The organism is Glycocaulis sp., assembly GCF_051859565.1.
In the GTDB taxonomy this organism is placed as follows: domain Bacteria; phylum Pseudomonadota; class Alphaproteobacteria; order Caulobacterales; family Maricaulaceae; genus Glycocaulis.
The window spans coordinates 31,301-146,643 of sequence record NZ_JBHYFK010000002.1 but is presented as its reverse complement, the minus strand read 5'-3'; the positions used below and the strand labels follow the sequence as shown (position 1 = coordinate 146,643).

General features: G+C 64.5%; 95 protein-coding genes and 1 tRNA gene (1 of these 96 cut by a window edge). 33 read left to right on the top strand and 63 right to left on the bottom strand.

From position 1 onward, the window contains the following. The 3 genes from ACTIGC_RS03195 to ACTIGC_RS03185 all read right to left on the bottom strand — a co-directional run. On the bottom strand, positions 1 to 2,626 hold the 5' portion of the coding sequence (locus ACTIGC_RS03195; RefSeq protein WP_439633042.1) for an alpha-2-macroglobulin family protein. It extends 2,240 nt beyond the left edge of the window; 2,626 of the gene's 4,866 nt are visible here — the first part of the coding sequence; it begins with the start codon at positions 2,624 to 2,626; its stop codon lies beyond the left edge, outside the window. Positions 2,627 to 2,779: 153 nt separating this feature from the next. Continuing rightward, the gene (locus tag ACTIGC_RS03190) at positions 2,780 to 3,487 is read right to left on the bottom strand and encodes a response regulator transcription factor (protein WP_439633041.1); all 708 of its coding nucleotides are present in this window, start codon (positions 3,485 to 3,487) and stop codon (positions 2,780 to 2,782) included. A 40-nt stretch (positions 3,488 to 3,527) separates the two neighbouring features. Next, positions 3,528 to 4,982 carry a trypsin-like peptidase domain-containing protein gene (locus ACTIGC_RS03185; protein WP_439633040.1) on the bottom strand — a complete coding sequence of 485 codons (1,455 nt, stop codon included), beginning with the start codon at positions 4,980 to 4,982 and terminating at the stop codon, positions 3,528 to 3,530. A gap of 260 nt (positions 4,983 to 5,242) precedes the next feature. Between ACTIGC_RS03185 and ACTIGC_RS03180 the strand changes: the two genes are divergently transcribed. The 4 genes from ACTIGC_RS03180 (at position 5,243) to ACTIGC_RS03165 (ending at position 12,243) form a co-directional block, all read left to right on the top strand. Beyond that, positions 5,243 to 5,926, top strand: coding sequence for a hypothetical protein (locus ACTIGC_RS03180; RefSeq protein ID WP_127568566.1), 684 nt, complete (start codon positions 5,243 to 5,245; stop codon positions 5,924 to 5,926). A 213-nt stretch (positions 5,927 to 6,139) separates the two neighbouring features. Further along, positions 6,140 to 8,470, top strand: coding sequence for a caspase family protein (locus tag ACTIGC_RS03175; protein ID WP_439633039.1), 2,331 nt, complete (start codon positions 6,140 to 6,142; stop codon positions 8,468 to 8,470). A 4-nt stretch (positions 8,471 to 8,474) separates the two neighbouring features. Continuing rightward, positions 8,475 to 10,475 (top strand): tetratricopeptide repeat protein, encoded by a 2,001-nt coding sequence (locus tag ACTIGC_RS03170; protein ID WP_439633038.1) that lies wholly within the window; start codon positions 8,475 to 8,477, stop codon positions 10,473 to 10,475. A 4-nt stretch (positions 10,476 to 10,479) separates the two neighbouring features. Next, on the top strand, positions 10,480 to 12,243 hold the full coding sequence (locus ACTIGC_RS03165) for a CHAT domain-containing protein (protein WP_439633037.1): 1,764 nt from the start codon (positions 10,480 to 10,482) through the stop codon (positions 12,241 to 12,243). Between the two features lie 263 nt (positions 12,244 to 12,506). On the opposite strand, the gene ACTIGC_RS03160 is transcribed toward ACTIGC_RS03165, so the two are convergent. Next, entirely contained in the window at positions 12,507 to 14,225 is a 1,719-nt protein-coding gene (locus ACTIGC_RS03160; RefSeq protein WP_439633036.1) for an alpha/beta hydrolase, read from the bottom strand. Between the two features lie 212 nt (positions 14,226 to 14,437). Between ACTIGC_RS03160 and ACTIGC_RS03155 the strand changes: the two genes are divergently transcribed. Then, positions 14,438 to 17,344: a CHAT domain-containing protein gene (locus ACTIGC_RS03155; protein ID WP_439633035.1), complete on the top strand. Its 2,907-nt coding sequence runs from the start codon at positions 14,438 to 14,440 to the stop codon at positions 17,342 to 17,344. A gap of 9 nt (positions 17,345 to 17,353) precedes the next feature. Here ACTIGC_RS03155 and ACTIGC_RS03150 read toward each other — a convergent pair whose 3' ends face one another. After that, positions 17,354 to 17,914: a hypothetical protein gene (locus ACTIGC_RS03150; protein WP_439633034.1), complete on the bottom strand. Its 561-nt coding sequence runs from the start codon at positions 17,912 to 17,914 to the stop codon at positions 17,354 to 17,356. A 98-nt stretch (positions 17,915 to 18,012) separates the two neighbouring features. Between ACTIGC_RS03150 and ACTIGC_RS03145 the strand changes: the two genes are divergently transcribed. Beyond that, positions 18,013 to 19,362, top strand: coding sequence for a sensor histidine kinase (locus tag ACTIGC_RS03145; RefSeq protein WP_439633033.1), 1,350 nt, complete (start codon positions 18,013 to 18,015; stop codon positions 19,360 to 19,362). Continuing rightward, positions 19,362 to 20,666 carry a chromate efflux transporter gene (gene chrA, locus ACTIGC_RS03140; RefSeq protein WP_439633032.1) on the top strand — a complete coding sequence of 435 codons (1,305 nt, stop codon included), beginning with the start codon at positions 19,362 to 19,364 and terminating at the stop codon, positions 20,664 to 20,666. The genes ACTIGC_RS03145 and chrA overlap by 1 nt, the downstream gene beginning before the upstream one ends. A 21-nt stretch (positions 20,667 to 20,687) precedes the next feature. On the opposite strand, the gene ACTIGC_RS03135 is transcribed toward chrA, so the two are convergent. The 3 genes from ACTIGC_RS03135 to ACTIGC_RS03125 form a co-directional block, all read right to left on the bottom strand. After that, positions 20,688 to 22,034, bottom strand: coding sequence for a spinster family MFS transporter (locus ACTIGC_RS03135; protein ID WP_439633031.1), 1,347 nt, complete (start codon positions 22,032 to 22,034; stop codon positions 20,688 to 20,690). 97 nt (positions 22,035 to 22,131) lie between these two features. Then, positions 22,132 to 23,175 (bottom strand): strictosidine synthase family protein, encoded by a 1,044-nt coding sequence (locus ACTIGC_RS03130; RefSeq protein ID WP_439633030.1) that lies wholly within the window; start codon positions 23,173 to 23,175, stop codon positions 22,132 to 22,134. A 176-nt stretch (positions 23,176 to 23,351) separates the two neighbouring features. Next, the gene (locus ACTIGC_RS03125) at positions 23,352 to 25,526 is read right to left on the bottom strand and encodes a penicillin acylase family protein (RefSeq protein ID WP_439633029.1); all 2,175 of its coding nucleotides are present in this window, start codon (positions 25,524 to 25,526) and stop codon (positions 23,352 to 23,354) included. Between the two features lie 105 nt (positions 25,527 to 25,631). Here ACTIGC_RS03125 and ACTIGC_RS03120 point away from each other — a divergent pair, with 105 nt between their 5' ends. Next, a complete protein-coding gene (locus ACTIGC_RS03120; protein ID WP_439633028.1) occupies positions 25,632 to 26,048 on the top strand; it encodes a DUF1330 domain-containing protein in 417 nt (138 codons plus the stop codon). A 10-nt stretch (positions 26,049 to 26,058) separates the two neighbouring features. On the opposite strand, the gene ACTIGC_RS03115 is transcribed toward ACTIGC_RS03120, so the two are convergent. Then, positions 26,059 to 26,730, bottom strand: coding sequence for an HAD-IB family phosphatase (locus ACTIGC_RS03115; protein WP_439633027.1), 672 nt, complete (start codon positions 26,728 to 26,730; stop codon positions 26,059 to 26,061). Positions 26,731 to 26,753: 23 nt separating this feature from the next. Beyond that, positions 26,754 to 27,428, bottom strand: a complete 675-nt coding sequence (msrA, locus tag ACTIGC_RS03110) for a peptide-methionine (S)-S-oxide reductase MsrA (protein WP_439633026.1) — start codon at positions 27,426 to 27,428, stop codon at positions 26,754 to 26,756. Between the two features lie 169 nt (positions 27,429 to 27,597). Here msrA and ACTIGC_RS03105 point away from each other — a divergent pair, with 169 nt between their 5' ends. The 4 genes from ACTIGC_RS03105 (at position 27,598) to ACTIGC_RS03090 (ending at position 31,678) form a co-directional block, all read left to right on the top strand. After that, positions 27,598 to 28,545 carry a calcium/sodium antiporter gene (locus ACTIGC_RS03105; RefSeq protein WP_439633025.1) on the top strand — a complete coding sequence of 316 codons (948 nt, stop codon included), beginning with the start codon at positions 27,598 to 27,600 and terminating at the stop codon, positions 28,543 to 28,545. A gap of 83 nt (positions 28,546 to 28,628) precedes the next feature. Then, positions 28,629 to 28,718, top strand: a tRNA-Ser gene (locus ACTIGC_RS03100). Positions 28,719 to 28,941: 223 nt separating this feature from the next. After that, the gene (locus tag ACTIGC_RS03095; RefSeq protein ID WP_439633024.1) at positions 28,942 to 30,120 is read left to right on the top strand and encodes a serine hydrolase domain-containing protein; all 1,179 of its coding nucleotides are present in this window, start codon (positions 28,942 to 28,944) and stop codon (positions 30,118 to 30,120) included. 40 nt (positions 30,121 to 30,160) lie between these two features. Beyond that, a complete protein-coding gene (locus tag ACTIGC_RS03090; RefSeq protein ID WP_439633023.1) occupies positions 30,161 to 31,678 on the top strand; it encodes a serine hydrolase domain-containing protein in 1,518 nt (505 codons plus the stop codon). Between the two features lie 70 nt (positions 31,679 to 31,748). On the opposite strand, the gene ACTIGC_RS03085 is transcribed toward ACTIGC_RS03090, so the two are convergent. Next, positions 31,749 to 33,977, bottom strand: coding sequence for an acyl-CoA dehydrogenase (locus ACTIGC_RS03085; RefSeq protein WP_439633022.1), 2,229 nt, complete (start codon positions 33,975 to 33,977; stop codon positions 31,749 to 31,751). Positions 33,978 to 34,104: 127 nt separating this feature from the next. Between ACTIGC_RS03085 and ACTIGC_RS03080 the strand changes: the two genes are divergently transcribed. Then, positions 34,105 to 35,439 carry a ferredoxin reductase family protein gene (locus tag ACTIGC_RS03080; RefSeq protein WP_439633021.1) on the top strand — a complete coding sequence of 445 codons (1,335 nt, stop codon included), beginning with the start codon at positions 34,105 to 34,107 and terminating at the stop codon, positions 35,437 to 35,439. Between the two features lie 99 nt (positions 35,440 to 35,538). Here ACTIGC_RS03080 and ACTIGC_RS03075 read toward each other — a convergent pair whose 3' ends face one another. From ACTIGC_RS03075 to coxB, 3 genes are read right to left on the bottom strand one after another with little or no spacing between them, the layout of a single operon-like run. Continuing rightward, positions 35,539 to 35,898, bottom strand: coding sequence for a hypothetical protein (locus tag ACTIGC_RS03075; protein WP_439633020.1), 360 nt, complete (start codon positions 35,896 to 35,898; stop codon positions 35,539 to 35,541). Beyond that, positions 35,895 to 38,396, bottom strand: coding sequence for a cytochrome c oxidase subunit I (ctaD, locus tag ACTIGC_RS03070; protein WP_439633019.1), 2,502 nt, complete (start codon positions 38,394 to 38,396; stop codon positions 35,895 to 35,897). The genes ACTIGC_RS03075 and ctaD overlap by 4 nt, the downstream gene beginning before the upstream one ends. Continuing rightward, positions 38,393 to 39,049, bottom strand: a complete 657-nt coding sequence (coxB, locus tag ACTIGC_RS03065) for a cytochrome c oxidase subunit II (protein ID WP_439633018.1) — start codon at positions 39,047 to 39,049, stop codon at positions 38,393 to 38,395. Before coxB ends, ctaD begins: the two co-directional genes overlap by 4 nt. Positions 39,050 to 39,067: 18 nt before the next feature. Between coxB and ACTIGC_RS03060 the strand changes: the two genes are divergently transcribed. Further along, on the top strand, positions 39,068 to 39,631 hold the full coding sequence (locus ACTIGC_RS03060) for a DUF2231 domain-containing protein (protein WP_439633017.1): 564 nt from the start codon (positions 39,068 to 39,070) through the stop codon (positions 39,629 to 39,631). Here ACTIGC_RS03060 and ACTIGC_RS03055 read toward each other — a convergent pair. Both ACTIGC_RS03055 and ACTIGC_RS03050 read right to left on the bottom strand, forming a co-directional pair. Beyond that, positions 39,553 to 40,080, bottom strand: coding sequence for a CopD family protein (locus ACTIGC_RS03055; protein WP_439633016.1), 528 nt, complete (start codon positions 40,078 to 40,080; stop codon positions 39,553 to 39,555). The two genes, ACTIGC_RS03060 and ACTIGC_RS03055, sit on opposite strands and share 79 nt — an antisense overlap. Continuing rightward, positions 40,080 to 40,841, bottom strand: a complete 762-nt coding sequence (locus tag ACTIGC_RS03050) for a cytochrome c oxidase assembly protein (protein WP_439633015.1) — start codon at positions 40,839 to 40,841, stop codon at positions 40,080 to 40,082. The genes ACTIGC_RS03055 and ACTIGC_RS03050 overlap by 1 nt, the downstream gene beginning before the upstream one ends. A 231-nt stretch (positions 40,842 to 41,072) precedes the next feature. Between ACTIGC_RS03050 and ACTIGC_RS03045 the strand changes: the two genes are divergently transcribed. Next, a complete protein-coding gene (locus ACTIGC_RS03045; RefSeq protein WP_439633014.1) occupies positions 41,073 to 41,351 on the top strand; it encodes a hypothetical protein in 279 nt (92 codons plus the stop codon). A 68-nt stretch (positions 41,352 to 41,419) separates the two neighbouring features. After that, positions 41,420 to 42,433 carry a GDP-mannose 4,6-dehydratase gene (locus tag ACTIGC_RS03040; protein ID WP_439633013.1) on the top strand — a complete coding sequence of 338 codons (1,014 nt, stop codon included), beginning with the start codon at positions 41,420 to 41,422 and terminating at the stop codon, positions 42,431 to 42,433. Here ACTIGC_RS03040 and ACTIGC_RS03035 read toward each other — a convergent pair. Genes ACTIGC_RS03035 through ACTIGC_RS03020 form a run of 4 tightly spaced genes read right to left on the bottom strand, consistent with a single transcriptional unit; the run spans position 42,421 to position 46,060 of the window. Further along, positions 42,421 to 43,665 carry a 2-hydroxychromene-2-carboxylate isomerase gene (locus ACTIGC_RS03035; protein WP_439633012.1) on the bottom strand — a complete coding sequence of 415 codons (1,245 nt, stop codon included), beginning with the start codon at positions 43,663 to 43,665 and terminating at the stop codon, positions 42,421 to 42,423. The genes ACTIGC_RS03040 and ACTIGC_RS03035 overlap by 13 nt on opposite strands. Further along, positions 43,662 to 44,324, bottom strand: a complete 663-nt coding sequence (locus tag ACTIGC_RS03030) for a glutathione S-transferase family protein (RefSeq protein WP_439633011.1) — start codon at positions 44,322 to 44,324, stop codon at positions 43,662 to 43,664. Before ACTIGC_RS03030 ends, ACTIGC_RS03035 begins: the two co-directional genes overlap by 4 nt. A gap of 3 nt (positions 44,325 to 44,327) precedes the next feature. Beyond that, the gene (locus ACTIGC_RS03025) at positions 44,328 to 45,365 is read right to left on the bottom strand and encodes a glutathione S-transferase N-terminal domain-containing protein (RefSeq protein WP_439633010.1); all 1,038 of its coding nucleotides are present in this window, start codon (positions 45,363 to 45,365) and stop codon (positions 44,328 to 44,330) included. A 23-nt stretch (positions 45,366 to 45,388) separates the two neighbouring features. Beyond that, entirely contained in the window at positions 45,389 to 46,060 is a 672-nt protein-coding gene (locus ACTIGC_RS03020) for a TetR/AcrR family transcriptional regulator (RefSeq protein WP_439633009.1), read from the bottom strand. A gap of 103 nt (positions 46,061 to 46,163) precedes the next feature. Here ACTIGC_RS03020 and ACTIGC_RS03015 point away from each other — a divergent pair, with 103 nt between their 5' ends. Both ACTIGC_RS03015 and ACTIGC_RS03010 read left to right on the top strand, forming a co-directional pair. Then, positions 46,164 to 47,825 carry a sulfatase gene (locus ACTIGC_RS03015; protein WP_439633008.1) on the top strand — a complete coding sequence of 554 codons (1,662 nt, stop codon included), beginning with the start codon at positions 46,164 to 46,166 and terminating at the stop codon, positions 47,823 to 47,825. After that, on the top strand, positions 47,806 to 49,563 hold the full coding sequence (locus tag ACTIGC_RS03010; protein ID WP_439633007.1) for a sulfatase-like hydrolase/transferase: 1,758 nt from the start codon (positions 47,806 to 47,808) through the stop codon (positions 49,561 to 49,563). The genes ACTIGC_RS03015 and ACTIGC_RS03010 overlap by 20 nt, the downstream gene beginning before the upstream one ends. On the opposite strand, the gene ACTIGC_RS03005 is transcribed toward ACTIGC_RS03010, so the two are convergent. Continuing rightward, positions 49,564 to 50,445 carry a formylglycine-generating enzyme family protein gene (locus ACTIGC_RS03005; RefSeq protein ID WP_439633339.1) on the bottom strand — a complete coding sequence of 294 codons (882 nt, stop codon included), beginning with the start codon at positions 50,443 to 50,445 and terminating at the stop codon, positions 49,564 to 49,566. A gap of 275 nt (positions 50,446 to 50,720) precedes the next feature. Between ACTIGC_RS03005 and katG the strand changes: the two genes are divergently transcribed. From katG to ACTIGC_RS02990, 3 genes are all read left to right on the top strand, one after another. Next, positions 50,721 to 52,889 (top strand): catalase/peroxidase HPI, encoded by a 2,169-nt coding sequence (katG, locus tag ACTIGC_RS03000; RefSeq protein WP_439633006.1) that lies wholly within the window; start codon positions 50,721 to 50,723, stop codon positions 52,887 to 52,889. Between the two features lie 157 nt (positions 52,890 to 53,046). After that, positions 53,047 to 54,504, top strand: a complete 1,458-nt coding sequence (locus ACTIGC_RS02995; protein ID WP_439633005.1) for a pyridoxal phosphate-dependent decarboxylase family protein — start codon at positions 53,047 to 53,049, stop codon at positions 54,502 to 54,504. Between the two features lie 55 nt (positions 54,505 to 54,559). Next, a complete protein-coding gene (locus tag ACTIGC_RS02990; protein ID WP_439633004.1) occupies positions 54,560 to 57,367 on the top strand; it encodes a phosphoenolpyruvate carboxylase in 2,808 nt (935 codons plus the stop codon). A 13-nt stretch (positions 57,368 to 57,380) separates the two neighbouring features. Here the strand turns inward: ACTIGC_RS02990 and ACTIGC_RS02985 are convergent, their stop codons facing one another. The 8 genes from ACTIGC_RS02985 to ACTIGC_RS02950 form a co-directional block, all read right to left on the bottom strand. After that, positions 57,381 to 57,536 (bottom strand): hypothetical protein, encoded by a 156-nt coding sequence (locus ACTIGC_RS02985; protein ID WP_170175566.1) that lies wholly within the window; start codon positions 57,534 to 57,536, stop codon positions 57,381 to 57,383. A gap of 143 nt (positions 57,537 to 57,679) precedes the next feature. Next, positions 57,680 to 60,577: a YadA-like family protein gene (locus tag ACTIGC_RS02980; protein WP_439633003.1), complete on the bottom strand. Its 2,898-nt coding sequence runs from the start codon at positions 60,575 to 60,577 to the stop codon at positions 57,680 to 57,682. 164 nt (positions 60,578 to 60,741) lie between these two features. After that, a complete protein-coding gene (gene nth, locus ACTIGC_RS02975; RefSeq protein ID WP_439633002.1) occupies positions 60,742 to 61,434 on the bottom strand; it encodes an endonuclease III in 693 nt (230 codons plus the stop codon). Between the two features lie 204 nt (positions 61,435 to 61,638). Next, entirely contained in the window at positions 61,639 to 64,059 is a 2,421-nt protein-coding gene (locus ACTIGC_RS02970) for a DNA translocase FtsK 4TM domain-containing protein (protein WP_439633001.1), read from the bottom strand. Between the two features lie 67 nt (positions 64,060 to 64,126). Further along, the gene (locus ACTIGC_RS02965) at positions 64,127 to 65,398 is read right to left on the bottom strand and encodes a hypothetical protein (protein WP_439633000.1); all 1,272 of its coding nucleotides are present in this window, start codon (positions 65,396 to 65,398) and stop codon (positions 64,127 to 64,129) included. A 52-nt stretch (positions 65,399 to 65,450) separates the two neighbouring features. Next, positions 65,451 to 66,677: an argininosuccinate synthase gene (locus ACTIGC_RS02960; RefSeq protein WP_439632999.1), complete on the bottom strand. Its 1,227-nt coding sequence runs from the start codon at positions 66,675 to 66,677 to the stop codon at positions 65,451 to 65,453. Between the two features lie 108 nt (positions 66,678 to 66,785). Beyond that, the gene (locus tag ACTIGC_RS02955; protein ID WP_439632998.1) at positions 66,786 to 67,490 is read right to left on the bottom strand and encodes an SdpI family protein; all 705 of its coding nucleotides are present in this window, start codon (positions 67,488 to 67,490) and stop codon (positions 66,786 to 66,788) included. Beyond that, complete coding sequence (locus tag ACTIGC_RS02950; protein ID WP_127568647.1) at positions 67,487 to 67,768, bottom strand: autorepressor SdpR family transcription factor; 282 nt, start codon at positions 67,766 to 67,768, stop codon at positions 67,487 to 67,489. The genes ACTIGC_RS02955 and ACTIGC_RS02950 overlap by 4 nt, the downstream gene beginning before the upstream one ends. A gap of 73 nt (positions 67,769 to 67,841) precedes the next feature. Here ACTIGC_RS02950 and ACTIGC_RS02945 point away from each other — a divergent pair, with 73 nt between their 5' ends. The 3 genes from ACTIGC_RS02945 (at position 67,842) to pyrF (ending at position 70,770) form a co-directional block, all read left to right on the top strand. Next, entirely contained in the window at positions 67,842 to 69,182 is a 1,341-nt protein-coding gene (locus ACTIGC_RS02945) for an alpha/beta hydrolase family protein (RefSeq protein ID WP_439632997.1), read from the top strand. 71 nt (positions 69,183 to 69,253) lie between these two features. Continuing rightward, positions 69,254 to 70,084: an SDR family NAD(P)-dependent oxidoreductase gene (locus ACTIGC_RS02940; RefSeq protein ID WP_439632996.1), complete on the top strand. Its 831-nt coding sequence runs from the start codon at positions 69,254 to 69,256 to the stop codon at positions 70,082 to 70,084. Further along, on the top strand, positions 70,081 to 70,770 hold the full coding sequence (gene pyrF / locus ACTIGC_RS02935; protein WP_439632995.1) for an orotidine-5'-phosphate decarboxylase: 690 nt from the start codon (positions 70,081 to 70,083) through the stop codon (positions 70,768 to 70,770). The genes ACTIGC_RS02940 and pyrF overlap by 4 nt, the downstream gene beginning before the upstream one ends. A gap of 225 nt (positions 70,771 to 70,995) precedes the next feature. On the opposite strand, the gene trxA is transcribed toward pyrF, so the two are convergent. The 6 genes from trxA to tsaE all read right to left on the bottom strand — a co-directional run bounded on the left by trxA (position 70,996) and on the right by tsaE (position 80,439). Then, the gene (trxA, locus tag ACTIGC_RS02930) at positions 70,996 to 71,316 is read right to left on the bottom strand and encodes a thioredoxin TrxA (protein ID WP_127568655.1); all 321 of its coding nucleotides are present in this window, start codon (positions 71,314 to 71,316) and stop codon (positions 70,996 to 70,998) included. Between the two features lie 74 nt (positions 71,317 to 71,390). Then, entirely contained in the window at positions 71,391 to 75,080 is a 3,690-nt protein-coding gene (gene addA / locus ACTIGC_RS02925) for a double-strand break repair helicase AddA (RefSeq protein WP_439632994.1), read from the bottom strand. Next, positions 75,077 to 78,172 carry a double-strand break repair protein AddB gene (gene addB / locus ACTIGC_RS02920; protein ID WP_439632993.1) on the bottom strand — a complete coding sequence of 1,032 codons (3,096 nt, stop codon included), beginning with the start codon at positions 78,170 to 78,172 and terminating at the stop codon, positions 75,077 to 75,079. Before addB ends, addA begins: the two co-directional genes overlap by 4 nt. After that, positions 78,169 to 78,873: a nucleotidyltransferase family protein gene (locus ACTIGC_RS02915; RefSeq protein ID WP_439632992.1), complete on the bottom strand. Its 705-nt coding sequence runs from the start codon at positions 78,871 to 78,873 to the stop codon at positions 78,169 to 78,171. Before ACTIGC_RS02915 ends, addB begins: the two co-directional genes overlap by 4 nt. Positions 78,874 to 78,887: 14 nt before the next feature. Next, positions 78,888 to 79,985 (bottom strand): aminoglycoside phosphotransferase family protein, encoded by a 1,098-nt coding sequence (locus ACTIGC_RS02910; RefSeq protein ID WP_439632991.1) that lies wholly within the window; start codon positions 79,983 to 79,985, stop codon positions 78,888 to 78,890. Continuing rightward, positions 79,966 to 80,439, bottom strand: a complete 474-nt coding sequence (tsaE, locus tag ACTIGC_RS02905) for a tRNA (adenosine(37)-N6)-threonylcarbamoyltransferase complex ATPase subunit type 1 TsaE (protein WP_439632990.1) — start codon at positions 80,437 to 80,439, stop codon at positions 79,966 to 79,968. The genes ACTIGC_RS02910 and tsaE overlap by 20 nt, the downstream gene beginning before the upstream one ends. A 106-nt stretch (positions 80,440 to 80,545) precedes the next feature. On the opposite strand from tsaE, the gene ACTIGC_RS02900 reads away from it, so the two are divergent. Together ACTIGC_RS02900 and ACTIGC_RS02895 are read left to right on the top strand one after the other, a co-directional pair. Next, positions 80,546 to 81,772: an NAD(P)/FAD-dependent oxidoreductase gene (locus tag ACTIGC_RS02900; RefSeq protein WP_439632989.1), complete on the top strand. Its 1,227-nt coding sequence runs from the start codon at positions 80,546 to 80,548 to the stop codon at positions 81,770 to 81,772. A gap of 38 nt (positions 81,773 to 81,810) precedes the next feature. After that, the gene (locus ACTIGC_RS02895; protein WP_439632988.1) at positions 81,811 to 82,131 is read left to right on the top strand and encodes a 2Fe-2S iron-sulfur cluster-binding protein; all 321 of its coding nucleotides are present in this window, start codon (positions 81,811 to 81,813) and stop codon (positions 82,129 to 82,131) included. Here the strand turns inward: ACTIGC_RS02895 and ACTIGC_RS02890 are convergent. The 10 genes from ACTIGC_RS02890 to ACTIGC_RS02845 form a co-directional block, all read right to left on the bottom strand. Next, positions 82,128 to 82,910 (bottom strand): SDR family NAD(P)-dependent oxidoreductase, encoded by a 783-nt coding sequence (locus ACTIGC_RS02890; protein ID WP_439632987.1) that lies wholly within the window; start codon positions 82,908 to 82,910, stop codon positions 82,128 to 82,130. The two genes, ACTIGC_RS02895 and ACTIGC_RS02890, sit on opposite strands and share 4 nt — an antisense overlap. Beyond that, positions 82,907 to 83,986 (bottom strand): SMP-30/gluconolactonase/LRE family protein, encoded by a 1,080-nt coding sequence (locus ACTIGC_RS02885; protein WP_439632986.1) that lies wholly within the window; start codon positions 83,984 to 83,986, stop codon positions 82,907 to 82,909. The genes ACTIGC_RS02890 and ACTIGC_RS02885 overlap by 4 nt, the downstream gene beginning before the upstream one ends. A gap of 85 nt (positions 83,987 to 84,071) precedes the next feature. Next, positions 84,072 to 85,277: an aminotransferase class V-fold PLP-dependent enzyme gene (locus ACTIGC_RS02880; protein ID WP_439632985.1), complete on the bottom strand. Its 1,206-nt coding sequence runs from the start codon at positions 85,275 to 85,277 to the stop codon at positions 84,072 to 84,074. Then, positions 85,277 to 85,921 carry an arylformamidase gene (kynB, locus tag ACTIGC_RS02875; protein WP_439632984.1) on the bottom strand — a complete coding sequence of 215 codons (645 nt, stop codon included), beginning with the start codon at positions 85,919 to 85,921 and terminating at the stop codon, positions 85,277 to 85,279. The genes ACTIGC_RS02880 and kynB overlap by 1 nt, the downstream gene beginning before the upstream one ends. Before the next feature lie 130 nt (positions 85,922 to 86,051). Then, positions 86,052 to 86,828 carry a glucose 1-dehydrogenase gene (locus ACTIGC_RS02870; protein ID WP_439632983.1) on the bottom strand — a complete coding sequence of 259 codons (777 nt, stop codon included), beginning with the start codon at positions 86,826 to 86,828 and terminating at the stop codon, positions 86,052 to 86,054. 82 nt (positions 86,829 to 86,910) lie between these two features. Then, positions 86,911 to 88,257 carry a prolyl oligopeptidase family serine peptidase gene (locus ACTIGC_RS02865; RefSeq protein ID WP_439632982.1) on the bottom strand — a complete coding sequence of 449 codons (1,347 nt, stop codon included), beginning with the start codon at positions 88,255 to 88,257 and terminating at the stop codon, positions 86,911 to 86,913. Continuing rightward, complete coding sequence (locus tag ACTIGC_RS02860; protein WP_439632981.1) at positions 88,196 to 88,972, bottom strand: TolB family protein; 777 nt, start codon at positions 88,970 to 88,972, stop codon at positions 88,196 to 88,198. The genes ACTIGC_RS02865 and ACTIGC_RS02860 overlap by 62 nt, the downstream gene beginning before the upstream one ends. 84 nt (positions 88,973 to 89,056) lie before the next feature. After that, the gene (locus tag ACTIGC_RS02855; protein ID WP_439632980.1) at positions 89,057 to 89,287 is read right to left on the bottom strand and encodes a YdcH family protein; all 231 of its coding nucleotides are present in this window, start codon (positions 89,285 to 89,287) and stop codon (positions 89,057 to 89,059) included. Between the two features lie 101 nt (positions 89,288 to 89,388). Continuing rightward, positions 89,389 to 89,883, bottom strand: a complete 495-nt coding sequence (locus ACTIGC_RS02850; RefSeq protein WP_439632979.1) for a TIGR02444 family protein — start codon at positions 89,881 to 89,883, stop codon at positions 89,389 to 89,391. After that, complete coding sequence (locus ACTIGC_RS02845; RefSeq protein ID WP_439632978.1) at positions 89,883 to 90,509, bottom strand: UbiX family flavin prenyltransferase; 627 nt, start codon at positions 90,507 to 90,509, stop codon at positions 89,883 to 89,885. Before ACTIGC_RS02845 ends, ACTIGC_RS02850 begins: the two co-directional genes overlap by 1 nt. 97 nt (positions 90,510 to 90,606) lie before the next feature. Between ACTIGC_RS02845 and ACTIGC_RS02840 the strand changes: the two genes are divergently transcribed. From ACTIGC_RS02840 to ACTIGC_RS02825, 4 genes are all read left to right on the top strand, one after another. After that, complete coding sequence (locus ACTIGC_RS02840) at positions 90,607 to 90,777, top strand: YdcH family protein (RefSeq protein WP_127568686.1); 171 nt, start codon at positions 90,607 to 90,609, stop codon at positions 90,775 to 90,777. Positions 90,778 to 90,895: 118 nt separating this feature from the next. Continuing rightward, positions 90,896 to 91,297, top strand: coding sequence for a GFA family protein (locus ACTIGC_RS02835; RefSeq protein ID WP_439632977.1), 402 nt, complete (start codon positions 90,896 to 90,898; stop codon positions 91,295 to 91,297). Positions 91,298 to 91,388: 91 nt separating this feature from the next. Then, on the top strand, positions 91,389 to 92,273 hold the full coding sequence (locus tag ACTIGC_RS02830) for a tetratricopeptide repeat protein (protein ID WP_439632976.1): 885 nt from the start codon (positions 91,389 to 91,391) through the stop codon (positions 92,271 to 92,273). Positions 92,274 to 92,309: 36 nt separating this feature from the next. Further along, positions 92,310 to 93,128, top strand: a complete 819-nt coding sequence (locus ACTIGC_RS02825) for an SDR family NAD(P)-dependent oxidoreductase (RefSeq protein ID WP_439632975.1) — start codon at positions 92,310 to 92,312, stop codon at positions 93,126 to 93,128. Positions 93,129 to 93,392: 264 nt separating this feature from the next. Here ACTIGC_RS02825 and ACTIGC_RS02820 read toward each other — a convergent pair whose 3' ends face one another. Together ACTIGC_RS02820 and ACTIGC_RS02815 are read right to left on the bottom strand one after the other, a co-directional pair. After that, positions 93,393 to 94,064 (bottom strand): DUF1013 domain-containing protein, encoded by a 672-nt coding sequence (locus ACTIGC_RS02820; protein WP_439632974.1) that lies wholly within the window; start codon positions 94,062 to 94,064, stop codon positions 93,393 to 93,395. A 189-nt stretch (positions 94,065 to 94,253) separates the two neighbouring features. After that, positions 94,254 to 95,240, bottom strand: coding sequence for an NAD(P)H-quinone oxidoreductase (locus ACTIGC_RS02815; protein WP_439632973.1), 987 nt, complete (start codon positions 95,238 to 95,240; stop codon positions 94,254 to 94,256). 125 nt (positions 95,241 to 95,365) lie between these two features. Between ACTIGC_RS02815 and ACTIGC_RS02810 the strand changes: the two genes are divergently transcribed. Together ACTIGC_RS02810 and rcdA are read left to right on the top strand one after the other, a co-directional pair. Continuing rightward, positions 95,366 to 95,557, top strand: coding sequence for a DUF1192 domain-containing protein (locus ACTIGC_RS02810; RefSeq protein WP_127568696.1), 192 nt, complete (start codon positions 95,366 to 95,368; stop codon positions 95,555 to 95,557). A gap of 141 nt (positions 95,558 to 95,698) precedes the next feature. Further along, complete coding sequence (gene rcdA, locus ACTIGC_RS02805) at positions 95,699 to 96,241, top strand: protease adaptor protein RcdA (RefSeq protein ID WP_439632972.1); 543 nt, start codon at positions 95,699 to 95,701, stop codon at positions 96,239 to 96,241. 346 nt (positions 96,242 to 96,587) lie between these two features. Here the strand turns inward: rcdA and rpmE are convergent, their stop codons facing one another. The 8 genes from rpmE to thiE form a co-directional block, all read right to left on the bottom strand. After that, positions 96,588 to 96,809, bottom strand: a complete 222-nt coding sequence (gene rpmE / locus ACTIGC_RS02800; RefSeq protein ID WP_036510101.1) for a 50S ribosomal protein L31 — start codon at positions 96,807 to 96,809, stop codon at positions 96,588 to 96,590. 329 nt (positions 96,810 to 97,138) lie between these two features. Next, positions 97,139 to 98,134: a peptidoglycan -binding protein gene (locus ACTIGC_RS02795; RefSeq protein WP_439632971.1), complete on the bottom strand. Its 996-nt coding sequence runs from the start codon at positions 98,132 to 98,134 to the stop codon at positions 97,139 to 97,141. Positions 98,135 to 98,137: 3 nt separating this feature from the next. Next, complete coding sequence (locus ACTIGC_RS02790; protein ID WP_439632970.1) at positions 98,138 to 99,151, bottom strand: hypothetical protein; 1,014 nt, start codon at positions 99,149 to 99,151, stop codon at positions 98,138 to 98,140. 93 nt (positions 99,152 to 99,244) lie between these two features. Then, positions 99,245 to 100,021 (bottom strand): inositol monophosphatase family protein, encoded by a 777-nt coding sequence (locus tag ACTIGC_RS02785; RefSeq protein ID WP_439632969.1) that lies wholly within the window; start codon positions 100,019 to 100,021, stop codon positions 99,245 to 99,247. A gap of 22 nt (positions 100,022 to 100,043) precedes the next feature. Then, a complete protein-coding gene (gene efp / locus ACTIGC_RS02780) occupies positions 100,044 to 100,622 on the bottom strand; it encodes an elongation factor P (protein ID WP_439632968.1) in 579 nt (192 codons plus the stop codon). A 93-nt stretch (positions 100,623 to 100,715) separates the two neighbouring features. Further along, on the bottom strand, positions 100,716 to 101,234 hold the full coding sequence (locus ACTIGC_RS02775) for a glycoside hydrolase family 108 protein (protein WP_439632967.1): 519 nt from the start codon (positions 101,232 to 101,234) through the stop codon (positions 100,716 to 100,718). A gap of 51 nt (positions 101,235 to 101,285) precedes the next feature. Then, a complete protein-coding gene (locus ACTIGC_RS02770; RefSeq protein WP_439632966.1) occupies positions 101,286 to 102,383 on the bottom strand; it encodes a tetratricopeptide repeat protein in 1,098 nt (365 codons plus the stop codon). An 11-nt stretch (positions 102,384 to 102,394) separates the two neighbouring features. Beyond that, positions 102,395 to 103,018, bottom strand: coding sequence for a thiamine phosphate synthase (thiE, locus tag ACTIGC_RS02765; RefSeq protein ID WP_439632965.1), 624 nt, complete (start codon positions 103,016 to 103,018; stop codon positions 102,395 to 102,397). A 186-nt stretch (positions 103,019 to 103,204) separates the two neighbouring features. Here thiE and ACTIGC_RS02760 point away from each other — a divergent pair, with 186 nt between their 5' ends. Next, positions 103,205 to 103,645: a peptidase S1 gene (locus tag ACTIGC_RS02760; protein ID WP_439632964.1), complete on the top strand. Its 441-nt coding sequence runs from the start codon at positions 103,205 to 103,207 to the stop codon at positions 103,643 to 103,645. An 83-nt stretch (positions 103,646 to 103,728) separates the two neighbouring features. Here the strand turns inward: ACTIGC_RS02760 and ACTIGC_RS02755 are convergent, their stop codons facing one another. From ACTIGC_RS02755 to ACTIGC_RS02720, 8 genes are all read right to left on the bottom strand, one after another. Further along, entirely contained in the window at positions 103,729 to 104,751 is a 1,023-nt protein-coding gene (locus tag ACTIGC_RS02755) for a class I fructose-bisphosphate aldolase (protein ID WP_439632963.1), read from the bottom strand. Positions 104,752 to 104,804: 53 nt separating this feature from the next. After that, entirely contained in the window at positions 104,805 to 106,034 is a 1,230-nt protein-coding gene (locus ACTIGC_RS02750) for a phosphoglycerate kinase (RefSeq protein WP_439632962.1), read from the bottom strand. Positions 106,035 to 106,049: 15 nt separating this feature from the next. Further along, entirely contained in the window at positions 106,050 to 107,060 is a 1,011-nt protein-coding gene (gene gap, locus ACTIGC_RS02745) for a type I glyceraldehyde-3-phosphate dehydrogenase (protein ID WP_439632961.1), read from the bottom strand. Positions 107,061 to 107,183: 123 nt separating this feature from the next. Next, on the bottom strand, positions 107,184 to 108,341 hold the full coding sequence (gene argE, locus ACTIGC_RS02740) for an acetylornithine deacetylase (RefSeq protein ID WP_439632960.1): 1,158 nt from the start codon (positions 108,339 to 108,341) through the stop codon (positions 107,184 to 107,186). Next, complete coding sequence (locus tag ACTIGC_RS02735) at positions 108,338 to 109,096, bottom strand: FKBP-type peptidyl-prolyl cis-trans isomerase (RefSeq protein WP_439632959.1); 759 nt, start codon at positions 109,094 to 109,096, stop codon at positions 108,338 to 108,340. The genes argE and ACTIGC_RS02735 overlap by 4 nt, the downstream gene beginning before the upstream one ends. Positions 109,097 to 109,199: 103 nt before the next feature. Continuing rightward, positions 109,200 to 111,125 (bottom strand): prolyl oligopeptidase family serine peptidase, encoded by a 1,926-nt coding sequence (locus ACTIGC_RS02730; protein ID WP_439632958.1) that lies wholly within the window; start codon positions 111,123 to 111,125, stop codon positions 109,200 to 109,202. Between the two features lie 71 nt (positions 111,126 to 111,196). Beyond that, complete coding sequence (locus tag ACTIGC_RS02725; RefSeq protein ID WP_439632957.1) at positions 111,197 to 114,163, bottom strand: M16 family metallopeptidase; 2,967 nt, start codon at positions 114,161 to 114,163, stop codon at positions 111,197 to 111,199. A gap of 102 nt (positions 114,164 to 114,265) precedes the next feature. Beyond that, positions 114,266 to 115,343 (bottom strand): oligopeptide/dipeptide ABC transporter ATP-binding protein (locus ACTIGC_RS02720; RefSeq protein WP_439632956.1); only part of this gene is annotated, 1,078 nt, incomplete at its 5' end.

The window sequence follows — 115,343 nt, the reverse complement described above, 5'->3', positions numbered from 1 at the left end:
AGGCCTGTTCGCGAGCCGGGCCGTCACTGGCGGTAATCGTGAAGTCAAAGCGTTCGCGCGGATTGATCCGCTCCGGTGCATCCAGTGTCAGCTCGAATGTGCGGTCCTCGACATTGACCGGCACGTGCAGCACGCCCACGGCGCGGCGCGGGGTGGGGCGCGTCACCGCATCACGCGGGGTAAAGACCGACACCATCACATAGGCGCCTGCGCCCCAATCGGCGGTGACGGGCAACTCCACTTCGGTGGCACCCTCGCCCACTTCCAGTGTGCGCGAGAGAATGACCCGGTCGGTCGCCACCACCAGCTCGGCTTGCCCTGCATAGGGGGCAAAGATGGACACTCGCGCGGTCTCGCCAGTTTGCGGCGCTGCAGACGGACCGGACAGACGCACGTGGTCAGGGGCCGCCTCGCCATCTTCGGGGCGTCCGCCATAGCCCGACCAGAAGCCGAAGCTCGCCAGATCCGCGCCATCAGCCGAGACGATGAGGGTGTAATCACCCCAGTCGAGCGAGGGCGTCTCGACGATGGACGGGTTCTCGCCATCAAGGCGCACAAGGCCGGATTCAATCGGCACGACGCGCTGCGAACGCCGCCAGCGCCAGTCGCCATTATCGGTGCGGTACCAGTCATACTGCCAGTCAGTACGGATCAGGCGCCAGTCCGCTTCCATCGCCAGCGCCGCGCCATCTGCGCCGACACCGATCACGGACAGGCGCGTGGACTGGCCACGGCGCACGGTGTCGTCATCGCCTGCCATGCGGATGCCGACATAGCGGTCGCGCGGCCGGTAGGGGATGCGCACATCATCACTGACAGCGCGCCCGCCGGGCTCTTCCACGGTGATGATCGCGCGCGCCCGCAAGGGCAGCGAGGAATCGCGCCCTGCCCGGCCCGGCGCAACCGGCATGGCCGCATTGCCCTGCCCGTCTGTCATGGTATCGGGCAGATCGATCACCTCCTCGGCGAAGCGCTCGTCATGCCTGCCAAAGCGGAAGCCGGAAAACTCCGGGAAAGGGTTGGGATCAGGCTGTATGCGGGCCGTGCCACGAAGCTGCAGGCCAGCCCCCGGCGCGCCATAGAGGAAGCGCGTGAAGGTCTCCACCATGCGCGTCTGACCGGCCCGGATCGGCGTGTCTGTATCGGCGGTCAGCGTCAGCGCGACGCGTTGCGGCACAAAGTCCTCGACAGACAGGCTCTGGCTCGCCACCTCGCCCACACCGTCCACGCTGACGGCGAGCCGCCAACGGCCACGGGCCGCTTCGCGCGGCAGCTCAAAGTCATGGAAGATCGCGCCAGCCTGCGCGGCGCGCTCAAAACGCACCTCCGCATGGGCGAGGCCATTGGGCGCATAAAGCGTGATCGTGCCCGGCCGGTCAGAGAGAGCCCGGCCTTCGCTGTCGCGGATCATCGCCGAGGCATGAATTGTCTCACCCGGACGGTAAATGCCCCGGTCCAGCCAGATGAAGCCATCCGCGCCCTCGGCGCGGTTACGCCCGCCAACCGGCTGGGCGGAGAGATCGACCGGCGCCCGGGCAAGGTCCAGCACGGCGAAATCACCGTCCGGGCCATAGGCCATAAGGAGGCGCGGCGCATCGCCTTCCCGGCCCGACACCAGCGCCTCGCCAAAGCGCACGCGCCCGCGCTCATCGCTGCGCGCGGTCGCCAGCACCTCGTTGGAGCGGGCAATCAGCTGCACCTCGACACCAGCCTGCGGCCGGGCGCTCTGCAGGGAGCGGACAATCGCATCAATCCCGTCACGCCCGCGATAGGCGGTGAAAGCCAGATCAGTCACGATCAGCCAGCGGGCCGCACGGGCATATTCGCCATAGCGGTCGGTATCGATCTCGGCGAGATTTTCCGCGCGCAGGAAGTACGCGCCGGGGCGCAGACTGCCGATGGTTTCGGCCAGCGGAAACACCGTCGTGGTCATGGCGTTCGCATTGCCGGGTGTATCCATCTCGCCCTGCCAGACCGGCGATCCGGCCTCGCCCGGCTGTTCTTCGGAACCCAGCCAGTACCAGTCGCCAGACGCGGCATTGAACCCGGAAATGATCTGGCGAAAGGCGAGTGCCCGGTCGGTCACGCGCGTCACGGTCACGCGCACGGCATCGACATTGACGGTCTCGATGGCCACGCCATCAGCGTCCACACGCGGCAGGATCACGCCCGTACCGGCAAAGCCGACATAGGCCGGACGCGAGGCAAAGCTCAGCGTATCTCTCTCTTCGGCTTCAAGGCGGCGCCCATCGGCAGACGGCAGGCCTTCGCGCAGGATGAGGGTGCGCGTCTGGCCGAAGCTAAGCCCGCCAATGCACAGGCGCTGGCCATCGACATTGAGAGCGACCGGCTCGTCCACTTCGACATAGGCGCTGTAATCCGTATCGGGATCGAGGGGACCGGAGAAGGTCAGGCACAGGCGCGGCGCATCACCGTCGATATCGGCCGCGTAGCGCAGATATTCAAAACGGTCAGAAACCTCCGGTGTGGCGCGCGGTGCGTCGGCAGAGCGTGATTGCAGGGCAGGGCCTTCATCGCGTGAAGCAGGGGAAGGATCATCGCCGCAACCGGCCAGGGCGAGCGCGCCGGCGAGGCCCGCCAGAACCGCCACCCGCCGCAAGGACACGGCACCCGTCCGACAAATATTTCCCGTACTCATCCCCATGGCCTGTCCTCCCTGCCTGCCCGCTAAGGGCGCCGCACTCTTGCATGGCGGCGGCGGGAATTCACCCCTCAATGGCAAATTTCCAAAGGATGAAAAACTACCTGCTCCAGCTGGTCAGATTGGAAAGCCCTCTGACGGTAGCGGCAGCACGTAGCCTTTCAGCCTTTGTGTCTCGATCAGATCCTCGCCGACGACCGCGCGGATCGAACGGCGCAGCCGGGCCACCGCCACGTCGATGACATTGATCTGCGGCGGCAGGTTGGGAAAGTCGGTCCAGACCTCGGCCCACAGCGTGTCGCGGCTGACGGGCGTGCCTGCGCGCTCTGCTAGCAGTTTCAATATGTTGAACTCCTGCGGAGACAACGGAATGTGCGCGCCTTTCCAGTGCGCCGTGCGCGCCTTGACCCTGACCTCAAGCCCGCCGAGCACGATCACCTCCGGGTTGGCCACAAAGCCTGCTCGCCGCGCCAGCGATTTCAGCCGCGCACGCAGCTCGGCAGCATCAAACGGCTTGGCAAGATAGTCGTCCGCACCGGCCTCCAGCCCTTCAACGCGCTGATGGGTCTGACCCAGACTGGACAAGACCAGCGCCGGTGCAACCACGCCCATATCCCGCAATCGGGCAAGCAGTTGGAGGCCGTCCGTGCCGTCGGTCTCGATCACCCGGTCGATGACCAGCACATCGACGGCGCTGGACGCCGCGCGCGCAAGTGCCTCCCTGCCGGTTGCCACGCGCTCAAGCGACCAGTCCGGCTCGGCGCTCACCGCCTGGGTGGCCTTGTCAGCCCACACATCTTCATCCTCGACCATCAGGATCTGCATCTGGATTCTCCCCGGATCTGCCTGGTCAGCAGGCTGGTTGTCAGAACGGCCCGCCAGACGCATCGGCGAACGCTGCATGGTCAGGCGCATGCGCTGTCGCCCCCTCGTCCAGCGCCAGCGCAATATAGCGGGGCGCATCGTCACCGCCACGCAATACCCGCAAGGCGACCTGGCGGCGGGCAAGCATGAGGCGGACCTGCGCCTCGTCAGCATCGGTTATGTCCGTCGCGCCAATCGCCAGAACGGCGTCACCCTCGCGAAGGCCCGCCTGCGCGGCCGGGCTGCCGGGCACGACCGAGGCCACCTGCACACCGGCTCCTTCGCTGGCGGCAAAGCTGATCCCGTAGCCACGGCGGCTAACAGGCTCAAAACCCAGATCGCGGCTCGCCGCCAGATCCTGATTATCCGGCCTTCTGTCCAGCCAGACCTCCACCCGGTAGCGCGCCTGACCGTCATGCAGGCTTAGCGCCGCGCGCTCGCCCGGACGCGCCAGCAAAAGCGCGCGCGCCAGATCACGCGGCGTCGACATATCAATCCCATTGACCGCCAGCAGCGTCTGCCCGGCACGGATGCCGGCTCCGGCAGCGGCCGAGTCAGGATCAACAGCCTCTATCAGCACGCCTTCCCCGCTCTGACGTCCCATCGCGCTGGCCAGCGGGCCATGCAGGGCACGCACGGTCAGCCCCAGATAGCCACGTTCCAGCTGTCCGCGCTCTATCAGCGTCTCGGCAACCTCCCGGGCAATGCCTGACGGAATGGCCAGCGATATGCCGACATTGAAAAACGCTTCCTGCGGAATGGCTGTATTGACCCCGACCACGTGCCCGTGGCGATCAAGCAGCGGCCCGCCGGAATTGCCGGGATTGAGCGCGGCATCGTGCTGGATATAGCCAACCGGATCGGCCCCGTCATAGGCACGTGCAAAACCGCCCACGACGCCGGAACTCACCGACAGGTGAAAGTCCAGCGGCGAACCCACGGCCAGAACCGGCGCACCAAGACGCAACGCGCTATCATCTCCCCACTCCAGAACCGGCAAGTCTGCCTGTACCCGCAACAGGGCCAGATCGGTCAGCGGATCGGCGCCAATCAGTTCAGCGCCCACCCGCCGCCCATTGGCAAGGCGTGCCTCGATCCGGCGCGCGCCGGACACGACATGGAAATTGGTCAGCACATAACCGCCCTGCGCTACCGCAAACCCCGAGCCGGAACGCCAGGACCAGCCGGTCTGGTCTTCTGCGCTATTGCGCGCGCCCTCTTCCCCGGCCTCGTTCATCACCATGACAGGCCGGCTGACCGAACGCTCGGCATACACGGTGACCACCGAGCGGATGACGGCTTCGCCGCCTTCAAACGGCGCAGAACCCGGTACTTGCGTCTCCGCTGCGGGCGCTGCTGCCTGGCCGGGCCGCCAGCCTGCGTTCAGCTGGGCAACCGCCAGCAGGGCCGCAAGGAGCGCGGAGGCGATCAGGGCGCGCGTGGTGGAATAAGGCATGAGAGGCTCCGGCATGTCTCAGCGCAAATCTTGGCGGCACGGCGCGCACGCAGCTACTTACAAGCCCTGTCAGAAAGCAAAGACGCGGGCAAGCGGCATTCCTGACAAAGACGGACATACTTTTTTTGGCGCTTTTCCAGCCCTGAACAGCGGGCTAGGACTGATCAAGGCAGCAGGAAAAGCGTCCCGGACCGGGCACTGTCGAACACTGAACACCTGTTGGCGAATGCGGATAAAATGTCATTACAGGAGTAAACCAAATGAAACTGTCGTCTTTGCTTGCTGCGACTGCAGCGATCGCCCTGACCGGCTCTGTCATCGCCCAGGATGCTGACGAGACCGGCACCAACTTTGCCGAGGACCAGCGCAGCGAGGAAACCACCGGCGTCGAGCTGCTGGCCCTGTCGCAGGAGCTTTATGCCTACGGTGTGGATGCCCGCGACCCGCTCGCCGTCATCGTGGCAGCGCGCATCCGCCAGGGTGTGGATGTCGAGGAGCGTGAATACGAGATCGCCGAGCAGGGCGGTGAGCCTGAAGAGGCCGAGATCGAGTTCGCGTCTGCGGCAGACATGCTCGATGAGGCGCGCGTTCTGGCCCGCGGCGACGAAGCGCTTGCCGGCCTGATTGCCGAAGTGGAAGCCGATGCTGCCCGTGGCCGCGTCGGTGGGCCGGGCCGCGCTTCAGGCTGGGTCGGCGCACGCAGCACCACCAGCTACAACATCACCTTCCGCGGGGGCGAGCGCGCCGCCGTCTGGGCCAACGGCCCCGGCCGCACGGATCTCGACATGTATGTGTATGACAGCAACGGCAATCTGATCTGCCGCCATATCGACTATTCCGACCGCATGTCCTGCTTCTGGACGCCGCGCTGGACCGGCACCTTCACCGTCCAGGTCCGCAATCTGGGCAATGTCGGCGTCAGCTACAACATGGTGACCAACTAGCGTCCCGGGACCTGTCCGGCCTTCCGGACGCTCCCGCCGGAAGCTGGCAGTACGGACGGCGCGGCGGCCATATGGCCGCTCGCCGTCCGCTCGCCGTTTTGGGCATTGCGGCAAGCACATGGCTGTCGGCCTTTGTCAGAAAACATATGCTCGCGGCCAGTGCCTGCGCCGCGCTAGGGTCACGGGAACAATGCAGCAGGGGATGCAAGGCTGATGCTTGGCACGGCAATACGCTTCATCACGGTTCTGGCAGGTCTGATGGCCCTTGGAGCGGCAGCTCTGGCTGACACCCCCCAGCGCCACGCCCTGCTGATCGGGGCTTCGGGCTATGACGAGGACCGGATCGGGCCGGGCGTCGAATTGCTGGGGCCGCGCAATGATGTGGCGCTGATGATCCGTGCGCTGCGCGCCTATGACGTACCCGATGCCAACATGCTGGTGCTCGCTGACGGGCTGGAGCAGACGGGCATTGATTTTACCGCCCAGGGCGATCCCAACCGCAATGAGATTCTGGCGGCGTTCGAGGCCATGCTGGAGCGCGCCCGGCCCGGCGATGAAGTTCTGGTGTATTTTTCCGGCCATGGTTCGCGCCAGCCCCAGCCAGAAGGCGCAGCTGTGCCGGAGGCCAACGGCTTTGACGAGATATTCCTGCCGCTGGATATCGGTTCCTGGGAGGGCGCTCAGGGCGACCGGCAGGCTGGCGTGCGAAATGCGCTGATCGATGATGAAATCGGCGAATTTCTCGATGCCTTGAGAGCGCGCAATATCTTCGTCTGGCTGGTGGTGGACACCTGCCATTCGGGGGGCGCGAACCGGGGCGCGGGGCCAGGCGGCGAGTTCCGCACCCGCGCCGTCACCGAGGACATGCTGGGCATTCCGCTGGAGGCCCGCACCGAAGCCGAACAGCGCGCGCAGACGACACGCTCAGGAACAAGTTCGCCGCGCCCTGATGCCTCGATTGCACTGGGAGAAGGCGGTTTCGTCGCCTTCTACGCCGCCCATTCCGGCCAACTCGCCCTTGAAGGGCTGATGCCCAAGGTTGGCGCAGCAGAAGCGCGTAATAATTTCGGCGTGATGACCTTCCACATCGCCAACGGCCTGCTGGCAGGCGGCGTGGCGAGCTATCGCGACCTCGCCTACCGCGTCCTCTCCGGATACAATGACTGGGGTAGCCGGGCGCCAGCGCCCCTGTTCGAGGGCGATCTTGACCGCGCGCTGCTGGGCCAGGGGGGTGCGATGCGCTCTCCGCAATGGCATGCCCGGTTTCTGGCCCGCGACACTGCCGAGATCGAGGCCGGCTTTCTGGAAGGCGTTGGCGAAGGCGCCGTGTTCGAGATCATCGTGCGCGACCCGGACACACAAGGCCCCCACCCCTCCTTCCCCGGACCCTATTTCGTCGAGGCGGTAGACGTAGGACAGACCGCGACCCGCGCCGTCCTGACCGCCTTCGAGAACAACGAGGCGGCTCGCGCCCTGCCCGGACGTACCGCCTATATGACGGCCCGGCTGGCCGACCCCGGCGTGCGCCTGTCGCTTTCCGTATCGGTGGAAGAGGCAAGCTTGGATGTGAATGCGCGCGAGCAGACAGCCCTTGAGGCACTCGCCCGGCTGGCGCAGGCCAACCCGGAAACGCTGATCGCGCCCATAGATTTCCGTGATCCCGGCGAGCCTGCCGACGTGCGTATCCGCGTGCAGGATGACGCCATCTGGCTATTGCGCGGCGAGCCCGACATCATCGCGACTGGCCGCGAGCGCTCCGCGCATATCGCTATTGACGACACATCAACCGCCGATGCGCTGATGAGCCAGATTGAGGGTGAACTGCAGAAGCTGGCCCGGGTCCGCAACATCCTCAATGCCGCCAGCGCCCTGCAAGGGGCTAACGGGCTGGAAAACCTGCGCCATGAGGCCTTTGTCTGGCGAGCCACCCCGCCGCGCCTGACCGCCAGTGCCCGTGCGGCCGATGACTGGGCCTGCTCCCTGCCCGACCCGTCCGCCATTCCAGCCGGTGCGGTATCCTTTGAAGAGCTCGGCACCAGTGATCTCAACGCGCTGGAACTTGGCCATTGCGACATCGTCTATATCCGCCTGACCAATACGGGCAGCCGGGCGATCGACGTCACCCCGCTCTATATCGATAGCCAGGCAGGCATTTACCGCCTGCCCTTCCTCGGCGCCAGCACGTCCACCCGCATCGAGCCGGGAGAGCAGCCGCGCATAGTGTGGGCCGGGCTTCGTACCTTTGACTGGACGAGCGGCTATCCGGCAAGTGCGGGCCTGGAACGGCTTGTCCTGCTGGCGGTGGAGCGCGAGCCGGACGCGGCGATCCCGATGGATTTCAGCTTCCTGACACAAGCCAGCCTCAGCCGGTCCGCCGATGCCGCCGTGAACGATGCACAGCGATCCCCTCTCGGCCAGCTGATGAGCATGGCCGCCTTTGGCGGCGCTGCCACCCGCAGCGCGCGCGCACGCCCGGCTCTCGATGCGCAGGCCGGCACCATACTGTTCCAGTGGCGGCTGATCCCGCCGGGCGGGGAAAACTGAAGCGATGTACAAAGCACTCCTTGCCAGTGCGCTGATAGGACTGTCACTGGCTTCCGCCATCCCGGCCCACGCCGGCACGCTCAGCGCTGCCACGCTCCAGCAGGCGAACATTCCCCCGCAGGACATAGCCGCGATTGAGCGCCACAACGCCGCCGCCGAAACTGCCTTCCGGGAAAGCGATTTTCGTACCGCCACGCGCGAGTTCGAGGCCGCCTTCCTGATCTATCACCGCCATCTGGGACTCGATCATCCCTTGTCTGCGGTGGCAGGCGCCAATATGGGCATGGCCATGCTGGGTCAGGGCCGGTTTGCCGAAGCGCTCGAAGTGCTGCAGGTCGCTGACGAGATCCTCGCCGAGATTGATCCGGGGAATACCCGCCGGCCGGGCATTCAGCGCGCGATCGGGATGGCCCGCGACCGCCAGAATCCCGGCGCACCGGCCGGCGCGCCGCCTGCTCCCGGGCCGCAGCATCAGCCTGCGCCCGCGTCTGCTGGTGTCAGCGCCAGCGCTGGCAGCAACTCGCTCGACGGCCTCAACAATGCAGCCGTCACGGCCTATCAAGCGGGCGATTATGCTAGTGCGGAGACCGGCTTCCTGCAGGTGCTTGCCGCCCATGAAGAGGCAGGCTCCGGGCGCAGCGAAGGCGCAGGCGTCGCCTGGGTCAATCTGGCCGAGGTCTATAACCAGACCCGCCGCCACCCCGACGCGCAAAACGCTCTCACACGCGCCCGCGCGATTTTCGAGGCCATCTCCCCTTCTCACCGCTATCTGGCAGTGGTGGAGAATAATCTCACCTCCGTTCAGCGCCATCAGGGCGGACCGGAGGCAGCACTTGCCGGCTACCAGTCCGCGCTGGAGCGCATGCGCTCCATTTTCGGCGCCGACCATCCCAACACCGCCGCAGCCATGGGCAATCTCGCCAGCGCCTATCTCTCGCTTGGCCGCCCTGCAGAGGCGCGTCCCCTGCTGGAAAACGCCCTGGCGATCGAAACAGCCGCCTATGGCGAGGGCGCGCCGGAAAGTGCCGACATTGTCAGCGGGTTGGGGCAGGCCTATCTGGACCTTGGCCGCTACGAGGACGCGATACATTTCCAGCAGGACGCGCTTGCCGCGCTGGAAGGGGCCGCCACAGCCAATCCGCGCCACGTGGCCACCCTGCGGCAACGTTTGGGCAGGGCCTTGCAAATGGCGGGGCGTGCGCGCGACGCCGAACCGCTATTGCAACAGGCCCTGTCAGAGAGCGAAGCGGCGTTTGGCTCGGGCACTTCCCAGACTGTTTCCGCGATGAGCTTTCTGGCGTCGGCCCTCTTCGATCAGGGCCGCTATCAGGAGGCGGAAAGCCTGCAGAGGCGCGCCCTGTCAGAGGCACAAGGCCTGGATGATGCCGGGCGGGCAGCCATTATTGGCGCGCTGGAAAGCAATCTGGCGGGCAGCTTGCGCATGCTTGGCCGTCTGGCTGACGCCGAAACGCTGTACCGGGCTTCGCTGGCCGCAGCAGAAGCGGAGGGCCAGCCGCTTTCCATCGCCATGAGCCTTGAGAATCTTGCGGGGTCCATCCGTGCACAAGGACAGCTGGACGAAGCCTCGGCGCTACAGGTGCGCGCCCTCGGCCTGTATCGCGAAACGCTGGGCGCCAATCACCCGGAGGCCGTGCGCGCCTTTGCCAATGCGGGAACGACGCTGGGCCTTGCCGGTGATTATGAGGGCGCGGAAAGCCTGATGCGCGGCGGGCTGGATGGCCTGACGGGACGTGTCCCGGAAACCCATACCGCTCTTCTCGTCGCGCGTGCGAACCTCGCCTGGCTGTTCCTGCGGCATATGAACCGTCCCGCCGAGGCGCTGCAACTCTATCGCACGGCCTCCAGATCCATCGTCAGCGCCGCGCTGGATGGTGCCCAATCGGCCAGCACCGACACCGCAGCCAGCGCGCTCATCGTGCGCCGCAACGACATGTTCCAGCTCCACACAGAAGCAGCCTGGGCCGCTGCACACAATGAAGGGTAATTTCATGCTGACCCGCCCCATATCGAACTTCGTCCGCACCCTTCTGGCATCGACCTGCCTTGCCGGGGCGGCCTTTACCAGTGCAGGCTTTGCGCAAGGGTCTGACGCCTGCCCGGAAGGCTCGATGGAGTACGCCTGCCTGCGGGCCGAAGGCTATTGGGCCGCCCAGTGGGCAATCCAGACCTCGGCAGCACGCGCACTCTCGCAGGTCGGGGCCCGCTTTGCCTCCGGTGACGACGCGCTGGGCCTGCTTGTCGCCGAGCGCCGCCGCATGGCGGACCAGCGCAACGCCGCCGAACGCGCCCTCTATGAAGCCCTTGCCATTACCGACCCGGCTTCGCGTGAGGAGGCCACGGCCACGGCGCGCAGCGCGCTGGATACCGCCTCTGGCCGCCTTGGCGAAATCGACGCCACATTGTCGCGCGACTTTCCTGAATACGCCCAGCTCACCAGTCCCCAGCCGCTATCGGTCGAGGCGACGCAGGCCCTGCTGCGCGCTGACGAGGCCCTCATCCTGATCCTCGCCGGTGACCGCTCCACCTTCGTCTTTGCGATTGACCGGGACGGTATCGACTGGGCGCGCGTCGAGGTAACAGCAGCCGAGCTTGGCGAGGCGGTGGACCTGTTGCGTCAGGGCGTCGATCTCGATCACGGGCGGGGCCCCTGGAACGCTGTGGCCGTACAGACCAGCAGCGCCGCCGCAGGCCTGCCCGTGTTCGACCGGCAGGCCGCCTTCCAGCTCTATCAGCAGCTTCTGGCGCCAATCGAAGCGCGCCTTGAGGGCAAGGCGCATGTCTATGCCATCCCCTCCGGCGCGCTTTCCAGCCTGCCGCTCGCCTTGCTGGTCACAGAGCCGCCATCAGGCGCAGACAGCGACGTGGACGCGCTGCGCCAGACCGCCTGGCTGGGACGGCGCTATGCCATGACCGTGCTGCCCTCACCGGCTTCCTTGCGCGCGCTGACGCGTTTCGGGGCAAGCCGCGCCTCTGCGCCCTTCCTTGGCGTCGGTGATCCCTGCATTGGCGCGCGCGCCGGTGCTGGCTGTGAACGCGCACCGGCAAGTTCCGGCCCGCAGCAGCGCGGCGGCGGCACACGCGGCGTGTTCAATGCCAGCGCGTCCACAGACGGCGTATTTCTGGCTGATGTCGAGGCGGTGCGTGCCTTGAGCGCCCTGCCCAATACCCGCCCCGAACTCATCGCGCTGGCAGAAGCCTTTGGCGCGCAACCGAGCCAGGATCTGCTGGTCGGCGACGGAGCAACCGAAGCCAATCTGCGCAGCACGGCCGACCTGTCGAACCGGCAGGTCATCGCCTTTGCCACGCATGGCCTGATCGCTGATGAGCTGCCCGGCCTGACCGAGCCGGCTCTGGTCCTCACCCCGCCTGCACAGGCCAGCGAGGGCGATGACGGTCTGCTGACGGCCTCCGAGATCGCACGCGACCTGACGCTGGATGCCGACTGGGTGATCCTCTCGGCCTGCAATACGGCAGCACCCGGCGGCGCAGGCGCGGATAGTCTGTCAGGCCTTGCCAGCGCCTTCTTCTATGCCGGCGCGCGGGCCCTGCTGGTCTCGCACTGGGTTGTCGATGACGCCGCCGCGCGGCGCATCACCACCGGCACACTCTCGGCGATGAACGCCGATCCGTCAGCGGGGCGCGCAGAAGCGCTGCGTCAGTCCATGCTGTCCATGATGGATGACCCGCAGTTTGCGCATCCGGCGATGTGGGCGCCCTTCGTGCTGGTCGGGCAGAACCGCCCGGCGGAGTGATGGGGGACCTGGAAAGCGCCTGCTTGTTGTCTCCCCCCGCCTGCGGGGGGAGTGGTCCGAAGGACCGAGGGGGGGGGATTTTGAAAAGAAAAGTGGGGGGGCCGTGCACGGGGGGTTTGTGGGCCCCCCCCCGGGGGGGGGGGGGTGGGGCCCGCCGCCCGGGGGGGGGGGGATTTTGAAAAGAAAAGTTTCCCCCCTCCGTCAGCTGCGCTGACACCTCCCCCGTAAACGGGGGAGGACATCCCGCCACCAAACCCCTGCCGTCAGCCTCCCGTCAGCCGGGCGATCAGCTGGCGGACATCGTCCAGCCGGCCGGCAATCGCCGTTCCCGACAGGGCCGCAGCGCTCTGCAGCAACTCCATCGGTTCGCCATCACCGCCGCGGCGCAGGGCGGTGATGGAGTATTTGAACACGTCCGGCTCGCAACGGCCGCCGGTTTGCGGGGCCACCGCGTAGAACTGTCCCAGCTCACCTGTATTGGTGTGCAGGATGCAGCGCTCTTCCGGGCTCAAGGACAGCCATATCAGCGCCCGGAAATCGTCCATGGCAGGGCCGGCATAGTCCGAATGGCCAAGCCCGCGCCCGCCTGCCGCCGTGGTGTCCACCGTGCTGAGGCCTGCAACCACGACCGGGTAGGGCGGGCTGGAATCGCCAGCACGCGCATTGCCGCCATTGATCCGGCGCGACAGCAGCAGGGCGCGGTCACGGCTGGAGGCATACAGCGTCATGCCGCTGGCCAGATGATCGATGCGCGGCAACAGGTCCATGAACTCCTCAGCATCCACGTCCGGCGAGGCCCATACGACCTGATCAAAGAGCGGTTCGGGCGGGTTGGGATAGGTGTCGGCCAACTGATCAAGGGCGCGCGCCAGAAAGCGGTTGCCCATCGAATGCGCGACGATATGGATGCGGTCCGCATTCGCGCCATTCATGAGCAGGTAGAGATAGTCCACAAGGTCACGGATATTGGCGTCATTCACCTCGCGCCCGTCGGCAAGATAGCCCAGCAATGACGCCCGCGACGGCCAGGAATAGAGCGCTGGCACCCCGTCAATCTCCAGATCGACTGCGAGCTGCGCTGCACGCTCCGCCGCGCCGCGAAAGTCTGAATTGAAGCCGTGAATGAAGACGAGCAGCTCGCGCCGCTCTGATGCATCCATCGCCGTGCCGAGCGCGCGGGTGAAGACATAATCGTCAGCAAAGGGCTCCACGCGTTCAAGGATGAAATAGCCTGCCCGGTACTGGTCCAGATCACCGGGATAATCACGCCTGCGCGGGATCGAGCCGACCTCACGATTGCGCGGCACCGAGACGGTGACTACGCCCAGATCCAGCGGCGCTGCCGTAACCCCGTAGAAGGCGTTGGGATCCTCAGACCCCGTACGCACCCGGTTGGTCCCGTAGAACACCGGCACGATTACATGGTCTGCATCGGCACCCGCGCCGGGATCGCGCGTCAATGCCTCCTCGTCCTCGCGGGCAATGCGCGCGCGCAGGACGGCGAGCTCGGCCTGCGCGCCTTCAAGGCTGTGCGCTGCTCCCGCCCCGGACGCCGCCGCCTCGACAGCCAAGGCTGTCTCCATCAGGTAGAGGAAGTCGCGCGCCCGCAAGGCGCCCGCCTCCTCCAGCACCGCATAGGCTTCATCGAGAATTTCGCGCGCCCGGTCGAACCGGCCCTGCGCCATCTCCATCCTTGCCTCGTTGATCAGCCCATGCGCCCACGCGCCTTCAACCCTGTCGGCAGAGGCAATCAGCGTACGCGCCGTTTCGTAGGCACTGCGTGCGCGCGCGACATCGCCGCACTCCGCCTGCCAGTCCGCAAGGTCAAAATAAAGCGCGACCTGCTCTGAAGGCTCCAGCTCCAGCGCCGCCAGATCAAGCGCCTCGACACGCTCCGGATCGACCTCACAGCCCTGCCCGAACGCGGCGCCATGCCATGTCAGCATGGCCGCACCGGCACACATCACCACCAGTATTCTCATCTGCACCGATTACCCCGTTTTCAGAGCAAGCCTTGCCCGTGAGAAAGTCTTAGGCAGGAAATACGGGCTGTCGAGCAACATGCATAAAGCCTGTCTGTCTTTGTCAGGCTGGAGGCAAGGCAAGTATTTGCCAGCTGGCGCGCGCCACGCAATCATGGGCAGGCTGCGGGTGCGCTAGGGGGAGGTACCGGCTTATGGCATGTCACCATTTCATGATCTGGGCACTGGGACTTGTCCTGCTGGCCGCACCCGGCCTTCAGGCTCAGGAGACGCCGCCACCGCTTGCCCCGTCGATTGTCCAGGCTGATGCGCGCGCCCTGATTGAGGCCGCGGAAGCCATCGACATGGAGGAGGACCCTGCCGGGGCCCGCGCCGCATGGCAAAGCGCCTACGATACGGCCCTCACGCTTGAAGGCGTAGCGCAGACCGACCGTGCCGCCATCCTCAACCAGCTCGGTTCGGCAATCTTCTATGCTGGCGGGCGCGAGGAAGCGCTTGGCCTCTTCCGTGAGGCCGCCAGCGTTTTCGAGGCTGCCGGCCCGGACTATCTCGAGCCTCTGGAGCAGGCGCTTGGCAATGTCGCCTCCATCCTTGGCACGCTGGGCCGGCTGGACGAAGCCGAAACGGCCACCCGCGACGTGCTCGCCATCCGCCAGCAGCTCTACCCCGAAGATCACGTCCAGATCGCCCGCTCCTATTTTGAACTGGGCTCGATACTGAATGCGCGTGGCGAGCTGAACGATGCCATCGAGCTGGTCGAGCGGTCGCTGCGCATCCGCGAGACAGTGCTGGAAGAGGGCCATCCTCATATTGCGATGACGCAGGTGAGCCTGGCGGCGATCCTCATACGCGCCTACCGCTTTGCCGACGCCGCCGAGCTGTCACGCCGCGCCGCAGAACAACTCGAGGCCAGCCTGCCGCCCGGCCATCCCTTTATCGGGTTTGCCCGCTCCAGCTATGCCGGCGCGCTCAATGCGTGGGGCCGCTACGAGGCGGCTGAGCCCTTGCTGCGGCGTATTCTGGAAGACAGGCGCGCCAGCCTTGGCGAGGCGCACCCACAAGTCGCCGACACGCTCAATAATCTCGGTGTGGCCCTGTTTGGTCAGGGCCGTTCAGCCGAGGCCCGGCCATTATTCCTGGCGGCGCGCGATATCTACCGCAATGCGGCCGGTGCCGAGTCCATCGAGGCGGCCCGCATGCAGATGAACGCCGCCGACACGGCCTTTGCGCTCGGTCAGTATGATGCTGCCCGCACGGAATGGCTGGATGTGCTGGGCGTGTTCGACGCCGCCGGGACGTCAGGCCCGGACAGGATCAGGGTTCTAGCCGAGCTGGCGGCACTGGAGGCGATGGACGGCAATCCGGCGCAGGGCAGGGACTATATCGCCGATGCGCGGATGCTGGCCGCCGACTATCTGCCCGAAGGCCATGAACGCCGCCATGAGCTGGCGATAGACGAGGCATGGATATCGGCCATGGATGGCGGCACCTTGCAGATGGTGCCCCGCGAAGTACAGGCCGCCATGACGGCCCTCTCCGGCGATCTCGATCTGGCAGATATCGACAGTGCGCGGGACATGGCGCGCACCCGCCAGCGCGCCTTCCGCCGCGCCCTCGACATCGCCTTCGCCGCTGGCGATACGCAAGCCGCCCTGCGCTACATGCAGATGGTACACGCCACAGGGCTCGCACTCGCCGCCGAGGCCACCGCCCTGAGGGTCAGCAGCAGCGGCGCGCAAACAGCAGACCTTGTCCGCGCCCGGCAGGACAGCTGGCGCGCCCTGCGCCTGGCCGAGGAAAACTATGTCCGCGTCCGCTCTGCCAGCGCATCACCCGACCCGCAGACACTCGCCGCAGCCCGCGACGCCTACGAGATGGCGCGGACAGCGATGAGCGGACTGTCACCGGACGGCGATCACGCCCAAGGGCTGGAGACGCTCACCCTCGAAACCGTGCAGCAAATGCTCGGTGCGGGAGACCACATCATCGCCTTCGCCTTCACGCCCGCTGGCGGGGTCAGCCTGCGTATCGGGCAATCGGACCTGGTAATGGACCGGCTGGCGATTGACCGCGATGCAGCACAATCAGCACTGGCCATTTTGCGCCCCGCGCTGGAGGCTGGCGCCGCAGCCGGGGTGGCCCGGCCATTCCCGGCGGACGAGGCTCACCGTCTCTATGGAGGCGTTTTCACCCCCCGTCTGACAAACGGACTGGAAGAGGAGGCCGCGCTGTTCGTTCTGGCTGATGGCCCCTACCGTTCCATCCCCTTCCCGGTATTGCTGACCGGAGAGCCGTCCCGGCCGTTGGACAGCGAGGCGGCCTATGCCGGCGCGCCCTGGCTGATCGCGCGCCATGCGGTGACCACGCTGGCCACCCTTTCTGCGCTGCGCCAGCGCAATGACGGGCCGGGCAGCGCCGAGCCCTATCTGATCGGCTTCGGGGCTCCGGTCTTCTCCGGTGACACCGGGGCAGAGCCTGTCACGCTGGCCGCGCTGACGCGTAGCGCAAGCGAAGAAAGCGGTCAGGCCCTGTCCTCCCTTGCACCGCTGCCCGGCGCGCGTGCGGAGCTGGAAGAACTGGCCCGGCTCTTTGGCGAAGGCCGGGCAGACATAAGGCTGGGCGTCTGGGCCACGGAGACGGCCGTCAAATCCGCCGACCTTAACCGCGCCAGCGTTCTGGTGTTCGCCACTCACGGCCTGTTGCCCGGTGAGCTGGAGACGGTGCTGGAGCCTGCCCTCGCCTTCACGCCGCCCGCACAGCCCGACGCGCTTGATGACGGCCTGCTCACCGCGTCTGAAATTGCCGGCCTGCGGCTGGATGCGGACTGGGTCGTGCTGTCGGCCTGTAACACCTTCACCGCTGACGGCACCGCCACGGCCCCGGACCGGCTCGCGCAGGCCTTCCTCTATGCCGGCGCACGCAGCCTGCTTGTGTCCCACTGGACGGTGCGCGACGACGCGGCGGCCTACCTTACCGCCCAAACCGCCAGGCGGGCACTGGCAGGTGAGGCAAGGCCGCAAGCCTTTCGCGGCGCCATGCTGGAACTAATGCGCAACGAGGCGATACCGGGCAGCGCCCATCCAGGCGTCTGGGGCCCCTTCGCCCTGATAGGCCGGTAGCCGGCGATGTCAGTTGGTGATCAGGTAATAGGGGATTTGCGCGCCCGTGAGGTTGACCACCTCAATGGTGAACGGCTCCGACCATACCGGCACCCACTGGCAACTGACCGGAGCGGTGGTGGCAAGCGCCTCGCAGACAGGTTCGCCATCATTACGCCGGATCGACAGGCGCAGCGTGCCGCTTCCACGTGCCTGCAGCGAAACGCGTGCAGCGCGGCCAGAATGAAAACTGTCGCGCAGCAGGGCCGTCTCCCCGGCTCCCACAATGCCATTGCGATAGGCAGGGCCGGCAATGCGCCCGCGCGAAGGCGGAACGGTTTCGCCGAGCTCGGCGGCTCTGGCCTGCCAGCGTGCGGCCAGGTCAGCGTCGCCCTCAGCGGGGCGCGCGCCGCTGGCCTCCAGCAGGCTCGCCGCCGCCAGCAATGCTGCGCCATCACCTGCCGCTTCGGCGCGCAAGCCAATGTCGAGCGCAGCAAATATCTGGCCATCAGGCTCGGCAACGGCAGGCAGGGCCGATACAGCCTGCTGCGACGCACAGCCCGTCATGACCACCGGAAAAACAACGGCCATCGCAAGGGCACAAAGGCGCTGGTGCATCGGGGAGCCCCTCTTCCATGATCCCGGACCCAACCTTAGACCAATCCCGCGCGGGGCGGAAAGGTTCGCGCTTGCGCATTCTGCGTTCCAGCTTCGCGCGCCTGGCCGCCATGATTGCGGCCCTCGTCAGCTTCGCCGCGACAGCCGTTTTCCTGATTGCGTATTTCGCCTTCGCTTTTGTATCCGACCAGACCCTGCGCCAGCTGGTCGATACCGACGCGGCAGGCCTGGTGGACATATATTCCATCGAGGGCGAGGCCGGTCTGCAGCGCTCCTTGCAGGACCGGCTGGCCTTCCGGCCGCTGGAAGGCGAAGGCCCGGTCTATCTGCTGGCTGACCCGCAAGGCGAACCGCTCGCGGGCAATCTGACCCACTGGCCGGACGCGTTTTCGCTCGATGCCAGCTGGGTGAACGGCACCTTCACGGTGGACGGCGAGGCCTTGCCTCTGATCGGGCGCGCCTTCCTGATGCCGCAGGACTACCGGCTGTTTGTCGGGCGGTCCACCACAAGCCAGGCCGAGGCGCTCGCCCGCCTGCGCACGATCTTTACCGCCGGCTTCTTCATCACCATGACCCTTGGCATTGCCGCTGGCCTGGTCGCGGCAGGCTGGATCATGCAGAGAGTGGAGCGGCTGAACCGCACTTGCCATGCGGTGCGTGACGGGGCCATCGACCAGCGTGCGCCGGGAGCCGAAGGCGCCGATGAGTTCGGCGTGCTTTCGCGCAATATCAACGCCATGCTGGACCGGATAGAGCGCCTTATCAGCGCACAGCGTGACGTGTCTGACCTGACCGCACACGAACTGCGCACCCCTCTGGTGCGCATCGACCGCACACTGGCAGACGCCGCAAGCGATCCTGAGCGTATCGAGCAGGCGCGCGAACAGCTCGCCGAGCTGGGCGAGCTCATCAACTCGCTCATGGATATTTCCGCGATCAGCGCCGAGATCGGTGATACGCGCGGTCTGGAAACGCTCGACCTTGCCGCCCTCGCCCGGTCGGTCACCCCGCTATACAATGACGTTGCCAGCGAGAAGGGCGCCAGCGTGAAGGTGGAAGCCGGCGCGCCTGTGATGATGCGCGGCAGCCCCGCCCAGTTGGGCCGCCTGATCGCCAACCTCGTCGACAATGCGGTGAAATTCCTGCCCGAAGGCGGGGAGGTGAAAGTGATTGTCCGCGCCGGGCCGGTACTGATCGTGGAAGATAACGGCCCCGGCGTGCCGCCAGACTGGCGTGAGCGCGTATTCATGCGTTTCGCCCGTATCAGCCATGGCGGCCCGCGCGGTCATGGTCTAGGCCTGTCCTTCGTCCATGCCGTGGCCCGCCGCCACGGCCTCACCGTCGATGTGGAGGATGCAAGACCGGGATCGGCCCGGCCCGGCGCCCGCTTCACCGTCCGCAGGGCCGGAGCCACACCTTGATGCAATCCCCATCGCTTGCCAGCCTCGCGCGCGACTTCACCCGTATCGGGTTTTTGAGCTTTGGCGGACCCGCCCCGCAGATCGCCATGCTGCATGATCTCGTCGTGGAGCAGCGCGGCTGGGTGAGCGATGGCGATTTCCTGCGCGCGCTCAATGTCTGCCATCTCCTGCCCGGCCCGGAAGCGATGCAACTCGCCACCTGGATCGGCTGGAAGCTTGGCGGGATACGCGGCGGGCTGATCACCGGCGGGCTGTTCGTGCTGCCGGGCGCGCTGATCATGCTGGCGCTCTCCATTCTCTACGTGCTCGCCGCTGACCTGTCCCTTGTTGAGGGCGCATTCTTCGGGGTGAAAGCCGCCGTGCTGGTGATCCTGCTGGGCGCGGTGATCCGGCTGGGCTCCAAGACGCTCAAAAGCCCCGCCACGCTGGCCATTGCTGCTGCCGCCTTCATCGCGCTCAGCCTTGCCATACCCTTCCCGCTGGTCGTCGCAGGCGCAGGCCTTGCCGGATGGCTCGCCTCGCGCTGGATGGCCGCCGGCCATCACGGGGTAGAAGCGCACGAAACACCGACAGGCGAGGGCGCGTCGGTGTCCGCGACCGCCGCATCCCTCCTCATCTGGACTGCCGTCTGGCTCGCGCCGCTGGCGCTGGCTGCGCTCCTGCTTTCGCCCTCCCATAGGCTGGTGGAGGTGGCGGGCTTCTTCTCCTGGCTGGCTCTGGTCAGCTTTGGCGGAGCTTATGCCGTCCTCGCCTGGATGGCACAGGCAGGGGTTGAGCAATATGGCTGGCTGAGCGCCGGAGAGATGGCGGACGGTCTGGGGCTGGCCGAGTCCACGCCCGGTCCGCTCATTCTGGTGACGCAGTTTACCGGCTTCATCGCGGGCTATCGTCTGCCCGAACCCTTCGGCGCGATGCTGGGCGGGATACTGGGCGCTGCGCTAACGCTGTGGGCGGTGTTCCTGCCCTCCTTCATGGCGATCTTCACGCTCGCCCCTTGGATGGAGAGGCTGAACAGCATCAAGGCCCTGCAAAGCGCGCTCGCTGGCATTTCCGCCGCTGTAGTCGGCGTCATCGCCAGCCTTGGTGTGTGGTTTGCCGTGCAGATCCTCTTTGCCGATACCGGCTCTATGAGCCTTGGCCCCTTCCGGATCGTCACCGCCGATCTCACCACGTTTGACCCGTGGGTGATCGCCATTGCGGCCCTGTGCGCCATCATCGCCTTCGGGCTCAAGCGGGGTGTGATGACGCTGGTCGCGACAGGGCTGGCCGCTGGCCTCGCCCTGTCGCTTGCAGGCGTTATTTAGGGTCTGTCCTCATAACAGACCCTAGGCCACGACCTCGTCTTTCAGCGTCCGCGCGGCGAGGAAGAAGGCGATGGAGGCAATGCCGCCCATGCCGCCAAACACCACCATCGACCAGCGAATGCCTTCAGCTGCACCCATCGTCTGGGCAAAGATGTCGCTGAATGTGCCGACCAGAAGCGGGCCGAGCCCCAGGCCAACCAGATTGATGATGAAGAGCAATACCGCCGCCGCCGTCGCCCGCGTCTGCGGATGCACAAGGCTCTGCGCGCTGGCAAAGATCGGCCCGTACCAGATCGCCCCGGCAAAGACCGGAATGGCGAGCAAAGCGAAGGATAGCGCCACATTGTCCACCAGCATGGCCGCAATGAAGGGGATCACGGTCACGAGGCCCGCGATCGCCGGCACGGTGGCATAGCCCGACACATTCTTGCGCGCCGCCCGGTCGGCCAGCACACCGCCAAGGAAGGTGCCTGCCGCGCCGCATATCCCGATGATGAGGCCAAGCGCGGTGCCAACAAAGCCTATCGGGCCGAAGCTGACGCCGATCATTTCGTTTACGTTTACCGCCATGGCGGTCAGGCCCTCGCCGTGATTGCGCAGATAGAACGAGCCGTAAAAAGCGATATGGCCATAGCCGACCATGGCGCTCAACGCCGCGCCGATGGAAATCCACCAGAAGGATTTTTTGGATTTCAGCTCCCTGAGGGCATCTCCAAAGCTTGGCCCCTTGACCGGCACGACCTTCTTCTCAAGGCCCCGGCGCGGTTCCGGCAGGGTGAGGAAGGCCATGATGGCCAGAATGATGCCCGGCGCACCGGCAACAAAAAAGGCGACCCGCCAGCCGAACGCGTCAGCAATCAGCCCGCCGAGCGCCATGCCCGCCAGCGATCCCAGCGGAATTCCCATCGAATAGATGGCCAGCGCCGAGGCGCGCTCTTCCTTGGGCGTATAGTCCGTGATGAGCGAGTGAGCGGGCGGCGAACACCCGGCCTCGCCAACGCCAACCCCGATACGCGCCAGCAATAGCTGGGTGAAATTGGCCGCCAGTCCGCAGGCGATGGTGAAGGCGCTCCACACCGCCACGGCCACCGAGATGATCTTCACCCGGTCAGCCTTTTCGGCGTAACGCGCAATCGGAATGCCCAGCACGGTATAGAAAGCGGCGAAGGCAAGGCCGGTCAGCATGCCAAGCTGCCAGTCGGCCAACCCCAGCTCGATCTTGATCGGCTCAGCCAGGATGTTGACGATCTGCCGGTCCAGGAAATTGAAGATGTAGATGACAAGCAGCATGCCGATGGCATAGCGGCGCGCGCTGGGCGCAAGCGGCTGGGTCACCGGGATACCCGGTGGCGGGCTGGCAGTGGCCAAGGCAGTTCCTCCCCTGTGAAAACGCGGGCTTCGCCCGTCATGTGTCAGAGGAGGTTAGAGCGCGTTCGGCCGGTGTGAAGCGTTTTCGCTTCAAAAATCAGCCGCGCGGGCAGATCAGCACGTTGGAATCAAACACCGCGCCTACCACGAACTGGTAGCCGAACGGCGCACCGACACTCGATCCGCTCAGCTCTTCACCATGGGTATAGAGCACGGTCACGGCCTGGCCGGTTTCGGGATCGACCCGGATGACATGGGAGGGTGCCAGCGCGGTTTCGTCTTCAGCATGGGCCAGGAAGTCGAACACGCGCGGATGCGCCCCGATCCACAAATCCCCGCTCTCATCAATCTCGATATTGTCTGCCCCGGTGCGTACCGGAATGGAGCGCCGGTGGGTCAGCGCGCCGGTTTCAGGGTTGCGCTCGAATACGTTCACCCGGCGGCCCAGAAACTCGGCCACATAAAGCATCCTGCCATCAGCTGATACATTGATGCCGTTGGCATAGATCATCCCGCCAGCGGCAGTGCGCCCGGTCTCCCCGTCATAATAGCTGACCCCGGCCAGCGGCAGGCCGAAATAGGCTTCCAGCTGCTGCATGATGCCAGACTGGTAGCGGGAATCGTTCGTGGCGTAGAACTGGTTGGGGCCTACAGCGACAAGATCATTGGGCGATGAAAGCTCGGGATAGGTAATGGTCTCCGCGTGGAAGAGGCGCCAGTCCTGATCGACCTCGAACACTTCAACCGTGTGACCGCCCGCCAGCGGATGGTTGATGACGAAGAGGCGCTGGCGTCCGTCGTCCCCGATCCACAGGCTGATGCCGTGCGGCTGGAAATCGTCCGGCCCGTCGACACTCGCGTAGCGCAGGGTCTGGAACGGATCGGCGATATCAAACGTCCAGATGCCGCCCGCGTCGGGATTTTCCGAGCGGCGGTCTGCCGCCGACACAAAGACGATGCCCGACTGCGGGTGAATGGTCACATCCTCGGTGCCGGGCGCAACCTCAAGGCTCTCACAGCGCTCGGCCAGCCGCGGCTCATGCGGAGTGAGCATGCCCGATGCCGGAACGATCATGTAGGCGATGCGCGCCAGCGCGATCAGAACCACAAGGCCAATGGCGATGAGAATAACGCGGATCATGTGGAGCCCTCCCCGGTCGTGTAGGCGGTAAAGTTAACGCAAGGCGGGGGAGCTGTCTTGCGGGGAAATGGGGGGCTCTGAAATCCCGGAGGCCCGAAGGGCCATCCGGGACCTGATGCAGGATAATTCTGACAGAGGCCCCGGATAGCGCTGAAGCGCTTCCGGGGTTTCATTTACTATTGTGCCGCCCTTTCCCCCGGACGGTAGGCCTCCACTGCGCTTTCGCGTACCGCATCCACTGTCATCGGCACGCGGCGCATCACCTCGTCGGCAAAGTCCTGCATCTGGCTGGTATAGTGGGGATCATCTGGCCGGTTGGACGAGCCGAAATGATGGACCGCCCAGAGCGAAAATTCCCCCTCCGAATCCCATTCAGCGAGCATGACGAGGCCATCGCCCGCCACCATGGAGAGCGTGCCGTCTCCATTGCGCTGGCCGTAGACCGCCCGCAGCGTATCCGGCCCGCCCTGCAGCGGCACCGCCACATCACCGCGCCGGATGAAGTTCACCTCCCGCCAGGGCGGATCGAGCCGGCCATGGTGCTCGGCGAGATACACCACCGCGTCGCGGAACGCCTCATCCAGCGGCGGCCCGGTCCGGCCGGCAGCGCGCGCGGTACCCACCGGCTGATAGGTCAGCAGCGATAGGGCGGCGTTGCGATTGTCGAAATCAGCCCGTCCGTCCCATGCCTCGATAATGGCGAGCGCATCGGCCATGAGCGGCTCGTCCGACCAGTCCATCGCCAGCAGCTCGGCGCGCAATTGCATCGCCTGACTGTCCTCATGGAAGGAATGATCCCACTTGATCGCCAGAAGCGCATCGCGGCTGATCGTTTCCAGCGCGGCCAGCGCCGTCGTGGCAACAAGGCCGCGATTGGTCATGTGCGTCTCGATGCCGAAAGTGCGCGGGAAATCGCCTTCTTGCGGGTCTTCATCGCCAAGCGTGACACGGAAGGGCGTGTGGTTGGCGTCCACCACATAGCCCGCCGCCGGATCAACCATGTGCGGCAGGGCAGAAAAGGGCGCGAACTCGTTCCAGACCAGATCGGAGCGCTCACCGGGCAGTATACTCCGCCAGTCCAGCCCCGGCTCATCAAGGCGCAACGGCATGCGGGCATTATAATAGCGCGCAATGCGACCGGCGGAATCGCCCACCACCCGGTTGGTATTGCCCATGGCGAGCATCTCCATGACCTCTTCGTACTCGGCGAGGGTCTGCGCCTGCATCAGCCGGTAGGTCTGCTCCACGCCGCGCAGATCGCCCTGCGTCGCGTGGCGGATCGCAAAGACGCCGCGCTCGGTACGCAGCACTGTGCCGTGGACGGAGCGCTCAATGGGACGCGTCACCTGAAACGCAAACGGCCCCCAGAGATGGACCAGCATGCGCGCGGTCGAGCGCTCGAACGGTACATACTCACCATCGAGCAGGTAGGAGCGGTCGTCCGGGCCAAGGGTCAGTTCATAGACGTCAATCAGGTCCGGCCGGTTGATGGTTGCCGCGTGCGCCATGCCCGGATTGGCGCCCAGATGCAGGACAGGCACGCCAGGGAAGGTGCCGCCGGCAAAGTTCAGCCCTTCATCCGACATCATGTGGGTTTCATACCAGGCAACCGGGCCTTCGACCGGCTGGTGGGAGTTGATGACCACGCGCGTTGCGCCATCGTCCGAGCGAGACGGCGCAACCGCAATCGCGTTCGAGCCAAGCTCGTATTGCTCGCCCGGCGCGATGAAATGGACCTGAAGCTCCTGCCCGCGCGCGCCGTCGCGCTCCACATCGGGGGCAAAGAGATCGGTGAGCACATCGCTCATCCCGTAGAAGAGCGGGAAGTAGAAGGCGGCGAGCGCCGCCACATCGCGCCCCGTGACCGGGAAGAGATCACGTACGCGCTCATCCGGGTGAAGGGCGGCATAATAGTTCAGCCCCGCCGCATAGCCGCTGAGCAAGGCGCGCGTATCCAGCGTAAGCTGGGTCTCGTACTCGGCTGCCACCAGCGCGGTGACGCCCAGCGCCTGTACGAGATACGCGCCTCTGGCCTCGCTCTCGTCGGCGGCCAGCATTTCCGGGCCCAGCGCGGCGCGCAGGGCGTACTGGATGGTGGGAAAATCATCTTCCGCATGGGCGAAAGCCAGCGCAAAGGCGGCGTCCCCGTCGGTCGCGCCCAATACGCGCGGAACGCCCCATTCATCGCGGAAAATTTCCGCCTCGAAATGCATGGCCTCGGCGCGCGCCACATCTTCGTCAAAGCTGCGCACCTCCAGCGGCACAAGGCGCAAGCCAGCCGCAAACGCGCCTGCCACCGCCAGCGCCAGAACCACCGGCACCGCGATGAGAATGATCCGTCCGACGCGCATGAACGCCCCTCCCCGTTTCGTTTATTGGTGTGTCAGTGTGCACGCCCGCGCCATGTGCGCAATCACCCGCTTGCGCCACCCCTCGCGCCGTCGCACCATCGCGCCATGAGCCATATCGACCCCACCCGCGACGCCTTCACCCTGTTCAAGGGCCTCGACCGCACCCAGCCGGTCGAGATGCTGAACCTTTTGCGTTTCCGCGAGATCGCCGCCTACCCCGATGACCGCAAGATCAGCGGAGAGGAGGCATACAAGACCTATGGCCGCGAAAGCTCAGCCGTCTTTGCCCGTGTGGGAGGCAGGATCATCTGGCGCGGTGAGCCTCAGGTTACGCTGATCGGCCCGGCGGAGGAACGCTGGGACATGGCCTTCATCGCGGCCTACCCCAGCGCGAATGCGTTTCTGGAGATGGTCACCGACCCGCACTACCAGACACATGCCGTGCCGCACCGTCAGGCGGCGGTGGCCGACAGCCGGCTGGTGCGCCATGCGGCCCTGCCGGTTGGGGATATGTTCGGTTAGGGCCGGCGAACTAGACCCCCAACAGCCCCGCAAGCTCGTCCACGCTATTGGCAAAGGCCGGGGCCCTGGCGGCTACCGGCTCGCGCCGCACCACGCCGCCAAAGCCGATAAAGGCATCGGCTGCGCCCTCGGCGAAGGCCTCGTAATCGGTCATGCCATCGCCCACCATGACGGCGGTGGAGGCATTGGCGAGGGTTTTCAGCGCCCTGACGGCCACCGCCTTGCCGCCTGAGCGCGAGAGCGGGTTTTCCCGGTCAAAGCCGCTGACCAGCCCCGCCTCGTCGTATTCAAAGCGGTTGCAGCGCACATCGCCCGGCATGAAGCCGAGCGTGGAGAGCGCCGGGCCCAGCAACTCGATAAATCCGCCAGACACCGCAAACACGCCATGCCCCTTGTCGCGCAAAGCGCGGCTCAGCTCGAACATGCCCGGGGTCAGCATCTCGGCCAGCTGGACCGAGATCATCATGATTTCTTGCTGGCTTAGCGGCGCCATCGCGATGCGCTGTTCCAGCGACTGGCGGAAATCCAGCGCGCCGGCCATCCCGCGGCTGGTGATCTCGGCGAGCTGTGCGGCTTGCGCCTTCCCGCCGGGCTTGCTGCTCAGGGATTGCTCGACCGCGAAATCAAGGCTTTCCACGGCCAGCAGGGTGGAATCCACGTCAAAGATGATGATGCGTGTCATGCGTCCCCGCCCCGTTCACACACTCAAGCCTGGCCCGGCGCGCTGATGCCGATACCAATGGGGCAGGTCACGCCCGTGCCGCCAATCCCGCAATAGCCTTGTGGATTCTTGGCGAGATATTGCTGGTGATAGTCCTCGGCATAGTAGAATGGCCCGGCCTCACGGATCTCGGTTGTCACCGCGCCCTTGCCAGCCTCTTTCAGCGCCGCCTCATAGGCTTTCGCGCTCGCTTCAGCCGCTTTTTTCTGGTCCTTGCTGGTCCAGTAGATGGCCGAGCGATACTGCGTGCCGACATCATTGCCCTGACGCATGCCTTGCGTCGGGTCGTGGTTCTCCCAGAACACTTTCAGGAGCGTCTCGAAACTGATGCGTTTTGGATCGAAGACCACACGCACCACTTCGGTATGGCCCGTGCGGCCAGAGCACACTTCCTCATAGGTGGGGTTGGGCGTGATCCCGCCCGCATAGCCCGCAGCCGTATTCACCACGCCCGGCAATTGCCAGAACACCCGCTCCACACCCCAGAAACAGCCCATGGCGAAAATCGCCTCTTCATGGCCTTCCGGCACGGCAGCCTTCAAGGTTCCGCCCTTGACGAAATGGGTGGCCGCGGTCGGCACGGCCTGGATGCGGCCCGGCAGGGCTTCACCTGCAGGAACAAGCTCCGTCTTCCAGCGCGGATGGGCATTGAGTGCCATGGCAAGCAGTCTCCGTAAGATCATGAGAGAGCATATAGGCAGCGCAGCACAAAACGCCATCGCCGCGTGACACAGGATCAGGCGGGCATTGGCCATCAAGCCACCACAATCAGATCATGATGATCTGTGCGGTCTCCGGGCGCTTGGGACCGGAGCGAGGGGCTTTGCGATGACCATCACCATGACCGTCCTGTTCATTGGCGCAGGGCTGGCGCTATTGGTGGCGGGGGGTGAAAGCCTCGTTCACGGGGCGTCTGGCCTTGCAAGGCGGCTCGGCATCTCGCCCCTGCTGATCGGGCTTGTCGTTGTGGGCTTTGGCACCTCGACACCGGAACTGACGACCTCCATCGCTGCGGCCTTGCGCGACGCACCGGAGATCGCCGTCGGCAATGTCATCGGCTCGAACATCGCCAATATCCTGCTGATCCTTGGCCTTGCGGCCCTGTTGCGCCCGATCCGCATCGATCCGCGCCCTTTCCGCCGCGATGGGAGCGCGCTGGCGATCTCTGCACTGGCCGGCGCCGGGGCGCTCGCCTTTGCCGGGCTGGAGCGCTGGGTCGGCGCGGCACTGCTGGCGGGCCTTTCCGTCTACCTTCTCGTCTCATGGCTGACCAGCAAGGATCGCTCCGTCGCGCAGGAACAGGCCCCGCCCGCTACAAGACCGGCCGGACGGCTCTGGATCGAGCTTGCCCTCCTCGGCGCTGGCTTTTTGGGCGTGATCTTTGGCGCAGGGCTGCTCGTTGACGGGGCGGTCTCGGCAGCAACGGCGCTTGGCGTCTCGCAGGCCGTGATCGGGCTTACCATCGTGGCGGTCGGCACGTCCCTGCCAGAGCTGTCGGCTTCCTTGAGCGCTGCCCGGCGCGGGGAGGGCGATATCGCCTTTGGCAATATCGTCGGCTCCAACATTTTCAATATTCTGGGGATTCTGGGCGTGACGGCCCTTGTTTCACCCCTGCAAGTGACAGGCGGGCTGGCGGGAAGCGATCTTGGGGTCATGCTCGCCGCCAGCGCGCTATTGCTCGTTATCGCCATCTGGAAGCAGCAAGTATCACGGCTTCATGGCGCGATATTCCTCGCCCTCTACGCAGCCTATATCGCATCCATAGCACTGGCCTGAGCGTGCCTGATGCGCCTTGCACAGCGCCCCTCTGCCAGCGCGCTTGACTGGCAGGCGTTCTCAGATAGTTTGCGCCGCCTCGCGGTGAGGTGGCCGAGTGGTCGAAGGCGCACGCCTGGAACGCGTGTAGGCGGGAAACCGTCTCGTGGGTTCGAATCCCACCCTCACCGCCACTGATCAGCCATGCCGCCCTCGCGCAGCATGGCCTTGGTCTCCCAGTGTATTTTCCTCAACATTTGTGTAGGTCAGCAGCGCCATTGAGCGCACGGCGCTACTTATGCTTGCGCGCTTACATTGCATCCTGTTTAGGATTAAGTTTTCTGATCAGGATTGCTTTTTCTGTTTCGGGGTGGTTCCTTTACCGCCATGTCCGGGATTTGCTGGCGGGAGGCCCCCATGAACCGACTGTTTCTGATTGCCGTTTCGGCACTTGCGTTGTGGGTATACACACCTGCCAGCGTGACCGCGCAGGCCGAAGCCCGCCAGGCTGGTTCGGCCACTGCCGCCAGCCAGCTGGAAAGCGCCGTAGATGCCTTTGCCCGCAATGTGCTGGAGGAAGGCCAGGCCCCCGGCCTGTCAATCGGCATTGCCCGTGGCGGCGAGACGCTTCTGGTGCGTGGCTATGGCCTTGCCAATCTGGAGCATCAGGTGGAGGTGACCGGCGACACCGTGTTCCGCATCGGCTCTGTCACCAAGCAGTTCACGGCGGCCGCCATTCTTCTGCTGGCAGAAGATGGCCGGCTCAGCCTTGATGATACGCTGGACCAGTATTTCGGCGATTTTCCGCGCAGCGATGAAGTGACGATCCGCCAGCTTCTCCAGCACACATCCGGCATCCGCAATTACACATCGCTTGATGGCTTCATGGACACCACCGCGCCACTGGACCATGACGAGGCCCGCATGGTCGCCTATATCGCAAGCGCTGATCCGCTCTACGATTTCGACCCCGGCACGGGCTGGAGCTACTCCAATTCGGGCTACATGCTGCTTGATTATATCGCCGAACAGGCAGCAGGAGAGCCGCTGGCCGATTTCCTGAAAACGCGCATCTTCGATCCGCTGGGCATGGATAATACCCGCATGGACGATGCAGCAGAGATCGTGCTGCACCGCGCGCAGGGCTATGACGCCGCGCCGGATACGGAAGCTGGTTTTACCAACGCCCCGCACCTCTCCCTTTCGGTCGCAGCCGGTGCCGGTGCCATGCGCTCCACGCCGCATGACATGATCGTGTGGATGCAAGCCCTGCTGAACCGTCAGGTGGTGTCGTCGGATAGCCTTGCCCTGATGCTGGAACCGGCACGCCTGAATGATGGAAGCCTTGCCAGCGCCTCCCTGTCCTCACCGCCTGCCGCGCTGGCCAATATGGATTATGGCTTTGGCATAATGACCGGCGAGCGCCACGGGCACCGCTTTATCGGCCATGGCGGCTCCATTCCCGGCTTCAACGCCTCCCTGATCCATTATTCCGATCAGGACATCACCATCGTACTGCTCGTCAACACAATCGGCCCGGCGGCGCGCGGCGCGCCGGTTCTGGCCGAAGCCGTGTTCGAGGCGCTGGCAGACTGATCACAGCCACAAAAAAAATCCGACACCAGGGGAGACTTCCATGACCGCAATCCGCACTCTGCTGATGGCCACATCGGCCGCCATTCTTGTCATCACACCGGCGGCGATGGCTCCGGCGATAGCCCAGCCAGCCGGAGCTGCTGCCAGCTTCAACGAAGCGGCACTGGACACCCTTCCCGCCTTCATCGACGGGGTGATGGCCCAGCAGATCGCCTCGCGCGAAGTGTCCGGCGCGCTCGTCACAGTGGTCCATCAGGGCGAAGTGGTGATGAGCCGCGGTTACGGGTTTGCCGACGTTGAAAACCGCATTCCGGTCGATGGGGAGAGCACGCTCTTCCGGCCCGGCTCCATCTCCAAAATGTTCACCTGGATCGCGCTGGCGCAGCTCATCGAGCAGGGCCGTGTCTCGCTGGACGACGATGTCAACGCGCATATCGATTTCGAGATCGAGCCCTTTGACGGCCAGCCGATCACCGTGCGCGACCTGTTTCAGCACACGCCGGGCATGAGCGATGTCGGCGGTTTCACCACCGGCAATGTGGAAGACCTCGTCGACCACGCGGAATGGACCCGCAACAATGTTCCGCAGCGCGTCATCGCGCCGGGCGTGGAAGTGGCCTATTCCAACTGGGGCACGTCGCTGGCGGGCTATATCGTGGAGCAGGTATCGGGCGAACACTTCGCCGACTATGTCGAGAACCACATTTTCACGCCGCTTGGCATGACCTCTTCTACCTTCCGCGAGCCTTTACCTGACGCTCTGGCGGATCGTATCGCGCTCGGCCACGATCTTGAGAACGGGCGCTATACCGCCCGGTCATTTGACTATTACTCCATGGTGATGCCCGCCGGTTCGGCCACGGTCAGCGGGCCGGACATGGCGCGCTTCATGATCGCCATGCTCAATGATGGCGCGCTGGAAGGGACACGTATCCTCTCTGAAGAGCTGGTGGCGCTTCTGGAGACCAATTCCATCGCCAACGCCCCGCGCCTGCCGGGTATGGCGCACGGCTATCTGGTCTATCGCGAGGAAGGGCCGCGCCTGATCGGCCATGCCGGCGCAATGCGCGATTTCCGCTCCAACATGATCCTGTCGCCGGAAACCGGCACCGGCATTTTCCTCTCCATCGTGGCGGCCCCTGCCGGACGCCCGGCGCAAGGCGAGCTGAGCGCTGCAATCACCGGGCGATTGTTCCCGCAAGCCCCTGCGCCGCGCTGGAGCGAGGCGGCAGAGGCGGAGCGGTTTGAAGGGCGGTATCTGGTGAACCGGCGCGACTACTCGCGTGATCCGCATCCGCTTATGCATGCGGTGGTGGAAGCTGTTGGCCCCAACGCCATCACGATCACCTCGCTGGGCCAGACGCAGTACTTTGAACAGATCGAATCGGGCCTGTTCGAGCAGGTGACAGGCCTGCGCGAGGGCGGCCCGTTTGACCGGGTGGAATTCTATGGCGAGCCCGGCGCATGGCGGCTTTCTTTCGGCAGCCAGCCCTTCATGAACTGGCAGTATGCGGGTGAACTGGAAGAAGACACCGCCGAAGATGGAACGGGCGGCTAGACTTACCGGCCATCAGAACCCGGACAGATCGGAATAAGGGCGGGGCGCATACGCACCCTGCCCTTTTCGTTTATCCCTGCCGGTCTGCGCCGCTTGCTGCGGCAACCGCCTGTGCATCGAAATCATCGGTCAGCAGCGCCTCGCGGATGAGGCCTTCAGCATCCCTGATCTCGCGGTATTCCGCCTCGGTCAGAACACCCTTGGACACTGCCTCGTCCAGCTCTGTCTTTGCCTCTTTCAGCTTCTTCAGCAGCTCATCGCGCCGGATGATGGCGGCAAATGCGCGTTCCAGAACGGCAAGCGGGTCATCGCCTTCACCGATATAGACGCCGCGCGTCAGCCGCTCGCGGGGGCCGCCCGGCTCCAGCACACACCCCGCCACCGCATTCATCAGTTCATCAGACGGCGGGCGCCTGTGCTGTCCGAACGGGCACACGAACACCCTTAACAGAACGCGCCAGTGCAGGCCGGGGAAGTGGCGGATGGCCTCGCGCAGGCGCTGCTGGACACGATAGAGACCATCTTCAAAGCAGTAGTCGAGCAGGGGCCTGTCGGCCTCCTGACGTCCTTCCGCCTCGAACCGCTTGAGCACCGCCGACAGCAGGTAGATTTCCGAGAGTATGTCGCCGAGGCGGCCAGACAGCGCCTCCTTGCGTTTCAGTGCGCCGCCCAGAACACCCAGCGCCATCTCGGAGATCACGGCAAGGCGCACCGAGGCATGGGTGAGCTGACGGTAATAGGGCGCAAGCTCGCCTGCGCCTTCGGGGGCATGCGAAAACTGGCCAAAACTCAGCCCGTGCACGAAGGAGCGGGTGAAATTCTTGATGTCGTGCCAGATATGGGCAAACACCGCCTTGTCGAAGGCTTTGAGCCCTTCTTCCTTGTCGGGATTGCGCACCGCTTCCATCTCGTCGAGCAGATAAGGATGGCAGCGTATCGCACCCTGACCGAATATGATCAGGCTGCGCGTGAGAATATTGGCCCCTTCGACCGTAATAGCGACGGGAATGGCCTTGTAGGCCGTAGACATGTGATTGCGCGGACCTTCCATGACGAGCTTTCCGCCATGAATGTCCATCGCGTCATTGACCGCCTGACGCAGGCGCTCGGTCGCATGACACTTCATGATCGCCGACACGACGGCAGGCTTTTCGCCCTTATCAATTCCGGCTGCCGTCAGCTTGCGCGCCGCATCAATCAGGTAGGCCGTTGAGGCTATGCGCGCGAGCGGCTCGCGCACACCCTCGAAATTGCCGATTGCAAGGCCAAACTGTTCGCGCACCCGGGCGTAGGCGCCGCTCGAATACGCGGCACCGGCAGCGGCGGCACAGCTAAGCGATGGCAGGGAAATGCCCCGCCCGGCAGCCAGTGCGCCGGTCAGCATTCTCCAGCCTTTGCCGATATGATCGAGCCCGCCCAGCACCTGGTCCATCGGCACGAATACATTCTCGCCGCGCACCGGCCCGTTCTGGAAGGCCAGTCCGGACGGGATGTGACGCCGCCCCGTGTCGAGTCCCGGCGTATCGGTCGGCACGAGCGCGACCGTAATGCCAAGCTCCTCCTCGCCGCCCAGCAAACCGTCCGGATCACGCAGGCGGAAGGCAAGGCCCGCAATCGTCGCGACCGGAGCCAGCGTGATGTAGCGCTTGTCGCAGTTGATCTCGATGCCCAGCACGCGTTTCCCGTCGATCTCGCGCTCTACCACCACGCCGGTATCGGTCATGGCGCCAGCGTCTGACCCGGCCTCAATGCCGGTCAGGGCAAAGCAGGGAATATCCTCTCCGCTGGCAAGGCGTGGCAGATAGTGGGCTTTCTGCTCATCCGTCCCATACAGCATCAGCAATTCGCCCGGCCCCAGCGAGTTGGGCACCATGACGGTGACAGCCGCCGTAATGGAGCGCGTGGCAATGGTGCGCACGACCTCCGAATGCGCCAGCGCCGAGAAACCCTTGCCGCCATATTCGGTGGGAATGATCATCGCCAGGAAGCCCTCGCGGACCATCATGTCCCAGACCGGGCGGGGCAGGTCGTGCAGCTCGCTCTCGATCTGCCAGTCATCCAGCAGGGCGCATAATCGCTGAACGGGGCCGTCGATGAAGGCCTGCTCGGCCTCGGTGAGCTGTCCGGTCTCCAGCGCGTGCAAATAAGACCAGTCCGGGCGGCCGGACATGATCTGCGCGTCCCACCACACCGTGCCGGCCTCGATGGCCTCCGCTTCGGTGTCCGACATTTCGGGCATGACACCTGCATACCAGCGCATGAGAGGCTTGCTGATAAGGTTCCGGCGCCATTGGGGCATGCGCAAACTCCAATTTGCGGGGCGTCTCAGGATTGTCTCATGCGCCTTCACGCCCGTAACCAGAGCGGTGCGCGTAAGGTAACGTCTTATCCTTGCAACGCGTTGAGGTCTCACGCGTTCCCTCGTGATGACGGTCAACCTGCCTCATCCATCGCTGCGGGCTATTGCCTGGATCGCTCTGGCGGCGCTCGCGCTTGCCCTGCCCTTTATCGTGCTGCTGACAGGCGAGCGCGCCAGCGGCACCAGCTTCCTGTGGGATTTCTCCATGGGGCTGGGCTTTGGCGCACTGGCCGCGACGGGCCTGCAATTTGTGCTCACCGCCCGCTTCCAGCCGATCACCCGGCCCTATGGCATCGATATCGTCTATCTGTTCCATCGTTATTTCGCGATTGGCGCGGTGGCGCTGATGCTCGGCCATTTCGCCATACTGTATTTCTGGTTTGAGGATGCGCTGGGCGATCTGAACCCGCTCACCGCAGAGTGGGAACTGACCATGGGACGTATCGCGCTGGGCGCGTTCGTGCTGCTGGTCATTACCTCGGAATTCCGCAAGACGCTGCGCATCCCTTATGAGCTCTGGCGCTATGGCCATATCGCGCTGGCGATCATCGCATTTGGCGCAGCCGTCACCCACATTATCGGCGTTGGCCATTTCACCGCCGAGGCCGACAAGCGCATCCTCTGGCTGGGCGTTGCGGTCAGCTGGATTGGCCTGATGGTGTGGACACGGGCGATCCGCCCTTTGCGCCTGTGGCGCAATCCGTGGCGCATCGTGGAGAATATTCCGCGCGAGGGCGGGGTGCATTCCCTCGTGCTCGAACCCATGGGCCGGGGCCTGAAGAACTGGAAGCCGGGCCAGTTTGTCTGGCTGACGCTCGGCGCGTCGCCCTTCGCCCTGAAGGAGCATCCTTTCACCATCTCCACCCCGCCAGAGCATGGCCCGCAAGTGACGCTTTCCATCAAGCCGCTGGGAGATTTCAGTGAATGGGCGGTTCACACGAAACCCGGAGCCAAAGCATATCTCGACGGCCCCTATGGTGCGTTTTCTGTCGATAACGATCCCGACGCCAAAGGCTTCGTCATGATTGCCGGCGGGGTCGGCATCACGCCCATGATGAGCAATATTCACGCCCTGCAGGAGCGAGGTGATCCGCGCCCGGTCATCCTCATCTATGGCAACAAGGACTGGGAGAGCGCCCATTTCCGCCATGAGCTGGCGGAGCTGGAGGAGAAGCTGAACCTCAAAGTGGTCCATGTGCTGGAAAACCCGCCGGAGGACTGGGAGGGCGAAACCGGCTTTATCGACCGCAAGGTACTGGCAGATCATCTGCCCGAAGAGACGCGCCACTGGCCGCACTTCCTGTGCGGTCCCGGCCCGCTGACCGATGCGGCCAAGTCAGACCTCGTGGCGATGGGTGTGCCGCTGACGGCCATCGATTCTGAAATTTTCGATCTGGTTTAGGAGGCGTGCCATGAGACCCGTACTCGCCCTCACAATCGCCATCGCGCTGATTGCCTTCACGGTGGCGCTCGCCGCAGGTTTTGCCTGGCTTGTGAACAGCTAGACGCACGCCTCCAGAACCAGCACCGGCGCGCCCGTCCACAGCGTAGAGATTACTGCCGCTATCGTCACGATCACCGCCACCCGGCGCATGGTATCAGCAGACGCGCCCTCCCAGCGCCGGGCGATCCGGTTCAGCGGAAACCACAGCATGGCGCCCAGCGCGACATGGCCAAGATAGGTGACAAGCAGAAGGATGCGGTTGGCCGACAGCCCGGCGATTACCGCCTCCTCCCATCCGGCCCGGCAGCCGACCGCATGCAGCCCGTAAAGGACCGAAAAGCCTGCGGCCCAGACCGTGAAGCCTGCGACCAGCCAGATGAGGTCCGGCCCGCGCACCTTGCGAAGCGCTCCGCTCATCCCATGCCTCCCGGCGCCAGAATGATGAGAGCCAGCGCGCCGAGCCCCGTAATGGCGGTATAGAGCTGCCAGATGGCTGTGCCGCGCATATCGGCTGAGCGCATGGCCGAGACGAAGCCGAACCGGCACCGCGCCAGCGCAAAGGCCGTGAACAATATCCCCAAAAGCGCGTGCAGCATGACATATCCGATGACGGCCATCGTCACCGCCGCATAGGCATGGCTCTCCGGCGAGGGTGCGTCGAAAACCGCCAGCGCAATGAGGGCTACAAGCGCGACAAGACTAGCGATGAGCGACCCGGCCAGATGGATCACACGCGCACCCGCCCTGCCGGCCTGATTGGCGCGTCTGGCATTGAAGGCAAAACCGGAGGCGGCTGTGAGGCCGATGGCGATGGCGGCCACCAGTGCCGGGCTTGCGCCCAGAAATTCCGGCGGCGGCCAGTCCGGCGCGGTCGTCCACAAGAAGAGATAGCCAAACACCAGCGAGCCGAAGAAGGCGCCATTGGCGGCAAGGAAATATTTCAGGCCCAGCAGGGTCGGCACCGAGCTGACCACATAATGCACCGGCAGGCTGAGGCCATGCCCGGCATCGATGGGTTCAGGATCAGACTTCGCGCCCAGCGACCATAGCCAGCGCCAGCCGAACACCGTGGCGATGACGAGTCCCAGCGGCGCCACCCAGTAGGCGCTAAAAAGGAAGGCCACGAAGAACACGGCCAGCCCCGAAGCCATGAAGAAGGGCGTGTAGTCATTCTTCGGGAAGATGAGCACGTGCTCCGGCTCGCCGGTTGCCATGTCGACGCACAGCGTCTCCATCTCGCCTCGGGGTGCGCCGGGCAGATAGCCTTTCCCGGCGGCAATATCGGCGCCCAATCGCGCATTGTCTTCCAGCGGGTCACGGCCCGTCACCAGCGGCAGGGAGGCGAAATTATAGCTCGGCGCAGGCGTGGGCATCGCCCAGTCCAGCCCGGTCCCGCCCCACGGGTTGCGGCGGAAACGCCGCCCGAAGCGGGTCTGCAGCACGATGTCGACCACAAAGAGCGCAAAGCCCGCCGTCATCACGAACCCGCCAACCGAAGAGATGAGATTGGGCAAATCCCAGCCGAGCCCGCCCTCATAGGTGAAGATGCGGCGCGGCATGCCCAGCAGGCCGGTAAAGTGCATGATGAGGAAGGTGCCGTGGAAGCCCAGGAAGATCAGCCAGAAAGCGGCTTTGGACACCTGGAAGACCGGCAGGCGCCCCGTCATCAGTGGCAGCCAGTAATAGGCGGCCGCCAGCATCGGGAACACGAACCCGCCAATCAAAACGTAATGCAGATGGGCAACCACGAAATGCGTGTCATGGGCCTGCCAGTTGAACGGTACCAGAGCCAGCATCACGCCGGTCAGCCCGCCGAGGATAAAGACCGAAAAGAACCCCATCAGGTAGAGCATGGGCAGGGTCATTTGCGGGCGCCCGCGCATCAGGGTGGCGATCCAGGCAAAGACCTGCACCGCCGTTGGCACCGCCACCAGCATGGAGGCCGCCGAGAAGAAGGCGAGCGCCAGATGGGGTATCCCCACCGTGAACATGTGGTGGACCCATAGCCCGAAGCTTAAGAATGCCAGCGCGATGATGGCCGCCACGATCCACGCATAGCCGACGATTTTCGTACGCGCGAAAACGGGAATGAGGGTGGAGACTGCCCCGGCGGCCGGCAGGAAGATGATGTAGACCTCAGGGTGACCGAACAGCCAGAACAGGTGCTGCCACAGAAGGGGCGCGCCGCCACGCTCAGGGTCGAAGAAGGGCCAGTTGAAGGCGCGCTCTATCTCCAGCAAGACGCTGCCAAGAATGAGCGGCGGGAAGGCGATGAGCATCATCGCCGCCGTCACCAGCAGATACCAGGCCATGAGCGGCATGCGCGAGAGCGCCATGCCTGCGGTGCGTACTTTCAGGATCGTGACCACGATCTCCACCGCCGCGCAGATGGCCGATATTTCCACGAAGGTGACGCCCAATAGCCAGACATCGGCATTGATACCCGGCGTGTAGGTAGCAGAGGCCAGCGGGGTGTACATGAACCAGCCGCTATCGGGCGCCACGCCCATCAGCATCGATACAAGGATGATGGTCGCACCGAACAGATAGCACCAGTATCCGAAGGCCGAGAGGCGTGGATAGGCAAGATCGCGCGCCCCCAGGATTTTCGGGAGGAGATAGAGCGCCACCCCCTCGATCAGGGGAATGGCAAACAGGAACATCATCACCGTGCCGTGCATGGTGAAAATCTGGTTGTAGGCATCAGCCCCCAGGAAGGGGTTTTCGGGCCGGGCGAGCTGGGCGCGGATCAGCATGGCCAGAAGCCCGCCAATAGCGAAATAGATGAAGGCCGTGATGATGAAGCGGCGGCCTACGACGGTGTGATTGACCGCCGACAGCGCGGCGATCCCCTTGGGTGCGCGCCATATGGCATCAAGGGCCCGGTGCAGGCCGACAGGTGTGTTTGCGCTCATGGCTGGCCCTGCCCCGCGAGTTCTGCCGTCAGTGCTGCCTCGAATTCGCCGGGCGCATGCGCGACGATCTGGAAGCGCATGGTGGCATGCTCCAGCCCGCAGAACTCCGCGCACATGCCCTCATAGACACCCGGCTCGGAGGCGAGAATCCGCAGCGTATTGGTCGTGCCGGGTATGGCGTCGATCTTGCCGGCAAGGCGCGGCACCCAGAAAGCGTGAATGACATCGAGCGAGGTGATGGCAACGTCCACCGGCTCACCGGCCGGTATGTGCAATACTTCTGCCGTCATACCCTCCCGGTCCGGATAGCGGAAATTCCAGCCCCACTGGAAGGCTTCGGCCTCCACCGTGTAGACTTGCGCCCCGCGCCCTGCCAGCATGGACTGGCCGGCAGGCAGTCCCCAGGCCAGAAGCGCAGCCAGCACCACCAGCGGAAAACCGAGCCCCCCGGCCCACAGCCACAGCTTTTCGGGAACCTCGCGCGGCTGATGCCGTTTGAAGAAGGGCCACAGTATCAGGCCCATCATAAGGGCAAGGATCAGCAATGATCCTGCCATCATCACCCACCACACGCCTGCAATGGACTGCGCGGCGGGCCCGGCGGGATCGAGCGTAGACAGAGCGCCTTCGCACCCGATGAGCGCAGGGGCCATCAAGAGGGGAAACACGCCATGGCGAGCACGGACACACGCAAGGACGAGGTGTTTCACAATCCCTCTGCCGCCGATCCGGCCTATCACGACCTCGACAGCCGTATCGCGCTGGCCGGCCATCCCATCCACGCCATGCTGGTCGCCTTCCCGATTGCCGGCAGTTTCGCGCTCGCCTTCTGCGATGTCGCCTTCTGGTGGACGGGTGATCTGTTCTGGGCGCGTGCCGCCCTCTGGGCCAGTGGTGGCGGCTTTGCCATGGGCTGCCTCGCCGCGCTCGCCGGAGCCGCCGAGCTCTTGCTGGTGCCGGGCGTGCGCCGCCGCGCCGCGGCCTGGAGCCATGCCGTCGCCGCCATGGTGCTGCTGGGCGTGATGGCCGCGAGCTGGTCGCTGCGCCTGCAACAGGGCACAGACGCCATCCTGCCCTGGGGCCTGATGCTCAGCTGGCTGGCGCTGGGTCTGGTCGCGATTGCCGGATGGCATGGCGGCAAGCTGGTGTTTGAACATCAGGTCGGTGTCTCCCTGCCAGAGGAAGAGGATCCGGCGCTGGGTCCCTCGGACACGAGCGGCAACTCCTCGCCCTGACCCTCCAGCAGCCAGCCGGGCATCCAGCTTTCAGGGATGGAGGGGCGGCCGAGCACCAGCGTCAGTACTGCCAGAATGGTCACAATCGCGCCCACGAGAAGCGCCGCGCGTTTCCAGCTGGCCGGGCGGGCATCGGGCGATTCCAGCTGGTCGAGCACGCGGCCAATGAGCATGTGGACACCGACCATGCCGGCGACGGCAACCAGTTTGAGAAACAGCCAGTCATCGGCCACGACAAAGAAGATCAGCGCCGTTCCCGTCGCAATGGCCAGAACCGCCGCTGGCGAGACGAGCGCATCATAGGCAAAGCGGGAGAAATGGTGCAGGCGCACGACCGCAGCCCGGCTGGCCATTTCGTCATCGCGGCGCAAAAGTGCGGGCAACGCTATCAGCCCGCCAGCCCATATGGCGATGGCGATGATGTGGACGGACTTGAGCGCTATCAGCATCACCGCCCGGCATGCTCCCCGCTACGGGAGAGCGCCGCCGCCGCGGCCAGTCCAATCGCTATCAGATAGGGCAATACGCCCGGCACCCACATGATGAGGCCCGCCAGCTGCTGGTCCTCCAGCGCGGTGAGGCCCCACGCCGCCGTCGTCACAGCGTGCGGCGCGTAAAGCGGATCAGGAGCAAAGGCGATGAGCGCGCCGAGCAGCCCCATCTGGGCGGCAAACCCTGCCAGCGTACCGGCGGTGGCAACGATATCGCTCCAGCGCGCCATGAGTGCGCTCCAGAACCAGACAGCACTGCCCAGCAAGGTCAGCTGCATCAGCCAGTATATGCCGTCATGGCCGAGCGCCGCCGTATAGGGCGCGGGCGCGTGCCAGAACCAGAAGAGCACTGCGTGCACGATGGCGGCGGGGCCAAGCCATCCCGAAAGCTGCCGGGCACCCAGGCCATAAGCCAGCAGCGGCGCAAGCACCGCAACCAGTATGAGATGGTTCACCGCCCGCATGGAAAACAGAGCCACGCTCATCGCGCAGAGCGGGGTCACGAACAGGGCGAAGGCAAGCAGCCACGCGCTCAGCAGCGCCGGATTGCGCTTTCTCGCCTGTATACCACGCCGAACAGCCAGCGCGCCGCCTGCGGCAGCTAGGACAATCAGGGCCGCAATCAGCCACGGATCACCATTCCATGCCGACCAGAGGCCGTCCGGCCGGGCTGGCGGACCGCAATAGGCTGCTGACTGACCGCTCACCATAAGGGTCATACTGGCATGCCTGATGAATGTTGGGATAGGAGCATCCCGCCCTCCTGCCCGGTCTGCATACACTCAGATCAACCCGCGCCGCGCCCGATGGTTCCGGCCCTGCACGCAGCCAGGCCGGAACGATTACCGTCCAGACCTGTTTTCCGGGTGCCCGTCTCCTTGAGCCTCCGGCATGCCAGCAAGGAAGGAACGGCACCTTTCAGGGTTTCTTCACCGATAGATGGAGATCACATGTCTGTTTTTATTAAAATATTTGGAGTAGTGCTGGTTCTTGCCGGCCTCGCCCTGTCCTGGTCGCCTATACCTCTTGGTATCGTCCTTATCCCCATCGGGCTGGCGATGATCGTGGCGACATCGAAGACCGCGCGCAAATGGTTGCACCGGCGCCGGGAAAATAATCCCAAGTTTGATCGCTGGATGAAAAAGATGGAAGGCAAGGTGCCTGAACGGTTTTCCAAACCCCTACGGCGTACCGATGCGGACAGTGGCACCGGAAATGATAAAGGCTGAACGCTTTACCTCCCGCACATGACCGCGCATAACGGCGCTCAGACAATTGCGGGAGTTCAAGCCTGACCATGAAGCGCGTTCTTATTACCGGCACGGCGGGCTTTATCGGCTTTCATCTGGCGCGCCTGCTGCTGGAAGAGGGCCATCAGGTTCACGGCTATGACGCTCTGACCGATTATTACGACGTCACCCTGAAACAGGCCCGCCACCGCATTCTGGAAGGCATGCCGGGCTTCAGCAAAACCGAAGCCCTGCTGGAGGATGCGGATACACTGTTTCAGGCCGCGCGCGATTTTGCGCCCGACGTGATCGTCCACCTCGCCGCGCAGGCCGGGGTCCGCTACAGCCTTGAAAATCCGCGTGCCTATATCGAGGCCAATATTGTCGGCACGTTCAACGTGATGGAGATCGCGCGCGAGCTGAAAGTCTCCCACCTTCTCATGGCCTCCACCTCCTCGGCCTATGGCGCGAACGAGGAGATGCCATTTAAGGAAACCGACAAGGCCGACACGCCGCTGACCATGTATGCGGCGACCAAGAAGGCCAATGAGGTGATGGCCCATTCCTACGCCCATTTATGGGATCTGCCGACCACCATGTTCCGCTTCTTCACGGTCTACGGCCCGTGGATGCGCCCTGATCTGGCCCCGTTCAAGTTTGCCGATGCCATTCTCGCGGGCCGGCCGATCGACATCTACAATCATGGCGAGATGTACCGGGACTTCACCTACGTGGAGGATCTGGTGCGCGGCATCCGGCTTTTGATGGACGCCGTGCCGGTGCGCCCCGCCAGCAGTGCGGACATCGCGCCGGGCGACTCTCTTAGCCCCGCCGCACCCTTCCGCATCGTCAATATCGGCAACTCCAGCAAGGTGAAACTGGCGGACTTTGTCGATATTATCGAGGCAGAGCTCGGGGTGAAGGCGATCCGCAATTACATGGATATGCAGCCCGGCGATGTACCCGCCACCTGGGCCGATGCCAGCCTGTTACAGAGCCTGACCGGCTATCGCCCGCAGACCGAATTCCGCGATGGCATCGCCAAATTCGTCAGCTGGTTCCGCGAGTACTACGTTCGCTGAAGCGCGCGCAAATCCTCTTCGATCGCCCAGAGCCGGTCCTGACCCCAATGGGCGGGAAGATTGTTCACCCGGAAGCTGGGCACGCCCCACAGGCCCGCCTCCAGCATGGCGGCGCGATTACCTTCAGCCTTCTCCCGCCAGCTTTCATCCGCCAGTGCCGTATGCATCGCCGCTGCAGGGATACCTGCGCGCGCGCTGAGCTTTTCAAGCCCCTGATCGCTGCCAGCATCGATGCCTTCTGCAAACACGCCGCGCAGGAAGGAATAGAGGAAGTCGGCCCCCTTGCCCTGATCCATGGCGGCAAACAGCACGGCAAGGCCGCGTTCAACCGGCGCCCCCACCGGATCAGACACCTTGCCGAAAGGCAGACCGAGGCGTTCTGCCTCCCGCTTGGTATCGCGCATGATGTAGAGACGTTTTGCCAGTGGCACAGGCAATCCGCGCATCACCATGGGCAGGACAGGGCGCAGGCGCAGCTCCGCCCCCGTCACATCCGCCAACGCTCTCAGGCGCGGTATCGCAATATAGGTATAGGGACTGCGCAAGGACACGAACGCCTCGATCACCGTCCCGGCAGGCGCTTTTCGCGCCTCCAGACGCACCTCGCGCCTTTCGGTGAAGCGCACCCCGCCGGGACGTATCCGGGCCAGCCGGTCTTCGAGATAGGGCAGGCGGTCGAGCCCCCAATACCACTCACCCTCAAATTGGAACATGCCGCCCAGATAATGCCCGCGCCGCGCCCCCGCCCCACGCGCCAATGCCGCGCGGGCATCGCTGTCGGACAACGGAATGGCAGACGCCTTGCCGGTCCTGAAGCCACGCTCAATGGCGCTGGAAATGGCGGAGAATACGGTCGCGTCACGGATCCCCGCCAGCGCCGCCTGCGCGCGCGACAGCAATTCGGCTGACGGCGCCGAGGTGAAACTTGCCTCCATCCCCAGCCCTTCGGCCAGTGTGCGCGCATCGCGCAGGGACCAGCCCGCCAGACGTTGCGCATCGGGCGCGGCAGCGGTGTCCGGCGGCGGGACGATATAGGGGATCACTCTTGCCCCCCAGACGGCCTCCAGATGCGGCAGGGCGCGCGCGGCGAGCGCCGAGTAGGGATCGTCCACCTCATGGAAATAGCGCACCACAGGCCGCGAGAGATTGAGCCGCCGCCGCACCGCGGCCAGGCCGCGCCGGGCTGAGCGCAGTGTTGAGCTGGTCACGATCTGCGGGACCAGCGTTTTCATGGCTTTACCAGCTCCTGCCCGGCCTTTTGCAGCTTGGAGAGGTCTGGAAGGGGCGGAATGGAAAGGCCCTTCAGGACCGCCGGGCGCTGTTCCAGCCGCGCTTTCCAGTCCAGCAGATGGTCAAACCCGTCCAGTGGCACACCGGCCCAGAAATGCCCAAACACCCAAGGGAAGCAGGCAATGTCGGCGATGGAGTATTCATCGCCCGCCAGATAGGGCGCCTCGGCGAGGCGCGTATTCATCACCTCGTAATGGCGGCGCGTCTCGCCCTGATAGCGTTCAATGGCGAGGGGGATTTTCTCCGGCAGATAGCGGAAGAAGACATTTGCCTGCCCCTGCATCGGCCCCAGCCCGCCTACCTGCCAGAACAGCCACTGGATGGCGCGCGAGCGGCCTTCGGCGTCCTGAGGCAGGAGTTTGCCGGTCTTTTCGGCCAGATGCATCAGGATAGCGCCGGATTCAAATATCGCCCGCCCGCCCTCGTCGTGGTCGACCAGCGCCGGGATGCGGCCATTGGGATTGATCTTCAGATAGTCCGGCGCTTTCTGCTCGCCCTTTAGAAGCTGCAGCACATGCACCTGATAGGGCAGGCCCAGCTCCTCCAGCGCGATGGAGATTTTCCAGCCATTGGGCGTCGGCGCGGTGTAAAGCTCCAGCATGGCCTAATCCTCGTAAGCGGCCAGAAGGCCGTGATCGCCCAGCAGTTCACGCACGTGTCCGCGATCCGTTTCGCGAAGGGCATCAATCGCGGCCTTGGTGGCAAGGCGGGTGTCCTCCACCGGCTTGCGGGTCATCATCCGCACTTCCTGCCCGCTGGAGATCGTGAAGTACGAGGACTTCTCACCGGCTTTCAGCGCCGCCCGGTTGGCGATCATGTAGGGCACGAAACCGCCGGCCATCAGGCTGAAAAGACCGGACATGCCGTCTGGCAGCGCATCACCGGCGAGCCAGCCTTCGCCCTCGTCCTGGCGCTCCCAGACTTTATCCGTCCAGTCCAGCATGGCGGGAGCCGCGTTAGCCACGAAATTGCGCGCGTAATCATCGGCGGCAAAATGCGCCTTCATGGCGCCGAGCAGGCCCAGATCGGCCATGGAGAGGCGTTGGCCAAACAGGCCGCCATCCTTGCCGACAAGCCCTGCACATTGCTGCAGGAAGCCCGCAAACTCGGCGCGCAGATCCTCCTGATACTCCGGCCCCGCGCCCATTACGGTCATCGCCTTGCGGCCCCAGGGCTGGATGAAGGCAGCTGTGGCGGCGACCTGCGCTTCCTCCTGCTCCGTCAGTGGACGCTCATGCGTGCCGCCACCCATATCCATGGCGATCTTGCGCGCGCAGATGGCCGCATCCTCATCATCGATCCAGCGCAGGTGCAGCGCGGCACGCGTGAACCATTCATCGATCCAGTCATCCATGAGGCGGCAGGCGATGTGTTGCACGGGGTTTGCCGGGATGACCGGATGGGCGGGAAAGCGCGCGTGCAAGAGCTCGATAATGTAGGTGGAATCGTGGATCACCCACCCTTCAGGCGTTTCCACGACCGGGATCAGATGCGTGCCGGAGCGCGCTTCCAGCCGGGCGCTGACATCGGGCGATTTCGGCCGCGCTGCATGGGGAATGCGCATATAGCGCAGCGCCGCTTCCACCTTGCGGGTGAAGTAGGACGGGTCGGCTCCGTAGACGATATACTCACCCGGCATCATGGCATTTCACTCCCTGAATATTTTTATGCGCGGCGCAGCGCGCCGTGCTTGAGTACGGCAATCAGCGTGTCCGCATAGCGTTCTGCCGTATCCGGATCCGACAATTCCATACCTGCCAGCGCGCGCGCATTGGCGCTCTGCGCAAACGGGCCAATGGCCGCATTGGTCGACAGCATGAAGAGGAAATGCGGGTCAAAGGCGTGCGCGCGCCCTGCCTCTCTTAGCTGGAAGAAGGGCTCCAGCGTGAAAGTATAGGCCGGGCGCAAATGCTGCTCGACCAGCCTCTCATAGCGTTCCCCGCCCGCCAACCCTGCCTGCATGACAAAGGCCGCCAGCCAAGGGATGCGCGAGGCCGTCAGCACGGTGGCGCGCACCTGCGCCTCCATGCGGGCGCGCGGGTTATTCATATCCACCTTTGCCAGCGCCTGCAGCATCGCGTCATTCATCTGGCCAAACAGGTCTGCCGCCGCCGCATCCCACAGATCATCCTTGCTGCCGAAGAAATGCCGGATCACGGCGTGGGCGAGCCCGGCATCGGCCGCGATATCGCGAAGCGAAGCGCCCTCGAAACCGTGACGGGCAAAGCGGGCCGCCGCCGCATCGAGAATCCGGCGGCGCTGCTCATCCGGCGCAATCTTGGCCGGACGGCCCGGACGGGCAGGCGTTGCGGACGGATTTGCAGGCAGGTCAGGCATCGCGTTTCAGATTCCGTTGGACAGGAGCCGCTAATATTTTTACAACTGTATATTAATGAGCTTGCACGACGAGGCAAGCCTGTAAAACGGGGAGGCGGTATCCATGCCCAACAGCACTCCTGGCCGGGTCATACTGGCCGCAGGCGCGGCGCTTGCCGTGCTGGCTGCGGCAGGCTTCTGGGCGTTCGACCGCTATTTCATCTATCTGCCAGGTCTGGTGCAGGACATCCGCAACCCGATAGGCCCCAATCGGGCAGTGGACTGGCAGCGCGGACCAGATACGGCTCCTGAGGGTGAGCGCGCGCCCAATATCATTCTCATCGTTGCCGATGATCTGGGCTGGAATGACATCACCCTGCATGGCGGGGTGGCGGGCGGGACGGTGCCGACACCCAATATCGACCGCATCGCGCGGGCGGGCGTGCAGCTGACCAATGCCTATGCCGCCAGCGGCACATGCGCACCGTCACGCGCAGCGCTGATGACCGGACGCTATCCCGCCCGCACCGGCTTTGAGTTTACCCCCACCCCGCCCGGCATGACGCAAGTGATCCGCCATGTTGAGCGCGGCCAGACAGAGCGCCGCCCCTTCCTGGTGCGCGAGGCGGGCCGGGAAATGCCGGAATTTGCCGATATGGGTCTGCCGGCCGGGGAGGTGACCATAGCCGAAATGCTGTCCGGCGCGGGCTATCACACAATGCATATCGGCAAATGGCATCTGGGCAATACGAACGGGTCCGACCCGCTGGGGCAGGGCTTTGATGAAAGCCTGGAGCTGGCCGGCCTCCTCTACGCGCCAGCCGGTTCGCCGGACGTTGTCGAGGCCCGGCAGGATTTCGATCCCATAGATCAGGTTTACTGGGCCATTGGCCGGGCCGCCGTGACGCACAACAACTCGGCGCGCTTCGCGCCGGACGGCTATCTGACCGACTATTTCACCCGCGAGGCGGTGGAGGCCATCGAGGCCAACCGCAACCGGCCCTTCTTCCTCTATCTGGCGCACTGGGCGCCCCACTCGCCCCTGCAGGCCACGCGTGAGGATTATGACGCCCTCGCCCATATCGAGGATCACCCCTTGCGGGTCTATGCCGCCATGATCCGCGCGCTGGACCGGGGCATTGGCGAGGTGCTGGACGCGCTGGAAGCCAATGGTATCGCCGATAACACCATCATCGCCTTCACCTCCGATAATGGCGGCGCGCACTATATCGGCCTGCCGGACATCAACGCGCCCTATCGGGGCTGGAAGGCGACCTTCTTTGGCGGCGGCATCCGCGTGCCCACCTTCGTCAGCTGGCCGGGCGTTATCGAACCCGGCACCGAAATGTCGGGCCTTGCCCAGCATATCGACTTCGCGCCGACGCTGGCCAGCTTTGGCGGCGCTGCCATCCCTTCAGACCGGATAATCGACGGGGTGGACCTGACCCCCTTCCTGACCGGCGAGGCAGAAGGCGAGCCGCGCGAGACGCTGTTCTGGCGCAGCGGCCATTATGAAGCGGTGATCCACCGGGGCTGGAAGCTGCAACGCACACAGCGCCCTGAACGCGTCTGGCTGTTCGACCTTTCCAATGACCCCGAAGAGCGCAACGACCTCTCCGCCGCCGAGCCGCAGCGCGTGGCCGCGCTGGCCGCTCTTCTGGATGAGCACGCACAAGGCCTCGCCGAGCCGTTATGGCCTTCGATTGCAGAAATGCCTGTCAGTATCGACCAGCCACTCGGCCGGGCCGAGAGCGAGGATGACGAGTATGTCTACTGGCCCAATTAAACGCGTCCTTGCCGCACTGTGCCTTGCGGGTGCGCTCAGCACACCAGCATCCGGCGATGAGCGGCCCAACATATTGCTCGTTATTCTCGACGATATAGGATTTACCGATCTGGGCGCCTATGGCAGCGAGATAGCAACACCCAATATGGACGCGCTGGCGGCGCGTGGCGCGCAGTTCACCAATTTTCACGTTGCGCCCACCTGTGCGCCGACGCGTGCCATGCTGTTGACCGGCGCAGACAGTCACCGTACCGGCATCCCCACCCTCGAACACATGGTCATCCCCGAGTATCAGGGCCAGTTCGGCCATGAGGGCGAGCTCAATACCGCTGTTGCCACCATCGCCGAGCATTTGCAGGCGTCAGGCTATCAGGCCTTCATCACCGGCAAATGGCATCTGGGACGTTCCCCCACCGCCCTGCCCGCCGCACGCGGCTTTGACCGCAGCTTCATCCTGGACTCCTCCGGCGCCGATAACTGGGAGCACCGCACCTATCTGCCCCACTATACCCGCGCCGAATGGTGGGAGGATTTCGAGCCCGTGCTTGAATTTACCCACGAGCACTATTCGTCGGAGTTTCTCACCAACCGGCTGATTGACTATATCGGCGAAGGCGACCCGGACCGGCCTTTCCTGGCCGTGCTATCCCTGCAGGCCAACCACATACCCCTGCAGGCGCCGCGCGAATTCACCGAGCGCTATGCGGGCCGCTATGATGCGGGCTGGGACGTGCTGCGCGAGGAACGCCGCCGCGCCGCCATCGCGTTGGGGCTGGTCCCTGAAAGTACGCAGCTGGCGGAGCAACCGCCGGCCTTGCGCGATTGGGGCAGCCTCTCCCGGCGCGAGCGCGAGTTTGCCATTGCCAGCCGCGAAGTAGCCGCCGGCATGCTGGAAGCGGCAGACCATCATGTCGGACGGCTTCTGTACTGGCTGGAGGCGCAAGGCCAGCTGGAGAACACGCTGGTCATCGTGCTGTCTGACAATGGCCCGGAATATAATCACCCCACCGATAACCGCGCCTTTGCCATGTGGCTGGCCGTGCAGGGCTATTCACGCAACCCGGGAAATCTCGGCGAACAGGGCACCTACGCCTTTATCGGCCCGGAATGGGCGACCGCCTCTGCCTCACCGCTCTCCTTGTTCAAGTTTCACGCAGGCGAAGGCGGCGTACGCGTGCCCCTCATCGTCGCAGGGCCGGGGGTTGAGACCCTTGGCCTTGTCTCCGGCTTCAGCTTTGTCACCGACATCGCCCCGACCCTGCTGGACATGGCAGGCGCCCGTCCGCTTGTCGGACGCGAACCGATAACCGGACGCTCGCTCATGCCAGTGCTGACCGGGCAGTCGGACACGGTCTACGGGCCGGACGATGCCGTGGGCCTTGAAATGTCGGGCATGTCGGCCCTCTGGCGCGGCGACTGGAAGCTGGCACGCAGCATGCCGCCTTTCGGCGACGAGCAGTGGCGGCTGTTCAACCTGGCCACTGATCCGGGCGAAGCCCACGATCTTGCGGCCTCAGAGCCGGAAATTCTGGCATCCATGATGGAGGCCTATGCCGCCTATGAGGCACGTGTGGGCGTAATCCCGGTGCCAGAGGGCTTCAATGCCGCCGAACGCATCGCGGCGCTGGGCTGGAAAGCCTTCCTCGACCAGCACGGGCTGATGCTCGCCGGTATCGGCCTTCTTTTCGTGATGCTATTGGGGGGCGGGGTAATCCTCGTAGTACGCCGCCAGCGCTGATCAGTCCGGCGCTGGTCCACGCCAGATCGTGCGGAAGCCCAGATGCTCGGTGGAAAAGCGCTCATCGCCCGGCTGGCGCGCCGCCGGACGGTAGCGATGGCAATAGCTGTCCGAGCACAGGAATGACCCGCCCTTGATGACGCGGAAGCCCGGCTGCTCCCATTCGTCCTGCGTCCATTCCCAGACATTGCCCGCCATGTCGTAGAGCCCGTACCCGTTGGGCGCATAGCAGCCCACGGGGGCAAGACCGGCGTGACCGTCCGCGCCGCTGTCCTGCACCGGAAACGCGCCCTGCCAGTGATTGGCCATATAGGCCCCGTCCGGGCGCATCTCGTCGCCCCAGACATAAGGCGCACCATCAATGCCGCCGCGCGCGGCATGCTCCCATTCGGCTTCGCCGGGCAGATCATGGCCGCGCCAGCGCGCATAGGCCAGCGCATCCTCGTAGGCGATCTGGACCACGGGCCAGCTATCGCGGCCCTCAATCGTGCTGGAGCGCCCCTGTGGCTGCCGCCAGCTCGCGCGCGGATCAAACCGCCACCAGGTGCGGATATCCGACCAGTCGCGCACCTGCACGCCGGGGCCAAACACGCCGCCCCCGCCCGCATCCGGGCCTTCGCGCTCAGCCAGCGTCACATAGCCCGTCGCCTCCACGAAGGCGGCGAACTCGCCATTGGTGACCTCGTGAATGCCGATCCAGAAGCCGTCCACGTCCGCGGTGCGCACCGGGCGCTCTTCAGGGAAGAAGTCCTCCGATCCCAGCTGGACTGTGCCGGCCGGCACCCAGACCATGCCCGATGCCAGCGCGGCGGGGTCCGGAAGCGTCACAGGCAGGCAGGCCTCGATAGCCGGTTCATCGCTGCAAGCGGCAAGGCTCGCCATCCCGGACAGCACCACCGCCAGACCCAGCCCCTTGTTCTTCATCCGGAAAATTCCCCCAACACCCGCCAACCCGACTTGCGAGCCAATCGCAATCCATAAAGAAATTCTCTACTTCGCGCGTGCAGCATAAACCCGGACTATACCGCCAATCAGGATAATCGATTTAATTTCGCACGCCCCGCTTGATAGAGATAGCCTACCGGGCGCTGGGCACGCCCTCATGCACGTTGCGCGTCTGCCCCTCAAGACACGCCACCACGATGGGAGATTTTCACATGGACGGAAACGAAGCGAAGATGGCGGGCAAATGCCCCGTCATGCACGGCAGCATTACCGCCAGGAGCAGCTCGGTTACCTCGTGGTGGCCGGAAGCACTCAATTTCGACATCCTGCATCAGCACGACACCAAAACCAATCCGCTTGGGAAAGGCTTCAACTATCGCGAGGAACTCAAAAAGCTCGACGTCGAAGCCCTGAAGAAAGATCTGCATGCCCTCATGACGGACAGCCAGGACTGGTGGCCAGCCGACTGGGGCCATTATGGCGGACTGATGGTGCGCATGGCCTGGCACGCAGCCGGCTCCTATCGCATGTCGGATGGCCGCGGCGGCGGGGGTACCGGCAATCAGCGCTTTGCCCCGCTGAATTCCTGGCCGGATAATGTCAGCCTGGACAAGGCCCGCCGCCTGCTCTGGCCGATCAAGAAGAAGTACGGCAACAAGATCAGCTGGGCGGACCTGATGATCCTGGCCGGCAATATCGCCTATGAATCCATGGGGCTGAAAACCTTCGGCTTCGCTTTCGGCCGCGAGGATATCTGGCACCCCGAGAATGACATCAACTGGGGCTCGGAAACCGAATGGCTGGCCAAGCAACGCTATGAAAGCGACGATGAAACCTCCCTGCACAAGACGCTCGCCGCCGTGCAGATGGGCCTCATCTACGTCAATCCGGAAGGGGTGAACGGCAAGCCGGACCCGATGAAGACCGCGCAGGCGGTCCGCGTCACCTTCGAGCGTATGGCGATGGATGACGAGGAAACCGCCGCCCTTACCGCCGGTGGCCACACCGTCGGCAAGGCCCACGGCAATGGTGACGCATCGACGATTGGCCCGGACCCGGAAGCTGTCGGCGTTGAGGCGCAAGGCTTTGGCTGGGCCAATGCCGGCGGCACGGGCTTTGGCCGCGACACCATCACCAGCGGCATTGAAGGCGCCTGGACGACCCATCCGACCAAGTTCGACATGGGCTATTTCGACATGCTGCTCGACCATGAGTGGGAGCTGACCAAGAGCCCGGCCGGCGCATGGCAGTGGAAGCCGGTCGAGATCGCAGAAGAGGACATGCCGGTGGATGTGGAGGACCCGTCCGTCCGCACCATGCCGATGATGACCGATGCGGACATGGCGATGAAGGTGGACCCCACCTACCGCAAGATCATCGAGAAGTTCCGCGCCGATCCGGAATACTTCCGCGACACCTTCGCCCGCGCCTGGTTCAAGCTGACCCACCGCGATATGGGCCCGAAAGTGCGCTATATCGGTCCGGACGTGCCGCAAGAGGACCTGATCTGGCAGGATCCCATCCCGGCCGGCCCGACCGGCTATGATGTGAAGGCCGTGAAGGCGAAGATCGCCGCCAGCGGGCTTTCTATCGCCGAAATGGTCTCCACCGCCTGGGACAGTGCCCGCACCTATCGCGGCTCTGACATGCGCGGCGGCGCCAATGGCGCGCGCATCCGCCTTGCCCCCCAGAAAGACTGGGAAGGCAATGAGCCAGGGCGTCTGGCCAAGGTTCTCTCGGTGCTCGAACCGATCGCGAAGGAAACCGGTGCCAGCCTTGCAGACGTGATCGTGCTGGCCGGCAATGTCGGCATCGAGCAGGCGGCCAAGGCGGCAGGCGTCAGCATCGAAGTGCCCTTCGCACCGGGCCGCGGCGATGCCTCGGCTGAGCAGACTGACGCCAAGAGCTTTGAACCGCTCGAACCCATCCATGACGGCTTCCGCAACTGGCTGAAGGGCAAGTTTGACACCAAGCCGATGGAATTGCTGATCGACCGCAGTCAGCTCATGGGCCTGACTGCCCCTGAAATGACCGTGCTCGTGGGCGGTATGCGCGTGCTCGGCACCAATCATGGCGGCACTAGCCACGGCGTATTCACCGACCGGCCCGGACAGCTGACCAATGACTTCTTCGCTCATCTGGTCGACATGTCGAACCGCTGGGAGAAGAAGGGGGATGGCAGCTATGCGGTGATCGACCGCAAGACGGGCAAGGAAAAGTTCTCCGCTACCGAGGTCGACCTGACCTTCGGTTCGAACTCGATCCTTCGCGCCTATGCGGAAGTCTACGCTCAGGACGACAGCAAGGAGAAGTTCGTCAAAGACTTCGTGGCGGCCTGGACCAAGGTGATGAACGCCGACAGGTTTGATCTGGCCGCTTAAGAGAGCCAGATCTGACTGAACACCAGCGCCCGGATGCTTCCCGCATCCGGGCGTTTCTTTTTCCCGCTCCAAGGCTTGATCCCTGCCAAGGCTCCGATAGCGTCACCGGCAAAGGCGCGGTTTAAAAAAGCGCCCATCCATCAGGGAGCCGGTATCCATGACATTTCCGAAAAAGGGCCGCGCGGCCGACGCGCTTCTGGCTGAACTCGAAGCGCGCAAGGCCAATGATGTGCGCTGGCAGGAGGGGCGCGTATTTGCCTATATCTACGACGCTGGCGCCGAGGCCATGGATGTCGTGAAGAAGGCCTATTCGGCCTTCCTGACCGAGAACGGTATCGACCCGACCTCCTTCCCCTCCGCGCTGGAGCTGGAGCGCGACGTCATCGCCATGGCGCTGGACCTGCAGAACGCGCCGCCCGGCGCCAAGGGCAGCTTCACCACGGGCGGTACCGAAAGCATCCTCCTGTCGGTGAAAACCGCGCGAGACCATGCCCGCGCGACGAAACCCCACATCACCGCGCCCGAACTTGTCCTGCCCGAAACCGCGCATCCGGCCTTCTTCAAGGCGTGCGCCTATTTCGACGTGAAACCGGTCATCACCCCGGTCGACCCGGAGAGCTTCACCGCCCTGCCCGAAGCCATGGAGAAGGCGATCACAGACCAGACGATAATGCTGGTGGGGTCAGCGCCCTCCTATGCGCATGGCGTGATCGACCCGATTGCCGCCATCGGTCAGGTGGCGCTGGAAGCCGGCGTGCTTTTCCATGCCGATTGCTGTGTCGGCGGCATGTATCTGCCCTTCATCCGCAAGCTGGGCGCGGATGTAGAGGCCTTCGATCTCTCCACGCCCGGGGTCACCCAGATGTCGCTGGACTTCCATAAATGGGGCTATGCCGCCAAGGGCGCATCCAGCGTGCTCTATGCAAATGGCGAGCTTCGCAAATACCAGATTTTCGCCTGGTCGGGCTGGACCGGCTATACAATCGTCAATCCCACCATCCAGTCGGGCCGCTCTGCCGGACCCATTGCGGGTGCTTGGGCCGCGCTCAACTTCATCGGCGAGGATGGCTATCTGCGCCTTGCCAGGGTGACGCAGGAAGCCTCAGCCAAAATGTGCGCGGCTATCCGTGAGATCGAGGGTCTGAAACTGCTGGGTAATCCGCCCGGCAATCTTCTGGCTTTTGCCGCCGAAGGGTTTGACATATTTGCGCTGGCCGATGCGATGAAGGCCAAGGGCTGGTTCCTGCAGGCCCAGTTCGGGCACGGACCCTCTCCGGCCAATCTGCACGTCTCCATCGGCCCGGCAAACGCCCCCAATGTCGATGCCATGCTGGATGATCTGCGCGCAGAGACCGCGCGCTTGCGTGCCGACCCGCAATACCGCGTCGCCACGCCTTCTGCCGACGAGATCGCCGCCATCACGGCGATGGAACCTGCTGACCTTCTGGACGCCATGGAGAGCATGTTCACCGGCGGCACGGGCGGCATGCCGGACGAGATGCGGCCCATCAACACGCTGATGGATGCCATGCCATTTGAGGCCCGCGACCGGATATTGAAGGAATATATCAACCGGCTTTACGCCAAGCCTGCGGGCGCCGCAGCGGATACATGACGCAGCGCAGCATCTCCGCTAGCCTGCCTTCCTGATCGCAGCAAAAGACACCCCCATGACCAGCAACCCGGACTACCCTGATACGCGCTTGCCCGGCACACCCGGCGCGCTCGCCGCCTACTGCCTTGACGCGCTCAAAGGCGGCTGGGGTGAGGACTGGGATACACCTCTGAAGAACGCGGTGGGCGACCTTGCCAACGAGATATTCTCTGGCCTGCATCGCGGCGCGGTGTCGGTCGAAGGGCTGGGTGCGCTCGTGCGCGAACTGGCAGACCAGGGCCTGACGGGCCGTGCAGACGCCTTGCGGGCGCTGCACGCTCACGGATTGTCAGGTGCGGCGCTGGAGGCGCTCAAGGCGCGTCTGGACACGCTGGCAGCCCAGGGCTTTGATGCCTATGCGGACGCCGTGACCCGGCGCAAGGCCGGTATCGTATTTACCGCCCACCCGACCTTTGCGCTGTCAAAAGCCATGCGGCTGGCCCTCGCCAACGCGGCGGTTGATGGCGCGCCGGTCAATCCCGAGCGGCTGGAGCACGGTCCGGACAGTGACATCTCGCTTGTCAGCGAACATGGCGAGGTGAAAGAGGCAATCTCCCGCGCACGCGGCGCGCTGGCGCAGCTCGATGCGCTGATCCTGGCCACCGCCCGCCGCCATTTCCCGGATCGCTGGCATACGCTCAAGCCCGACCTCATCTCGCTGGCCAGCTGGGTCGGCTATGATCTTGACGGCCGCACCGATATTCACTGGGGCCGCTCGATCGCCTTCCGTCTGGAGGAGAAGGCCATCCAGCTGGAGCGTTATGCCGCCCTGGCCGCCGAGGCCGGTGCGGGTGACGTAGCCGCCCGCCTGCAGCGCGCTGGCGCGCTGACGCGCGAGCATGCGGCGCTTTTCGAGGGCAATCTGGATAATCCCGCCACAGTCGTCCACGCAGCCAACGCGCTGACAGCGCCGCATACCGACAGGCTGGTGTCGCTCACGGCGCTGATTGCAGAGCTTGGCGAGGCCATTGAAGGCGCATCAGACGAGAACAAGCCAGCCCTTGCGGCCCTGCGCGCCGAAATGGCATCAGCGGGCCTTGGCGCAGCCCATATCCATCTGCGCATCAATGCAGCCCAGCTGAAAAGCGCGGTGCGGGCCGATCTGGGCCTTGAAGAGGATGAGGAGGATTTCGGCCGCCTCGCCCTCGCCCGCGCTGCAGAACGCGCGCAGAGCGCGGAGCTGCACGCGGTCAGCTTTGCCTCCGTCTTCCTGGAGCAGATGACAGCACGCCGCCAGTTCATGATGTGCGCGCAATTCCTCAAGCATATCGACGCCGACACGCCTATCCGCTTCCTGCTGGCCGAATGTGAGACGCCCGCCACCGTCATGGGCGCAGTCTATCTGGCGCGGCTCTACGGCGTCGCAGACAAGGTGGACATCTCACCCCTCTTCGAGACACCCGACGCGCGGGCGCGGGGCGGACGCCTGATGGACCGGCTTATCAGCGAGCCGGCCTATCGTGACTATGTTCAGACGCGCGGGCGACTATCCATCCAGCTCGGCTTTTCCGATGCAGGCCGGTTCATGGGACAGGCGGGCGCAGAGCTGGCCATTGAACGCCTGCACATACTCGTCGCCCGGGCACTGGCGCGCCACGGCGTGAAGAATATCGAGATCGTCGTCTTCAACACGCACGGCGAGTCCATGGGACGCGGCGCCCATCCGGGTAGCCTGATCCAGCGGCTGGACCATTTGCTGACACCATGGGCGCGCTCACGCTTCAAAGCCGCAGGCGTGCCGCTGGTCCATGAGACCAGCTATCAGGGCGGGGACGGGTTTCTCCATTTCGCCCGGCAGGAACTGGCAGACTCCGTTGTCCTGCAGACGGCCCTCCACGCGCTGGACATTCCAGACGGCAACAAGGCCGACCCGTTCTATGCCGAGATCGACTACACATGGGACATCTACCGGGCGCTGAAAAGCTGGCAGGAAGACCTGTTCGCCAATACCGACTACCGCAACGCAATCACGGCGTTCGCCCCGAACATGCTGGTCAAGTCCGGCTCGCGCAAAGCCAAGCGGCCCGGCGCGCCGGGACAGGCGCTCGATCTCTCCATGCTGCGCGCCATTCCCCACAATGCCGCCCTGCAACAGCTCGCCATCCCTGTGAATGTGTCTGGCGGGATCGGGGCATCCACCCAGTCCGAACCCGAACGCATGGCTGATCTCATCACGCGCTCACCGCGCATGGCCAACCTGATCGCCATGGTGATGCGCGCGCGTACCCTGACCAGCCTCAGCGCGCTGCGCGGCTATGCGCGCCTGTTTGATGCCAGCGAATGGACAGGCCGCGCCGCCTGGGCGCGCTCGCCCGCCATGCAACGTGCGTTTCTGGATCTTGCCGGGCGGCTGGCAGATCAGTCGCGCCACACCGCTTTGGTGCGGCTGGCCAATCATCTCTCTGCCGATCTGATGAAGTTTGACCAGCTGATCGCCGGACATGACTGGCGCGAGGATCCCGACCGTTATGCGGTCGAGGCGCTGCACGCCGTGCGGCAGGCGCTGATCATGCAGGCTTTCCTCATCATATCGCGCCTGCCGGGCTTCTCGCCGCGCCACGACCTCACGCGCGCAGACCTGATCGATCTGGTGCTGGCCTTGCGTATTCCCGAAGCCGTTGCGGCGCTGGACGAGATATTCCCCGAAGCCAGCGAGGCACTCAGCGCGCTTGACGCCATTGAGGAGCCGAGCACGACCGATTCACCGGCTTTGCGGGGCTATCCCGAGATTCAGGCGCGTATCATTCGTCCGCTGGAGCAGCTCTACCCCCTGATGACGCAAGTGAGCGTGGCCATCAGCCATTATCACCGCGCCATCGGGTAGGCGGCTGGAAGTCCTACCGCCCCTCGGTTTCGATACGCAGGGTCTCGTCGCCGATATTGATTTCCATCGTGTTGGTCCGGCTATCGCGCCACATCGCATAGCCGACCGCGCCGATGACAATCAGCAAAACCGCTACGCCTGCATAAACCAGCTTCTGGTTGGAACGCATGATCAAACTCCCTTTTCCGCCCCGCCACTCAGGAGCGCGAAAGGAGAAACGTCCGCACTGTCCGCCGGTTCCATAGCCGCAGACAGGTGAAGGGCCGGAGTGGTGGCTCCGGCCCTTCCCTCCTCAACGCAAGACCGGAAGCCCTACCAGCCCCAGCTCACGCCCGCCCGGCCAGAAACCTGGCCTGTGCGGAAGCCGGTCCCGACACCGACATTGAGGAAGACATTCTCCCGGTAGCGGCCGATCGCGCCGAAGCCGACAGCGCCCGAACTGCTGTAGTGACCGTAATTGGCCGAGAAAGCGAAGGTCTGGCCCGGCTGCAGGATCGTTGCGCCGCTGAGCGCCATCGCCATGGCGATACCGTCGGAGTGCTGACGCAGCTGATCACTTTGTGCCATGACGCTGGTCTCCAGCCCGTCTACCCGGTCAAACCAGGGCTGGAAGTCCATCGTCGCCAGATTACCGGCAGCATCCGAGGTGACCATATAGGTCTGGCCCGATTGCGCCGCACGGCTGGCCGCCGAGTTGATGCCCGCCAGCGTGTAGGTGTTGCTGGCCGTCCCGATCACCACCTGATTGTCGCGCGTGGTCTCCGCGCCCGATCCGATGGCAATGGCGTTCGCATTCGTTGCCTGCGCATTGACGCCGATGGCAATCGAGCCTGATCCGGTCTGTGCCGGGCTCATATCCCCCGCAGATGCCAAGCCTGCGCCGCCCGCATCCTGGGAGCCAGCCTGCGCGCCCGAACCAATAGCGATATCATTGCCCGAACTCGTCTGGCCGCCCTGCACACCGCCCGTTTGCAGATCGGCGAGCTGGCTGGACGCTTGCTGAAGCGCCTCCATCTGCGCCTGCATCTGGGCCTGAAGGGCCTCGATCTGTGCCTGCAGCGCTGCCACTTGAGCCGACGTGTCGCCCGATGGCGGTGCGGCATCCTTGATCGCCTGTATCTCGGTCGCGTTCTCCGTGACCTTGCCATCCAGCGCTGCGAACGCGCTGCCGACATCACCAAAACTCGTGCCCTGAATAATATAGGTTGGGTGAGTGAACGCACCGGCAGCATAGGCCGCCCCGCCGCCGAAGAAGCTGGCGATATCGCTTCCGAAGACTGACATGTCAAAGCCCGCTCCACCAGTTGCAGCATTGAGCTGGGCCACGGTCACGGCGTCGGTATCAGCAATGCCGTCGGCAACGTTCACCAGACGGCGCTGCTGGCCGGCATTACCGAACGACACCGTCCAGTCCTGAGCAGCGACAGAGCCTGCACCCAGAGCCACCGATCCGACGCCGTCGGCCGCGGAGTGCGTTCCCAGAGCCAGAGCGAGGTCGTTCGAGGCCCAGGCAAAATCGCCGACAGCGATCGCACCAGTTTCTGATGCATCCGCCCTGCGGCCAATCGCCAGCGAGCTCGCACCACTGGCCGATGCTGCGCCCCCGAGCGCAATTGCGTCCTGACCTGTAGCGCTCGCCGCGCCCTCAGCGAAAGGATCATTCACGGCGAGATAGTCGAGCATCGCGTTCGCCGCTGCCAGATTGGCAATCTCGTCCCCGAGAACCCCGAGCTGACCGATTGTGGCCGCGTCACTGTCATCGACACCATCAGCGACATTCACCAGACGGCGCCGGTCGCGGGAATCGCCGAAGGACACTGTCCAGTCTTCGTTGGCCACCGAGCCCGCACCGATAGCGACCGACCCCGTGCCGTTGGCGATCGAACCAGCACCAAAGGCGGACGCGAATTCGTTCAACGCCCGCGCGGACTGCCCGATAGCCACCGAGCTGGCGCTCCCTGTGAAAGCCGAAGCGCCCATGGCCAGCGATCCGGAACCCGCCGCATGCGCTTCGCGGCCCAAAGCAAATGAGGACTCGCCGCTCGCGGAGGAATCATGACCCAGCGCGATTGCGTCATTGGCTGAGGCTTTGGCTTCATACCCCACCGCGATGGCGCGGGCGCTAATCGCATCAGCGCCTGAGCCGAGCGCTGTGGCACCCACCGCCTCAGCCACAGCACCTGAACCCACGGCCGTGGCAAAATTCGCCTCCGCGTCACTGTCAGCACCTACCGCCGTCGCGCCCAAACCGATGGCATGCGCCTCCATGCCAAGAGCTGCGGCGCCATAGCCGTTGGCAAACGCCAGTGCGCCAAACGCGCTGGCGCCCTCGCCGACAGCCTCCGCTTCGGCACCGACAACCGTACCGCCTTCATTCTGCGAAAAAGCCCAATGGCCAATGGCGATGCTGTTGAGTCCGCTGGCATTGGCGGTTGTGCCGATAGCGGTGGACGACCCGCCAGTTGCATTGGCGGCAGCCCCCAGAGCAATAGCGGCCTCGCCATCGGCCACGGCGCCAAGGCCGTGCGCAATGGACGCGTCTCCATTGGCCTGGCTCCACGCGCCCAGAGCCAGAGAGCCTTCGCCTTGCGCAGACGACCTCGTTCCGAGAGCCGTCGAACTGTCGCCAGACGCCGTGGCCGTATTGCCTACGGCAACAGCGCTGTCCGCGCTGGCATTGGCCTGGGCACCCACGGAAACCGCGCCTTCACCACTCACCTCAGCCTCGAAGCCCAGCGCGACGCCCCAATCCGCCGTGGCCAGGCTCAGCGTGCCAATCGCAATCGCGCCTTCATTCTGCGATTCGGAAAACGCACCGACAGCCAGCCCGCCAAGCGCCGTTGCACGCGCATTAATGCCAAGGGCGGCAGAAGAGGCCCCAAGCGCCTGCGCGTTCATACCCATGGCCGTGCTATGCATGCCACTGGCTACCGCGCCATATCCATAGGCCGCCGCGCCTTCGTCTTCGGCCCGCGAAAGCGCGCCGCAAGCTGTTGCGTAATCGCCCGTTGCACTCGCACCGGCATTGGTATCGGTGTTCGCGTCAGTACACACCACGCTCTGCATCTGGGCATACGCTGCAGACGTACCCGCCAGCGTCACCGCCGACGCGCTGGCGGCAATCAACGCCAGCACCGATACCCCGGTCGCTGCGGATTTTGCACGCAGAACAGTGCCGTTCCCCACCACAGGGTTTGTTGAAAGTGTCATGATGATCTCCCCACCAAGAGCTTGTTGGCCCGCACCGCCCTGAAGGGCGCTTTCTGGTAGGGGAAAATTAACCGTGACCTCGCCCCGCCGTTAGGACAGGCGTCTCAATATCGCGCCAATCACTTGACCATGCGTCTCAAATCGCACCGCGCGCGGGCGAGGGCTCAGCCTTGGCCCGGCTGCGGGGTCTTCGGCTTGAAGCGGCAATACTCGGCAATCGCGCAGCGCCAGCATTCCGGCTTTCGCGCCTTGCACACATAGCGCCCGTGCAGGATCAGCCAGTGATGGGCGCCTTTGAGGTATTCTGCGGGGGTGATCCGTTCCAGCCCTGCCTCGACTTCGTCCGGTGTCTTGCCCGGAGCCAGCCTGGTGCGGTTGGAGACGCGGAAGATGTGCGTGTCTACGGCTATGGTGTGCTGGCCGAACGCCTCGTTCAGCACGACATTGGCCGTCTTGCGGCCGACACCTGGCAGACGGATCAGCTCGTCGCGAGTCTGTGGCACCTCGCCGCCAAATTCTTCGATAATCATGCGCGAAAGCGCGATGACATTCTTCGCCTTGTTACGGAAGAGGCCAATCGTCTTGATGTGCTCACGCACCGCGTCCTCGCCGAGCTCGAGCATTTTTTCGGGCGTATCGGCTACCGCAAACAGGCGGCGGGTCGCCTTGTTGACCCCGACATCGGTGGCCTGCGCCGACAGCGCCACGGCGACGACCAGCGTGAACGGGTTGGTGTATTCCAGCTCCGTCTTCGGTTCGGGCATGATGCGCGACAGGGTTTCAAAGATCGCCGCCGCATCACTGCGCGGTATCGCACGCGGGGCGGGCTTTTTGCGGGGGTTTGGCTTTTCGCTCATGGCAGTGGAGCTAGCGGGAGCGGGCAGCGAGGGCAAGGGCGGGGTGGGGTTGGTTGCGGCAAGGTGATGTCCTCCCCCGTTTACGGGGGAGGTGGTCCGAAGGACCGGAGGGGGGAGTTTGTTTCGATTATCCCCCCCTCGCCCCTTTCAGGGGCACTCCCCCCGTAAACGGGGGGAGACATCAGGGTGTACAGCCTTACTTGCTTAAACCCGCTCCCGCTCCGGCAGGTAGATCTCGCGCTTACCGGAATGATCCGCCGGGCCGATCATGCCTTCATCTTCCATGCGCTCGATGAGCGAGGCGGCGCGGTTATAGCCGATCTGCAGGCGGCGCTGGATATAGCTGGTCGAGGCCTTGCGGTCGCGCGCGACCACCGCGACAGCCTGATCGAAGAGATCATCGCCCGAGCCGCCCTCCCCGCCATCGAGACCGGGAATACCGCCCTCTTCATCGAGATCCTCGGTGACGGCATCGAGATATTCCGGCGCGCGCTGCTTTTTGAGGAAGCTGGCGACCTCTTCCACCTCGCGGTCGGAGACAAACGGCCCGTGCAGGCGGCGTATCCGCCCGCCCCCGGCCATCAGCAGGAGATCGCCCTGACCGAGGAGCTGTTCGGCCCCCTGCTCGCCCAGAATGGTGCGTGAATCGATCTTGGAAGTGACCTGATAGCTGATCCGGGTCGGGAAGTTGGCCTTGATCGTGCCGGTGATGACGTCGACCGACGGACGCTGGGTGGCCATGATGACATGGATACCGGCAGCGCGCGCCATCTGCGCCAGACGCTGCACCGCGCCCTCGATCTCCTTGCCCGCCACCATCATCAGATCGGCCATCTCGTCGATCACCACGACGATATAGGGCATGTGATCAGGCTCAATGGTCTCGGTCTCGTAGACCGGCTCGCCGGTCTCGCGGTCAAAACCCGTCTGCACGGTGCGGCTGAGCATCTCGCCAGCTTCGCGCGCTTCAGCCGCTTTCTCGTTGAAGCCGGCCATATTGCGCACGCCGACCTTGGACATGCGCAAATACCGGCTTTCCATCTCGCGCACGGTCCATTTGAGCGCGGCGACCGCCTTTTTCGGGTCAGTCACCACCGGCGAGAGCAGGTGGGGAATGCCGTCATAGACGGAGAGTTCCAGCATTTTGGGATCGATCATGATCATGCGGCACTCTTCCGGCGGCAGCCGGTAGAGCAGCGACAGGATCATGGCGTTGATACCGACCGACTTACCCGAACCCGTCGTACCCGCGATCAGCAGGTGCGGCATGCGCGACAGGTCAGCGGTGAACGGCTCCCCGCCAATGGTCTCGCCCAGCGCCAGCGGCAGTTCGGCGCGGTTCTTCTCAAAGCCGGAGGAGGAGAGCAGCGTGCGCAGGAATACTGTCTCGCGGCGGGTATTGGGCAGTTCGATACCAATGGCATTGCGCCCCGGCACTACGGCCACGCGGCAGGCGACAGCGGCCATGGAGCGGGCAATATCATCAGCCAGATTGATGACGCGGCTGGTCTTCACGCCCGGTGCTGGTTCCAGCTCGTAGAGCGTGACGACCGGGCCGGGACGGACCTCGACAATCTCGCCCTTCACCCCGAAATCGCCCAGCACCGCAGCCAGCAATTCGGCATTCTGGCGCAGCCCGTCGGCGTCCACCTCGTCCTTGCGCGGGGTTGCCTTCGCCAGAAGATCAAGGCGCGGCATTTCAAAGTCAGAGCCGGAATTGAACGGCAAAGCGGCCTGTGCCTCGCGCGCTTCGCGGTCAGAGGGCTTCGGCTTGCCTTTCGGCGCAATCTTCACATCCGGCGCGGTGCGCGCATCCGGTTGCCCCGCACGGCGCGGCGTGGCCATCCCGGCCGCCGGCGCACGGCCGCCACGCAAAATGGCCGGGGCGTTCTCGGCGCGTGCCTCACCGGATATCTCCAGCGGACGGTCATCGGCGCTGCGCCAGCTGGCCGGCAATTCGTCCATCAGGCGCCGCGTCCAGCCACGCACCGTCTCCCACACCCGCACGGCAGCCGCACTGGCTGCAGCCAGATCATGTGTGTTCAGGCCGAAGCAGAAAAACGTGCCAAGAATGGCCGCCAGAAGGCCGAGCACGGCGGCAATCGCATTGGCCCCGGCAATCTCGGCCTGCACCGCAAGTCCGGACACGCCCGATAACAGACTGTCCCCGAGAAGACCGCCCAGACCCGATGCGAACGGCCAGCTCAATGGCACCGGCAGGGCCGACACCGCTGCGGCAAAACCGCAAAGCGCAAACGCGCCGCACACGATACGGAACAGCACCACCGGCAAGGGACGCCGGATAGGCCCCTGCAGGGTGAGGATAAGGCCCCAGCCCAGCACCATCAACGCCAGGCATGCCCCGGCCCAGCCCATTGTCTGCAGGAGCAGATCGGCGGCTATCGCACCAGATGGCCCGGCAAGATTACTGACATTCTGGCCGGTGGCGGCATTGAGGCTCGGATCAAACGGATTGTAGCTGAACAGGGCGATAAGGGTCAGTGCGCCCAGAAAACTCATCGCGCCGCCGATCAGCACGGCACGCACGCGCGCAAACAGCCCGGCACGGGCTGGCAGGGGCGCATCGCTGCTGGCGGCGCGGGAAGAGCTTGGTCGTCTGGCCATGTCGCGCGCCAGTGTGAGGGGCAAATCTTCCCGGCTGGTAAATGCCGGTTAATCAAAAACCGGAATTTCAGGGCACCGGCATGTGCAGGACAACCGGATCGCGCCGCTCACGCTGCGGCTGCGAGCCATCTTCGGGAAACAGCTCCCACTGCGCATTCGCCAGAACGAACAGCCGGCCATCGGACACACGCGCGGTAGTAGGCTCGTCAAAATCCCTGTGGCCGGTCAGGACCGGACGCACGCGCGCGCCGCCGCCCCATGGCTCCAGCGCGATATGAAAGACGCCGTGCGGCTGCACGCCGTTGCGTACCCCGTAAAGCTCGCCATAGCTATCGGTCGTCAGCCCGTCAAAGCCGATCAGGCTGCCTTCTAGCACCTCCACACGGCTGGCTTCCCGGCTGACCGGATCGATGCGCCAGAGCCCCGTGGCATAGTCCACCACCCACAGCGCGCCTTGCGCCAGAGCCAGCCCCTGCAAGGAGGCGAACCGGCTATCTTCAGCATAGATTTCAAGCGTGTTGCGCGGCGCGGTCAGCGTGTAGATCCGCCCCTCCACACTGTCACTGGCATAGACGATCCCGTCCTGCACCACGACATCGGAGAAACGCCCGGCACCCGGCATTGTATGGCGCGCAGAAATCTCGCCCGTGAAGAGGTCAAAGGCGATAAGGGCGGTCTCACGCTCGCCCGGCAGGCCTTCTGGTGTCAGCGCGGTACGCGCGGTGGCGGCATAGAGAAGGCGGTTGCGGCCATCGAGCGCCATGCCGAACACCGAGCCCATGCCGTCCTCCGGCCCAGCCAGGCGCTCAGGACTACCCGGGTCATCCAGACGCACGGCATAGATGGACGCATCAGCGACCGTGCCGAGGTAAAGCCGCTCTGCATCAATATCGACAGCGAAGGTTTCGACCAGCGCATCGGGAAGAGGCACCGACAGATATCGTTCAGCCCGGCCGACAGGTACGAGATTCTGTGCCATCCGTTCACGCAAGGCCGCAAGCCGGGATGGTGCATGTTCTTCCAGTGCCGATTCCAGCCCGCGCGCGGCTGCCAGATCAAGGCTGAACCCCGCCCGGATCAGCGCCTCGAGCGCATCTAGCGCCCCGTCCAGATCGCCGCCATTGGCCGCCAGCGCCACGGCATTGGTCAAAAGTCCGAAATGCCCCGGCTGAAGCGCCAGCGCCCCGGCATTGGCCTCAGCCGCTGCGGCCCAGTCGCCTTCAGCAGCGAGCAGGCGCGTTTCAGCCCGCAGGGCCTGTGACTGGTCCAGAAGCGAACCGGGCGCGGGTGTGTCAGACAGGGCGAGCGAGGCCGCAAGGGCAAGAGCAAGTGTGATCATGGGACGGGAGGTTTGCCCTCACCGTCCCTGATGGCAAGCCGCAATGGCTGCTCTAGTCATTCTCCCCCAGTACGCGCTTGCGGCGGGCCATCAGCTTCAGGCGCAGGGCGTTGAGGCGGATAAAGCCTTCCGCGTCCTTCTGGTCGTAGACCATGTCTTCCTCGAAGGTGACGTGGGCCAGCGAGTAGAGCGTGGCGGGGGAGGACCGGCCCACCACCGTAACGCTGCCCTTGTAGAGCTTCAGCCGCACCTCGCCGGACACATGGCGCTGGGAGTGGTCAATGGCCGCCTGCAGCATTTCGCGCTCAGGCGAGAACCAGAAGCCCTCATAGAGCAGCTTGGCGTAGCGCGGCATCAGCTCGTCTTTGAGATGCATCGCACCGCGATCCAGCGTGATCTGTTCGATACCCCGGTGGGCCATCATCAGGATCGTGCCGCCCGGCGTCTCGTAAATGCCGCGCGATTTCATGCCGACAAAGCGGTTCTCGACCAGATCCAGACGGCCAATGCCGTGAATGCGGCCATACTCGTTGAGCTTCGTCAGCAGGGTGGCAGGGGAAAGCGCCTCGCCATTGATCGACACCGCATCGCCGCGCTCAAACCCGATAGTCAGGTATTCCGGCTTGTCCGGCGCAGTTTCGGGGTCATTGGTACGCTGATAGACGATGTCGGAGGCTTCCTCCGCCGGGTCTTCGAGAATCTTGCCCTCAGAGGAGGTGTGCCAGAGATTGGCATCGACCGAGAAGGGCGCCTCGCCGCGCTTGTCCTTGGCCACTTCAATACCGTTGGCTTCGGCATATTCGATCAGCTTGGTGCGCGAGTTGAGATCCCATTCGCGCCACGGCGCGATGCATTTGAGGTCCGGATCGAGGGCGGCTACGCCCAGCTCGAAGCGCACCTGATCATTGCCCTTGCCGGTTGCGCCGTGGGCCACGGCGTCCGCGCCGGTCTCGTGGGCGATCTCGACAAGTCGCTTGGCGATCAGAGGGCGCGCGATCGACGTGCCAAGCAGATACTGGCCCTCATAGACGGCATTGGCCCGCACCATGGGGAAGCAGTAATCGCGCACGAACTCCTCGCGCAGATCGTCGATATAAATCTCTTTTACGCCGGCCTTCTCGGCCTTGCGGCGAGCCGGTGCCAGCTCCTCGCCCTGCCCCAGATCGGCAGTAAACGTGACCACTTCGGCGTCGTAATGGTCCTGCAGCCATTTCAGGATCACCGAGGTATCGAGACCACCCGAATAGGCCAGCACGATTTTCTTGACGGGTTTGGACATGGGGCGGTGATCCTTGGCGCGAGAGGGCATGTTGCAGCGCGGCAACCTAGCGCCGCACACGCCGCTCATAAAGCCCTCTTGCCACTGGCGCGCAAGCCCTGCCGCGCCTTACTGCGGATCGTCGCCTCCGGACCGCGGCGCGTTATAGGTTTCCCGGTCAGGATCGCCACGCCAGACGAAGTAGGAGAGAACCGCCGGAACAAGGGCGGCGCCCAGCGTCGCCGCCAGCAGGACGATGAAGCCTGCCGTCAGCGGCAGAACCAGCATGGCGCCGATACTCACCAGGCCCGCCAGCACGAACAGCCGCCCGCCCCATCTATGGGCCACGTCCCATGAACGGTCCGAAGACAGCGTCCACGGTGTACGGATACCGACAAACCAGTTGGGCCGTGCCTTGCCGAGCACATTGCCAATGCCGACAAACAACGCCCCGACCGCCACGCCCACAAGACGCGGTATCCAGCTCGCATCGGCCAGTATGCCAGTCACCGTCAGGGTGATGACACCCTGAACCAGCGCCAGAAGCCATACCGCCCCAGCCCAGCTGACCAGCACAACAGGGCGTGACCGGCGCAGATTGCCGCCGCGCGGATCGAGCACCGGCAGCAGTGCAAAGAGCGCGCACAGGCCAAGTGCCATGAGCGGCATCACACCGAACGCCTCCAGCCGGGAGCCATAGCGGTTTACACTGCCATCAGCAGCAAAATGCACAGGCACCTGCGCGCCCTCCGGCGTCGCCACCCAGCCCCACACGGCCAGCGCCAGCATGATCAGAAAGGGCGGCAGGCTCAGCATCAGTCCCCGGCGAATCATTCTTCTGCACTCCCTTTCCTGTTACGCGGCCCCAGAAGCCCCATGACCAGCGCCACCGCTTCGTCAGCAACGCTGGTGTTCAGCCTGTAGCGGATGGTCTGGCCGGTCTTCTCCGCCTGGATGAGGCCTGCCTCCTTCAGCGTCGCGAAATGGCGCGACATGGTCGGCTTGGACACGTCAAAATGACCGGCCAGATCGCCAGCGCTCATCGGCCCGCCGCGCAGGAGGCGGAGCACGTCCCGGCGGACGGGGTGAGCAAGAGCATCAAATACATCCATGACAGGCTTTTAATTAGCCTATGCACTAATTAGCTGCAATGCTAATTATAGGGTCATACAGGGAGGAACACACATGGTACGGACAATTCTGGCGGTGCTGACCGTCATCGCCATCACGGCCGGCGCGCAAGCGCGTGATGAGCGCTTTTCAGGCGTGTGGAATGGGGTGCTTGATGTAGGCGCGGCGCAGCTGCGCCTGGAACTGCGCATCGAGGAAAACGAGGACGGTTATAGCGCTGTCATGGTTTCGGTCGATCAGGGCGGCGCGGCCATCCCGGTCTCGAACTTGGACGTTGAGTATCCGCAGATCGATCTTCAGATGGCGGCGATGGGCGCGCGCTATATCGCCACCCTGACTGAGGGGCGGCTTGCCGGCACGTTCTCGCAGGGCGGGGCAGAGTTTCCGCTGGAGATGGCGCGCGGCGCGGTCGAAGCCACCGGGCCGGAACTGGCCCCAGGCGAAAGCGAAGTCTTCGTCGATGCAGGCGTACGTCTTGCCGGTACGCTGCGCCTGCCGGAGGGCGATGGCCCGCACCCGGCCGTGCTGATGCTGAACGGGTCGGGCAGCCAGGACCGCGATGTCACCATCGGCAATCACCGGATTTTTGCCGTGCTCTCCGAGGCATTGGCTGAGGCCGGCATTGCCAGCCTGCGCCTTGATGACCGGGGCATGGGCGGCTCGGACAACACCCCGGCCACCGGCCCGCACGAACTGGGCTCGGACGCAGGCGCGGCACTGGCCTTCCTGCGCGCGGCAGACGGCGTGGACGCGCGCTGCACCGGCATTCTGGGCCATTCTGAGGGCGGCATTATCGCCTTCCTGCTGCCAGATGCCAGCCAGCCCGATTTCATCATCGCGCTGGCCCCGCAAGCCGGAACGCTGGAGGAGACCCTGCTGGAGCAGGGCGAAGCGATGAACCGCGTAACGGGCGCCAGCGAGGAGGTCATCGAGGCAACGCGCGCCCGCCAGCTGGCCATGCTGGAAGCGTTGCGCGCCTCCCCGCCGGGCGAGGCTGTGGAGGCCGTGAAAGCGGCCTTCATCGCGCACGGCATCCCTGCAGAGGCCGCCCGCCAGCAGGCCGCCTTCTGGGGCCAGCAATACGTACAGGAAGCCGCTGCGCTTGACCCTGCCGCCGCCCTCGCCGGCTATGACAGGCCAGTGCTCGGCATGTTCGCCGGAAATGACCTTCAGGTTCTAGCCGAGGTGAATGCGCAGCGCATGCGCGAGGCGCGCGCCGGACTGCCTACCACCCTCGCCACCGTGCCGGGCGTGAACCATCTCTTTCAGGCCAGCGAAACCGGCTCTCCGGCTGAGTATGTCAGCGCCCCGCACGCCATGTCGCCCGATGCATTGGCCCTCATCGCCGATGGGGCGGGAGAGATCATTGCCGAGGCCTGCAGTGCAGGCCGCTAACACCTGATCTGGACAAGGCGGCCGGGCATCGCCACTTTCCGCGCAATGCGGACAGTACAAGGAGCGATGCCATGGCCCGCCGTCTGGTGGTTGTAACTGGAGCCTCGTCAGGAATCGGGGCGGCCTTCGCGCGGCAATTTGCCAGCAAGGGCTGGGATCTGGCCCTTGTCGCCCGCCGGGAGGACAGGCTGAAAGAGCTCGCCGAGGAGATGAAGGCCCGCTTTGGCGTGGACAGCCTCATCATCCCGGTCGACCTCTCCAAGGCAAACGCGCCCAAGGAGATCGTCAAGGCGGTTGAGGATGCCGGCCGCCAGATTGATGGCCTGGTCAATAATGCGGGCGCCGGTCAGCCTGGCCATTTCACAGAGACGAAATGGACCGACCAGGCCCGCTTCCTGCAGCTCATGGTCACCAACTATCTTGCGCTCGCCCATCTGGTGGCGCCGGGCATGGCGGAGCGTGGCTTTGGCCGGATCATCAACGTGTCGTCGGTCTCGGCCCTTCTGCCGAGCGCGAACGCGCATACCCGCTTTTCCGGCACGCTCTATCCTGGCGCCAAGAGCCTGCTCATCAAATTCTCCGAAGCCCTCCATCTGGAGCTGGCGGGCAAGAACGTGCATGTGAGCGCGGTCGCGCCGGGCTACACCTGGTCTGAATTTCATGATGTGAACGGCGCGCGGGCGACTGTCTCGCAAATGCCAAAATTCTGGATGCTGACCGCCGAGGAAGTGGCTACCGCCGGGTATGACGCGGTGGAGCGCGGCATCGTGCTGCGCGTGCCGGGCGCCTGGTACAAATTCCTCACTGCGATGTCGAAAGTGCTGCCTGACCCGTTGGGCCGGGCCATCATGCGGGCACAGGAAAGGCGGATGACCGCGCGGGCCGGAGGAGCGAACCCGTGAGCGCCGATGCCCGTCTGATCACCGCGCTGGACCTGCCAACGATTGAAGGGGCCAAAAACCTGGTCGCGGCGATTGGCGATGCGGGCTGCTTCTACAAGATCGGCCTGCAGCTTTTTCCGCTCGGCGGGATGGATCTGTGCCGGGAGCTTAAAAGTGCCGGGCACGGCGTCTTCCTGGATTTCAAGCTGCACGACATCTCCGCCACGGTGGAAAAGGCCACGCGTTCCATCGCGCCGTCAGGGGCTGATTACCTCACCATCCATGCCGAACCGCCGGTCATGCGCGCCGCGCACAAGGGCCGCGAGGGCACAGGGTTAAAGCTCCTCGCCGTCACCGTGATGACCTCCTATGACGACGCCATGCTCAAAGAGATGGGCTTTGCCTATGGCGCGCGCGATCTGGTGCTGATGCGCACCGAGCAGGCGCTCGAAGCGGGCTGCGATGGCGTCATCGCCTCCGCCCACGAGGCCGAAGAACTGCGCGCGCGTTTCGGAGACGGCTTTGACATTGTTACGCCCGGGATCCGCCCGGCGGGCAGCGCGGCAGACGATCAGGCGCGCATCGCCACGCCCGCAGACGCCATTCGGATGGGCGCCACGCGCATCGTGGTTGGCCGCCCCGTCAATGCCGCGCCCGATCCGCGAGAAGCCGCGCTGGCCATCAATGCAGAGATGGCGGGGGTTTAAAAGAGTCCCTGACTGTCATGGCCTACGCGATGTCTCCCCCCGCTTGCGGGGGGAGTGGTCCGAAGGACCGAGGGGGGGATTTTGAAAAGAAAAGTTTCCCCCCTCCGTCAGCTACGCTGACACCTCCCCCGTAAACGGGGGAGGACACCACATTCATCGCATAACCAAACAAAAACCCCGGACGTCACCGTCCGGGGTTTTTCAAATCGCCGATAAGCGAGAAGCCTAGATCGTCGCGTTGATCCATTCCTCGATCTTGCCTTTGGCCATGGCGCCCACCTTGGTGGAGACCAGCTCGCCATTATTGAAGATCATCAGGGTAGGGATGCCGCGCACGCCATACTTGCCCGGCGTCATCGGATTCTCGTCGATATTCACCTTGGCGACCGTGATCTTGCCGGAGTGCTCGGAAGCGATCTGGTCGAGTGCAGGCGAGATCTGCTTGCACGGCCCGCACCACTCGGCCCAGAAATCCACAAGCACGGGGCCACCCGCCTTGAGAACATCGGCTTCGAAAGAATCGTCAGACACCGCTTTGGTCGACATGGGCTTTCTCCCTTGGAAGGTTATCAGCCAGCGCCCGGATATCGGCACGCTGGCCAGCCTTGATGCCCGTACACCTAGGAAGCCGCTCCCCCACGGTCAAGCGCGCCGGGCTGCGCGGCCAGCTCCAGCGCCGCGTCCATGGCTGCATCGGGCAGCTCCATAAGGCGGCCTGCGTCCGTCCACACCAGCGCGCAGCGCACGGCCCGGCCCGGGTAGAGCACGCGCAACAATGCCCGGTAGGCTGCCATCTGCGCCAGATAGGCCGATGCCACATCGTCTACCTTGTCGGGCGGCGGGCGGTTGGTCTTGAAATCCACCACCAGCACGGCCTCCGGCGTGACCAGCAGCCGGTCCACCTGGCCGTTGACGCGCACACCCGGCGGCAGGCCCGGCGCAGTGCCACTCAGCGACACCTCGGCGCGTGAACCGGGACCGAACAGAGGCGCAAACTGCGGGTCCGCCAGAACCGCCAGCGCTTCGCGTGCAATCGCGGCGCGCTCCGCCTCATCCAGCTCCTGATGACGGGCCAGCAGGCGGGCCGCTGCATCGGCGCGCCCGGCGGGTGGCAGATCAGGCAAGGTCTGCAAAAGCTTGTGAATGAGTGTACCGCGCAGGAAACGCGCCCGTCCGCCTGCTGCAAGTGGAGAAAGGCCAGCAGGCTCTCCCCCGGCCTCCAGCCCGGCCAGAAGGCGTGAGGGGGCGATGGCGCGCGCGGCAATGGTTTCCGGCGCGGCTGGCGTGCGCAGCCAGATGGGATCGGCGACACGCCTGTCCTTCTCGTCCGCCTTCTTCAGGGCCGGGTGAACGTCCACGCCATAGCGCCGGGCCTGCACAGGATTTTCCCATTCATAAAGGGCCGCAATGGCGTCAATCGCCGTCTCTGCGCTGCGCCAGCCTTCACCCTGCCAGGCGGCGGCGAGACGGCCATACCAGCTCTCCGGCGTTGGCTCTTTGGCGTTTCCATGGGCATGGCCACAGACAATCAGCCGGTCACGCGCACGCGTCATCGCCACATAGAGCAGGCGGAGGGATTCGTGCTCCTGATCCTTCTTCCAGGCGTCCCGCAGCGCGGTGATGATGTCGGGCGCAAAGCTGTCATTCTCAGACCAGAGCAGCCCGCTTTCCTCGTGATCCTCGATCAGCGGATGGCGGCCGGAAGCCGGACTGGTCGTATCGGGCAGGAAGACGATAGGCGCCTCCAGCCCCTTGGCGGCATGCACGGTCATCACGCGCACCTCGTTGCGCCCGCCTTCGGGGTCACGCTTCAGCTCGCTATCGGAGCGGGTGATGGCATCGATGAAACGGGCAAGCGAAGGCGCGCCTTCGCGCTCATGGGCGAGCGCGCGGGAGAGGAACTCCTCCAGCGGATCGCGCGCCTCCTCACGCAGGCGCGCATAAATGCGCGCCGCGCGGCTTTCGCCAGTATCGGACGCCTCACTCAAAAACCTGGCGAAGAAGGCATAAGGGGTCAGCGTATCGACGCGCCCGCGCAAAGCCTTTAGCGCCGTTATCGCGTCGCTGAGCGCGGGATCATCGCTGCGCTGGAGCGCCTCCCAGAGCGAGCCTTTTCGCTTGTGGGCGAGGCGGAACAGCACATCGTCGTCAATCGGCGGCGCCTCTGCGCCTACCGGATGGAAGGCCGGGCCTTTGAGCACTTCGGCCAGCGCCAGGTCATCGCCCGGCTGCAGGGCAAAACGGGCCAGCGACAGCATGTCCTGCACGACGAGCTGATCGGGCAGAACCATACGGTCCGCGCCCGCCACCGGCACATTCCGGATTTTCAGCTGACGGATGATCTCCATGAACAGCCCGCCGCGCTTGCGCACCAGTATGACGACATCGCCCGGCGTTGCCGCCCGCTGGTGCCATTCCGGCTTCTCCTCCCACACCGCATCACCGCGTTCGATAATGCTGGCGATCTCCTGCGCCACCGCTTCTGCAAGCTGGTTGCGCGGGGAGTTGTACCGGGCCCTGTCGACCGGGCCGGCGGCCTCCTCATCAAGGCTGTCATCCTCGCCCTTGGGCAGTCGAGGCGTGACCGGCCAAATCTCCACGCAGCCCGGCGTGCCACGCCGCGCCGCCTCGTGCCCGCGATAGGCCATGAAGGGCTGGGTGCCGGCGGCTGGCGCGACCTCCACCGTCTGTTCGCGGTCATCCTGCAGCTTGGTTTCCGGTGCGGCGGGCAGGAATTTGGTTTCCAGACTCTCGCGAATATCGGCAAAGGCGAGATCGACCGCTTCCAGCACTTCCGGCGCGGAGCGGAAGGAGGTTTTCAGCTCCGGCTTCACAAACTCCAGCTGCGCGCCTTCGGCGAGGCCGGCAAGCTTGGTGCCTTGCGCCATGAAGCGGGCCGGATCAGCGTTCTGGAAGGAATAGATGGACTGCTTCTCATCGCCCACGCAGAACACGGTGCGGGCAAGCGCACCCGTCCGTTCCCGGCCCTCTCCGGCAAAAAACTCCGCCGACAGAGCATCGATGACATCCCATTGTTCGGGCGCGGTGTCCTGCGCCTCGTCCACAAGGATATGCTCCAGCCCGCCATCGAGCTTGTAGCGCACCCAGGCCGCCATCTCGGCGGTGCCGAGAAGGCGCGAGGCCCGCACCACCAGATCGGCGAAATCCACCGCCCGCTCGCGTGTCAAAAGCCGTTCATACTCAGTGAGAAAGGCCCGCGCGAGGGTGAGGCTTGCCGATGTCAGGACGTGCAGGCGCGTAGCCGTCAGTTGGCGCAGTACCGTCTCCATGCGCGCCCGTTCGCTGCCCTCCGGACCGAAAAGACCAATCAGCTCCGGGCAGGCCTCGCCCGCACTCTTCACAAAGAGCGAGGCGCGCAACGTGCCGGTTCCTGTCAGCATGAAACCGCAATAGGCATCGAAGGCGCGGTCCACCTCCCCCGCCCGCGCAAGACGCAGGGGCGCGTAGAGTTTGTCCGCGTCCGCTTCGGCATGTTTGGCCGTGGATGCCGCTATCGCGTCAGCGCATCTTTGCACGGCATCCAGATCCAGCCCGGCAATGAAACCGGCCTTCAGGCACACCTCATCCGTATCCGGATCAATGCCCAGCAGGCGTGCAGCCTCGGCGATCAGCGGACCTTCGCCCTGCGCCCGTTCAAACAGCTCCGACAAGCGATGGCGCTGGTGTGCGGCCTTTTTGAATATCTCCTCAAAGCCAGTCGGTCCGGCGCGCACGGTGATGGCCTCGATGGCCATTGCAAGCGCGCCTCCCCGGTCGCGCCGGGCTGTCTCATAGAGGCGCAGTTCTGCTTCGCGGCGCACCCGCGCGCTCTGGGCGTCTTCCTGTGTGGCAAAGCCCGGCGGCAGCCCGGCCTCCAGCGGAAACTGGCGCAGCAGCGAGTCGCAGAACGCATGCAAGGTCTGCACTTTCAGCCCGCCCGGCGTTTCCAGCGCGCGCGCAAACAGCTTTCTCGCCTCGGCAAGACGCCCCGCGTCCGGCTCAGCCTCCTCGCCGGTCAGCTTTTGCAGTTCGGCGCGAAGCTTTTCGTCGGCCATGACAGACCAGTCGCCCAGCTTGAGGAAGAGCCGGGTCTGCATCTCGCCCGCCGCCGCCTTGGTGAAGGTCACGCACAAGATGCGGTCCGGCGGCACGCCTTCCAGCAGCAGGCGTGCCACCCGGTCCACCAGCACGCGCGTCTTGCCCGAGCCTGCATTGGCCTCCACGAACACGCTGGCGCGCGGATCGGCCGCCGCGCGCTGCGCGGTGGTGGCGGAAGCCGCGACGGCAGGATCAAAGCCGGGCGCACTCATGACCTATCCTCCGCATCCGGATTGTCGGCATCCGGGGCGGTCGACCATTCAGCCCGCCGGGCGAGATGATCGTAATCGCCATAGCGATTGACCCATTTGCTTCGGGGCTGGCTTTCATAAGGGTGCCCGGAGTCAGCGAACTTCGCCGCATAGCGCTGCAGGCGTTCCAGCGCCTGATCGGCCAGCGCATCGACGTCGAGCCCCTCCTTCGACTGGATGCGCCGTTCCTCGCCGGGCTTTTTCGTGCCCTTCACATTGAGATAGACAAACCCGCCCAGCGCCTTGGGCGGCACATCCTTGAAGCCGCCTGCGCGCACAATCGCGCCCAGCAAGGGCATTTGCGGCGCAAAGCCGGCCAACACTTCATCCACGCCGGGCATGCTGCCCGTCTTGTAGTCAATCACCTCGTACTGCCCGGCCCGCAGATCGATACGGTCGGGCTTTCCAGACAGGACAAAATCGCGTCCGCCTGCAGAAAGGCTAAGCGTCCCGCGCTCCTCGATGGTGGCTGCCACAGGCAAGCTGCCTTCGCTTCGGCGGCGGGCCTCCGCCTCCACCATCCAGCGGGCGCTATGGGCAAAGCGAGCCAGCTCCACGGCCATTTCGCTTTCGGTAAAGCCTGCCTCCAGCAAGGCCGTTTCACCCAGCAAGATCAGCGTTTCAACCGCGTCATCAGGCAGTTTGGGGCGGTCACCGAGCTCCTTTACCCAGTGCTCCAGCGCGCTGTGCCAGGCCGTGCCGCGCTCGGCATGGCCGGGTTCACGGTCCAGCGGGTCGAGCACATCCAGTTCCAGTATGCGCTGGGCATAGATGTAATACGGATCCCGCACCCATTTCTCGATCGCCGTAACCGACAGCGAGGTGGGCCGGGCCTCCACAGGCGGGCGCGGTAGCGGCTCGGCGATCTGTGTCGGCGCGTCCGGCTGGTCCAGACGCGCGCCAAGCGCCAGATAATCATATGCCGGTTCGAGGGCCTCCCCTGCCGTCTCAGCGCCCAACGCGCCGCGCGTCAGCGTCTGCAGCCGCCACAGCCAGCGTGAGGCGACCGTGGGCGCGCCATCAGCGCTGCTGGAACGGGTCAGAATGACATCGGGCAGACAGGCAAGCTCGGCAAAATCGTGCGCAGCAAGGCCGAGGCGCCGTTCGGGCGGCGGCAGGCCTGCCGACTTCCTCATCGGCCGGGAGAGGAACGGATCGCTGCCAAGCTTTTGTGGCCAGACGCCTTCATTGAGGCCCGCCAGGATCACGCGGTCAGCATGCAGAAGGCGCGCTTCCAGCGGCCCCAGCAGGGCAAGACGCGGATGGGTTCCCGAACGCGGGCGCACCCGCCGTCCACGCGCAGTTTCCAGAAACACGCGCGTAAAGGCCCGCAAGGACAGCGGAGGCAGAGCCTCTGCCTCATCGAGAAATTCGCGCATCAGCCCGGCTGCGCTGTCGCCTGCCTCGCCTGCCCATAGCCGGTCTGCGCCGGGCAGGGTATCGCTGGCGGCCAGATTCTCGGCAGATTGCGCCAGTGCCTGCGCGAACGAGCGGGCAGGCTGGTCTCCCTCCAGTGCCAGCAAGGGCGCCAGCGCTCCCTCGATACGGGCAATGATCTCCAGCCAGCGCGGCGTCTTGCCTGTCTCCACGCGCGCCATGACATCGGCGAAGCTTTTGCCGGGCCTGCGCCCCCGCAATGTCTGGCGTTCCATGTCCGCAATATCGGCCATCAGGGCGGGGCGTTTCTCACCCAGCGCGAAGAGCGGCGAGGCCCACAGAGCCGCCAGCGCCAATGCAGAGCCGGGATCGCCCGCGCACTCCAGAACCCGCATCAGGAAGGCGCCGGGCGCGGTATCGCTCAAGGCTTCGCCCGCGCTGTCGTCCAGCTCCACGCCGAAGCGGCTCATCTCGGTGGTGATGCGCCGTGCGAGCGCCCGGTCGGGCGTCACCACCATGGCCGTCCTGCCCGGCGTCTCCAGCGTCTCTCTCAAGGCCAGCGCGATAGCGCGCGCCTCGCTGGCCGGATCGCGCGCTTCAATGGTTGAAAGGCCATGTATACCCAGCCCGACGACATCGCCTCCCCAGGCCTCGCTCAGCACGCCGATACGTTTGAGCCAGTCGGCTGTCTCGTCCGCGGGGCGCAGCGCCTCCGTAATCAGCCGCGCACGCGCCTGCGCGCGTGCCTCATGCCTGTCCGGGCTGGAGGTTTCCTGTGCCACCCTTACCGGCGCCAGAGGCCATTCCTTCACATCATTGCGGCCAATCCCGATACTCCCGATCAGCGCCTTCATGGCCCGCTGGGGGTGGCCTTCATCAATCGCCTTCCAGCTTGCCTCATCCATGAAACCGGCAAAGCCGGGCAGCACGACCGCGCCGCGGTCCAGGCCGGCGACGACGCGCAAGAGATGCGCCGATGCGGGGATGGAGCCTGTGGAGCCAGCCGCAATGACCGGCCCCGGCGGCGGGCTTTCCTGCCAGCGGTCGGCCAGCGCATTCAGCAGCGTCGAACGCCGCGCAGCCGGGTCCGTCAGGCCGAGCGCCTTGAGGTGCAGCGGCCATTGCTCCAGCACGATGTCCAGAAACAGCGCCGCCTCCTGCCGGTCGGCGGGCAGGGCTGCACGCACCGCCGGATCCTCCAGCGCGCCAAGGCCGGTAATTTCTTCTGATGCCAGCTCGTCCAGCAGACCCGCCAGCGCATCAGCCAGCACCAGCGCGCCATCGGGCGTCATCTCCCGGCGCGCCGCTTCCTCGCGGGCAAGGATCAGGCTGGCCAGCTCGAAGCGACGGCGCGCAGCACTGATTGCCGGCAGGGCCAGATGCTCAAGCTCGCCCGGTTCAAACGGCGGCTCATCCGCATCGACATCGCCCAGCGGGCGGATCAGCGGCAATATGGCGGCGCTGATGCCATTTTCGGCCTGTATGGCGCTGAACGCCTCGCCAAGCGCCCGGCCCGCCCGTCGCGTCGGCAATAATACGGTGACACCCGCCAGCGCTTCGGGGTCAGGGAATTCGGCCACCAGCGTGCGCGCGAGGCTTTTCAGGAAATCCGCCGCGGGCGCCAGCGTGAAGACACGCGGGGAAGGTGTATCGAATATGCCGGGCGGCTCGCTCATGCCCGCGAGCGTAACCGATTCTCTGCCGCGTCCCGCGATTGCGGATCGCCGACATGCATCCAGAACGCGTCCATCACCTGCCCGGTCACACGGCCCTGCGCCAGCGCCACGTCCCAAATCCGGTTGGTGGAGAACGGCTCGCACGGCCAGCCCTCCAGTACGCGCGGATGCATCACCTGCACGCCAGCATAGAAGAGCGGCTCGGCTCCGGCGGGCGCATCGGAAAAGCGCTGCAGGCGGCCTTGCGCGTCCATGGCGAAATCGCCTGGTCCTTCGAGCCCCAGAAGATTGCCCTTGCGTGCCAGCAGCAGGCGGAAATCCATCGTGCCTGCGTCAAACCCGTCTGCCAGCCGGGCCAGCTCTGCGCCGTCCTTATCGACCCAGAAGGCATCGATATTGGCGACAAACACCGGATCACCGCCCAGCAACGGCGCAGCCTTCACCAGCCCGCCGCCAGTCTCGAGCAGCTGGTCTGTCTCATCCGAAATGTGAATGCGTAGCGCGCCATCCCGGCTTGCTAGATGGGCGCGCATGCGCTCGGCGAAATGGTGGATATTGACCACGGCGTCAGACACGCCGGCACGCGCCAGCGCGTCCAGCGTCCAGTCCAGCAGGGCGCGGCCATTGACCTCCACCAGCGCCTTGGGCCGGTCATCGGTCAAAGGGCGCATACGCGTGCCAAGCCCTGCGGCCATCACCATGGCGCGCGACGGCCTCACCGCGCACCCTCCGGCATGGCCTTGCGCACCAGCGCCGCCACATCGCGCAGGGCGGGATGAGCGAGATCACGGTCGAAATGGGCTTTCACGCGGGGGATGAGATCGAGATAGCGCGCCTTGCCGTCGCGCTCTGCCAGACGCACGAAAATGCCCAGAATTTTCGCGTTGCGCTGCGCGCCCAGCACCGCATAGGCCGCATCGAAGCTCGTGCGGTCATTAAGCTTTGCCGCCTTGAAGAAGCGGTCCTTCAAAGGCTCGGTCAGATCGGGGGACACGTCCCGGCGCGCATCTTCGATCAGCGAAACCAGATCATAGGCCGGGTGAGCAAAGAGCGCGTCCTGAAAGTCCAGCAATCCGGTGCGCCCCTCCACCTCACGATCGGGCAGCCAGAGCAGGTTCTCGGCATGATAGTCACGCAGTGCCAGCCCCGGCGCATGCGCCTCCAGGCTGGCAAAAGCCGCCTGCCAGACGCCCTCCCATTCGGCGCGCAAATCATCTGAAGGCCGGACCGCAAAGCGGGGCAGATACCAGTCGAGATAAAGCCCGGTCTCGGCAAGCAGTGCCGTCTGGTCATAATCATGCACACGCCATGACTGGCCTTGTGCCTCGAAGACGGAAGGGAAGCTGGAACGGTAGATCGCCGCCAGCGTATCGACCGCGCTGGCATAAAGCTTTCCCTCATGCGCGCCTGACGGAATGGCGCGCGCATAGAGCCCCTCGCCCAGATCCTCGATCAGCAGAAGGCCTTGCTCCATGTTGGCGGCGAGAATACGCGGCGCGGAAAACCCGCGCTCGATAAGCGCCTGCGCGATGCCGGCAAAGGCCGCGACATTATTGCCCGCCAGCCGGGCGACAGCGTTATAGCCGAGCGCATGGCGGTCCTGCGGGCTGGCATTATCCGGTGCCAGAGGTGTTTCGGCAGCGGCGGGCGCATCCATCAATATGGCGCGCTCAGTGCCCTTGCTGGCACGGAAATACCGCCGCGTGGACGCATCACCCGGAAACGCGGTGACAGCCGCATCGCCCCAGCCTGCTTCTTGCAGAAATGCGGCGCGCTCACCGGCGCGGACATCGTCAGGCACTGATCCGGCCAAGGCGCTCCCCCCAGCTGCCATGCGCGGCGAGGCGCGCGATCCGCCTGTGCTCTTGCCCGTCAACGCCGTCAAAATCCAGCTCTATCTCCAGCCGGTTATCGCTCAATGCGTCATCCAGCCGGTCTGGCCATTCGATGACGACAACACCGTTTGCAGCAGCATCCTCAAGGCCCAGCTCGATCAGCTCTGACGGATCCTCGACCCGGTATAGATCGGCATGCAGCACATCAAATCCGGCGCGGGACACATAGGCCTGCACCAGCGTGTAGGTCGGGCTTGGCACCTCCTCCACGCCTGCAATTTCGCCTACAAAAGCACGCGCCATCGTGGTCTTGCCCGCGCCAAGCCCGCCGGTCAGCAGGATGACATCGCCCGGCACGGCCAGCCGGGCCAGCACCGCGCCAAGGCGCTGTGTCGCCTCGATTGTCTCCAGATGAATCGTCTTCTCGCTCATGACGCGCAGTAAGGCGCGCATTCACGCCCGCCACAAGAGCCGCCGCATCCATACAGGCAGCCCCTTCCCCTTGCGGGGGCGCGTCAAACCGGCCAAGAAAGCAGTCATGAGCACAAACGCTGGAACGGTAATTATCGGAGCAGGTCAGGCGGGCCTGTCCTGCGCGGCAGAACTGCGCCGGCGCAAGTATGACGGCCCGGTCACCCTGATCGGGGCAGAGCCGCACCTGCCCTATCAGCGCCCGCCTCTGTCCAAAGCCTATCTGTCAGGCGAGATGCCGGTCGAGCGCCTGTGGCTGAAACCTGAAGCCTTCTATCCGGCGTCGGACATTACCTGCCTGACGAATGCCAGTGTCACCGCGATTGACCGCGATGCGCGCGAAGTTGTGCTGGCCGACGGCAAGCGCATCAGCTTTGAACACTGCGTGATCGCCACGGGCGGTGAGGCGCGTATCCCGCCCATTCCCGGCGCGAACCTGCCCGGCGTTGAGGTGCTGCGCAATCTGGGCGAGGCAGACCATCTGTCCGCCGCGCTGAAAGACGCACAATCGCTCGCCGTCATCGGCGCTGGCTATATCGGGCTGGAAGTGGCGGCATCGGCGCGCAAGCGTGGCCTCCAGGTGACCGTGCTGGAAGCGGCTGAGCGGCCCATGGCGCGCACGGCAAGCCCCATTCTGGGCGGCTGGTTCGGCGCCATCCATCGCGGATACGGCGTCGATCTGCGCGTCAGCACGCCGGTCTCTTCCATTATCGAAAAGGACGGCAAGGCAGCCGGCGTCGTGCTTGGCGATGGCGAGACGGTCGAGGCGGGCTGCATCCTCCTTGCCGCCGGGCTTGCTATCAACACGGGCCTTGCCGAGGCGGCAGGGCTGGAGTGTGGCGATGGCATTCTGGTCGATGCGGCCTGCCGCACCAGTGATCCGTCGATTTACGCCTGCGGCGATGTCGCCCGCTTCCACTCTGCGCTCTATGGCCGGTCGATCCGGCTGGAATCTGTCCAGAATGCTATCGAGCAGGGCAAGGCCGTCGCCGCTGCCATTACTGGCGCGGAGGTGAACTATGATCCCGTGCCGTGGTTCTGGTCAGACCAGTACGCGCTCAAACTGCAGATTGCGGGCCTGATCGAAGGCGCAGACTCAATCGTCCGGCGCGGCGATCCGGAAATGGGCAGTTTTGCCGTCTTCCACATCAGGGAGGGCCGCATTATTGCGTGCGAGGCCGTCAATTCGGCACCCGAGTACATGGCAGCGCAAAAGCTGATTGGCAGCGGCAAGACGGTAGACCCGGAAGCGTTGCGCAATCTCGATGTGGCGATGCGCGATCTTCTCGCCTAAATACCACGCGAACATCCAGTTACCGATCAGGGCATCTTATGACGAAAATCACCTTCATCGAACATGACGGCACCGAGCATACAGTCGAAGCCGTCAACGGGCTGACCGTGATGGAGACCGCCATCCGCAACATGGTTCCCGGCATCGATGCCGATTGTGGCGGCGCGTGCGCGTGCGCGACCTGCCATGTCTATGTCGATCCGGCCTGGGAAGGTAAAACCGGCGAGCGCTCTTCCATGGAACAATCCATGCTGGATTTCGCCTCTGACGTGGAAGCGACCTCACGCCTCTCCTGCCAGATCAAGGTCGGTGACGAGCTGGACGGCCTCATCGTGCGCCTGCCTGAACAGCAGGGTTAAACCCGCTCCACCTCACGCCTCACAATGGCCTGCACCAGCCCTGCCGGGGCGAGCTTGGTGAGGATGTAGGAGGCGCGCATTTTTGCGCCCGACACCACAAAGCGCTTCTTCCCGTCCAGACCGCGCATCACATCGCGCGCCACCTCGTCGGCTGTGGTGGAGGTGAAGCTGTCGAAGGTGCGAAGCCCGTCCATGCCTGCCGCGCCCTTGAAAGGCGTGTCCTTTACAGCCGCCGGACAGACCGTCATCACCCGGACACTGGAGCCCGCCTCTTTCAGCTCACGGTCCAGCGCCAGCGAATAATGGCGCACGAAGGCCTTCGTCGCGGCGTAGACCGCCATGAAGGGCACGGGCTGGAACGCCGAGTTGGACGCGATATTGGCAATGGTCCCGCCCTTCTTCTCCATCAGCGGAATGAAGGCGCGCGTCATGGCGTGCAGGGCAGAGATATTGAGCGCGATCATCGCCTTTTCGCGCGCCGGGTCGAGGCTCTGCGAAGCGCCAAAGAAGCCAATCCCGGCATTATTGACCAGAATGTCCGGCGCTTCTGTCTTCTTCACCCATTTGACGGTCCGGTCGATAGCATCGGCTTCGGTCAGGTCCGCGCACAGCGCATCGATCTCCGCATCAGGATAATCGCGCTTCAACGCCTCTTGCGCGGCATTGATCTCCGCCGGATCAAGGCTGATCCACGATACCTGCCAGCCGCGCGCCAGCGCGCGCCGGGTAAGCGCCAGCCCGATCCCGCTCGATCCGCCGGTGATGAGGATGCGCGTCATTCAGCTGGTGTCTCATCCAGGCGGGGCGGCACGGGGAAAGCGTCAACCGTGGGCCGGTCAAGGCCGCCCGTCCATATCTGGCCCTGCCAGGGCACGACCGTGGTCGCCCCCAGCTCGCCCTCGCGCGTCGGCCCGTAGAGCACGCGCACCGGCTCTCCTAGGCGATTGACCGCCAGCCCCATGACCGGGCGGGCGGGCAGTTCCGGTTCGCCAAACACATCGGCAAAGCGGCGCATGAGACGCTTGAGCAGCGGGCGCGGATGGAAGAACTCCATCAGCTCGCTATGCCGTGACGGCATGGCGATCCACAGGAGATTCTCCTCCGGGTCCCAGTGAATATTGTCGGGATAGCCGGGCAGGCCATCGATCAGGATGCGCAGATTGCCGGTGACAGGATCAAGCACATGGACCTGACGTGCCCAAGTTTCGTTGATGAAGACATCACCCGATTCCGGATCATGGGCGACACCATTGGCAAAGGCGAGATCATCGGCAAGCACGCGCCGCGTGCCGTCCGGCGTATAGGCGAGTATCCGCGCCGTCTGCTCACCTTCCCAGAAGCTCTCCATATACTCGCCGTAGCCATATCGCCCCGACGCATCGGTGAGGATGATGGTGCCGTCTTCGAGAATGGTCAGGTCATCAGTGAAGACCAGCGCCGGAAACTCGCCCGGCTCATCGACCACCGTCCATTCGCCGTCATCCAGCCGGATCAGGCCAGCGAGCGCATCGGCCACGTGCAGCACACCATCAGGTGAGAAGGCGAGGCCCAGCGGGCGCCCGCCCGTATGGGCCACTTCCTCCCAGCCCCCTTCAGCTGAGCGCGCCATGATGCGGCCATCGGCAAGCCCGGTATAGAGCCGCCCGTCCGGGCCCGGTTCGAGGTCTTCGGCGCCCTGCAGCCCCTCTTCGGTCAGCACCGGCTCCACCGGATTGGCAAACAGCGCCTCCAGCGCTGGGTCAGGTGGTGTCGGATTGAAATAGCGTGCATCGAGCGCGCCCGGCCCGAACAGCAGCAATATGGCTAGCCCGAACAGGCCGAACAGAACCGCCACAAGCCGGATAATCCACGCCATCATTGCCCCCTTACGCGTCCATGCCTGCCGCAAGCTTCCATTGAAAGGCACACGCTTGGCAAGGGCTGAGCCATGCCGGTCCGCCTCATGTCACCGCATTGCGCTTGGCAAAGCGCGGCTCGCAAAAGCGTCCTGACTGGACGATATCCACCATGATCTGCCCGGCGCGGAAGACCTGCGCGTGCGTGAGGTAGAGCGGCGCGAAGCCGAAGCGCATCACGTCCGGCTCCCGGAAGTCCCCGATGACGCCTTCGGCAATCATCGCCTGCACGATGGCATAGCCGTCCTCATGGACGAGGCTGACATGGCCTGCGCGCTGCGGCGAAGGCGGCGAGATCGTCTCAAGGCCGAGCGGCGCAATAGCGGCCAGGAAGGTGTCGCCCAGCGCGCGGGCCTTGGCCTCCACCTGCGCCATGTCCACGCCCTCAAAGGCGCTCAGCGCCCCGTGGAGCGCGCTCATGGAGAGGATGGCGGGTGTGCCGGCACCAAAGCGCGAAACGCCTGTGGCGGGCTTGTAGCCATCCTTGAAGGCAAAGGGTGTGGCGTGGCCCATCCAGCCCGATAGCGGCTGGGCGAAGCCCTCTACCACATCGCGGTGGCAGTAGACGAAGGCGGGCGCGCCTGGCCCCCCATTGAGATATTTATAGCCGCAGCCCACCGCGTATTTGGCGCCATCGCGCTCCAGCTGCAGACCCACGAGCCCCGCTGCATGCGACAGATCCCAGATAATGATCTTGCCCAGCCGGGCGGCCTCACGTTCCTCTGCCGCGATATCTACCTTGGCGGCCGTCTTGTAGTGGACCGCGCTGCGCACCAGCACATCCACGCCATCAGGCAGGCCCGCAACGCCTGCGCCCGGCTCTATAAGGGTGAAGGGTGTACCCGACAGGCGTGCCAGCCCCTCCATCACATAGCCATCGGTCGGGAAATCGCCGCGCTCCACCGCCACGCCGCGCGCTCCGCCCATGACGAGACCGGCGGCCAGCTTGAAGAGGTTCACCGAGACAGAGTCGCCCGCGATCACGCTCGCCTCGTCAACGCCAATCAGGCGGGCAATGCGTGCGCCGGTGCGAAGCGGCAGCCCCATCCAGTCAGCGCTGTTCCACGAGGCGATGAGGTCATGGCCCCACTCTGCTTGCGCCGCTTTTGTCAGCGTGTCGAGCGCAGGGCGCGGGGGCGGGCCCAGCGAATTGCCATCGAGATAGATCACGCCCTGCGGCAGATCGAACAGCCTGGCCGTATCGGCAAACGGGTCATTCCGGTCCAGCGCGCGCGCATCATCAAGTTGCATCAGCTCAATTCCCTCAAGACCGCGCGCACCGGCGCAGCATCCAGCCCGGCGAGCTTCAGCGGCAGGGCTATCAGCTCGTAGCGTCCCTCGGCGACATCATCCAGCACCAGCCCTTCAAGAATGCGCATGTCATGCGCCGCCACGCGCTTGTGCGCATCCATGGTCTTGGAGGTTTCAGGGTCCACCGAGGGCGTATCCACCCCGATGAGCACCACGCCGACAGAGGCAAGATAATCAATGGCGTCAGGAGAGATGGCCGTGAACTCGCTTTCCCATTCATCGCGCGGTGCCTGCCGCCAGGTGCGGATCAGGACGCGCTCAGGGACCTTCTCTGCGCATATCCGGCTGATCTGCAGCTCAACGGCAAAGCGCGTCACGACCGGCCATTCGCCAAGGCAGTGGATCACCGCGCATTCACCCAGATACGGCTGCAGCGCGACACCGGCCATGTCCGCGCCCTTCGCATCATAATGCAGCGGGGCATCGGCATGCGCGCCGGTATGGGTGGAGATGGTCAGCTTCGAGACATTGACCGGCGAGCCCTGCCCCATGTCCCAGGTCCGCTCGAACTGAACCGGCGTATCACCCGGCCAGACCGGCAGGCCGGGACGGATGGCAGGGGAGATGTCGATGATGCGGGTCATGAAAGCTCACCATACGTGAACTCCCGGCCGAACGTCAGTGAGAGCCGGGATCTCGGGCAGGAGAAGCGGGACCAGTCCCCGGATACCGCTGCGCGGTTCCGGGGTTTCAGGGCAAGGCCATGATAGCCGCCTATAACGGCCCCCGCGCCATGATGCCGCCATCGATGACAAGGCACTGGCCAGTCATGTAGCTGGAGGCGTCGCTGGCGAGGAAATGGATGGCGGCGGCCATGTCTTCGGGCTGACCGACACGCTGGAGCGAGAAATTGCGCTTCATCATGTCATCAAGGCCGGGATTGGAGGTCAGCGCGCTGGCAAGCTTGGTCTCGGTCAGGCCCGGGCAGAGCGCGTTGACGCGCACCTTGTGGCCGCCCGCCTCCTGCGCCAGCACCTGCGTCATCGAGATCACCGAGGCCTTGGTGATCGAGTAGACGCCCTGAAAGAATCCGGGGCGCAAACCATTGACCGAAGCGACATTGACGATCGAGCCGCCGCCCGTCTCCTTCATCATGTGGATCGCGCCGGTCGAGAGGAAGAACGGCCCCTTCACATTGACGTCGAATGTCTTGTCGAACGCGTCTTCGGGCGTGTCTTCGACGGGGCCGAAATAGGGGCTGGTCGCGCCATTATTGACCAGAATATCGAGCCGGCCTTCTTCCTTGCGGATGGCTTCCAGCGCCGCATCACGGTCCTGCGCGCTGCCCAGATGCAGAGTCATGGCGCGCGCCTTGCCGCCGGCTTCGCGGATTTCAGCGGCCACGCGCTCGCAGTCTTCAATCTTGCGGCTGGCCGCGATCACGATGGCGCCATTGCGCGCCAGACGCTTGGCCGCTGCCTCGCCAATACCCCGGCTGGCACCCGCAATCAGCGCCACCTTGCCGTCCACGCGCAAATCCGTCTCGGTCATGTTCCAGTCCCCTTATGATTATGAAAATGCCTGCCACCGCCCGTTCGGAGACGCGCGGCGGCAGGAAATACTGGCCGCTCTACTAGTCGGCGGCCAGAAGCGCGTCGTAGTCGAGCTCCGAAGACGGGATTTCCCCGCCCGGCCCCTGCAGATAGTGGCGCATCCAGCCCATCAGCCGGTGGGCATAATCAAACTGGGCCGCCGCATTGCGCAGGCCATGGCCCTCGCCCGGATAGGTGACAAGGCGCACCGGCGCCTCGCCCGCCAGCTTGAGATAACGGTAGAGGATATAGCCCTGCGACGGGGCCACGCGCGTATCCACCTCGCCATGCATGACCAGGGTCGGCGTGGTCGAGCCGTGCGCATGCATGATCGGGGAATGCTCGAAATACCACTCCCAGTTCTCCCACGGATAATGGATGAAATGGACATCGACCATTTCGACCGGGATGTCGGTATTGCCCATGAAGGAAACGAGATCAGTCAGCGCCACGAACGGAACCGAAGCGGCAAAGTGCTCGCTCGCCACCGTTGCGCCCCAGGCGGACGCAAACCCGCCATAGGAGCCGCCGGTAATGCCGACGCGCGCCGGATCGATCACGCCCTGATTGGCGAGATAGCCGACGCCGTCAACAATATCCTCGAACTCCTCGCCGGGAGGGTTGAGGTGATCAAGCTCGATAAAGGCAAAGCCGCGCCCGGTGGAGCCGCGATAATTGGGATAGAAGACGGCGAAGCCTTCGCCCGCCCCGATCTGGCCGGGCCGTGAATAGCCGGTCAGCCAGCCATTATGGTCGTGCGCTTCCGGCCCGCCATGGACCACGGCGATCATCGGCCAGCCATTTTCAGGCGTCTCGCCTCGCGGGGTGATGAGCACGCCTTCCACCTCGACGCCGTCACGCGCCGTCCAGCGCACCACGCGCTGCTCGCCGAGTGTGCGGTTTGCCAGCCAGGGATTGAGGTCGGCCCAGCGCGCCGGGGCTTCACCCGGGCGGGCCACATACACGTCACGCGGATGGGAGGGGCTATCGGCCACGAAGGCGATTTGCCCGCTATCACCATCAAGGCTCAGCGAGTGGGCGACATAGCCGCCATGGGCTTCGCGTGACACTTCCTCGCCTTCGGGCGTGTACACAACCCAGGCACTGTCCTGACGCACATGGGCCAGGGCGAGGATCTGCCCGTCATGCCATTCAAAGGTGCGGATATGCTGTTCGGTGTCAGGGGCGATCTGGATGTATTCGCCGCTCTGCACGTCCGCGACATGGATTGTGCCGGCTGTTGAGTCAGAGCGGTTGATCGCCGCCAGGAAGGCAAACTGCGACCCGTCCGGCGAGAAGCGGCCGGTATCGATCTTGCCCGGCGTTTCAACCGTGCTGATCACATCTCCGCTGTGTGTGTCCACGAATGACCAGCGCTGTTCCATCATGGAATCGTCCACTGATGGCGTAGGGGCGAGCGTCACCGCAAGGGTTGATCCGTCTGCGCTCAGCTGAATGGCCGGCCAGAGCCAGCGGCTCGGCCGCGCGCTCATTATCGCCCAGCCCTGCCCGCCAGACGTAGGAAAATGGCTGGTTTTCCTCGTAGACATTCGCCCGGAAGCCGCGCTCGCGCAGCGCGCTGGTGTCCGGCAGGTTCGGGTCGCGGCCAATGAAATAGACCCAGCGACCGTCCGCCGACAGAAGATAGCCCTGCACGCCCGTATCCGGGTGATAGAGGCGCTCCGGCGCTCCGCCCGACAACGCGACCCGGTAGAGCGCAGGGCGCTCATCGCCCTCGCGGCGCGCCAGAAAAGTGACGCTCTCGCCATCGGGATGCAGCGCTACAGCGCTGATCGTATTGTCTCCGGAAACCAGCGCGCGCAGTGCGCCGGGTGCATCGGCGGCATAAAGATGCAGGGACGGGGCGCCATCACTGTCGCCGGCGCGAATATCGCGCGGCACCGACACGGTGAAGGCAAGCTGTCCGGTGGCGGGGGCGATCAGCACCTGCCCCGCCTGGCGCAGCTGGAACAGATCGTTGATGGAAACGCTTCTGGCCTCGGCCTGTTCCTGGGCCAGCGCTGGCGCCATAACAGCCGGTACAGCAATAAACGCGCTGGCGAGCATGGCCGCCGCCAGCCGGTGTCTGAGACGCAAAGTCATCGGGTTAGCCTCCCTGCAATCTTGTCGTTGCAGGAAAGCTAAAGCGGCAAAGCTCTTACGTCGAGCTTCAGGCCGCAGAAGGCATCAGGCGATAATGTCGGGATTGAGCTGATCTTCCAGCGCAAAGATCATGTCCTTGAGCATCAGCTTGCGGCGCTTCAGCCGGACCAGCTTGAGCTGGTCAACAACGCCGCAATCCTGTGCTGCGCGCACCTCTGCGTCCAGCGCGCGGTGTTCACGGCGCAGCTCGGCCAGCTTGGCAATCAGCGCATCTTCGTCCAGATCACCGAACATTCTCAGCCAGACACCTGTCATTGGTTGCAACCGGCCAGCCCGGCCGGGCAGGCTGTGATTGCAAATACTTGGATATGACCCACGCCCGTCCGGCATGGCCTCCGGAGCACGAGGCGCGGACATTACCCTTTTTCGAGCGCGGAGAAAACGGCTTCTTTGAAGCGCGCGGCGGGCGCGTTGACGCCTTTGTATGCGGCATATTGCTCCAGAGCCGCCAGCGCCCTCCCCGACCATCCCTGTGACGCGGCCAGCTCTGGTGCCTCAACGCGCTCCAGCATGGTCTGGGCGATGTGTTCTGCGGCCAGCTCTGCGCCGAGAACCGATTGACGCAAAGCCTGTGCAGCCTCTGCCGGGACCGGCGGACGCGGCGCCTTGAGCCCATCACGCACGCCGCGCAAGGGCCCGACCGCCAGCGCGTGCCAGTCACCGGCAATGCGCACCGCCTCAGCCAGCGAGGGAACCGGGTCACGCCCCCGCCCGGTGTTCCAGACAAGCCAGAAGGCAATATTCACATCCAGCCCCGCATCCTGCAGGGCTAGGGCCGCGCGCTTCACAGGCTCGTGCGCGTAGAGCGCTACGGAGAAATCCCACAAGTTTTGCCCGTGCGTGCCGTGCATCAGTTCTTGCCCTTGCGGGCTGCGCCGGGCCGCTTGCCCTCCTTGAGGTCCTCGCCCCAGCGCCGGGTCGGTGTCCAGTCGAGCCCGAACAGGTCCAGCGCCCGGCCCACTGACTGGTCCACCATGTCATCAAGGGTTTCCGGCTTCGCGTAGAAGGCTGGCAGGGGCGGCATGATGATCGCGCCCATCTCGGTCAGCTGCGTCATGGTGCGCAGATGGCCCAGATGAAAAGGCGTCTCACGCACCATCAGCACCAGACGGCGGCGCTCTTTGAGCACCACATCGGCGGCACGGGTCAGCAGGCTGGACGTCACGCCCGTGGCGATCTCGCTCATCGTCCTGACAGAACAGGGCGCGATCAGCATGCCAAGCGTCTGGAAGGAACCTGAAGCGATCGGCGCGCCAATATCGGGAAACGCGTAGGTGTGGTCTGCCCGCGCTTTGATGTCGGCAGCCTTCAGGCCCATCTCATAGCCCAGCGTCATCTCGGCGGCCTTGCTGGCCACGACATGGGATTCCACGCCCAGATCACGCAGCGCTTCGAGCGCGCGCATGCCGTAGACAACACCGGACGCACCCGACAGCCCGACAATCATCCGCTGCGGCAAGGACTTGGGTTCAGACATGGGAAACCCTTCCGCAACACGGACAGTTTTCACCATTGCTAGAGGGGGGTGTTTGATGTTTCACTTGTCATCCTTGATCCAGCGAAGGAGGCTAAACATGCCAGCTGAAGCGCGTATCCGTGAGCTTGACCAACGTCACACGCAACTGGAAAATCGCATTGAGCAGGAGCTCAAACATGCTTCCGCAGATACGCTGCAACTCGCAGACCTCAAGAAACAGAAATTGCGCCTGAAAGAGGAAATTGAAAGCCTCCGGCGCCGACATTGACGCATTTTGCGGCAATTCACCACATGACCGAAGGGCGGACCATGAATGGTCCGCCCTTTTTCGTGATACGGGCAGGGCCACCTGCTGGCATACCCGATTGAACGCAGAGGAAGCAGAGATGACCCACCGCACGGCCTCATGCAGTTGCGGGCAATTGCAGGTGCAGTGCGCGAGCGAGCCGGTCCGCGTAGCCATCTGCCACTGCCTTGAGTGCCAGAAGCGCACCGGCAGCGTCTACGCCGTGCAGGCCCGCTTCCATCGCGAACACCTGACGCTAAGTGGCGAGACGCGCCAATGGAGCCGTCGGGGCGATAGCGGCCAGTCAACGCGCTTTCATTCCTGCCCGGTGTGTGCATCCACCGTCTTCTGGGAGCTCGCCGGTGCGCCGGATTTTGTCGCTGTCGCCGCAGGCATGTTTGCTGATCCCGGCTTCCCGCCCCCCGCCCTGTCGGTATATGAAGAGCGCAAGCATTCATGGGTGTTCAACGCGGGCGCCCTGCCCATGGAGCATATGGACTGATGGCATCTCCTGCCCGCACCAATGGACCGGGCCGGGCTCGCATGCCTATCATGCCAGGCTCAGACACCAGAATTTGCCGGGATGCCCCGCCATGCTGAACCTATGCCGCGCATTTTGCCTGATCGCCCTCATGGCTCTGGCTGGCCACGCCCATGGCCAGCCCGCACCTGCCGGCCAGCAAGGCTCCAACCCCTGCCCTGACGCCAACGAGGCCATGGCCTCCGGCGACGCGGAGGCCGCTGTAGCGGCGCTACGCGCATGCCTGTCAGCCCGGCTTCACCCCTGGCAGACCGAGGCCGAGCTGCGTGTGCGCCTGGGGGCAAGCCAGCTAGCGCTTGGCGAGAGCGAAGCTGCACTGTTCACCTATAATCAGGTGATCGCACTTCTGCGCGACAATGGCGGCAATACCGATATTCCCATCGTGCGGCGCAATCGCGCCGTCGCCCTGCTGCAGCTCGACCGCGCGCAGGAAGCACTGGAAGACCTGCTGATTGCGGAGCGCGGCATGCCGCATGACGATTTCGTCCACATCCTTCTGGGCGGCACCTATATGGAGCTGGACCGCGGCACCGAAGCGATAGCCGCCTATGACAATGCGATACGTCTGGCCCCGGACTCGCCCGGCGGCTGGATCGGCCGCTCTGCCGCCTTTATCGAGCTGGAACTCATGGACCGGGCGGTCGAAGATGGGCGCGAAGCGGTAGCGATTGCCCCCGATGACGGATCGGCGCTCAACGCACTGTGCTGGGCGCTGGTAAAGGCCGAACGGGCAAGCGAAGGCATGGACATATGCTATGCCGCCGTCGAGGCTGAACCGGACTCTGGCGCCATCATCCACTCCCTCGCCGCAGCCCTTGAGCAGATCGGTGAGGATGAGGAGGCCTATCCCCTGTTTGCCCGCGCTTACGAGCTGGAGCCGGACAACACCACGATTGCCGGCGATTATGCCCGCGTGAGCGCCGCACGCGGCGAGTAGCGCACCTCACCTATCCTGATACGGGGAGTACACCGCATGGCCGGTTCGGAACGCGTTGCCATCATTACCGGGGGAGCGACCGGCATTGGCGCTGCCTGCGCACGCCGGCTGGCCGACGAAGGCGTAAGGGTGGTTATCGCCGACACCGACAAGGCCTCGGGCGAGGCGCTCGCCAATGACCTTGCCGCAGCCAAGGGCCGCGCCCTGTTTGTGAGCTGTGACGTTTCCGACAAGCTGTCCGTCGCCAACCTGATGGCCGAGACCCTGTCGGCCTTCGGCCAGCTGGACATTCTCGTCAACAATGCCGCCATACTCGCCAGAGGAGACATACTCTCGCTGGAGCTGGCCGATTTCGACAAGGTTCTGGGTGTCAATCTGCGCGGCGCCTTCCTGGTGGCGCGCTCTGCTGCACGCCAGATGACCCGCCAGATCGAGGAGGAGGACACGCGCGCCGAGGATGCCCGGCGCCGCTATGCGATCGTGAATATGAGTTCGATCAACGCCGTCGTCTCGATTGCCGACCAGCTTGCCTATTCCACATCAAAGGGCGCACTGAACCAGATGACCAAAGCCATGGCGCTGTCGCTGGCACCCTATGGCATCCGCGTGAACGCCATCGGCCCCGGTTCGGTCAATACCGACATGCTCAAATCGGTAAATGAGGACAAGGCGGCCATGGACATGGTGCTGTCGCGCACCCCGCTTGCCCGGATCGCCGATCCGGACGAGATAGCCTCGATTGCGTGGTTTCTGGCCTCGAAAGAGTCCAGCTATATCACCGGCACCTGCATCTATGCCGACGGGGGCCGCCTCGCGCTCAACTATGTAATGAAGCGCGAGGATTACGAGGACTAGGCTGCACCGGCATTCAGGTTTCGGGCGTGACGCATAGCGGATTTGGTTCCTGGCAAGGAGAGGGGTCCGCCGTGGAGCTTCCCTCCACAAGGACGGCTCGACGCTGTCAGGGGGAAAATCCGCCGCGCCTCGAAGAGGTATGGCGAAAATCGCCCACTATTACGTCGCAGTCCCTCGAAAGGGGCCTACCCTTCCGTCGGGCCTGCTCCTGACAGTGAACAATTTTCGCCCATATCACGCTCCAAAACGGAACGCCGGTACAGCCTAATCCTCGTCGTCATCCTGAGGGGCGCTCTTGCCGAAGAGCTCGTCGAGCGTGGTCGGGCCTGTGGACGCGGGCGCCGTTTCCTCGGCGGGTTTCAGCACATCTTCCTCGACCTTCACCGTGCCGGCCTCTTCCATCTCCTTGCGGCGCTTGGACGCCTTGCGCACCTGCTCGTCGAGATCGATCTGGCTGCAAAGGCCCAGCGAAACCGGGTCGGTCGGCTTGATATTGGCCGAGTTCCAGTGCGTGCGCTCGCGCACGGCCTCGATCGTCGTCTTGGTCGTGCCAACCAGCTTGGAGATCTGGCCGTCGGTCAGTTCCGGGTGATTGCGCACCAGCCAGGCGATGGCGTCAGGACGGTTCTGACGGCGTGACAGCGGCGTATAGCGCGGACCCTTCTTGCGCGCGGTCTCCTGAAGCTCGGCGTATTTCGGGCGCGTCGCCTGCATCCGGTAGGCGGGATCGCTTTCAGCCTTGGCAATTTCTTCCGAGGTCAGCTGGCCACCCGCTATCGGGTCCGACCCGCGTACACCAGCGGCCACGTCACCATCGGCGATACCCTTCACCTCCAGACGGTGCAGACCGCAAAAATCAGCAATCTGCTCAAAGGACAGGCTGGTATTGTCGACGAGCCAGACGGCGGTCGCCTTGGGCATGAGAATGTCGGACATGGCAATAGGCTCCTTGTCGAGGGGGATGCGCCGGAGACAAAAGAAAACCCGGCGCGGTCCGCCGGGTTTCGGTCGATCCGACCCGCCAAGGCTGGTGTCGGTGACACCTGATATCAATGACGGGATTTGACCCGCTTATAACGCGTGTGCGCCCGCCTTGAAAGAGGGTTTTCCTGACAGCTGCGCGCCTTATGGCACGAGCAGTATCTTGCCCGCATGCGCCATGGAATCCATGCGCTCATGGGCCTTTGCCACCTCCGCCAGCGGATAGGTGGAATCAATGAGCGGGCGCACCTTGCCCGCCTCCACCCACGGCCAGACATGGGTGCGTACCGCCGCCGCGATGGCCGCCTTCTCTTCATGGGAGCGCGCACGCAAGGTCGAGCCGGTGAGGGTCTGGCGTTTCAGCATCAGCCCCATCAGATCCACCTCCACCCGTGAACCTTTCAGGAAGGCGATCTGCACCAGCCGGCCAAAGCGGTTCAGCACGGCCAGATTCTTCGCCACATAATCCCCGCCCACCATGTCCAGGATCACGTCCGCGCCACCGGACACCTTCACGCCCTCCACCCAGTCGTCTTCGCGGTAGTTGAAGACATGGTCCGCGCCGAGCCTGCGGCAGGCCTCGCACTTGTCCGGCGTTCCCGCCGTCGCGATGACAACAGCACCATGGGCCTTGGCCATCTGGATTGCGGTGGTGCCTATGCCGCTCGAGCCGCCATGCACCAGAAAGCGCTCGCCGGGTTTGAGTGCGCCAGCCTCGAACACATTGGTCCACACGGTGAAGACGGTTTCCGGCAGGCCCGCCGCCGCGACGAAATCAACGCTTTCAGGCACGGGCAGGACGGAGCCAGCGGGCGCACGCGCTATGTCGGCATAGCCGCCACCGGCCACCAGAGCGCACACCTGCTGGCCAATATCAAACCCGTTCACCCCCTCACCCAGCGCCAGCACCGCACCGGACACTTCCAGCCCCAGCCCTTTCGGTGCGCCCGGCGGTGGCGGGTAGAAACCCATCCGCTCGATGACGTCGGGCCGGTTCACGCCCGCAGCCACCACACGGATCAGGATTTCACCGCGTGCCGGCGGATCCAGCGTGATCTCCTCCACGCTCAAGGCCTGCGGCCCTCCGGGCTGCGGCGCGGTAACGATGCGGGTCGTGAAAGCTTCATTCATGGCCGATTATCCGTATCCGCACACAAACGGGGGCGCATGCTGTCCCGGTTTGCGCTATTGTGCCGTCCATAGTGACGGTAAGACGCTGCGTTGTGCAGCCCCGGACGACAGGGAGGTGATCGCCCATGTTTGACGAAGAACTGCCACGTGCCAAGCGCCCGGCCATTACACCCGGCGAAGATATTTCAGCCCTCTCGGTTGCCGATCTGCACGCGCGCATCGAGACGCTGAAAAGCGAGATCACCCGCGCTGAAGCCATGATTGGCCACAAGCAGGACAAGCTGGGGGCCGCCGAAGCCTTCTTCAAAAAGGCCTGATTATTTCGGCAACTGGCCCCGGCCTTGCTAGTATCGGGGACAAACAGGCATGCTGCGTCCCGATATGGGCAAGGCATAAGCTGCACAGATTAACGCCGCGCCGGGTATGGGCGGGGCATATGCGTGAGGGATGACGGCGTAATGGAAACGGAAACCGGCAAGTCCGGCGCGAACGGCGCGGCGAGCGAAGCGGCCATCCGGGTGGCCGATTTCGCGGCCTCCGAGCATTTCAGCCGCCTGTTCCGCGAGGGCATGGACCTTGTCGAGGAAACCGCCAGCTATCTGGACGGGCCGGGCCGGGATGACGCCAAGCGGCTGGGCCGCGCGGGCGCGCTGGCCTATGCGGCTGAATCCATGACGCTGACGACCCAGCTCATGCAGTCGGCTTCCTGGCTTCTCACCCAGCGCGCGGTCAGCGAAGGGGAGATGACACCCTTTGAAGCCGCTGGCGAGAAATACCGCCTCGGCGGCAAGACCCATTCGCGCGAAGGCATGTGGCCGGCGGGCGATGATCCTTGCCCGCCCCGCCTTGGCGATCTCGTCGCCCGCTCGCAGAGCCTGCACGAGCGTTTGAAGCGTCTTGATGACAATCTCTTCCGCGAAGCACCCGGCGGTGCGCCGGGGCGGAACCCGCTCGCCGGACAATGGTCCGCGCTTGAAAGCGCGTTTGCGGGGCGGGGTTAAGCAGGGCGGTATTTTCTTAAGCCTCAAGCGCCGGCGGCGGCATCCGCCGCCCTGGCTATCCTCGCTTCGCTGCGGGCGCGCGGTCGCGCTTGCGGCGCTACGCGCCGGGGTGACCTTCCGGCCCCGTCAGGGGCCAAAAGGCCGAACGGCCGCCCGCGACTGCCTGCCCCCGCGCAGGCGGGGGTTCGCGGAACATCGCAACGCGGCCTGCCCCCGGCTACGACCGGGGGGGATGCGTTGCGGAACCAAAAAAGGAAACGCCCGCAGCTGAGGGGAGCTACGGGCGTTCTTCTAAAGGCCCCGGCCGTGTCGAGGGGACACGCGCCCAGGTGAGGGGGGTGGGCGGTTATACACCGAAGCCTTTGAACTTGTCCTTGAAGCGCGAAACGCGGCCCGCGCGGTCAACGAGCGTCTGCGTGCCGCCGGTCCAGGCCGGGTGCGTGCGCGGATCGATATCCAGCGAGATCTGGTCGCCTTCCTTGCCGTAGGTCGACCGCGTCTTGAATTTGCTGCCGTCCGTCATCACCACTTCGATGAAGTGATAGTCGGGGTGGATATCCTGTTTCATCTGACGGCTCCCGCCTTCAACGTCCGCTGCTCCCAGACCGGCCTTGGCCTGCGGTTTAGCGGAACAAGTCTGCTAGAAATGAGCCGCGGTGTATATACGTGCAAAGCCTGTGGCGCAAGACCATGCAGGCCGCCAAGAGTCAGTGCGTTTTTCCACAATGACTTAGCACGCCCCGCTTACCCCAGAATTCTGTGGAAATCGTCATGGGAAGTTCAAAGTATCATCACTGAAACCCCGGAACGCGCATGGCGCGTATCCGGGGCCTCGTGCCGCTTCTGAAGAGGTCCCGGATCGCACATACGTGCGTCCGGGATTTCACAAAGAAGCTGCTACCGCGCTTCCAGCTTCAGCTCGATGCGCCGATTGCGGGCATGGTCCGCCTCGGTGCGGCCGGTGGCGATCGGGTAATGCTCGCCCAGCCCTGCCGCCATCAGACGATTGGCCGGCACGCCCTCTCCCACCAGCCAGTTGATGACCGATAGAGAGCGCGCGGTGGAGAGCTCCCAGTTGGAGGAGAACTGCGCTGATGGCCCCAGCGGACGCACGTCCGTGTGCCCGTCCACCCGGATCACCCACTCAATGTCGGACGGGATTTCGCGGGTAAGCTGGATTATCGCAGCGGCTATCGGGCGCAGGCCCTCGCGGCCCTCCGGGGAAAGCTCGGCCGAGGCGCTATCGAACAGCACATCTGTCTCGAACACGAAGCGGTCACCGACGACGCGCACGCCAGAACGATTACCGAGTATCTCCACCAGCCGCCCGAAAAACTCGGAGCGATACTGGGAAAGGCGGGCCACTTCGCTCGCCAGCGCCGCATTGAGCCGGGTGCCCAGATTGATGACTTGCGTCTCCAGCTCGGCTTCACGCGCTTCGGAGGCTTCCAGAGCAGCATTCAGGCGCGCCAGCTCCATGCGCAATATCTCCATCTGCTCTGACAGCATGGCGATTGTAAGCTGCGCCTCCTCGGACAGCTCTTCGGCCTCATCCAGCTGGTCTCCCAGTGCCGTGATGCGCGCGGTTGTCGCCTCCAGCTGTTCGGTGAGGCTTTCATTCTCCGCGGTCAGCGTGCTCACGCGCAAGGTGAGCGCCGCGTTCTCGGCCTCGGCCATGTTCAGCTCATTGGCGATCTGGGCGAGGCGGGCATTAAGGTCAGCCAGCTGTTCATCGCGGCCCGTCAGCGCCGTGGAAAGCGCGTACTGTCCGGTCACGAACACGGCGAGCAGGAAGACGATGACCAGCAGCAGGGTTGCCAGCGCATCGACAAAACCCGGCCAGTAATCGCCGCTATCGGCCTCTCGGAGCTGCTGCAGGCGGGAAAGCGCCATGACCTATGGGTCCCGGCGATTGAGCCGCGCCTGCGCTTCCAGCGCACGCACCAGCACCTTGATCTCGTCACGCAGGAGGCGCGCGGCCTCCCGGTTGGCCTCTGCCGCGTCATCGGCAAAGCGCGAGAGCGTCACTTCCAGCTGGCGTGAATGGCGCTCCATGGTGGAGGCAAGCCGGTCCACCGTATCGGCGGTCTGTTCCAGTAATGCGCCGACATAGGCGCTGGAGCTGTCGCCCTCGCCCGCGCCTACCGGGCCAGCGGCAGACAGGCGCGAGATGGAGGACAGCCATTCCTCGATCTCGTTATAGAAACGGTTCTGCGCCCGGCTCGCCTGCAACTCCAGAAAGCCGATGATGAGAGAACCCGCGAGGCCAAAGAGCGAGGAGGCAAAGGCCGTGCCCATGCCCTGTATCGGGTCTTCAATGGCGGCCATGAGGCGCGCCGCTTCCACCTCGCCAGCACCGGATGAGGTGGCAGACACGGCCCGCACCGCCTCGCCCACATCGGAGACGACCAGAAGCAGGCCGTAGAACGTGCCGAGCAGGCCCAGAAAGATCAGAAGCCGGCCGAAATAGCGGGTAAACGCGCCGCTTTCGGCCATGCGCGCGGCCACCGAATCCAGCACCACGCGGGCCGAAGCTGCCGACAGGCGCGCACGCCCGTCCGCCGCATCAGTGATGAGGGCGGCCATGGGCGCAATGAGGGCGGGCGGATTGCCGAGCTGGTCGGGATGGGCGCTGTCGCGCAATTTCACCAGCCAGCGTGCGCTGGGACCAATCGCGAGCGCCTGCTGGAAGGTGTAGAGAATGCCTATCAGCAAAACGCCAAGGATCACGCCATTAATGGCGGCATTGGCCTGGAAGGCGGTGATCAGCGGTTCGTGCAGGACGACTGCCAGCGCCGCCACCACCGCCAGGAACACGGCCATCCAGACAATATACTGGCCGGGGCCGGTAAAGCGCATCTTGCGCGGCTGCGGGGTTTCGGGCGGGAAAGGCAGATCGCGTGAAGGCATGTATGAGCTGTCCCTCTGTTCCGGCAGGGGTCAAGGCATGACCCGTTTGACCATCAGAGACAAGCTTCTTGGCTGTTTTTGGGCGAACGGTGCCTATTTGCCGACTTGGGCCAGCCGCTTTTTCAGCTCGCCGAAGACGAACTCGTTACCGGCCACGATATGCCCCGTCTCCAGCACATCGCCAGAGCCGTCCAGCGAGCCGGCATAGCCGCCCGCCTCACGCACCAGCACAATGCCGGCAGCAATGTCCCAGGCTTTCAGATTGCGCTCAAAGAAGCCGTCAAACCGGCCCGCCGCCACCCACGCCAGATCAAGCGAGGCCGCGCCATAGCGCCGGATTCCAGCTGTATGGGGCATGATGGCGTGCAGCTCGGTGAGGAATTTGGCATGGCCGGACTTGCCAGCGAACGGCATGCCGGTGGCGATCACGCACTCATCGAAATGTTCGCGGCCAGACACGCGCAGGCGGCGGTCATTCATATAGGCGCCGCGGCCCTTCTCGGCGTGGAAGAAATCGTCGGTGGCGGGATTGTAGACAATGCCCGCAATCAGCTCGCCCTCGCGCTCCAGCGCCACCGAGACCGCAAAATGCGGCTGGCCGTGCAGGAAATTCGTGGTGCCGTCCAGCGGATCGACGATCCAGCGGTGGGATTTGTCAGTCCCTTCCACCAGCCCGCGCTCTTCCATCAGGAAGCCGTAGCCGGGCCGGGCCTTGGAAAGCTCCTCAAAGAGGATTTCCTCGGCCTTGGCATCCGCAGTGGAGACGAAATCGGCCGGGCCTTTTTTGGATACCTGCAGGTGCTCCACCTCGCCAAAATCGCGCGCGAGTTTGCGGCCCGCCTTGCGCACGGCGCCGGTCATAACCTGCATGAGGGCAGAAACTTGAGCCAAATCAGAAGCTTCCCATTTCCGCGCGGCGCACATACGTGCCGTCTTCGGTGGCGACGATCACCCGCTCGCCCACACCCACGAAAGGCGGTACGGCAGAGCGGATATTGCCGCTGAGAATGGCGGGCTTGTAGGAATTGGCCGCCGTCTGGCCCTTGACCACCGGCTCGGTGTCGATGACCTCCAGCTCGACATGCTGGGGCAGGTCGATGCCGATCGGCTTGTCCTCATAGAGCTCGACCACCACCATCATGCCATCGGTCAGGTAGGCTGCGCGCTCCTCGCCGACGAAATCGATGTGCAGCGAGATCTGCTCGTAGGTCTCGGTGTTCATGAATACCAGCATCTCGCCCTCGGCGTAGAGATACTGGTAATCGCGCTGATCGAGGCGCACGCGCTCCACCTTGTCGGCAGACCGGAAGCGCTCATTGAGCTTGCGCCCATCAAGGATGTTCTTCAGCTCGACCTGGGCGAACGCGCCGCCCTTGCCGGGCTTCACATGGTCGGCCTTCACAGCCGTCCACAGCGTATCCTGGTGCTTGATCACCATGCCCGGCTTGATTTCGTTACCGTTGATTTTCATCGCAAAGCGCCCTGCTGACCCCTCAAATGCGCGCGCCTGCGCGCCAAGGGGCGTGACCTCATCAAATCGGGCGCGGGTGTATCAGCGCGAGCGTCATGCGGCAAGGCTGGTGGGGAGTGCCCCCACCAGCGTCCCCATCAGGCGCCGTGACCAGCCAAGGCCGAATGTGCGGAAATGGGCGAGATTGCCGTAGAGCACCATGCGCCGGGCGGCGATCTCACAGACAAGGGCTGCGGGACGGGCTGATGCCACGGCGGAAAGCGTCACCGGGCCGATCCGGCCATCTGACGCAACGCCCACCGCCTCCTGCAGCAGGCGCACAGCCCGGCCGACCCCGTGATTGACGGCCGCATCAAACACGATGAAGGCCACCGGCCCCGGCAGCTCATCGCACCGGCAGCTATCCCAGTATCGCGCCTTGTAGATCTCGCCCGCCTCGCCCTTCGTCAGCGCGCGCACATCGGCCTTCGTCACGCTGCGCCCGCGCCAGCTTTGAAGCGTGGCCAGCGTAATGCCGAAATTGGTCGCGCCGCCCGGATCATCGGGATGGTCGACATAGCCGCCCTCATGGACCAGCACATGGGCGAGGGCTTGGGCGAAAGCGTCAGACATGGGGAGGGCTCCGGCGGGACAGGATCATCAGGCCCGCCAGTATGCGCCCCTTTAATCCCCAGCCGGATTGAGCCGGTATCTGCCCGCCATTCCGGAGATCGCCTCGGCTTCCAGCCGGGTCAGCGTGTCATGGGTAAAGAGCTCTTCCAGCTGGGCTTCCAGCCGGTCACGCTGGGGATCGTCCTCCAGCGAGTTATCCCCCGGATAGCCCGCGCGCCTAACCCACACATAAGCCTGTTCCATATTGCGCAAGACGCCCCGGCCCGTCGCCAGAGCGCCCGCATAGAGGAACTGGGCCTGCGCATCGCCCGCTTCCGCGCCGCGCCGCGCCCAGGCGGCAGCCAGCCCGAAATCACCGTCAGTGCTTTCAGCATCCTGCATCAGAATGAGGGCATAATCGCCCATCGCGGCTGGCAGGCCCATCTCGGCAGCATGGCGCAGCAGGGTGCGGCCAGCATCCTCGTCGGCATCTCCGCCCTCGCCGGTAATCAGCATCACGCCGGCGATGGCCGCAGACGGCGCATCACCCGCCTCGCCTGCCCGCACATACCATATCCGGGCCAGCGCAGGGTCGTTCGGCCCGTGCACCCAGTCATCGAGCGCCGCTGCATAGGCGGCCATGGCGCGCGGCATGCCTGCTTCTGCCGCCAGCCGGAGCCAGTCCAGCGCGAGCGCCGCCTGCCCCGGATCGCCGGCTTCACGCAGGAAGCTGCCAAATTCATAAGCCGCGCGCGCATCGCCGGTTTCGGCTGCCTGACTGAGGAATTCGCGCGCCTGAAACGGCTCCAGCCCGCCCCGGCGTTCAGCCGCGAGCGACGCCAGAATGATGAGCGCGTCAATATCGTCCTGCTCGCCCGCCCGGCGCAGCCAGCGCACAGCGCCCCTTTCATCGGCCGCGCCCGAAAGCCCGTGCAGAAGGATATGGCCGGCCAGCGTGGCGCCGCGCGGCTCGCCGGCGGCTGCGGCACGCTCGGCATGCACGCGCGCGCTCAGATAATCGCCTGTCATGTAAGCAGCGGACGCTCTTGCCATCGCCTGATCCGACGGGCTGCGTTCTTCAATGGCTTCGCCAGAGCGGTTGCGCTCGGCCTCTTCGGCGAGCCCCGGCGGCAAGGCCGGTTCCTGGCCCACGGCCAGCGGGGCGCTCACGCACAGCAGTGCTAGCGCGCCGAGAGCAGCGCTCCAAAGGCCCGCACCGCCTCCACCGGCCCGGCCGGATGGTTCCACACCCCGCCTGATACCGCGATGAAATCCGCACCCGCCTCGATCACCGGACTGGCATTCTCCGGCGTTATCCCGCCAATCGCTACGCATGGCACCTCAAAGACTTCACTCCACCACTCGATGAGCTCCACAGAAGCCGACGCCTTGGGCGATTTCGTGGCAGTGGGGAACATCGCGCCGAACGCGACATAGTCTGCGCCTTTTTCCGCCGCTGTCATCGCCAGATGGCGGCTGTCATGGCAGGTGACGCCGACAATGCCGGTCTTGCCCAGCGCCGCACGCGCCTCCGCATAAGGCGCGTCCTCCTGGCCGATATGCACCCCGTCCATGGCGTAATGGACAGCGAGGTCCGGCCGGTCATTCATCAGCACCGATACGCCATGACGCTTTGCAGCCTTCACCAGAGGCGGGATCAGGCCCGGCAACTGGTTTTCAGGCTGCTCCTTGAGGCGTATCTGCAACACGCTTGCCACGCCCTCGGCCAGAACACTGTCCAGCAGCTCGGCAAAACCGGCATCGATGCGCGGCGGGGTGAGAAGATAAAGCTGGCAGTTCGACATAAGATTGCCCGATACACGGTTTGCGGGAAAACGAAAATCTAACAGGCATTTAGAAAATTGCGCCCGTTCATAATTTTCTTTTTCCCTGCCACAAAAATGCCTGCTACCACACTGAGCATCCTGTTTGCCAGTCGTGGCGGCTGGATATCGGGGGGGATGAATCCCCATTACCTTTTGGAGACTTTCATGATTGCCAGAACTGTTGCTTGCGCTGCCTTCGCCGCGCTGGCCATGGGCGCTGCTGCGTCCGCCCAGAACTATTCGCTGAACCCCAATTTCGGCACGTTTTCGCTCAATGCAGGCTTCCTGCCTGATCCTTACACCGTCAACGTCGTCGCTGGCGGCAATATCAACGCCAACCGCCTGGGCTCGGGCTGCGTTGGCTCGATCTCTGACGCGCCGGACGTGCGCCTGAACTTCAATGGCGGCCGCATCTCCATCGGCGCCGAATCGAACTCCGACACCACCATCGTCGTCAACGGTCCGGATGGCCGCTGGTACTGCAATGACGATTTCGACGGTCTGAACCCGCGCGTCACCCTGTCCGGCTCCGGCCAGTATGACATCTGGGTCGGCACCTATTCGGGCGGCGTGGCCAACGCGGTGGTCTACTTCACCGAATACTAGGTTCCGGGTTTACCCAAACCTGAAACGAGAAAGGCCCGGCAATGCCGGGCCTTTTTTATATGGTTGTGGGAGTTGCGCAGAACCTACCCCTCCAGCCCCTCATCCCATTCGCCGAGCGCGGCAAGGCCGTTCATCTTCGCCCGGTGATTGAAGGCTTTCTGGCCAGCCTCGACATCCTTGCCGCCCCAGGCGGCCAGCGGCGCGGCCTGCAGCGCGCGGCCATAGGAGAAGGTCAGCGGCCAGGGCAGGTCAAAGCCCGCATTCATGATGTTGAGGTGCGCGGTCGCGTCCACATCCGACTGTCCGCCCGACAGGAAGGCAATGCCCGGCACGGAGGCCGGCACGCAGTTGGTCAGGCACTGCACGGTCATCTCGGCGACTTCCTCGCGGCTCGCCTGCGCGGAGCAATTCGTGCCGGAAATGATCATGTTGGGTTTGAGGATCGTGCCTTCCAGCACCACGCCCTGCTCGAACAGCTCGGCATAGAGCCGCTTCAGACCAAACTCGGTCACCTCGTAGCAGCGGTCGATATCGTGGTCGCCATCCATGATGACTTCCGGCTCCACGATCGGCACGATACCCGCTTCCTGGCACAGCATCGCATAGCGCGCGAGCGCGTGCATATTCGTGTTGATACAGTACTGGGACGGCACGCTCTCATCGCCGCCCGCACCGATATTGATGACGGCGCGCCATTTGGCAAAGCGCGCACCCAGCGCGTGATACTCGGCCAGACGCTCGCGCAGGCCATCAAGGCCTTCGGTGATCATCTCGCCCGGCGCACCGGCCAGCGGTTTGGCGCCCGTATCCACCTTGATGCCCGGCACCGCGCCGGTATTCGCGATCAGCTCGGCCAGCGGCGTGCCGTCCTTGGCTTTCTGACGCAGCGTCTCGTCATAGAGGATGACGCCGGAGATATGCTCGCTCATCGCCGGTTCGGTGCGGAACAGCATTTCGCGCCAGTCCCGGCGGCTGTCTGCGGTCGAATCCAGCTTGATCGTGTCAAAGCGCTTTTTAATCGTGCCGGTGGACTCGTCGGCCGCCAGAATGCCCTTGCCCGGCGCGACCATGCGCATCGCGGTTTCGTAGAGCGCATCAATATCCATGTTTCAAACTTCCCCGTATTGCCTGCTGATCGCTTGAGTATGCGGCACTATTGCTAGGACGCAGCGTCCATATCCGTTTGTGGCATTTGCCGCAAAACCTCGATGCCCGGAAGCGGTTTGCCTTCCAGCCATTCCAGGAATGCACCGCCGGCTGTCGAGACAAAGGTGAAATCACCGGCAACGCGCGCATGATTGAGCGCAGACACCGTATCACCGCCGCCAGCAACCGCCACCAGCTTGCGCTCGCGCACGCGCTGGGCGGCAAAGCGCGCCGCCTCTACCGTGCCAGTATCAAACGGCGTCATCTCGAACGCGCCCAGCGGCCCGTTCCAGACCAGCGTCTTCGCGCTCTCGATGGAATCGGCCAGCGCGTCAATCGTCGCCGGGCCGCAATCAAGGATCATCTCATCGCGGGCGATCTCATCAAGACCCGCCACACGCCGCGCCGCCTTTGCTTTCAGCTCGCGCGCCACCACCACGTCTTCAGGCAGGAGAAGCTGGCAGCCGGATTTTTCCGCCGCCGCGATGATCTCGCGAGCAGTGCCCAGCAGGTCCGGCTCGTAAAGGCTTTTGCCGACATCGGCGCCCTTCGCGGCCAGGAAGGTGTTGGCCATGGCCCCGCCGACGAACAGCCGGTTCACCTTGGTCACCAGATTCATCAGAAGATCGATCTTGGTCGACACTTTCGCGCCGCCGACAATCGCCAGCAGCGGACGCTCAGGATTTTCCAGCGCCGCCGTCACATGATCCAGCTCACGCTGCAGGGCGAGACCAGCATAGGCGGGTAAAAGGCGCGCCACACCTTCGGTCGAAGCATGGGCGCGGTGCGCCGCCGAAAAGGCATCGTTCACATAGATTTCGCCAAGCGCGGCCAGCTGCGCGGCAAACTCCGCATCATTGGCCTCCTCGCCCGCGTGAAAGCGCGTGTTTTCCAGCAGGAGTACGTCGCCATCCTTCAGTTCGCCCACCGCCTTCTCGGCCTGCTTGCCAATGCAGTCACCGGCAAACCGGACCGGCGCGCCAAGCCGTTCAGACAGCGGCGCCATGACGGGTTTGAGGCTCTGGCTGGCATCGACCTTGCCCTTGGGGCGGCCGAAATGGGCGAGCAGGATGATGCGTGCGCCCTTGTCTTTAAGCCATTCAATCGTCGGCAGGGCCGATTGCAGGCGCGTATCATCGCTGACCTTGCCATCCGCCATGGGGACGTTGAAATCCACGCGCACCAGCACGCGTTTGCCGGAAACCTGCGCGTCTTCCAGACGGGCAATCTTGCCTTCGCTCATGGGTCTGTTCAGTTCCTAGATCAGCCGGCCCATCGCCACCGCCGTATCGATCATACGGCAGGCAAAGCCCCATTCATTATCATACCAGGTCATCACGCGGGCCAGCTTGCCACCAATCACATTGGTCTTGTCGATGGCGACGATGGACGAGCGCGGATCGTGATTATAGTCGATGGAGACGAGCGGCAGGCTGTCATAGCCCAGCACGCCCTTCATCGGGCCGTCTGCGGCCTCGCGGATCGCCGCGTTGATTTCCTCGATGCTGGTCTCGCGCCCCGGCGTGAACACCAGATCGATGACCGAGACATTCGGCGTCGGCACGCGGATGGCCGAACCATCAAGACGGCCTTTCAGCTCAGGCAGAACCTCGCCCACCGCTTTCGCCGCGCCGGTCGTCGTCGGCACCATGGACATGGCGGCTGCGCGGGCACGGTGCAGATCCTTGTGATTGCGGTCCAGCGTCGGCTGGTCGCCGGTATAGGCGTGGATCGTGGTCATGTGGCCCTGCTCGATGCCGATGGCATCGTTGAGCACCTTGGCCACCGGCGCGAGCCCGTTCGTGGTGCAGGACGCGTTGGAGACGATCACGTCCTCAGCCGTCAGGCTGGCATGATTGACGCCGTAGACGATGGTCTTGTCGGCATTCTTGGCCGGCGCCGAACACAGCACGCGTTTCGCGCCAGAGGAGAGGTGCGCGGAGGCCGTTGCCTTGTCATTGAACTTCCCGGTGCATTCCAGCACGAGGTCAATGCCGAGATCCTTCCAGGGCAGCTGGGAGGGATCGCGGTTGGAGACCTTGGTGATCTTGCCAAAGCCGGCATCAAACCCGTCTTCATAAAGCTTGATCTCGCGCGGATAACGGCCATGCACGCTGTCATAGGTCAGCAGGTGCGCGTTCACCTCCGGCGTGGCGCTGTCATTGATCGCAACGACCTCCACCTCATGCCAGCGCTGATGTTCCAGCACCGCCCGCAGGGCCAGACGCCCGATACGGCCAAACCCGTTGATCGCCACCCGAAGAGCCATGACGCGCTCCTTCAAAAATCCGCTAGAAACTTTTGGGAACCCTGCAGCGGCAGCTCCGCGCCGGGCAATTGCGCACGGGGTTTAGACGCTTCCCCGCGCCGCGTCCATACACGAGCGGCGATGTTAAGCGCTCAGGCGATGCTCCAGCTTTTTCAGGAAGACCATGCAGGCTTCCAGCTGGCTTACTTCAACGAACTCGTCAGGCTGGTGGGCCTGATCGATATGGCCGGGCCCGCAAATGACCGCTGACATGCCGCCATCCTGAAACTGCCCGCCTTCAGTGCCGTAGGAGACCACGCGCGGCGCATTGTCGCCGGTCAGGGCGCGGGCAATGCCTTCGGCCTCGCCGTCCGTTTCAGGGCGCAAGGGCGGGACGTTGGAAACCTCGGTAATGCGGATGGAGGCGTCCGGCGCGGTGCGGCGCATATCGGCTTCCACCTGCGCTGCCAGCTCACGCAGGCGCCGGCCCACGCCGGGACCATCATCCCACGGCGCCGGGCGCATCAGGGCTTCAAACCAGGCGTCTTTCGCCAGGATATTCATCGCAGACCCGCCGCCCATCCGGCCAATGGTCAGCGTGCCAAAGGGCGGATCGAACGGGCTGTCGTCAGGAGCAGCAGCGCGCAGCGCCTCGCCCTCGCGGCGCAGGAAATCCATCAGGATCACGGCATTGGTCACCGCGCAGGCACCGGCATTGATCAGGCTGGAATGGGCTTCGTGGCCCGTGATCTCCACGCGCACCGAATAAAGTCCCTTATGCCCCGTCACCACCTTCATGCCCGTCGGTTCGCCCACCAGCACGGCGGAAGGTTTGGGATGCCCGGCGGCAATCGCTTCGATCATGGAGGGCGCGCCCTGACAGCCCACCTCCTCATCATAGGAGAAAGCAAAATGGACCGGGCGTTTGAGGGGCGCCGCCGCCAGATCAGGCGCGGCGGCCAGCGCGCAGGCGACAAAGCCCTTCATGTCGCACGTGCCGCGCCCGTAGAGCTTGCCATCTTTCTCGGTCAGCACGAACGGATCGGTCGACCAGTTCTGGCCATCGACCGGCACCACATCGGTATGACCGGAAAGCACGACCCCGCCATCGGTTTCCGGCCCGATAAAGGCATGCAGATTGGATTTCAGCCCGTCCGGGCTCGGCACGCGCTCGCAGCGAGCGCCCAGCCCGGTCAGATAGTCTTCCACCCAGTCAATCAGGGCGAGATTGGAATTGCGCGAGGTCGTGTCGAACGCGATCAGGCGTTCAAGCAGCGCAATGGCTTGGGGGCTCCGGCTCATTCGCGGTCCGGCAGGCCAAGCAGTTCCAGCTGGAAGACCAGCGCCGCGTTGGGCGGGATCGGCCCGCCCGGCGTGCCGCGCGCGCCATAGCCAAGCTCCGGCGCGATATAGAGCGTCCACTTCTCGCCGACGCGCATGAGCGGCAGGGCCTCGACCCAGCCTGCGATCAGCCGGTCGGAAGGAAACTGCGCCGGTTCGCCGCGCGCATAGGAGCTATCGAACTCGGTGCCGTCCAGGAGCTGGCCGGCATAATGCACGCGCACATACTCACCGCGCACCGGGGAAGGATTGTCCGGCCCGGCCGCCCGCTCGATACGGAATTGCAGCCCGCTGGACGTGTTGTAGACGCAGGGCTGTTCGACATTGCTGCGAAGGAACTCGGCAGCGATGGCGCCATTGTAATCAGCGCTGGATTCGTCCTCGCCCCGCTCGCGCGGCTCGAAGCGGTGCAGCGGCGCATCGCCCGGCTCACAGCCACGCGCCATGCGCAGCTCACGCTGGAACGTGGCCGCCGCCTGATCCTCTTCGCTCATCCCTTCGACGCGGGCGCGGAAGGTTTCCGCGTCTTCTTCCGGCTCCAGAGGAGAAAGCGTGATGGCGTCGTCCCGGCTTTGCTGCGATGCAGGTGCGGCCACCCCTTCTTGCACGGCAGGGCTTTCATCGGCCGGTGCGCGCTCGTCTGGTGCAGGGCTCTCCCCGCACGCGGCGAGCAGCAAGGTGGCGAGGGAGGCGGTCAGGGCAAGACGGGTGTGCATGGCGATCTGTCCTTCTTGGCAGCAAGCTGGCGCGCACCATAGAAAACCGCCCGGCAAGCGTCGAGCCTGCCAGGCGGTCAAATTGGCAGCCGCGCGGCCGCTGCTAGTCCAGTCCCAGAATATCCCTCAGGAACATCGTCTCGGCCTCACGCTGGAAGTCCTGATTGGACCGCCGGGCAAAGCCGTGGCCCTCATCCATGGCCACCAGATACCAGGGATCACCGCCTGCCTCGCGCACGGCAGCAAGAATCTGCTCGGCCTCCGACAGCGGCACGCGGGGATCATTGGCGCCCTGGATGATGAACAGCGGGGCGGTGATGCGGTGGGCGTGATTGGCAGGCGAGATGCTCTCCAGAAATTCGCGAACCTCCGGATCACGCTCATCGCCATATTCGGCGCGGCGCAGATCTTGACGGTAACCGGCCGTGTTTTCGAGGAAGGTCACGAAATTGGAGATGCCGACAATATTGATGCCGCCCGCCAGCCGGTCCGAGTAATGCACCAGCGAGGCCAGCACCATATAGCCGCCATAAGAGCCGCCATAGACGACGACGCGGCTTTCATCGAGATCGGGTTGGGTGGCGATCCAGTCGAGCAGCGCGCCGATGTCGCGCACGGAGTTCTCGCGCAGGAACACATTGTCCAGATTGACATATTCATTCCCGTACCCGGCCGAGCCACGCACATTGGGCACCACGACCGCTGCGCCCAGCTCCTGCAGCCAGTACTGGAAGGTGGAGCTGAAACCGGGGCGCGCCTGCGCCTCCGGACCGCCATGAATGGACACGATCACCGGATGGGGGCCCTCACCCGACGGGCGGTGCACGAAGGCCGGCACCTCCAGCCCGTCAAAGCTTTCAAAGCTGATCAGCTCCGGCGCTGAGAAACGGCTGGTATCCAGCCCGCCCACTTCCGACTGCGTCCAGCGCACCAGCTCGCGCGAGGCAAGATCATAAACCCACGCATCGCCCGGCGAGGCAGCCGAGCTGTGGGTGAAGCCGATCCGGTTGCCGTCCGGGCTGAAGGTTATGCCGCCGATCAGGCCGACCGGCAGGTCTGGCCCCGGAAGGCGTTCGCCGCTGGCCGCGTTGATGATGTAAATCTCCGAAATGCCGCCTTCATTCGTCGTATAGGCGATGGTCGACCCGTCCGGTGACAGCGCCATGGCCTGTACGTCCCAGTCATGCTCGGCGACGATGCGCTTGTCCCCGCCCTCAAGGGGAATTTCCATGATGCGGCGGAACTCGGCGCCTTCATCAGTGACCACATAAATGCTCTCGCCACTGGCCGTAAAGCGGGCCGCGCCATAGGCATTGGTCTCGTCCGGATTGATCTGGGTGAGCGAACCCTCCTCGATGTCCAGCACATAGAGCCGGGACTCATTGATCGAGAAATAACGTCCGATCAGGAGTTTTGAGCCGTCGGGCGACCAGTCCACCGGGCTCATCGCGCCCTCGCCTTGCAGGATTTCCTGCGCGGTCGTGGGGTCCGCCGGATCGGCCATGTAGACCGTGTAGTCTGCATCGCCCCAGCCAGCCGCCGCCCAGGCGATCATCCGGCCATCACGCGACCAGGAGAAACCCTGATTGCGGATCTGGTCGGTGGTGAACTGCACCGAGCGCGAGAGCTCCGGATCGAAAAGGAAGCCTTGAAAGAACTCATCCCCGCCGACATCGCGGGTAAAGAGGAACTGGCCGGACCCGTCAGGGCGCACTGTCGCGCCGCTGGTGCGCTCATCATAGAAGGTGATCTGACGGCGCGCGCCCATGGGCTGGGCAACGTGGTGGATCTGGTTGGTCTCGCCAAAGCGCGTGGTTATGTAGATACCGCCATCGGGCGCGAAATCGGAAAAGCCTGCGCCGCGCACATTCTGATACTGGCGCAGACGTTCGCGTACCTCGCGCGGAATTTCGGGGATGTTTTCCATCACCAGATTGCCGCGCGTCACCCGCTCGGGCGCTTCCTGAGAAAACACGGGCACAGACAGCACCAGTGCCGTGCTGATGCCGAAAGCCAGATATTTCATCATGTCAGTCTCCGTAAAGCCGATGACCCCGCACCGCCCATGGCAGTGCGGGGCCGGTTAGCACGCCTTGCGCGCTATTCGCTCGCCGGTGCAGCGGCACGCGGCAGGATCGACACCCGGTAGGCGCGTTCCGGCAGCAGATATTCCGCAGCGAGCGCTGTGATCTCGTCCACCGTGACGGCGTTATAATCCTCAACCGCCGACCGCAGCCGGTCCAGGCGCTCAGGATAGGTCTGCGACCGGCTGATCTGGCCCAGCCACATCGGATTGCTTTCCATGCCCTGGCTCAGACGCTCCAGAACAGGCTGGCGGGCACGCTGAAGCTCGTCCTCGCTGATATCGCCAGACGCCATGGCTGCTGCCAGCTCGTCAGCGATGCCATACATGCGCTCAACCTCGCTGCGGTCCACGTCCAGCCCCACCCAGAGGAAGCCGAACTCCGGGAAGATGATGGAGGCCTGGCTAGAGACGATGGGCGAATAGGTCGCCCCCTCCTGCTCGCGGAAGCGCTCCGTGGCCTTGAGATTGTACACTTCAGCCATCAGATCGAGCGCGCGGGCCCGGCGCGCATCAAACGCATCGCCTACCGGCCAGTAGATGTTCGCCATGCCGCTATCGGCCTGACCGTTGAACTCCACAATGGCCGGGTCACGGCGCGGATCGGGGAAGCGCAGCTGGCGGGCATCGTCATAGTCCGGCCAGCTTTCGGCACGCGCCGGCAGGGCACCGAACGTGCTGGCCGTCATTGCGATGGCGTCATCGGGCGTGATGTCGCCCACAATGGTGATTTCCAGCGGCGCGGAACTCAGCGCCTCGGCCACGAGCGCACGGGCATGATCCATGGTGAACGCCTCGATCTCGGCGCGCTCGGGGAAGCCCCAGCGCGGATCGCCGCTGCGCAGCATCCGGCTGACCCGGTTTACGGCCACCTGTACGGCCTGCGCGTTCTGGCCCCGGCGCACTTCCTCCGCGATGGAGCGGAACTGGCTCAATCCGTCATCACGCCAGCCAGGTGCCACCATGAAGGCGGTCAGCACCTGCATCTGCAGCTCGAAATCCTCCGGCGTGGTCGCCGACGTGAAGGAGAAGCTGTCTGCGCCGACCCCGAGGCCATAGCCAACAGAACGTCCGGCAAACAGGCGCTGCAGCTCGTCACGGTCATGGGCTTCCAGCCCGCCACCGCCAAAGACGGCGCCCAGAATGGTGCCCGCGGCCGGCGTCGGCTGCGGTGTCAGGTCTCCCGCACCGAACTCGGCGCGGATGCGGATGATATTGTCCTCAAAATCAGTCTGCTTGACGTTGAGCCGCACGCCATTGGCAAAGACAACCTGATGGAAGTCGAGATCCTCGACATGCTCGCGCGACACGACCTCGCCTGCCGGTCCGAAATCGGTATAGGCAAATTCGGTAGCGCCCGCGTCATCAAGTGGATCGACCGGGGTGGATTGCGATTCCTGCCAGGCCTGACGCACTGCCGCTTCGCCGTCTTCAAGAGGCTCGTTGACGGCGACATAGATTTGCGGCGGTGCCGCTGCCCAGATCGCGCGGAAAGCCGCTTCGACATTTTCCAGCGTCAACTGGTCTTCACTGGCCTCCAGCCACTCCGCCTGCCAGGACGGATGGTTCAGGGTAGTTTCACCCAGCCAGCCCTGCCAGATGCCATCTGCCAGCTGCGGCGTACGGCGCGTGCGCGCGGCATTGACCGAATTGCGGACGCTGGTGCGCAGATTGGACATCTGCTCGTCGAGCTCGGCCTGGCTGAAACCATGCTCCATGGCACGGCGCACTTCCTGTTCGATGACGGCCAAGCCTTCGCGCCAGCGTTCCGGTGAGGATACGGCGAACACGCCCGCGCGATGCGCCAGATCAAAATCGTTGGAATAGGAGAAGCTGGCCTGCACCAGCGGCGACAGGCCCGAATTGATCTGCGATTGCAGGCGGCGCTGCACGATCGCATTACCCAGCTGACGCAGGGTGGAATCGACCCGCGCCTGCGCACTGTCGGCCCGTGAAGCCCCCGGAACCACGACATCATAATTGATCAGGGTGAACACTTCCGGATCGTGGAAATAGCCAAAGCGCGGCGCATCCACGGCCGAAACCGTCCCGATATCAGGGTGAGCGGGCGCATCGGCGGGCGCTTCCCAGGTGGAGAACCCGTCAACCGCGCTCACCTCAAGCCCCGGCAGTTCGATCTCGAACCCGTCTCGGATCATCGCTTCGATCGTGTCAGCGTCTACATCGCCGGTCACGACCAGCAATGCGCGCTGCGGCACGTAGAAATCCTCATAATACTCGATGAATGCCTCGCGCGGGGCGTTGTTGATGACGTCCAGCGTGCCGATAGGGCTGCGCTCAGACACCAGCGTGTCGGGATAGAGAAAGCCGTAATAGCTCATCAGGAAGCGCTGGATCGGGGTGTCCCGGAAACGCATTTCCCCGCGGATCACGCCGCGCTCGGCGTCGATGGCATCCGGGTCCATCACCATTTCGGTGGCGGTTTCACGCATCAGGAACAGGCCGGTCTTGAGGATCTGCTCCTCAACCGACGGCAGGTCGAGCTGATAGCCCACCACCTGCTGGCCGGTGAATGCATTGGTGTCAGGGCCGAACGCCAGGCCATAGCGCTCAAGAAGCGGGATCATTTCGCCTTCGGGCACATTGGTCGTGCCATTGAACGCCATATGCTCGATAAAATGGGCAAGGCCACGCTGATGCTCGGCCTCTGCGAGCGAGCCCACATTGAAGACCAGACGCAGGGCCGCCGTACCGCTGGGCGTGGAGTTGGGCATGATCACATAGCGCATGCCGTTATCGAGCTGGCCAAAGCGCATGCCGGGATCAGCGGGAATGCCGCTGGTGAGGTGGGCGAACTCCGTCTCGATGCCGGAGCGCGCAGCCTCCTCCGCCGGCCGCTGGCCGGTTTGCGCCGGATCATCGGCGCATGCTGCGAGAGCCAGAAACATGAGACTGGCGAGCAGGCCTTTGCCTGCATGGACGATGTTCATGGAGTTCCCCCGGATCATTGCGGCGTTCATCATTCGGGCGAAACTAAGGCAGGCTGAGCGAGCTTCAAATGAAAAAGGCTTCACACTCGCGGCGCATCGCAGCCGCGCAGCTTACCTGACCACGATTATCAGGCGTCAGACAGGGTCGTGTTCGGCAACCCAGTGGCCCGGCGTAACCTCCAGCAATTGCGGCCGGTACTGCTCGGCATCGTCATCATCTACCAGACGTGATTTCAGGAAGCGCAGCTGGGCGCGGCTGTCGAGCGGGCTGGGAAGATCGCCGGACAGCTTGATCCGCTCGCGCTGGCGCTCGACCTGCGGGTCCGGGATGGGCACCGCAGAGATCAGCGCGCGCGTATAGGGGTGGCGGGCATCGTCATAGATCGCATCGCGCGTTGCGAACTCCACGATCCGGCCCAGATACAGCACCATCACCCGGTGAGAGACCTCACGCACGACAGACAGGTCATGCGAGATGAACAGCATGGACAGGCCCAGATCGCGCTGCAGGTCTGCCAGCAGATCGATGATCTGCGCCTGGATGGACACATCCAGCGCCGACACCGCTTCGTCGCAGATCACCAGTTTCGGATTGAGGATCATCGCGCGCGCAATGCCCACCCGCTGGTTCTGCCCGCCGGACAGCTCGTGGGGGTAACGGTTGATCATGTCGGGGTCGAGCCCCACACGCTTCATCATCGCGCGCACCAGCCCTTCACGCTCCTTGCCACGGACTTCGGGGCGGAAGGTGATGAGCGGTTCGGCGATGGACGCGCCGATCGTCATGCGCGGGTTGAGCGAGGCCAGCGGATCCTGAAACACGATCTGCATGTCCTTGCGCGCCTGGCGCATGTCGCGCGCATTCTTTTCCAGCAGGTTTGTACCGATCCAGCTGACGGCACCGTCGGTGGATTCCACAAGCCGGAGTATGGCGCGCGCAAGGGTGGACTTGCCGCAGCCGGATTCTCCTACAACGCCGATTGTCTCGCCGGGCAGAAGGTCAAAGCTGACACCGTCCACGGCTTTCAGCGGAATGGTCTTGGGCAACAGGCCGGTTCCAACCGGCACCGGGAACCAGACCTTGAGATCCTTGACCTCGAGAACCGGCTTTTCGCCTTCCACGCTCTGACGCGTCTGGGTGATCGGGCCCGTCACCCGGTCCGGCTTGTCCAGCCGCGGCATGGCATCAAGCAGCATGCGCGTATAGGCATGA

Bases quoted from the DNA above. Each gene is read 5' to 3' on its own strand.
- ACTIGC_RS03190 (WP_439633041.1), bottom strand. From the start codon at position 3,487: ATGCAGATCCTGATGGTCGAGGATGAAGATGTGTGGGCTGACAAGGCC.
- ACTIGC_RS03185 (WP_439633040.1), bottom strand. From the start codon at position 4,982: ATGCCTTATTCCACCACGCGCGCCCTGATCGCCTCCGCGCTCCTTGCG.
- ACTIGC_RS03180 (WP_127568566.1), top strand. From the start codon at position 5,243: ATGAAACTGTCGTCTTTGCTTGCTGCGACTGCAGCGATCGCCCTGACC.
- ACTIGC_RS03175 (WP_439633039.1), top strand. From the start codon at position 6,140: ATGCTTGGCACGGCAATACGCTTCATCACGGTTCTGGCAGGTCTGATG.
- ACTIGC_RS03170 (WP_439633038.1), top strand. From the start codon at position 8,475: ATGTACAAAGCACTCCTTGCCAGTGCGCTGATAGGACTGTCACTGGCT.
- ACTIGC_RS03165 (WP_439633037.1), top strand. From the start codon at position 10,480: ATGCTGACCCGCCCCATATCGAACTTCGTCCGCACCCTTCTGGCATCG.
- ACTIGC_RS03160 (WP_439633036.1), bottom strand. From the start codon at position 14,225: ATGAGAATACTGGTGGTGATGTGTGCCGGTGCGGCCATGCTGACATGG.
- ACTIGC_RS03155 (WP_439633035.1), top strand. From the start codon at position 14,438: ATGATCTGGGCACTGGGACTTGTCCTGCTGGCCGCACCCGGCCTTCAG.
- ACTIGC_RS03150 (WP_439633034.1), bottom strand. From the start codon at position 17,914: ATGGCCGTTGTTTTTCCGGTGGTCATGACGGGCTGTGCGTCGCAGCAG.
- chrA (WP_439633032.1), top strand. From the start codon at position 19,362: ATGCAATCCCCATCGCTTGCCAGCCTCGCGCGCGACTTCACCCGTATC.
- ACTIGC_RS03130 (WP_439633030.1), bottom strand. From the start codon at position 23,175: ATGATCCGCGTTATTCTCATCGCCATTGGCCTTGTGGTTCTGATCGCG.
- ACTIGC_RS03125 (WP_439633029.1), bottom strand. From the start codon at position 25,526: ATGCGCGTCGGACGGATCATTCTCATCGCGGTGCCGGTGGTTCTGGCG.
- ACTIGC_RS03120 (WP_439633028.1), top strand. From the start codon at position 25,632: ATGAGCCATATCGACCCCACCCGCGACGCCTTCACCCTGTTCAAGGGC.
- ACTIGC_RS03115 (WP_439633027.1), bottom strand. From the start codon at position 26,730: ATGACACGCATCATCATCTTTGACGTGGATTCCACCCTGCTGGCCGTG.
- msrA (WP_439633026.1), bottom strand. From the start codon at position 27,428: ATGGCACTCAATGCCCATCCGCGCTGGAAGACGGAGCTTGTTCCTGCA.
- ACTIGC_RS03105 (WP_439633025.1), top strand. From the start codon at position 27,598: ATGACCATCACCATGACCGTCCTGTTCATTGGCGCAGGGCTGGCGCTA.
- ACTIGC_RS03095 (WP_439633024.1), top strand. From the start codon at position 28,942: ATGAACCGACTGTTTCTGATTGCCGTTTCGGCACTTGCGTTGTGGGTA.
- ACTIGC_RS03090 (WP_439633023.1), top strand. From the start codon at position 30,161: ATGACCGCAATCCGCACTCTGCTGATGGCCACATCGGCCGCCATTCTT.
- ACTIGC_RS03085 (WP_439633022.1), bottom strand. From the start codon at position 33,977: ATGCCCCAATGGCGCCGGAACCTTATCAGCAAGCCTCTCATGCGCTGG.
- ACTIGC_RS03080 (WP_439633021.1), top strand. From the start codon at position 34,105: ATGACGGTCAACCTGCCTCATCCATCGCTGCGGGCTATTGCCTGGATC.
- ACTIGC_RS03075 (WP_439633020.1), bottom strand. From the start codon at position 35,898: ATGAGCGGAGCGCTTCGCAAGGTGCGCGGGCCGGACCTCATCTGGCTG.
- ctaD (WP_439633019.1), bottom strand. From the start codon at position 38,396: ATGAGCGCAAACACACCTGTCGGCCTGCACCGGGCCCTTGATGCCATA.
- coxB (WP_439633018.1), bottom strand. From the start codon at position 39,049: ATGGCCCCTGCGCTCATCGGGTGCGAAGGCGCTCTGTCTACGCTCGAT.
- ACTIGC_RS03060 (WP_439633017.1), top strand. From the start codon at position 39,068: ATGGCGAGCACGGACACACGCAAGGACGAGGTGTTTCACAATCCCTCT.
- ACTIGC_RS03055 (WP_439633016.1), bottom strand. From the start codon at position 40,080: ATGCTGATAGCGCTCAAGTCCGTCCACATCATCGCCATCGCCATATGG.
- ACTIGC_RS03050 (WP_439633015.1), bottom strand. From the start codon at position 40,841: ATGACCCTTATGGTGAGCGGTCAGTCAGCAGCCTATTGCGGTCCGCCA.
- ACTIGC_RS03045 (WP_439633014.1), top strand. From the start codon at position 41,073: ATGTCTGTTTTTATTAAAATATTTGGAGTAGTGCTGGTTCTTGCCGGC.
- ACTIGC_RS03040 (WP_439633013.1), top strand. From the start codon at position 41,420: ATGAAGCGCGTTCTTATTACCGGCACGGCGGGCTTTATCGGCTTTCAT.
- ACTIGC_RS03035 (WP_439633012.1), bottom strand. From the start codon at position 43,665: ATGAAAACGCTGGTCCCGCAGATCGTGACCAGCTCAACACTGCGCTCA.
- ACTIGC_RS03030 (WP_439633011.1), bottom strand. From the start codon at position 44,324: ATGCTGGAGCTTTACACCGCGCCGACGCCCAATGGCTGGAAAATCTCC.
- ACTIGC_RS03025 (WP_439633010.1), bottom strand. From the start codon at position 45,365: ATGATGCCGGGTGAGTATATCGTCTACGGAGCCGACCCGTCCTACTTC.
- ACTIGC_RS03020 (WP_439633009.1), bottom strand. From the start codon at position 46,060: ATGCCTGACCTGCCTGCAAATCCGTCCGCAACGCCTGCCCGTCCGGGC.
- ACTIGC_RS03015 (WP_439633008.1), top strand. From the start codon at position 46,164: ATGCCCAACAGCACTCCTGGCCGGGTCATACTGGCCGCAGGCGCGGCG.
- ACTIGC_RS03010 (WP_439633007.1), top strand. From the start codon at position 47,806: ATGTCTACTGGCCCAATTAAACGCGTCCTTGCCGCACTGTGCCTTGCG.
- ACTIGC_RS03005 (WP_439633339.1), bottom strand. From the start codon at position 50,445: ATGGCGAGCCTTGCCGCTTGCAGCGATGAACCGGCTATCGAGGCCTGC.
- katG (WP_439633006.1), top strand. From the start codon at position 50,721: ATGGACGGAAACGAAGCGAAGATGGCGGGCAAATGCCCCGTCATGCAC.
- ACTIGC_RS02995 (WP_439633005.1), top strand. From the start codon at position 53,047: ATGACATTTCCGAAAAAGGGCCGCGCGGCCGACGCGCTTCTGGCTGAA.
- ACTIGC_RS02990 (WP_439633004.1), top strand. From the start codon at position 54,560: ATGACCAGCAACCCGGACTACCCTGATACGCGCTTGCCCGGCACACCC.
- ACTIGC_RS02985 (WP_170175566.1), bottom strand. From the start codon at position 57,536: ATGCGTTCCAACCAGAAGCTGGTTTATGCAGGCGTAGCGGTTTTGCTG.
- ACTIGC_RS02980 (WP_439633003.1), bottom strand. From the start codon at position 60,577: ATGACACTTTCAACAAACCCTGTGGTGGGGAACGGCACTGTTCTGCGT.
- nth (WP_439633002.1), bottom strand. From the start codon at position 61,434: ATGAGCGAAAAGCCAAACCCCCGCAAAAAGCCCGCCCCGCGTGCGATA.
- ACTIGC_RS02970 (WP_439633001.1), bottom strand. From the start codon at position 64,059: ATGGCCAGACGACCAAGCTCTTCCCGCGCCGCCAGCAGCGATGCGCCC.
- ACTIGC_RS02965 (WP_439633000.1), bottom strand. From the start codon at position 65,398: ATGATCACACTTGCTCTTGCCCTTGCGGCCTCGCTCGCCCTGTCTGAC.
- ACTIGC_RS02960 (WP_439632999.1), bottom strand. From the start codon at position 66,677: ATGTCCAAACCCGTCAAGAAAATCGTGCTGGCCTATTCGGGTGGTCTC.
- ACTIGC_RS02955 (WP_439632998.1), bottom strand. From the start codon at position 67,490: ATGATTCGCCGGGGACTGATGCTGAGCCTGCCGCCCTTTCTGATCATG.
- ACTIGC_RS02950 (WP_127568647.1), bottom strand. From the start codon at position 67,768: ATGGATGTATTTGATGCTCTTGCTCACCCCGTCCGCCGGGACGTGCTC.
- ACTIGC_RS02945 (WP_439632997.1), top strand. From the start codon at position 67,842: ATGGTACGGACAATTCTGGCGGTGCTGACCGTCATCGCCATCACGGCC.
- ACTIGC_RS02940 (WP_439632996.1), top strand. From the start codon at position 69,254: ATGGCCCGCCGTCTGGTGGTTGTAACTGGAGCCTCGTCAGGAATCGGG.
- trxA (WP_127568655.1), bottom strand. From the start codon at position 71,316: ATGTCGACCAAAGCGGTGTCTGACGATTCTTTCGAAGCCGATGTTCTC.
- addA (WP_439632994.1), bottom strand. From the start codon at position 75,080: ATGAGTGCGCCCGGCTTTGATCCTGCCGTCGCGGCTTCCGCCACCACC.
- addB (WP_439632993.1), bottom strand. From the start codon at position 78,172: ATGAGCGAGCCGCCCGGCATATTCGATACACCTTCCCCGCGTGTCTTC.
- ACTIGC_RS02915 (WP_439632992.1), bottom strand. From the start codon at position 78,873: ATGGTGATGGCCGCAGGGCTTGGCACGCGTATGCGCCCTTTGACCGAT.
- tsaE (WP_439632990.1), bottom strand. From the start codon at position 80,439: ATGAGCGAGAAGACGATTCATCTGGAGACAATCGAGGCGACACAGCGC.
- ACTIGC_RS02900 (WP_439632989.1), top strand. From the start codon at position 80,546: ATGAGCACAAACGCTGGAACGGTAATTATCGGAGCAGGTCAGGCGGGC.
- ACTIGC_RS02895 (WP_439632988.1), top strand. From the start codon at position 81,811: ATGACGAAAATCACCTTCATCGAACATGACGGCACCGAGCATACAGTC.
- ACTIGC_RS02890 (WP_439632987.1), bottom strand. From the start codon at position 82,910: ATGACGCGCATCCTCATCACCGGCGGATCGAGCGGGATCGGGCTGGCG.
- ACTIGC_RS02885 (WP_439632986.1), bottom strand. From the start codon at position 83,986: ATGGCGTGGATTATCCGGCTTGTGGCGGTTCTGTTCGGCCTGTTCGGG.
- ACTIGC_RS02880 (WP_439632985.1), bottom strand. From the start codon at position 85,277: ATGCAACTTGATGATGCGCGCGCGCTGGACCGGAATGACCCGTTTGCC.
- kynB (WP_439632984.1), bottom strand. From the start codon at position 85,921: ATGACCCGCATCATCGACATCTCCCCTGCCATCCGTCCCGGCCTGCCG.
- ACTIGC_RS02870 (WP_439632983.1), bottom strand. From the start codon at position 86,828: ATGACCGAGACGGATTTGCGCGTGGACGGCAAGGTGGCGCTGATTGCG.
- ACTIGC_RS02865 (WP_439632982.1), bottom strand. From the start codon at position 88,257: ATGATGGAACAGCGCTGGTCATTCGTGGACACACACAGCGGAGATGTG.
- ACTIGC_RS02860 (WP_439632981.1), bottom strand. From the start codon at position 88,972: ATGACTTTGCGTCTCAGACACCGGCTGGCGGCGGCCATGCTCGCCAGC.
- ACTIGC_RS02855 (WP_439632980.1), bottom strand. From the start codon at position 89,287: ATGACAGGTGTCTGGCTGAGAATGTTCGGTGATCTGGACGAAGATGCG.
- ACTIGC_RS02850 (WP_439632979.1), bottom strand. From the start codon at position 89,883: ATGCACGGCACGCACGGGCAAAACTTGTGGGATTTCTCCGTAGCGCTC.
- ACTIGC_RS02845 (WP_439632978.1), bottom strand. From the start codon at position 90,509: ATGTCTGAACCCAAGTCCTTGCCGCAGCGGATGATTGTCGGGCTGTCG.
- ACTIGC_RS02840 (WP_127568686.1), top strand. From the start codon at position 90,607: ATGCCAGCTGAAGCGCGTATCCGTGAGCTTGACCAACGTCACACGCAA.
- ACTIGC_RS02835 (WP_439632977.1), top strand. From the start codon at position 90,896: ATGACCCACCGCACGGCCTCATGCAGTTGCGGGCAATTGCAGGTGCAG.
- ACTIGC_RS02830 (WP_439632976.1), top strand. From the start codon at position 91,389: ATGCTGAACCTATGCCGCGCATTTTGCCTGATCGCCCTCATGGCTCTG.
- ACTIGC_RS02825 (WP_439632975.1), top strand. From the start codon at position 92,310: ATGGCCGGTTCGGAACGCGTTGCCATCATTACCGGGGGAGCGACCGGC.
- ACTIGC_RS02820 (WP_439632974.1), bottom strand. From the start codon at position 94,064: ATGTCCGACATTCTCATGCCCAAGGCGACCGCCGTCTGGCTCGTCGAC.
- ACTIGC_RS02815 (WP_439632973.1), bottom strand. From the start codon at position 95,240: ATGAATGAAGCTTTCACGACCCGCATCGTTACCGCGCCGCAGCCCGGA.
- ACTIGC_RS02810 (WP_127568696.1), top strand. From the start codon at position 95,366: ATGTTTGACGAAGAACTGCCACGTGCCAAGCGCCCGGCCATTACACCC.
- rcdA (WP_439632972.1), top strand. From the start codon at position 95,699: ATGGAAACGGAAACCGGCAAGTCCGGCGCGAACGGCGCGGCGAGCGAA.
- rpmE (WP_036510101.1), bottom strand. From the start codon at position 96,809: ATGAAACAGGATATCCACCCCGACTATCACTTCATCGAAGTGGTGATG.
- ACTIGC_RS02795 (WP_439632971.1), bottom strand. From the start codon at position 98,134: ATGGCGCTTTCCCGCCTGCAGCAGCTCCGAGAGGCCGATAGCGGCGAT.
- ACTIGC_RS02790 (WP_439632970.1), bottom strand. From the start codon at position 99,151: ATGCCTTCACGCGATCTGCCTTTCCCGCCCGAAACCCCGCAGCCGCGC.
- ACTIGC_RS02785 (WP_439632969.1), bottom strand. From the start codon at position 100,021: ATGCAGGTTATGACCGGCGCCGTGCGCAAGGCGGGCCGCAAACTCGCG.
- efp (WP_439632968.1), bottom strand. From the start codon at position 100,622: ATGAAAATCAACGGTAACGAAATCAAGCCGGGCATGGTGATCAAGCAC.
- ACTIGC_RS02775 (WP_439632967.1), bottom strand. From the start codon at position 101,234: ATGTCTGACGCTTTCGCCCAAGCCCTCGCCCATGTGCTGGTCCATGAG.
- thiE (WP_439632965.1), bottom strand. From the start codon at position 103,018: ATGTCGAACTGCCAGCTTTATCTTCTCACCCCGCCGCGCATCGATGCC.
- ACTIGC_RS02760 (WP_439632964.1), top strand. From the start codon at position 103,205: ATGATTGCCAGAACTGTTGCTTGCGCTGCCTTCGCCGCGCTGGCCATG.
- ACTIGC_RS02755 (WP_439632963.1), bottom strand. From the start codon at position 104,751: ATGGATATTGATGCGCTCTACGAAACCGCGATGCGCATGGTCGCGCCG.
- ACTIGC_RS02750 (WP_439632962.1), bottom strand. From the start codon at position 106,034: ATGAGCGAAGGCAAGATTGCCCGTCTGGAAGACGCGCAGGTTTCCGGC.
- gap (WP_439632961.1), bottom strand. From the start codon at position 107,060: ATGGCTCTTCGGGTGGCGATCAACGGGTTTGGCCGTATCGGGCGTCTG.
- argE (WP_439632960.1), bottom strand. From the start codon at position 108,341: ATGAGCCGGAGCCCCCAAGCCATTGCGCTGCTTGAACGCCTGATCGCG.
- ACTIGC_RS02735 (WP_439632959.1), bottom strand. From the start codon at position 109,096: ATGCACACCCGTCTTGCCCTGACCGCCTCCCTCGCCACCTTGCTGCTC.
- ACTIGC_RS02730 (WP_439632958.1), bottom strand. From the start codon at position 111,125: ATGATGAAATATCTGGCTTTCGGCATCAGCACGGCACTGGTGCTGTCT.
- ACTIGC_RS02725 (WP_439632957.1), bottom strand. From the start codon at position 114,163: ATGATGAACGCCGCAATGATCCGGGGGAACTCCATGAACATCGTCCAT.